The sequence below is a fragment of the Streptomyces endophyticus genome (genome assembly GCF_035798155.1).
GTDB classification, from domain to species: Bacteria; Actinomycetota; Actinomycetes; order Streptomycetales; family Streptomycetaceae; genus Streptomyces; species Streptomyces endophyticus.
The window spans coordinates 55,228-170,570 of sequence record NZ_JAOZYC010000196.1 but is presented as its reverse complement, the minus strand read 5'-3'; the positions used below and the strand labels follow the sequence as shown (position 1 = coordinate 170,570).

Genomic DNA, 115,343 nt, shown 5'->3' with positions numbered 1-115,343 from the left:
GCCGCCGCAGCGCCCAGCGCCGCATCAGCACTCCCACCGGCGTCCCCGCGCGCGCGAGCGACACGAGGACCGGGCGCGGCGACCGCTCGGCGAGCACCGTCTCGGTGACGACGCCCACCGCGTGGGCTATTCGCCCCGCCGACGCGTCGAGGGCCGCGTGGAACAACTCCTGGTACTGCGCGCTGGGTTGGTACTCCACGGGCAGCGACTCCGCGTAGTGCGCGCCACCGCCCTGAATGGCCTCCTCGCGCTCCTCCGTGGGCGCCTCAAGCCGCACGTCCGAGAGGTCCTGGAGCAGCCACCCCACCTCGTCCGGCGCGTACGAGGAGAACGCGGGGCCGCGCAGCGGCTCGGGCAACGGCATGGAGGGCCTTTCCTGAGGGACGTACGACGGCACCACGGCCACGACCACGCGCGACGCGTGCCCGGCGACCTGCTCCAACAGCCCGCCGGGTCCTTCGAGTTCAGTGGTGTCGCCCACCGAGTCGAGTACGACGACGACCGTGTCGAAGCCACCGCCCGCGACGTTGTACGCGAACCGGTCTCCCGGCCCGCCCGCCGGCGCGTCGTGCGCCGGGAAGACGAGGCGGCTGCGGATCGCGTAGCCGGGGTCGTCGACGGCGAGGACGGGCGAGCGGGTCGTGGTGGAGTACGCGACGTCGGCGCCCGTCGCCTCCAGCTCGGTGGCGAGGCGCAGCGGCGCGTACATCAACTCCTCGTTGCCGAGGACGAGTACGCGCCCGCCTCCGAGGTGTGGTGCGAGGCGCGCGGCCATGTCGGGCAGCGCCGCTTCGAGGCGCTCCCGGTGCTCCGGCGTGAATCCGTGCCGCCCGCCGTCCGGCAGGCCCCGCGGCCAGCCCAGGTCGTCGAGGCGGATGAGCTCGGCGCGCTCCCTGCGGGGCGTAGGCAGCCGCCCGCCCTCGTGCGCGGCGACGAGCGCCTGCCCCTTCTCGAGCACCCCGTCAGGCAGCCGCACCGCACCGCGCGCCGCGACCACCAGGTCGACCCGCGCCCTGATCTCGCGCGCGAACTCCTCGAGCCGCCCCTGGTCGCCCGGCGAGCGCATATCGACGAGCGCGACGATGACGTAGTGCTCGCGCGCGTGCAGTTCGTGCAGCGCCCGGATGGTGTTCAGGACCGTGTTCCCCGTGGAGAACTCGTCGTCGACGAGGACCAGCGGGCCGTCCCCCGCGAGCAGGTGCGGGTCCTCGGGCAGCAGCAGGTGCGAGGTGGCGTGCGAGTGGGACTCCTCGAAGCCGCCCGCGCGGGCCACGCCCTCGACGGGCCTGCGTGTGGAGTGCAGATAGGTCGCGAGGGCGAGACCGTCGGCGACCGAGTGGCCGAGTCCCGTCGCCGTCTCGGCGTAGCCGAGGACGACCGCGCGGCGCGCCGCTTCGTCGCCCAGCAGTTCCCGTACCCGTACGCCGAGTTCGCGTCCCGAGCCCCACACCACCGATGGGCGCTGCGGGACGTGCTTGCCCAGCACGTTCGACACCAGCAGGTGCGCGCGCTTGGGGTTGCGCCGCAGCGCGAGTCCCAGCAGCCCGGGCAGCTCCCGGTCACCTGTCAGCTCGACCCCGAGCCGCTCGGCGACCCACTCCCCGGACCACACCACGTTCCCGCTGCCTCTCGCCTCTTCACTCGTCCCGGAAGTCGGGCTCACGTCTTCACGCACCCCGAAAGCCCGGCTCTCCTCGTCACTCATCCCGGCAACCCGGCCGTCAGCAGCTCCACGAACCCCACGTCCTCCCGCGCCACCCCGAACGCCTCCGCACGCCGCAGCGTCCGCTCGGCCCACGCGCGGTGCGGCTTCACCTCGTTCATCTTGTTCGTATACGCCGACCGGAGCACACCGCCGCCGCCCCGCTCGGGCCGCAGTATGTCGCGGGCGTCGCTGTACTCCTCGTGGCTGACGACGGAGAGCGCGTGCACGGGCAGCACGTGCGTGGGGTGGATGCAGGTCTTGCCCAGCAGTCCGTTGGCCCGGTCCAGCTCGATCTCGCGCAGCAGCCCGTCCATGTCGTGCTGGATGAGCGCCTGCCGCAGGTCGTCGGCGCGGCCCTCCAGGAAGGGGCTGCGGCGCAGCTGCGGCTTGAACATGCGCTCCTGGTGGCGGAAGTACTCCCAGACGGGCCCGGTCACCGTGAACCCGGTGCCGTCCGCCCGGCCCAGCAGGTTGACCACGTCACCGATGACGGAGGCCACTATCTGGACGTCGTACGCCGTCATGTCCGCCGGCCTGCGCAGCCCGTACGCCGAGCAGAAGTCGGTGACGCCGAGGCGCAGCGCGAGGACGCGGTCGCGGTACTTGTCGACGGTGCGGGCGATGCCGGCCAGTGTCTCGCCGCGCGTCTCCAGGTACAGCAGGTCGGGGGACTCCAGGACCGGCATGGCGAAAAGCCGCCGCCCGGTGGCCGCCTCGGCGGCGGTGAGGGCCTCCAGGAACGGAACGCCCCGCTCCTCGGTGAACTTCGGCAGCACGAATCCGGACAGCATGTCCACGGAGCTGCCGAGCCGCGCCGCGAGATCGGTGATCTGCTCGGGCGCCCGTACCCGGATGAAGAGCAGGGGCAGCTCGGCCCCCTCGGCGGCCCTGCGCGCGAGCTCGGCGAACTGCCGCACCAGGTTCTCCTCGGCGCCCGGCACCTCGCCGTCGTGTATCGAGTCCTCCAGGCACAGCACCATGGAGACGACGCCGCGCCCGGCCTGCTTGAGCACGTCGTCCGCGAGCTGGGGGCGGGTCGCCGGGCTGTACAACGTCGCCCCGAGGGCCGCCGCGAGCATGCGGGGCGGGGAGTCCGCGGTGAAGTCCCGCGGCTCCTCGTGGAACAGGCGCTCCCGCACCTCAGGGGCGATGTGCCCGAAATGACGCATAAGACTCCCCCGCACTGCCGGACCACCCGAAATGATGTGGCCGGTAATAGTACGTACAAGGGTGTGTCAAAGGTTCCCGTCCGTAATGAAGTCCTGGTAACCGGCACATGTCGTGCGCTGTTTTCCGGCCTCGCGCGCGGCGGACGGATGCCTGCGCACAGAGATGTCGATCTTTGCACCCCGCGTTGTCCCGGCCAGGAGCGGGGAGGCAGGATGACCGCATGACGCACGCGATGCTCAAGGGGGCGAACGTCCCGCTCGACGCCACGGCGGTGCGCGCCGTGCTCCACTGGTCCGCGGGGCAGGGCGTGCCGGCCGTTGACGCTTCGGCGCTGCTGCTCACGCCGGAGGGCCGGGTCCGCTCCGACGAGGACTTCGTCTTCTACAACCAGCCGCGCCACCCCTCGGGGAAGGTCTGGCGGCTCGGCCAGAAGCGCGTCGCCGACGGCATGACGGACACCGTCCAGGCGGACCTCTCGGGCGTCCCCGAGGAGATCACCAGGATCCTCGTGACGGCTTCCACGGACCCGGACGCCACCCCCTTCGAGACCGTACGGTCGCTGCGCCTTTCCCTCTACGACGCCGGGGCCGAGGGCGCCGAGCCGATCGCGTACTTCGACATCAAGCCGGAGACCGGCGCGGAGACCGCGCTGATCTGCGGCGAGCTGTACCGGCGCGGTGACGGCTGGCGGCTGCGCGCGGTCGGCGAGGGCTACTCCGACGGCCTGGTGGGCCTCGCCACGGACTTCGGCATCTCGGTCGACGAATCCGCCGAGCCCGATGCCTCTCCTGCCGCGGAGCCCGCACCCGGGCCCGTCGCACCCGCACCGGCCGCCGAGCCCGCACCGTCCCTCGCGGCCCCCGGCCCGATGCCCGAGGCGGCGCCGGTCGCGGCGACGTCGTTCCCGCTGCCGCCCCAGCAGCCGCCCTCGTACGGCTATCCGCCCGCGGCCGCCACCCAGCAGCAGCCGCCCGCGTACGGGTACCCGCAGCCGGTGTCGGCGTGGCCCGACCCGGCCTTCAAACTCCCGCCGCAGGGGCCGCAGTTCATCGGCCAGTGACGGTCTTGTAGCCCCGGCCCCACTGCAGGCCCCACCCGTACAGCCGGTCGAGCTCGGCCTGGAACCCGTACACGAAGCGCACCTCGCGTCGCACGACGAAGTCGCCCTTCACGTTCTCGATGGAGACCACGGCGCACGAACGGGCCTGCGGCGCCCGCTCGTCGAGACTGATCTCGATCCGCGGACCGTTGCTCGGGTACAGCGTCACATGGGCGTGCGTACGGTCGAACGCCGGCGTCTGGTCGTAGATGTAGACGAACACCAGCAGGCGCTTGATGGAGTCACGGTGATCGAGATTGACGTAGATCGTCTCACCGGACGCCGAGCCGAACCGGTCGTCACCGCTGAGTTTCACGTACGGCGCCTCGTTGAGCGCCCCGAAGAAGCTGCCGAGCGGCTGCACGACGCCCTTCGAGCCGTCCTTCAGCTCGTACAGGCAGCCGAGGTCGAGGTCCACATTGACCATCGACTGGGTGTGTGCCTGGACCACATCGGGTTTGAACATGCTGAACGGGTGCCGCATCAGGCTGTTCCGCTTGGGACCGCCGATGTCCGAAGTGCGCATCCGCCACGACAGGTTGACCCGCAGATTGCCGGTGGCCGCGCCCTGTTTGGAGAGCGAGACGACCGGATGTCGCTTGGTGAGTTCGATGGAGTTGGTCGCCGCGCTGCCCGAATCGAACTCGAACTGCGCGGAGTTCCCGCGCCATACCCTGTCCCAGAAGGACATACCGCCCCCAAGTGCCGCCGTACATGCCGACGGGGCGGCCGCTGAGGACTTGTCCTCGTACAACCGCCCCGCTCACAGCGTTCCAGGAATGCCCCAGGGGTCAAACCCGTGAATCAGACTCCTGATGACACCTCGGTCTTGTCCGAACTCCCGGACCCGCCCTCGGCCGCCGCGATCCGCTTGTTGCGCCGCACGGAGGACAGGAACGACCAGGCGATGAGGACGACGCCGATCAGACCGGTGATGAGCTCGCTGACCTCGTACTGGATGGTGACCAGGAGGATCGCGGCGAGCGCGCCGATCGCGTAGTGCGCGCCGTGCTCCAGGTACACGTAGTCGTCCAGGGTGCCCTGGCGGACCAGGTAGACCGTGAGCGAACGGACGTACATGGCACCGATACCGAGGCCGAGCGCCATCATCACGATGTCGTTGGTGATGGCGAAGGCGCTGATCACGCCGTCGAAGGAGAAGGACGCGTCCAGGACCTCGAGGTAGAGGAACATGAAGAACGCGGCCTTGCCGGCGAGCAGCACCGCGGACTGGTTCTTGCCCTCGCGCTTGGCCCGCTCCTCCTCCTCGTGCTCGCGCTCCTCCTCTTCCTCGATGCGGTGCTCGAAGAAGCTGGAGAGGCCGTTCACGACGAGGTAGGTGATGAGGCCGGCGACGCCCGCGAGCAGGACGGTCGCCTGCTTGTCCACATGCACGCCGCCGTGCTGGTGCGCGTTGAGCGCGAAGGTCAGGGAGGTGGCGAGCAGGATGATCAGGGCGATGCAGACCGACAGCATGTCGACCTTGCCGAGCTTGGACAGCGGACGCTCCAGCCAGCCCAGCCACTTGATGTCGCGCTCCTCGAAAATGAAGTCAAGGAAGATCATCAGCAGGAACATGCCGCCGAAGGACGCGATGGACGGGTGCGCGTCCGTGACCAGCTGCTGGTAGCGGTCGGGCTGGTTGAACGCGAGGTCGACCGCCTCGACCGGCCCCAGCTTGGCGCTGATGGCGACGATCACGACGGGGAAGATGAGCCGCATACCGAAGACGGCGATGACCACGCCGATGGTGAGGAAGATCTTCTGCCAGAAGGCATTCATCTTCTTCAGGATCCCGGCGTTGACCACCGCGTTGTCGAAGGAGAGCGAGACCTCCATGATCGCGAGGATCGCGACGACCCCGAAGGCCTGCCATCCGCCGTAGAACACTGCGGCAATCAAGCCGAGCACGGTGATCGCGAACGACCAGCCGAAGGTTTTCAGAACCACTGGCTACCCCATCATGTGAACGGGTTTCCCCGTGCTGGTTGTACGGGGCTCCCCCGCTCCGCGCACGGCTTTACGAAACATTGACCCCGAAGTCTAGAGCGATGCCCCGGAGCCCGGACGCGTACCCCTGGCCGACTGCCCGGAACTTCCACTCTCCTCCGTATCGGTACACCTCGCCAAAGATCATGGCAGTTTCGGTGGATGCGTCCTCAGAGAGGTCATAACGGGCGAGCTCCTGGCCGTCGGCCTGGTTCACGACGCGGATGAACGCGTTGCTGACCTGGCCGAAGGTCTGGCTCCTGTTGTCCGCGTCATGGATGGAGACCGGAAAAATGATCTTGTCGCAGTCGGCCGGCACCTTGGAGAGGTCGATCAGGAGCGACTCGTCGTCACCCTCGCCCTCGCCGGTGAGGTTGTCCCCCGTGTGCTCGACCGAACCGTCGGGGCTCTTGAGCTGGTTGTAGAAGATGAACCACTCGTCGCCCATGACCCGGCCACCGCTGCAGAGCAGCGCGCTGGCGTCCAGGTCGAAGTCGGCTCCGGTGGTGGAGCGTGCGTCCCATCCGAGCCCGACCAGGATCTGTGTGAGGTTCGGTGCGGCCTTGGAGAGGGAGACATTGCCTCCCTTGGCGAGTGTGACGCCCATGATCGTGGTCCTCCCCGAGCTGTGGTGGTGCTGTGGTCGAGCGCGTCCGGCGCCGCACTGGGAGTGCGGCGCCGGACGGGATGAACGTGCTGTGGTGCTTCGGCTCAGACGTTGACGCCGAAGTCCTGCGCGATGCCGCGCAGACCCGACGCGTAGCCCTGACCGACGGCGCGGAACTTCCACTCCGCCCCGTTGCGGTACAGCTCGCCGAAGACCATCGCGGTCTCGGTCGAGGCGTCCTCGGAGAGGTCGTAACGGGCGATCTCGGTGCCGCCCGCCTGGTTCACCACGCGGATGAACGCGTTGCGCACCTGGCCGAAGGACTGCTGACGGCTCTCGGCGTCGTAGATCGACACCGGGAACACGATCTTGTCGACATCGGCCGGAACCGTCGCGAGGTTGACCTTGACCTGCTCGTCGTCGCCCTCGCCCTCACCAGTGGTGTTGTCACCGGTGTGCTCGACCGAGCCGTCCGCGCTCTTCAGGTTGTTGAAGAACACGAAGTCCTGGTCGTTACGGACCTTGCCCTCGGCGTTCGTCAGGATGGCGCTGGCGTCGAGGTCGAAGTCCGTACCCGTGGTGGTACGGACGTCCCACCCCAGGCCCACGACCACGGCCGTGAGGCCAGGGGCCTCCTTGCTCAGCGATACGTTGCCGCCCTTGCTGAGGCTGACTCCCACGAATCCTCCCTATGGTCTCTAGGGGCGGGGAGCCCCCGTGCTGCTCTGGTATCGGATCAACGTCTGGATCCTAGTAAGGGGTTCCCGCCCCGGCGAGGGATCCTGCAGGGTGTCGTCCGTCGGTGGCTCGCCCTACAGGGCGTCGATCGCCTTGATGTACTCGTTCAGGTCACGCGCGTCCGGCAGGCCGTTGACGACGGTCCAGCGGACCACGCCCTTCTTGTCGATGATGAACGTGCCGCGCACCGCGCAGCCCTTCTCCTCGTCGAAGACGCCGTACGCGCGCGAGGCCTCGCCGTGCGGCCAGAAGTCGCTCAGGAGCGGGTACTCCAGGCCCTCCTGCTCGGCGAAGACACGCAGCGCGAACGGCGAGTCGTTCGATACGGCGAGCAGCTGCACGTCGTCGTTGACGAACTTCGGCAACTCGTCACGCAGCGCGCACAGTTCCCCGGTGCACACACCGGTGAAGGCGAACGGGTAGAAGAGCAGCACCACATTCTTCTCGCCCCGGAAGTCCGAGAGCTTCACGGTCTCGCCGTGCTGGTTCTTGAGCTCGATCTCCGGAGCCAAGGTGTCGGCCTCGATCGCCATGGTGAAGCTTCCCTTCCGTGGGGCTGTTCGGGTGGCTTCAGCCTAGTTGGCCACGTACGGGCACCGCCGCGCAGGTGGGTGCGGGGCGTGCGGTCATGCGTGAGGGCCCCCGCGGGCGCTGTGGCGCACCTGCGGGGGCCCTCACGATGGGTTCTCGTTCCGCTGCGGCTGCTATCGCTTCTTGGCGGCCGCCTTCGGCGTGGCCAGACGGCTTGCGGTCCAGTCCTTACCCGCGCTGACGCTCTTGCTCGCAGTCAGGCCCGCCGTGGTGGCGGCCTCGCCGATCTCACTGGCCTCGACGTAACCGTCGCGGCCGGTCTTCGGCGTCAGAAGCAGGATGGAGCCGCCTTCCTCCATGTAAGCGATGCCATCTACCAGCGCATCAGTAAGGTCCCCGTCGTCATCACGGAACCAGAGCACCACGGCGTCAGCCACGTCGTCGTAGTCCTCGTCGACGAGCTCGGAGCCGATGGCCGCCTCGATGGTCTCTCGGAGCTCCTGATCGACGTCGTCGTCGTAGCCGATCTCCTGGACCACCTGGTCGGTCTGGAAACCAAGCCTTACGGCAAGGTTCGTTTCCGCGTGGTCCGCGGTCGCGCTCACGGATTGCCTCCTGATCGTGTTTACGAAGTTGTCTACAGCCTCGCGTACGCGCGAAGCGTTGGCCGTAGTCCACACGTGCGCGGCGGATCGCGCAAGTACCCGGCCGTCAAGACCGCCGAAACGGTGACTTTCCAGGCTGTGTCACCGCAACTCCTGTCAAGGATCCCCGCAGGCCAGTGATGTATGCCACAGCGATCTGTCAGCTTTGCCCGTCACTGCCCGAGCACCGAGCGCGACCGGGGCCCGCCACCCCCACGGAAGCCCTGAGCGAAATCCGCGTATCGTGACGGTTTGGGTGCGACGGCTGGTGGGATGCGGACCGGACCTCGAATTACCTCTCGGTAGAGATGACGATTCCGAATTCGAGGTACACGATGGACAACGGCGCACCCGACAGTGGAACAGTGGCATCACCGACAGTGAAGGAACAGCGTGGTTTCCGGATCCGATCGCAACCAGATCATCATTGGCGGTCTTCCCAGCCAGGTCCCGGACTTCGATCCCGAGGAGACCCAGGAGTGGCTCGACTCTCTTGACGCCGCAATCGACGAGCGCGGCCGCGAGCGGGCCCGGTACCTGATGCTCCGGCTGATCGAGCGGGCCCGCGAGAAGCGCGTGGCCGTGCCCGAGATGCGCAGCACGGACTACATCAACACCATCGCCACCAAGGACGAGCCGTTCTTCCCCGGCAACGAGGACATCGAGCGCAAGGTCCTCAACGCGACGCGGTGGAACGCGGCGGTGATGGTGTCCCGCGCGCAGCGGCCCGGCATCGGCGTCGGCGGCCACATCGCCACGTTCGCCTCCTCCGCGTCCCTGTACGACGTGGGCTTCAACCACTTCTTCCGCGGCAAGGACGAGGGCGACGGCGGCGACCAGGTCTTCTTCCAGGGCCACGCCTCTCCGGGCATCTACGCCCGCGCCTATCTGCTCGACCGGCTCAGCGAGGAGCAGCTCGACGGCTTCCGCCAGGAGAAGTCGAAGGCGCCCAACGGGCTGTCCTCGTACCCGCACCCGCGCCTCATGCCGGACTTCTGGGAGTTCCCCACCGTCTCCATGGGCCTCGGCCCGCTCGGCGCGATCTTCCAGGCCCGGATGAACCGCTACATGGAGGCGCGCGGCATCGCCGACACCTCCAAGTCGCAGGTGTGGGCCTTCCTCGGCGACGGCGAGATGGACGAGCCCGAGTCCCTCGGCCAGCTCTCCATCGCCGCCCGTGAGGGCCTCGACAACCTCACCTTCGTCGTCAACTGCAACCTGCAGCGCCTCGACGGCCCCGTGCGCGGCAACGGCAAGATCGTCCAGGAGCTCGAGTCCCAGTTCCGCGGCGCCGGCTGGAACGTCATCAAGCTGGTCTGGGACCGCAGTTGGGACCCGCTGCTCGCGCAGGACCGGGACGGCGTCCTGGTCAACAGGCTGAATACGACGCCCGACGGCCAGTTCCAGACGTACGCCACGGAGACCGGCGACTACATCCGCGAGCACTTCTTCGGCGACGACCACCGCCTGCGCACGATGGTCGAGAACATGACCGACAAGGAGATCCAGCACCTGGGTCGCGGCGGTCACGACCACAAGAAGATCTTCGCCGCGTTCACGGCCGCCAGGGAGCACAAGGGGCAGCCGACGGTCATCCTGGCGCAGACGGTCAAGGGCTGGACCCTCGGCCCGAACTTCGAGGGCCGCAACGCCACGCACCAGATGAAGAAGCTGACGGTCGACGACCTCAAGGGCTTCCGCGACCGGCTGCACATCCCGATCACCGACGCGCAGTTGGAGAGCGGCGCCCCGCCGTACTACCACCCCGGCCGGGACTCCGAGGAGATCCAGTACATGCACGACCGCCGCAAGGCGCTGGACGGGTACGTCCCGACCCGTGTCGTGCGCGCGAAGCCCCTCCAGCTCCCGGACGACAAGGCCTACGCGGGCGTCAAGAAGGGCTCCGGGCAGCAGTCGATCGCCACGACGATGGCCTTCGTCCGGCTGCTCAAGGACCTGATGCGGGACAAGGAGATCGGCAAGCGCTTCGTGCTGATCGCTCCCGACGAGTACCGCACCTTCGGCATGGACTCCTTCTTCCCGAGCGCGAAGATCTACAACCCGCTCGGCCAGCAGTACGAGTCCGTCGACCGTGACCTGCTGCTCGCCTACAAGGAGTCGCCCACCGGCCAGATGCTGCACGACGGCATCTCGGAAGCGGGCTGCACGGCGTCCCTGATCGCCGCAGGCTCCGCCTACGCCACCCATGGCGAGCCGTTGATCCCGGTCTATGTCTTCTACTCCATGTTCGGTTTCCAGCGCACCGGCGACCAGTTCTGGCAGATGGGCGATCAGCTGGCGCGCGGCTTCGTCCTCGGTGCGACCGCCGGCCGCACGACGCTGACCGGTGAGGGTCTCCAGCACGCGGACGGACACTCGCAGCTGCTCGCCTCGACCAACCCCGCTTGCGTCGCCTACGACCCGGCGTACGCCTACGAGATCGCGTACATCGTCAAGGAGGGTCTGCGCCGGATGTACGGCCCGACCGCCGACGGCAAGGCGGGCGAGGACGTCTTCTACTACCTCACCGTCTACAACGAGCCGATCCAGCACCCCGCCGAGCCGGCCGATGTCGACGTCGAGGGCATTCTCAAGGGCATCCACCGCATCAGCACCGGGACTTCGGGCTCGATCCCGGCCCAGATCATGGCGTCGGGCGTCGGCGTCCCGTGGGCGTTGGAGGCGCAGCAGATCCTCGCCCAGGACTGGAACGTGCGGGCCGACGTCTGGTCCGCGACGTCGTGGAACGAACTGCGCCGCGAGGCGGTGGAAGTGGAGCGCCACAACCTGCTGCACCCGGAAGAGGAGCAGCGCACGCCCTACGTCACGCAGAAGCTGTCCGGCGCGCAAGGGCCGTTCGTCGCGGTCTCCGACTGGATGCGCTCCGTTCCCGACCAGATCGCGCGCTGGGTGCCCGGCACGTACCAGTCGCTGGGTGCGGACGGTTTCGGTTTCGCGGACACTCGGGGCGCCGCGCGTCGCTTCTTCCACATCGATGCCCAATCGGTTGTGGTCGGGGTGCTCACGGAGCTGGCGCGGGAGGGCAAGGTCGACCGCTCGGTCCTCAAGCAGGCGATCGACCGCTACCAGCTGCTCGACGTCTCGGCCGCCGATCCCGGCGCGGCCGGGGGCGACGCCTGACCGATGCCTGACTGACCGATGCCCTGGCGGAGGGCGGCGAGAGCTTGGGCATCGCCGCCCTCCGGCATGTCCAGGGTCACGGGCATGTCCAGGGTTACGGGCATGTCCAGGCTTACGCTCAGAACGCTCCTCCCGCGAGCGGCCCGGCCGCCGAGGCCAGCCAGACCATCGCGAGGAGAGTCTCGAGCGCGCCGAGCACGACCGCGACGAGTGCCGGTACCGACTGTGTGCCGGTCCAGCGTCGGCCCATGGCCAGCCAACCGCAGACGACGGCGACCGGTCCGAGCACGATCCCCAGGGTGAAGAGTCCGGCGATCGCGCAGATGAGGCCGATGATTCCGAGCGACGCGCGGTCCGGCCCGGTCCGTGACCGTGTGCGGCCACGTGAGCGGGGGTGCTTGCGCGTGGTGTGTCCGAAGCCCGCCATCATCACTCCCTGAGTTCTTCCGGCTTTCCGGTCCTTCCGGTGTTCCGGACTCGGGCAATGCTTCGGGTACCCCCGCTTTCCGCGGTCTATCGCGCGGTACGCCCCTGTCCCCGCCGGGCCCCTATTGCTCCCAGACCTTGAACGCCCGGGCCCGGTACGGGGATTCGGGCTCCCACGTCCCGCTGCCTGGGTACGTCTGGAACTCGCCGGTCTCCGCGCACACCGCGGATTGATAGGTGGTGACGGGACGGCCGGTGCGGTTGGCGAGGGACGCCGCGCTGCTCCCCTCCGGCAGCGCGACACAGCTCTCGATGTCGATATCGGCCAGTTCATAGGCGTGCCGGGACCCCTTGAACCCGCTCTTGCCCCAGAGGCACAGCTCCCCCGCCGCGCAGTCGCTCAGAGTCGGTGGCGCCGCCGCGGTGGCGAGGCCTGGAGTGAGCGCCACCGCGGCGAGCGCGGTCGCGGCGGCAGCCGTGGTCATGAACGTACGCATGTGCATCAACCCCCGTGTCGTGTCGACCAGTTGCGTTCGCGACTGATCGCCTGCCAGACACTCTGGCCCGGAAGATCTGGTTCCGGGAAGGGCTGCCGAGGGACGTCACCCTGATAAGCGAAAGCCCCCGGAAAGTTCCCGGGGGCTTCCCTCGCACGAGCGGTTTCGCGCGACTCAAGGGCGGTTTCACGCCATCCCGGCCGGCGGTCGAGCCGTCAGATGTGCGCCGTGCCCGCACCCGCCTCCGCGTTCTCCCCGCGCTTGGTCAGCAGCGCGACGAAGATGGCGACGACGGCGACACCCGCGGCGACCAGGCAGGCCATGCTCATGCCCGAGATGAAGGTGTCCTGCGCGACGCCCGTGATCTTCTCGGCAAGCGCCGGCGGGGCACCCGGGGGCACCGGCGCGACACCGACCTGGACCGCCTCCGACGCCTGGCCCAGCTGGTCGTGCGTGAGCGGAGGGAGCCCGGCGCCCGTCCAGTTCCCGGCGAGATCGCTGTCCACCTTGGACGCCATGACGGCACCGAGCACGGCGGTGCCGAGACTGCCGCCGATCTGCATCGCGGCCTGCTGGAGTCCGCCGGCCACGCCGGAGAGCTCCAACGGGGCATTGCCCACGATGACTTCCGTGGCTCCGACCATCACGGGCGCGAGGCCGAGACCCAGCAGGGCGAACCAGAGGGACATGATCCCGCTGCCCGTTCCCGCTTCCAGCGTGGACATCCCGTACATGGCGACGGCGGTGAGCGTCATGCCGCCGGCGAGCGGGACGCGAGGCCCGAACTTCGTGATCATCGCCCCTGCCAGCGGCGAGCCGACGATCATCATGCCGGTCAGCGGCAGCAGGTGCATGCCGCTCTCGACGGGGCTCATGCCGTGCACGTTCTGGAGGTAGAACGTGACGAAGAACAGTCCGCCCATGAACGCGATGGCCATCAGCACCATCAGGACCACACCGGCCGACAGCGGCACGGAACGGAACAGGGCGAGCGGGATGAGCGGTTCGGCGACGCGGGTCTCCCAGAACGCGAACACCACGAAACACAGCACAGAAGCGGCGATGAACGTCCAGGTCATGCCGTCGCCCCAGCCCCATGTCGGCGCCTTGATGAGCGCCCAGACCAGGCAGAACATCGCGCCGGACAGCAGCAGGATGCCAGGGACGTCGAAGGACCGCGGCGCGTTCTCGACACGGTGGTCCAGGAGGATGAAAAGCCCCAGGGCAAGGGCGAGAACGCCGATGGGGACGTTGATGAAGAAGACCGACTGCCAGCTGACGTGCTCGACGAGCAGCCCGCCGACGATCGGGCCGCCGGCGGTGGAGGCGCCGATGACCATGCCCCAGATACCGATCGCCATGTTCAGCTTTTCGGCGGGGAACGTGGCGCGCAGCAGGCCGAGCGCGGCAGGCATGAGCAGCGCCCCGAACAGGCCCTGGAGCACGCGGAAGGTGATGACGAGGGCGATGCTGTCGGACAGGCCGATGGCCCCCGACGCGGCGGCGAAGCCGACGACGCCGATGAGGAAGGTCTGCCGGTGACCGAACCGGTCACCGAGCTTGCCCGCGGTGATCAGCGTGACCGCGAGGGCGAGGAAGTAGCCGTTGGTGATCCACTGAACGTCGGCGAAGGTCGCGCCGAGGTCCTTCTTAATAGTCGGGTTGGCGATGGCGACGATGGTGCCGTCGAGGGCGACCATCATGACGCCGATCGCGACGGAGAAGAGTGTCAACCAGGGGTGACCGCGCAGCCCCTTGGCCGGTGTCGGGACGTGCTCGGGCTCCGGAACCCGATCCGCCTTGTCGACAGTGGTCTGACTAGTCATGTGTTCGAGGCTAATGACAGCCACTGACAGTTGACGAACCATTTAACAAGTCAGTAACTGTCACGTCGCTCACACTAGGGTGAGCGGGTCAAACAGTAAGAAAGAGGACCATGACGGATCGAATCAACCTGCGTGAACTCAAGAAGGAGCGCACTCGAAACTCCCTACTGCGCACGGCACTTGAGCTCTTCACGACCCAGGGGTTCGACCGGACGACGGTCGACGAGATCGCCGAGGTCTGCGAGGTGTCCCAGCGCACCTTCTTCCGGTATTTCGCGAACAAGGAGGAGGTCGCGCTCGCGGTCCAGCAGACGGTGGAGTCCCGCTTCGTCGCCGCGCTGCGCGAACGCCCCCCGGAGGAGAACCCGTTCGAGGCGCTGCGGCGGACCGTGCTCGGCACCTGGGACGCGATGAGCCGCGTCGTGGAGGAGCTCGTCCCACTCGAACTCCACATGCGCACCTATCAAATGATCGAGTCCACCCCCTCCCTGCTCGCCGTTCACTTGCGCCGCTCCATCGAGCTGGAAGAGGAACTCGCGCGCGTGGTCGCCGAGCGCGAAGGACTCGACGTGGACAGCGACCCGCGCCCGCGCGTGGCCGTGGCCGCATTCGGTGGCGTCATGCGGATGACCGGCCGCCTATGGGGTGCGGGAGGGGACGCGAGCATCGACTCGATCCGCGCGCTCACGGAGTCGTATCTCGATCACCTGAGGCCTTCATTGGCCGGGCAATGGCGCCGCGACCAGGGATGACGCAGCGTGAGGCGGCAACACACCCATGTCCGCTTTTACCCAAATACACCACGGGAAACGTGATCCGCCTCACCTCATTCACGGTGCCGCGCGCGCTTCTCCTAGGGTGTCCCGCAGTGACTTCCTTCGATACCTCTCCCCAACTCAACGTCTGGCGCGCACTGCTTGCGCTGGTCGTCGTGTTCGTCATGCTGGCCACCACCGGCTGGACCGCGGTGCGTCATCAGCGAGGCGTCACATCGCCGATCCAGACCGCGCTCACCGCTTGGGAGCACGGTCGGATAAACGGACATGCCCTGCCCGCGCACGACGGCTCCCCCACCCGCCTCGCGCATTTCTTCGACTCGCTGAGCGCGCACCAGCGCGGCGAGCTCGCCGCCCGGTATCCGCTCGCGGTCGGCAACATGAACGGTGCCCCCGTAGAGCTGCGTTATCGCGCCAACCGCGTAGCTCTCGACCAGGCCCGCCAGGTCGAGCACAGACGCATGTACGACAACCGGTTGTCGTCCGTCGGTCACGCCGACGCGAAGAAGCGCATGAACAGGTTCGCGTCCCTGGCGAAGCCGGATCGCGAGATCCTCTCCTTCGACCCCCTGGGCGCCGGCCGGGTCGCCGAGGTCTTCGGTGACCTCGACAAGGCCCAGCGGGTGTCCGTCGTGGTGCCAGGTGTCGACACGAACGTGCTCACCTTCGAGCGCACGTCCCGGCAGTACTCGGCGCCCGTGGGCATGGCGCGCTCCCTGTACGGCGCCGAGCGCGGCGCCAGTCCGCACACGCGTACCGCGGTCGTCGCGTGGGCCGACTACACCGCGCCGGCCGGCCTGGGGGTGGACGCCGCCACGGCGATGCGCGCCGAGGACGGAGCGAAGCGGCTCAACGCCATGCTTCGCGGTCTGCCCGGCCGGTCCTCCGTCGCCCTGTACTGCCACAGCTACGGCTCGGTGGTGTGCGGCGTCGCGGCGCACCACATGCCGGGGCGGGTCAGCGACATCGCGGTGGCGGGCAGTCCCGGCATGCGCGCACAGAGCGCAGCGGGCCTGGACACGCACGCGCGCGTGTGGGCCACCCGCGACAGGGACGACTGGATCCAGGACATTCCCTACATGGAGGTGGGCGGTCTCGGTCACGGGGCCGACCCCGTCTCGTCCGCGTTCGGCGCGCGCGTCCTGGCGGCAGGCGACTCAAAGGGCCACACCGGCTACTTCGTGCCGGGCACCGAGAGCCTCGCCAACTTCGCCGACATCGGCACCGGCGCGTACAAGACGGTGCACTGTGCAGGCGGAGGTCAGGGCTGTCTGGACGGATTTTCCGGGAACGTCTCCGCCTGACGCGCGTAGAAAGTGCTGAAACCGCGGTCTGCCGCGATAGGCGACGGGGACGCGTGCTCCGCCTACGATGAGCCACATGGGTGACGTACTGGCCGGATTTCATGCCGCCTGGGAGTTCGAGTCCGACTCCGTGCTCATCCGCTTCGAACGGGGGATCCGCACGCCGAAGCTCCTTCAGGCGCTGGGCGAACGTCGCATCCCTCTGGAAGCGGTCGCGGCGGTGACCCTCACGCCTGGGAAACGGGGGACCGTCGTGCTGCACGCGGTGCCGCGGCCGGGCGCGGACCCTCTGATGGACGCTGCCGCGGGCCAGCTCAAGGAGGGCAGCGACCCGTACCGCCTCGTGCTGCCCGCCGAGCGGGAGACGCTCGCCGAGTACTACGCGGACGAGCTGCGGGCGAAGCTCTCCGACCACGAGGACATGCGCCCGGAGAGCTATCTGGTGGCTCCTCCCGAGGCGCCACGCCAGTTCAAGGCCTACGACGGGAAAGCCACCTTCGACGGGGACTCGGTGGCCTTCCGCTGGTTCTGGACCGGAGCGTCCTCCGCGAAGTGGAAGGCCGGGGACAAGACGTTCCCGATCTCGGACCTGAGCGGCGTCGAGTGGCGCTCCCCCGAACTCTTCGAGGGCCACCTGCGCCTGTTGCCCCGGGACGTCTCCGGGGAGCAGCCCGGTCAGGCCGACCAGGATCCGGCCGCGGTCGTCTTCGGTCTTGGCTACGGCCCGGTGCACGAGTCGCTGCCGTTCGCCGCCTCGGTGCTGGCGGCCGTGCGCGCGTCCGGCCCGGCGCCGCCGCAGGGCGGGACGTTGTGTACCGAGTCGGCGGGTCCCGGAAGACGTGATCCCGCGGACATCGCCGACCGCATCCGGCACCTGGGAGAGCTGCATCAGGCGGGTCTGGTGACCGATGCGGAGTTCACATCGAAGAAGGCCGAGCTGCTCGCCCAGCTGTGACCTCATACCCGGGTAGGGGGTGCGGTTGAGCACTCCGGTATGACGGCACGATCGGGCGCGGGTGTCTACGCTGATCTGGCCATGAGCACCGCACCGCCATCCCCCGAGAAAGCGCCCCGCCCGCCGGACGACGGTTCCGGCCGGGCGGGCCCTCGGCGTATGACCGGAGCAGTGCGTCGGATGGGCGACCGGCTGACCCGGGCCGGGGCGACGCTGACCGCGGCGGTGGGCGACGACCGGTCGGAACCCCTGCTGGCGCACGCGCCCCGCCGTTGGATGCGCCTGCTGCCCTATCTGATCGCGCTGGGCTTCACCGCGTCGCTGATTCCGGTCACGACCCAGGTCCTGTCGAACGACTACGGGGTCGGGGGCGGCCTCGCCGCCGCGATCGGTGTGGCGCAGTCCGCTCCCCTGATCCTCGCGGTGAGCCGGCCGCTGGCCGCCTGGTACATCATGATCACCGCGGCCGTGCTGGGCACGATTCCCATCTTCCAGGGGGACGCGCACCGCCCGTCGCCGTGGACGGCCATGGTGATCGTCGCGTACCTCGTGCTGTGCATCGCCCTGGCTCTGCGAGAGAGCCGTCGCACCCTCGTCAAGATCTGGCTGGTCACCGTCGCCGCCAGCATCACGGTCGGCATCTTCCGCGACAGCACCAGCCAGGACACGGGGGTGCTCCTCATCGTCCTGAGCGGCGGAGTGCTGCTCCTGGGTGCTCTGCTGCGGGAGCGCGGCGAGACCAGACGCAAGCTCGTGGCGCAGGAGACGATCAGCGAGGCCGAGCGGACCCGCAGAACACTGCTCGAGGAGCGGGCCAGGATCGCGCGCGAGCTGCACGACGTCGTCGCCCACCACATGTCGGTGATCACCGTGCAGGCGGACTCCGCTCCGTACCGGCTGCACGGCCTGCCCGGCGAGGCGCGCGAGGAGTTCGAGTCGATCGCCACGGGTGCGCGCGCGTCGCTGACCGAGATGCGCCGTCTCCTCGCGGTCCTGCGCAGCGAGGAGGCACAGGGCGACCTGGTTCCGCAGCCCGGCCTCGCGCACCTGCCCCAGCTGGTCGAGGCGACCGTGCGAGGCGGGGTGCCGGCCGACCTGTCCTATCCGGAGCTGGCTCTCGTCGGGGAACTGGCCCAGGTGCCCCCGGCGGTGGACCTCTCCGCGTACCGCATCGTGCAGGAGGCCTTGTCGAACGTGGTGCGGCACGCTCCGGGTGCACCGACTCAGGTCTCCATCGGCCTCGACGGCGACGCCCTGCTGGTGGTCGTGGTCAACGGGCCGGCCGCCGAGCCGGTCTCCCCCGTCGAATCGGCCGCCGGTACCGGACACGGGCTGATAGGGATGAACGAGCGCGTACGGTTGGTCGGCGGCACGCTGGACGTGGGCCCGCTGCCCGACGGAGGTTTCCGTGTCGCGGCCCGGCTCCCGTTGACCGTGCCCGACTCCCCGACGGCATAAAGGAATTCGGCACGCATGACCATCCGCGTGATCATCGTCGACGACCAGAGCATGGTGCGGGCGGGTTTCGCCGCGCTGCTGAACGCGCAGAGCGATATCGACGTCGTGGGCGAGGCCCCGGACGGCAGGGAGGGCGTGCAGGTGAGCCGCTCCACGCATCCCGATGTCGTCCTCATGGATGTGCGGATGCCCGAGATGGACGGGCTGGCCGCGGCTCAGGAACTGCTGGCCCCGCCGCCGGGCGTGGTGCACCGGCCGAAGGTGCTGATGCTCACCACGTTCGACGTCGACGACTATGTGTACGCCGCGCTGCGGGCGGGCGCGTCGGGGTTTCTGCTCAAGGACGCGCCGCCGGCCGATCTGATCGCCGCGGTGCGCGTGATCGCGGCCGGTGAGGCACTGCTCGCTCCGACGGTCACCAAGCGTCTCATCGAGGACTTCGCCAAGACCCGCCCCGCGCACCGCAAGAGCCACTCTCCGCTGCTGAAGAGCCTGACACCGCGTGAGGCCGAGGTCCTCGAGCTGATCGCGCGTGGGCTGTCCAACCAGGAGATCGCACAGAAGTTGGTGCTGGCCGAGCAGACGGTGAAGACCCATATCGGCCGTGTGCTGGCGAAGCTGGACCTGCGCGACCGGGCGCAGGCCGTGATCTTCGCGTATGAATCGGGTCTTGTCGCACCCGGCGGCCGGTGACCCGCCGCTCCCGAGGCGTCCGACCCCCTACTGCGGTATTAGACCGAGTACCCAGGTATCAAAGGCCAGTTGGCTCCGCAGTGTGACGTCCCGACCGCGTCCGTCCTTCTACCTTCCCCTCGTCACACCACTGGACGAAGGGGAGACGGGCAATGGGTCTGAGCTCTTGGAAACAACGCGGCCGTCGTGCCGTGGCAGCCGCCGCACTCACGGCAATCGCCGTGTCCGGCACGGCGGGTTGGGCATCGGGCCAGGAACAGCACCCGTTCACCGGCCCTCCCCCGGGCACTGCCTCATGGCGCGCGGACGATTCGCTGGGCCGCGGACTGCCTGACCCCGCGACGGCAGAGCCCTCGCGCGTCGCGTCCTTCTTCCGCGGGTTGAGCGGAGCGGAGCAGCGCGATCTGGCCGTGCGACACCCGTCGGTCGTCGGCAATCTGGACGGAGCCCCGATCGCTCTGCGATACGAGGCGAACGCGCTGTCGCTCAGGGCCGAGCAGGCCCGGGCGCGCGCCGACGCCGAGAACCCAACGCTTACCGAGCGACAGCGGACCTCGGCGCGTGCACTCACCGACCGCTGCTCCCAACTGCTCGCGCAGGACCGCCGGATACTCGCCTTCGATCCCCGTGGGCGTGGCCAAGTCGCCGAGGTCTACGGGGACCTGGAGACGGCTCGGCATGTCTCCGTGATCGTGCCGGGTTCCGACATCGACCTGGGCACGTTCGACCGGGCCACGGATGTGTACGGGACCCCGGCCGGGATGGCACGCTCGCTGCACCGGGCGACGGGCGGGCGGACGGCCGTGGTGGCGTGGGCCGGATACACCACTCCGGTGGGTCTGGGCCCGGATGCGGCCACAGGCAGACTCGCCGAGGCGGGAGCCCCCAGGCTGGCCCGCTTCGCGCAGGGCCTCACCGCGGCGGGTGCCCCGAAGCCGACCGTCTTCTGCCACAGCTACGGGTCGGTGGTGTGCGGGATCGCCGCGTCCCGGCTTCCCGCGGCGGACCTTGTGGCCCTCGGTTCGCCCGGACTGCGTGCCGACACGGTGGCCGAACTGCACACCCGCGCCAGGGTGTGGGCGGCTCGGGACGACAGCGACTGGATCGCCAAGGTGCCGAACGTCGAGCTGTTCGGTCTTGGGCACGGGACCGACCCGACCGACGCGTCCTTCGGAGCCCGGCGGGTGCCTGCCGAACGAGCACAGGGACATACGGGCTACTTCGCGCCGGGCACGGACTCGCTGCGCGCCTTCGCCGACATCGCCACCGGAGCTGCGTCATGACCGCCACTTCTCTCCGCGCTTCCATGTCCTCGGCCGTCGCCTCGATCGACGCGAAGACCCCCGCCCACCGGGATCGGGCAGTGGACGGACTGCGGGCCTTGGCCCTGCTCGCCGTGCCCACCGGTCACTGGCTGCTCGCCGGCTTCACGCTGGACCCGCAGGGCGCCCTGCACAATGCGAGCCCGCTGAGCAGCTTCGGCTTCTTCGCGCCCCTCAGCTGGGTGTTGCAGATGCTCGGGGTCTTCTTCCTCGTCGGCGGATACGCGTCGGTCCTCTCGTTCCGGCGGGCACGGGAGCGTGGCACGTCGACGGCCGGCTGGCTGCGCGGCAGGCTCGCCCGTCTGGGCCGGCCCGTGCTGGGCGTGACCGCGGTGTGGGCCGCGATGGCCCCCTTGCTGTACGCACTCGGGGTGCCGATGGCGACGTTGCGCACGGCTTCCACCCTGGTGATACAACCCCTGTGGTTCGTCGGCATCTACACCGTGATCACCGCGCTCACCCCGTGGTGCATCAAGGCGGCGCGCAGGCTCGGTGCCTGGTCCGCTGTCCCACTGATCGGATCGGTCGCCGTCGTCGACTTCCTCCGGTACGGCCCCTTCTCGTCCGCCATGCCGTCGTGGCTGAGCCTGCTCAATCTGCTTCCGGGCTGGATGTTCGCCTATCAACTCGGCGTCTGCTGGGGCGAGAAGAGGCTCGGAAAGCGGGGGGCCTGGGCACTGCTCGTCGGTGGCACGGCTCTGTTCGCGGCCTTGTTGCTGCTCTTCCACTACCCGGCGTCGATGGTCGGGGTACCGGGCGAGGCGCGGACGAACTCTCATCCGCCGTCGCTGTTGGTCCTCGCCCTTGCGGCCGCGCAGAGCGGCGCGGCGATCCTGGTGCGGGACCGGCTGGCCAAGCTGCTGCGCCGCCCGGCTCTGTGGGCGCCGGTCGTGGTCATCAACCTGTCGGCGATGACCATCCTGTGCTGGCACCAGACGGCGCTGCTCGCAGCGGCGATACCCGGCTCCTTCGCCGGCGCGATACCGGGCCTCACGACGGCACCGGACACGCTCGCCTGGATAGCGATCCGTCTCGCGTGGCTACCGCTGTTCGCGACTCTGCTCGTCCTGATAGGCCGCTACGCGCGGGGCTTCGAGTCACCGTGGAAGCGGGTGAGTCGGGGACGCCGGGCGCTGGCGGGACTGCTCGCCGCCGGGTTCGCGGTGTTCGCGCTGGGGCTGGCGTGAGAAGCACCGGCCCCTCGGGGCGAACCGCCCCGTGGCGGCCCGGCTATTCGCGGCCCGCCGATGTGGAGGTCATGTCCGCGTACCGGTCGCCCGAGACCTTGGAGGCGATCGGTTCGAGGAGCCCCAACTCCGCGTCGGTGAGCACGATGCGGGTCGCCCCGGTGTTCTCCTCGACGCGCGTGCGCTTGCGGGTGCCGGGGATCGGAACGACACCGAGCCCAAAGGCCGCCGCCTGCTGCTGCACCCAGGCCAGGGCGATCTGGCCGGGTGAGGCACTGTGGGCATCGGCGACCTGCCGGACGGGGTCCAACAGGGCCGCGTTGGCGGCGGCGTTGTCCCCGGTGAATCGGGGCTGTTGGCGGCGGAAGTCGTCGCTGGCGAGTTCCTTGTCGGCGGAGACGAAGGCGCCGGTGAGGAAGCCACGGCCGAGCGGGGAGTACGGGACGAGTGCGACGCCGAGTTCCGCGGCGGCGGGCACGACCGAGCGTTCGATGTCTCGGCTGAACAGCGACCACTCGGACTGGACGGCCGCGATCGGGTGGACGGCGTGGGCGGCGCGCAGTTCGGCGGCGGTGACCTCGCTCAGGCCGAGGTGCTTGACCTTGCCGGCGGCGACGAGTTCGGCCATCGCGCCGACCGACTCCTCGATCGGCACGTTCGGGTCGCGGCGGTGCATGTAGTACAGATCGACCGAGTCGACGCCCAGGCGTTGGAGGCTGGCGTCGATGCAGGTCCTGATGTACGCGGGGTCGTTACGGATGACGCGCTTGTACGGGGCGCTCGGATCGGACCCGATGGCGAACTTGGTCGCCAGGACGAGTTCGTCCCGATGCGCCCTGACGAAAGGAGAGAGGAACTTCTCGTTCTCACCGGCACCGTAGGCGTCGGCGGTGTCGTACAAGGTGACGCCGAGTTCAAGGGCCCGCTCCAGGGTGGCCCTGGCCTCGTCGGCGTCCGTCGGTCCATAGGCCCAGCTCATACCCATGCAGCCGAGGCCCTGAATGCCCACCACGGGCCCGTTGTTTCCCAACTCAACAGTGGAAATGCGCCGCTGCTCGCCCGCCTGCGGCGTCCGCTCCGTGCTGCTCATGCGCTTCACGCCCTCTCCGGCGTCGGTCGGGCGCCCGCGTAGAAGTCGATCTTGTAGTCCAGTACGGCCAGGGTGTCCTGAAGCTCCGCCACCCGGTTCAGGACGTCGCGGCGGGTCGCTTCGAGCAGTTCCCTGCGCTCGTCGAAGGTCTGCTCACCGCGGCGCACGAGCTCGGCGTAGCGCACCATGTCGGCCACCGGCATCCCGGTGAGCCGGAGCTTGCCGACGAGCGCCAGCCAGTCCAGATCACGGTTGCTGTAGCGGCGCTGCCCAGTGTGCGAGCGGTCGACATCGGGCATCAGGCCGATCCGCTCGTACCAGCGCAAGGTGTGGGCGGTCAGTCCGGTCAGGGCGACGACCTCGCTGATGGAGTAGTGGTCCTGGCCCTCGGGGCGGGGGTACGAGGGTGGCGCCGAGGCGCAGTTGTCGGGCTTCCGGGTCGCCGCGCGGGACCGGGGCGTGGTCTCCATCACCGTCATGGCCCCCACGCTAGAACCTTGGAGTGCACTCCAAGCAAGCACGGCACAGAAAATCGGGACGACACCTCCAAGGCGGCCCGGTTACGGTGCGGGCCATGACTGCCGTACGCCGCGCCGCACCCGCCGACGCCGAGGAACTGGTCCGCCTGCGCAAGATCATGCTGGACGCGATGAGGCCGAGCGACGACGTGGAGTGGCAGCCGTACACGGCGCGGGCCCTGCGAGCCCATCTGGCCGACGGGGACGGCCCGTTGGCGGTGTTCGTGGTCGAGGCACCGGATGTTCCAGGCACACTCGCGGCCTGTGCGACCGGCACGATCAACCTCAGCCTGGGCGGTCCCGGAAACCCCGAGGGCACGTCGGGACACGTCTTCAATGTCTGCACCGATCCCGCGTACCGACGCCGCGGCTACTCACGGGCCTGCATGGATGCGCTGCTGGCCTGGTTCAAGGAGCGGTCCGTGCGCCGCATCGACCTGCACGCCTCCTCCGAGGGTGAGCCCCTGTACTCCTCCCTCGGCTTCGCTCGCACTCCCGCACCCGCGATGAGGCTGACTCTCTGACGCCGCCGGCGAGGAATTAGGCTCGTAGGCATGCAGAGCCTCGCGTTGATCGAGAACTGGCCGGTACCGACCGCCGCAGCAGCCGTCGTCCGTGCGGACGGCACGGTGCTGGGGACCCGGGGACCCACGGCCCACCGTTTCCCGCTGGCCTCGGTCACCAAGCCGCTCGCGGCCTACGCGGGGCTGGTCGCGTACGAGGAAGGGGCGATCGAGCTCGACGAGCCGGCGGGCCCCGAGGGCGCGACGGTCCGGCATCTGCTGGCGCACACCAGCGGACTCGCCTTCGACGAGCACAGGACCACGTCGGAGCCGGGTACCCGGCGGCTGTACTCGAACGCGGGCTTCGAGGTGCTCGGGGACCACATCGCGAAGGCGACGGACATCCCGTTCGGCGAATATCTGCGCCAGGCCGTGCTCGAACCGCTGGGGATGACGGCGACGGCGCTCGACGGATCGCCCGCCAAGGACGGTGTGTCGACGGTGGACGACCTGGTGCGGTTCGCCGCCGAGGTACAGGCACCGCGACTGCTCGACCCGCGGACCGTGGCCGAGGCGATGACCGTGCAGTACCCGGGCACGAAGGGCGTGCTTCCGGGGTACGGGCACCAGAACCCGAACGACTGGGGCCTCGGCTTCGAGATCCGGGACCACAAGTCGCCGCACTGGACGGGTAGTTCGTCGTCGCCGCGGACGTTCGGGCATTTCGGGCAGTCGGGCACGTTCCTGTGGGTGGACCCGGATGCCGGGGTGGCCTGTGTGGCGCTGACGGATCGGGCGTTCGGGCCGTGGGCGGCCGAGGTGTGGCCGCCGTTCACCGACGCGGTGCTCGCGGAGGTCTGACCGGAACCCGGTGATCCACTCGGGGCGGCCACGCCCCGCGTCACCCACCCCAATTCACCCGCCCCGATTCACGCGCCCATCTCCCAGATCAGCAGCTGTGCCTCCGTCGCCGCCAGCACCTCGAGGTCGGTCTCCGCAGTGATGCGGGCGGCGTCCCCGTCGCCCAACTCCGTGTCCCCGAGCCGCACTTCGCCTCGCACCACATGGACGTAGGCATGAGGGGCGGTCGGCACCTCCCCTCGCTCACCTGCCGCCAGGCGCCGGACGTGCAGCATGGCGCCCGCAGCGGGGACGTCGTAGGGGGTGGAGTCCGCGATGCCGTGCACCACCTCGTACACGGGGTCGCCTCCCGGGTCGCGGGGCGCGAGCCACATCTGGATGAAGGTGAGGGGCTCGACGCCGTCATTGCGTTCGACGTGGCGGACGCCGCCGCCGGAGCTGAGGCGCTGAACGTCGCCGGGGCGGACCACGGACTCGTGGCCGGTGGAGTCGCGGTGGGTGAGCTCACCGGTGACGACCCAGGTGACGATCTCCGTGTGGCTGTGGGGGTGTTCGTCGAAGCCGGCGCCCGGCGCGAGGCGTTCCTCGTTGCAGGCGAGGATCGCGCCGAAGCGCAGGTTGTCCGGGTCGTAGTGCGGGCCGAAGGAGAACGCGTGGAGGGATTCGATCCCCTCCCCGGGTTCGCCGCCGGGATAACGGTCGCCGGAGCGGCGTACATCAATCACGCGGTACACGGTAGCCCTCGTTTCCGGCCTTTCGACGGGCTCACCTCGGACCCTCCACTCCGCTGAGGCGTCCCGATAAGGCAGTCTTGTCCCCGTGCCCCAATCGGAATCAGAGCAGCCCTCAGCGAACGAACCAGCGGACCGTCCAGGCGGCCCCGTGGAGCCTCACCCGCACTCGGCGACCCTGAAGCGCCTGGAGAAATCGTCCGGGGCACTCGCCGCGCAGGCGATTACGCGCATGGACGAGACCTTGCCCTGGTACCGGGCGATGCCTCCGGAGAACCGGTCGTGGATCGGTCTCGTGGCGCAGGCGGGTATCGCCGCGTTCACCGAGTGGTTCCGGCACCCGGACGCCCCGCAGGCCATCTCGACGGATGTGTTCGGCACCGCGCCCCGGGAGCTGACGCGGGCGATCACGCTGCGCCAGACCGTGGAGATGGTGCGGACGACGATCGAGGTCATGGAGTCCGCCATCGACGAGGTGGCGGCGCCCGGCGACGAGAGCATCCTGCGGGAAGCACTGCTCGTGTACGCGCGGGAGATCGCGTTCGCGACCGCCCAGGTGTACGCGCAGGCGGCGGAGGCGCGGGGCGCCTGGGACGCGCGGCTCGAGTCGCTCGTGGTGAACGCCGTCCTGTCCGGGGAGGCCGACGAGGGCGCGGTGAGCCGGGCCGCGGCGCTCGGCTGGAGCTCCCCTGAACACGTGTGCGTGGTGCTCGGCACGGCACCCGACGGTGACAGCGAGCTGACGGTGGAGGCGATCCGGCGGGCCTCGCGCCACGCCAAGCTGCAGGTCCTGACCGGGGTGCTCGGGAACCGGCTCGTCGTGATCGCGGGCGGCAGCGACAACCCGCTGGCCGTGGCGAAGTCGCTGATCGGGCCGTTCGCGGCGGGAGCCGTGGTCGCCGGGCCCGTGGTGCCGGACCTGTTGGCCGCCACGCGGTCCGCCCAGGCCGCGGCCGCCGGGCTCAAGGCGTGCAGCGCTTGGCAGGACGCTCCGCGTCCCGTTCTGGCGGACGATCTGCTTCCGGAGCGCGCGATCGCGGGAGACCCCGCCGCGCGAGAGCAGTTGGTGGAGGAGATCTACAGACCGCTCGAGGAGGCGGGCTCGGCGCTCCTCGAGACGCTCAGCGTCTACCTGGAACAGGCAAGCAGTCTGGAGGGCGCGGCGCGGATGCTCTTCGTGCATCCGAATACCGTCCGCTACCGGCTTCGACGTGTGACCGACGTCACCGGGTGGTCGCCTTCGGATGTCCGCTCGGCGTTCACCCTGCGCATCGCCCTCATCCTGGGGCGTCTGGCCGAGGCCGATCCCCAGTCGTAGGCTTTTGTCGGGGGTCTACAATTCCCCCTTCGGTTCTTCGTCCCTGTCCCCACCGGCGGCCCGACCCGTCCCCAAGAGAGAGTGTGAGAGTGCTCGTACTCGTCGCTCCCGGCCAAGGCGCCCAGACGCCCGGCTTCCTGACTCCCTGGCTCGAACTCCCCGGTGCCGCGGACCGCGTTGCCGCGTGGTCCGACGCCATCGGCCTCGACCTTGCCCACTACGGCACGCAGGCCGACGCGGACGCGATCCGTGACACGGCCGTGGCCCAGCCGCTCCTTGTCGCGGCCGGACTGCTCTCGGCCTCCGCGCTCGGCGATGTCGCGCCGGGCGCCGTGGCGGGGCACAGCGTCGGTGAGATCACCGCCGCGACGTTCGCGGGAGTGCTCGACGAGACCACCGCTCTGAAGCTCGTGCGCACGCGTGGTCTGGCCATGGCGGAGGCCGCGGCGATCACGGAGACCGGGATGTCGGCGCTGCTCGGCGGCGACCCCGAGGTCACCGTGCAGCATCTGGAGAAGCTGGGCCTGACTCCGGCGAATGTGAACGGCGCGGGCCAGATCGTCGCCGCCGGCACGCTGGAGGAGCTCGCCGCCCTTGAGGCCGACAAGCCCGAGGGCGTGCGCCGCGTGGTGCCGCTGAAGGTGGCGGGCGCGTTCCACACCCGGCACATGGCACCTGCCGTGGCGAAGCTTGAGGAGGCCGCCAAGGAGCTGGCCCCCGCCGACCCCACGGTCGCGTACGTCTCGAACAAGGACGGCAAGGCCGTCGCGTCCGGCGCCGAGGTGGTCTCCCGCCTGGTCGGCCAGGTCGCGAACCCCGTCCGCTGGGACCTGTGCATGGAGACGTTCCAGGAGCTCGGTGTGACCGCGCTCATCGAGGTGTGCCCGGGCGGCACCCTCACCGGGATCGCCAAGCGCGCGCTCCCGGGCGTCAAGACCCTCGCCCTGAAGACCCCCGACGACCTCGACGCAGCCCGCGCCCTGATCGCCGAAGTAGCCGCAGCAGCCACGGCCTGACAAGGAGATCCGAGCAGCATGTCGAAGATCAAGCCCAGCAAGGGTGCCCCGTACGCGCGCATCCTCGGCGTCGGTGGCTACCGTCCGACCCGGGTCGTGCCGAACGAGGTGATCCTCGAGACGATCGACTCGTCCGACGAGTGGATCCGCTCGCGCTCCGGCATCGCCACCCGTCACTGGGCCAGTGACGAGGAGACCGTGGCGATGATGTCGGTCGAGGCGTCCGGCAAGGCCATCGCCGACGCGGGCATCCGTCCGGAGCAGATCGGCTCCGTGGTCGTGTCGACCGTCTCGCACTTCGCGCAGACGCCGGCCATCGCGACGGAGATCGCGGACAAGCTCGGTACGGACAAGGCCGCCGCGTTCGACATCTCCGCGGGCTGTGCGGGCTTCGGCTACGGCCTCACGCTCGCCAAGGGCATGATCGTCGAGGGCAGCGCGGAGTACGTGCTGGTCATCGGCGTGGAGCGGCTGTCCGACCTGACCGACCTGGAGGACCGCGCGACGGCCTTCCTGTTCGGTGACGGTGCCGGTGCCGTGATCGTCGGCCCGTCCCAGGAGCCCGAGATCGGCCCGACCGTGTGGGGCTCCGAGGGCGACAAGGCCGGCACGATCAAGCAGACCGTGCCCTGGAACGAGTTCCACGTGGGAGATATCACGAAGCTGCCCTTGGACTCCCAGGGCAACGTCAAGTTCCCTGCGATCACGCAGGAGGGCCAGGCGGTCTTCCGCTGGGCCGTGTTCGAGATGGCGAAGGTCGCCCAGCAGGCGCTGGACGCGGCCGGGATCAGCCCGGACGACCTGGATGTCTTCATTCCCCACCAGGCCAACGAGCGGATCATCGACTCGATGGTGAAGACTCTGAAACTGCCGGAGCATGTCACGGTCGCCCGTGACATCCGCACCACCGGCAACACGTCGGCCGCCTCGATTCCGCTCGCGATGGAGCGGCTTCTGGCGACCGGCGAGGCGAAGAGCGGCGACACCGCGCTCGTCATCGGCTTCGGGGCGGGTCTCGTGTACGCCGCCACGGTCGTTACCCTCCCCTAGGCAACTCGTCCGGATCCTCGGATCCGTACAGATGCCGCCACACCCTCTGGATACACACCGAAGGAGCGCCACAATGGCCGCCACTCAGGAAGAGATCGTCGCCGGTCTCGCCGAGATCGTGAACGAGATCGCCGGGATCCCCACCGAGGACGTCCAGCTGGACAAGTCCTTCACCGATGACCTGGACGTCGACTCGCTGTCCATGGTCGAGGTCGTCGTCGCCGCCGAAGAGCGCTTCGACGTCAAGATCCCGGACGACGACGTCAAGAACCTCAAGACCGTCGGCGACGCCACGAAGTACATCCTCGACCACCAGGCCTGAGCCACAGCCTCAGCCCATGGTCAGTCGCTCCGCCACCCGGCGGTGGCGCCTCTGAATCCCTCGGATCCGTTGGAGAAAGAATTCCTGTGAGCTCGACCAATCGCACCGTGGTCGTCACCGGTATCGGCGCAACCACACCGCTGGGTGGCGACGCGACATCCACCTGGGAGGGGTTGGTCGCCGGACGTTCCGGCGTCAAGCCCCTGGACCAGGAGTGGGCCGCCGACCAGGCGGTTCGCATCGCGGCGCCGGTCGCCGTGGAGCCGGGCGAGGTCATCCCCCGCCCGCAGGCCCGCAAGCTGGACCGGTCCGCTCAGTTCGCGCTGATCGCCGCCAAGGAGGCGTGGGCCGACGCCGGTTTCACCGACAAGGCGGGCGACGACCCGAGTGTCGACCCCGACCGGCTGGGCGCCGTCATCGCGTCCGGCATCGGCGGCGTGACCACGCTTCTCGACCAGTACGACGTGCTGAAGGAGAAGGGCGTACGCCGCGTCTCCCCGCACACCGTGCCGATGCTGATGCCCAACGGCCCCTCGGCCAACGTGGGCCTGGCCGTGAACGCCCGCGCGGGTGTGCACACGCCGGTCTCCGCCTGCGCCTCTGGCGCCGAGGCCATCGGCTACGGCATCGAGATGATCCGCACCGGCCGCGCCGACGTCGTCGTCTGCGGCGGCACGGAGGCGGCCATCCACCCGCTGCCCATCGCCGCGTTCGGCAACATGATGGCGATGTCCAAGAACAACGACGACCCGCAGGGTGCGTCGCGCCCCTACGACACGGCCCGGGACGGCTTCGTCCTCGGCGAGGGCGCCGGCGTCGTCATCCTGGAGTCGGCCGAGCACGCCGCCGCGCGCGGCGCCCGCGTCTACGCGGAGGCGGTCGGCCAGGGCATCTCCGCCGACAGTCACGACATCGTGCAGCCGGAGCCGGAGGGCCGCGGCATCGCGCACGCCCTGCAGAACCTGCTGGACAACACCGACCTGGACCCGGCCGAGATCGTGCACGTCAACGCGCACGCGACGTCGACGCCCGCCGGTGACATCGCCGAACTGAAGGCGCTGCGCAAGGTGTTCGGTGACGACGCCGACCACTTCGCCGTCTCCGGCACCAAGTCGATGACCGGGCATCTGCTCGGCGGCGCCGGTGGCGTCGAGTCCGTGGCGTCGGTGCTCGCGCTGTACAACCGACTGGCCCCGCCGACCATCAACGTCGAGAACCTCGACCCGGAGGCCGAAGGCACCGCCGACGTCGTCCGCGGCGAGGCGCGCAAGCTGCCGGTCGACGGCCGGATCGCCGCGCTGAACGACTCGTTCGGCTTCGGTGGGCACAACGTGGTGTTGGCCTTCCGCACGATCTAGCGCTCCGCTGAACGTGGGAGTGGGCCCGCCCTGGGGTACTGGGCGGGCCCACTTCGTTATTCGCGTGCGTATGTGTGGGGCATGACCGGTGTTTGCGGGTGCGGATCCGCTGTGGGTTTGCGCAGTTCCCCGCGCCCCTGAAAAGCAGATCCTTGCGCCCCGGAAAAGCAAATCCCCCCCCAGGAAACCGGCCGCCTCACACCACCTGGTGCAGCCACCTCACCGGGGCGCCCTCGCCGGCGTAGCGGAAGGGCTCCAGTTCGTCGTCCCAGGGCTTGCCGAGGAGTCCTGCGAGTTCGGCCTCCAGGTCCGTCTCGCCGGCCTTGGAGCGGGTCAGTGCGGCGCGCAGGCGGTCCTCCGGGATGAGGATGTCGCCGTGGATGCCGGTGATGGCGTGGAAGATGCCGAGTTCGGGGGTGGCGCTGTAGCGCTCGCCCTCGGCGGCGGCGCAGGGCTCGGCCGTCACCTCGAAGCGCAGCAGGTGCCAGCCGCGCAGTGCGGAGGCCAGCTTCGCCGCGGTGCCCGCCTCGGCCCGCCAGGAGAACTCGGATCTCCAGGTGCCCGGCGCCGCGGGCTGCCTGATCCAGTCGAGGCTGACGCGCGCGCCGAGTACGCCCGCGACCGCCCATTCGACGTGCGGGCACAGCGCGCGCGGAGCGGAGTGCACGTACAGAACTCCACGTGTCGTCACCGGGACCTCCAGTGTGGGTCGAGGTTCGCCTTCCCCAGCGGCCTCGCGCCCGTGCCGAGCCTTCTTCCCCCGTTGTCCGGAACGAAAAGGTCCAGACAAAAAGGGACACATCTGACGTGTAGTAATTTAGCGGAACCGGTACAGCGGGCTCCCAGTGGGTCGACCGGGGATCCCGGGGCGAGGCTATCGCGCAGCAGCGCGAGGAGTGTGACGTACTGTCGGTCCCGGGGCCCACAAACACCGACCTTTCACCCGGCGGGACGCAACCGGGGCCGGTGAGGGCCAGCGAGAGGGCAGGAGGGCCGATGCGGAAGCGTAGTGACCGGCCGTTCGCCGTTCGGGCCGCTGTCGCCGCCGTGACGGCGGCCGTGTGCGGTGTCGCCTCGCTCGCCGCGTGCGACGCCACGGGCGGCAACTCCCCCGGCCCTTCCGGCTCCCCGAGCGCCGCGAAGCCCTCGCCCAAGCCCACTCCCACGTGGGACACCAAGCCTCGTTCGGTTGCCGCGGTGGGTGACTCGATCACGCGCGGCTTCGACGCCTGCTCGGTGCTCTCCGACTGCCCCAAGGTGTCGTGGGCGACGGGGACGGACAGGTCGGTCAAGAGTCTGGCCGTGCGGTTGCTCGGTGAGAGCCGCGCCAGGACGCACAGTTGGAACCATGCGCGGACCGGGGCGCGGATGGCCGATCTGCCCGAGCAGATGAACCGGGCGGCGTCCGAGAAGCCGGAGCTGGTGACGGTCATGGCCGGGTCGAACGACGCGTGCCGGCCGTCGGCCGCCGGAATGACCCCTGTCGCGGACTTCCGGGCCGACTTCCAGGAATCCCTGCGGCAGTTGCGGCGCACGGCGCCCAAGGCGCAGGTGTACGTACTGAGCGTGCCGGACCTGAAGCGGCTCTGGTCGCAGGGGCGGGCGAACCCGCTGGGCAAGCAGGTGTGGAAGCTCGGCATCTGCGCGTCGATGCTGGCCGATCCGGACGATCTGAACTCCGCGGCCACCGCGCGGCGGGACTCCGTGCAGGCGCGTGTGGTGGCGTACAACGAGGTGCTGCGCGAGGTCTGCGCGAAGGACAAGAAGTGCCGGTACGACGGCGGGGCCGTGTTCGGGTACAAGTTCGGGCAGACGCAGTTGAGCGAGTGGGACTGGTTCCACCCGAGCGTGAACGGGCAGGCCCGGCTCGCGGCACTCGCGTACCGCGGCGTGACGGCCGAGCGGCCGTCACGGCCGTAGCGGCCTCCCGGCCGGGGCCCGAGCGTGCGGGCGTAGGGTCGCGATCATGCGCAGCGAACTCTTCGGCACCCTGCCCGACACCGACCGCACACCCGTCCACCGCTGGACCCTGGAGCGGGACGATGTGCGGGTACGCATCCTGACGTACGGCGGGGTCCTGCAGTCGGTGGAGGTGCCCGACCGGGACGGCGCCGTGGCCGACGTGGTGCTCGGGTTCGCCGATCTGGACGGGTATCTGACGCACCCGGAGCCGTATCTGGGCGCGATCGTCGGGCGGTACGCGAACCGGATCGCGGGCGGCCGGTTCCCGCTGGACGGGCGGATCTACCACCTCGCGCGGAACAACGGGCCGAACGCGCTGCACGGCGGCGAGCGCGGCTTCGACAAGCGGGTGTGGGACGCGGAGGCCGTCGGGGACCACGGGGTGCGGCTGAGCCGTGTGTCGCCGCACGGCGAGGAGGGGTTCCCCGGGCGGGTCGAGGTCTCGGTGACGTACGGGCTGGAGGCGGGCGGTGTGCTGCGGGTCTCGTACGAGGCCGTCACCGACGCGGCGACGCCGGTGAACCTGACCAACCACACGTACTGGAATCTCGGCGGGGCCGCGTCCGGGAGCGCGGTGGGCGGTCATGAACTGCGGATCGATGCCGGGCGCGTGACGGCCGTCGACGAGGAGCTCATTCCGACCGGTGAGCTGATGGACGTGACCGGGACGCGGTTCGACTTCCGAGAGGGGCGGAAGGTCGAGGCCGGGTACGACCACAACTACGTGCTCGACAAGGGCGTCGGGGACGAGGCGGTGGAGGTGGCCGAGTTGCACGATCCGGCGTCGGGGCGGGTGTTGAGTGTTGCCACGACGGAGCCGGGGGTGCAGTTGTACACGTCGGACGGGTTCGACGAGGCGGTGCCGTTCGCGCCCGGTGACGGGATCGCGTTGGAGACGCAGCACTTTCCGGATTCGCCGAACCGGGTGGAGTTTCCGTCGACGGTGGTTCGGCCGGGGGATGTGTATCGGTCGGAGACGGTGTATCGGTTCGGGGTCCGGGGTTGACGTCTCGGGGCTCCGCCCCGGACCCCGCTGCTCAATCGCCGCAGGGGCTTGACATGGTGGCGCATACCCGAGCGTCCGTGAGAGAACGGCCTGCGACGACCTCGTACGAGCCCGTGGCGACGGACCATGCGCCCGCGCTCTCGTCCCAGACCTCAAAGGCGCGGCGCGGGAGGTCGATGACGGCCTCCGTGGTCTCGCCCGGGGCCGCCGTCACGTTCGCGAAGCCCGCGAGCCACCGTGTCGGCCGCTGTTCGTCGCGTTCGGCCGGTGACACGTACACCTGGACGACCTCGCGACCGGCCCGCTCCCCCGTGTTGCGGACGCGGACCGTCGCCGTGGTGCCTTGCACCTGAAGGGACTCGTACGTCCAGTCGGTGTAGCCGAGGCCGTGGCCGAAGGGGTACGTGGGGGCCGCGCCCGACTTCTCCCAGGCGCGGTAGCCGATGAAGACGTCCTCGGTGTACGGGAGTTCGCCGTCCACCGGTGTCACCTGGGTGACCGGGGCGTCGGCCAGTGGGCCCCACGTGGTGGGGAGGCGGCCGCTCGGTTCCTCGGCTCCGGTGAGGACGTCGGCGAGGGCGGCGCCGCCCTCCTGGCCGGGGAACCAGGACAGCAGTACGGCGGCGACGTCCTCGCGCCACGGCAGTTCCACCGGGGAGCCGGAGTTGACGACCACGACGGTGTTCGGGTTGGCGGCGGCCACGGCGCGCACCAATTCGTCCTGGCGGCCGGGGAGTCGCAGGTCGGTGCGGTCAAAGCCCTCGGACTCCACGCGGTCCGTGGTGGCGACCACGACGACGGCGACCTCGGCGTCGCGCGCGGCGGCGACGGCCTCGGCGAGCAGCGCGTCCTCGTCCCGGCGCGGGTCGAGGTGCACGAGGCTGAACAGCACGGCGGGCAGCGGCATGGCGAGGGACTTGTCGAGGGTGTGCAAGAGCGAGACCTCGACCGGCCGCCCCTCCGTCAGGGTCACCCTGCCGCGCTCCTCCGGGGCGCCGAAGAACGCCTCGAAGGGGTCGGACTCGGCTCCCATGGTCTGCACGCCCTCGTACAGGACGGTGCCGTCGACGGTGAGGGTGAAGGCGCCGAGGCCGCGGGTGCCGAAGGCGTGGGCGCCGCTCTCGCGCGGGGTGAAGGTGCCCTTGATCTCGATGCTGTGCAGCGCCTCGTGGGTGACACCGGCCGGCAGGTCGCTGCCGAGCCACTGGACCTGGCCGTTCGGGAGCGTGCCCGCGCCGAGGACGGTGCCTTCCGCGTCGCGGCAGACGGCGCGGAGCGTGAACCCCTTGTCGGCGACGGCGAGTTCGTCGCTCGGGTCGGCGCCGACGCTGTAGGTCAGGGATGGCAGCGCGACGCTCAGGCCGTCGAGTGGCGAGACGATCCGGGGCGGGAAGACGGTGGCGGAGCCGCCGCCGAGGACGCGGGCGTCACGCGCCGCGGCCCCGATGAGGGCGACCCGGGCGTCCGAACGCAGCGGCAGCACACCGGAGTTGCGGACGAGGACGAAGGCGCGGTGGGCGATCTCGCGGGCCAGGGACTCGCCGTCGACCTCCCCCGGCAGCTCTGAAGGAGAGACGGCGGGTTCGGCGCCTTCGAGGGCGCCGACGCGGGCGGCGAGCCGCAGCACGTTGCGTACGGCCGCGTCGACCTCGGACTCGTCGACCTCGCCGGAGCGGACGGCCGCCACCAGCGCCGGGCCGTACACCGTCAGCGGTCCTGGCATCGCGACGTCCAGGCCGCCCTTGATGTCACCGACGGTCGAGCGGGCGGCCATCCAGTCGGAGACGTTGAAGCCGTCGAAGCCCCACTCGCCGCGCAGGATGTCGTTCACGAGGTGGCTGTGCTCGGTCATGCTCGTGCCGTTGACCGCGTTGTAGGCGGTCATGACGCCCCACGGGCGGGCGTTCTTGACGATGGCCTCGAAGGGCGCCAGGTACAGCTCGCGCAGGGCCCGTTCGGAGACCAGGTTGTTCACCGTGAAGCGGTCCGTCTCGGCGTCGTTCGCCACGTAGTGCTTCATGGTCGTGCCGACGCCGCCGGACTGCACGCCCTGGACGTAGCCGCTGCCCATGAGCCCGGCGAGGTACGGGTCCTCGCTGTACGTCTCGAAGTGGCGGCCGCCGAGCGGGGAGCGGTGCAGGTTCACGGTCGGGGCGAGCAGCACGTGGACGCCCTTGCGGCGGGCCTCCTGGGCGAGCAGGACACCGGCGCGGCGGGCGAGTTCCGGGTCCCAGGTGGCGCCGAGCGCGGTCGGGGACGGCAGCGCGATCGACGGGTCGTCGGCGCTCCAGCGCACGCCGCGTACGCCGATGGGGCCGTCGGACATGACGAGGGACGTGAGGCCGATCTCGGGGACCGCGGGCAGCGACCACATGTCCTGGCCGCCGAGCAGTCGGGCCTTGGTGTCCAGATCGAGCTTGCCGAGCGCGGCCTCGACCGCCGTCTCGCGGGCCCTGTCGGCCCGCCCCCTACCGTCGTCCGCCTGCTGCGCCATGCCGGCACCTCCTCGTCGAAGTCTGGGCGCCTCCATCCTGCACCCGCCACCTGTAGAGCGGTAGGTTCCGTTATCTTGTCGTTACCTATGGCTCAAAGGGGCGCCCCGGCCGTGTCGTACGGTGACCGCATGAGCAGCACCAGGACCGCCAGGAGCCAGGAACGTCGGGCCGAGATCTTGCGGTCCGCGCTCGACGTCATCGCCGAGCGCGGCTACCGGGGCGCGAGCCTGGCGGCGGTGGCCGAGCGCGTGGGGCTGACCCAGCAGGGGCTGCTGCACCACTTCCCCACCAAGGAGGCGCTGCTCGTCGCCGTCCTTGAGGAGCGCGACCAGTGGGACTCGGTGCCCAGAAGCCAGTGGCGGCTCGATCTGCTCGGCACGCTGGTCGAGTACAACGCGATGCGGCCCGGGATCGTGCAGACCTTCTCGGCGCTGCTCGGCGAGTCGGTGACCGAGGGGCACCCCGCGCGGGAGTTCTTCACGCGGCGCTACGCCGAGGTGCGGGGGTCGATGGCCGAGGTGCTGCGCGCCGAGTACGGGGAGCGGCTGCCCGGCGGGCTCACGCCCGAGCGGGCCGCGCCGCTCCTCGTCGCGGTGCTGGACGGCCTGCAGTACCAGTGGCTGCTCGACCCGGAGGCCGTGGACATGCCCGGCGCGGTGCGCGACTTCCTGGAACTGCTCGCCGTGGAGGGCTAGTTGGACCAGCCCTGGCCATGAGGGGCCGGCCACTGCGCCTCGGGGCCCGGGGCCTGTGCGTGTGCCGGCGCCTGGGCCTCCGACTCACCCTCAAGTTCGCGGACCATCAGCGTCGCGCCGGCCACCGCCCCCGGCATCAGGAACACCGCGACGAACGGGACCAGGAAGGCGAGGGCAAGCGGCGTACCGAAGCCCCAGGCCAGGCCCCGCCGCGAGCGCAACACGGCGAGCCGCTCACGGACTTCGCGGTTCCGGCGCTGCCACGCCACCGACGTCAGCTCCTCCGTGAGGAAGTAGCCGGTGACGAAGAAGCCGATGACCGGGATGACGGTCTGGCCGACGAAGGGGATGAATCCGAGCGCGAAGAGGAGGATCCCCCACAGGACGGCGCGCACGAGCAGCCGCAGGCTGTCACGCGCGGAGATCCACAGTTCACGCATGAGCGAGAGGCCGGACTCCGGCGCGTGGCCACCGCTCTCGGCCCGGTCGACCTCCTCGGACAGCGACTCGTAGAACGGCTGGCCGATCAGCAGGGTCACCGCGGTGAAGGTGAGCACCGAGAGGAGCAGGGCGAGGGCGAACAGGACCGCCGTGAGGAAGCCGCGGAACAGGCCCTGCCACGGGGACGTCCAGCCGTCGGCGAACGGCGTGGACCACGAGACGAAGTCGCCGCCCCAGACGCCGAGGCAGACCAGCGCTGCCGCGTACAGGACAAGGGTGATCAACCCCGGCAGCAGGCCCCAGCCGTACTGCTTTCCGTGCTGGGCAACCCAACGTTGCCCCTTCATCAAATAGCCGAAGCCCGCCCCGAGATCACGCATGGCGCAACCCTACGGGACGGGCCCGACCGCACATCAAGCTCAGACGGAGAGCGTGACCGTGATGTTGCCGCGGGTCGCCTTGGAGTACGGGCAGACCTGGTGGGCCTTCTCGATCAGGGACTTGGCGGCGGCCGCGTCCACGTTCGGGATCGCGGCCGAGATCTCGACGATGATGCCGAAGCCGTCGTCGTTCTTGCCGATGCCGACGTTGGCGGTGACGGTCGAGCCGGAGACGTCGACGCCCTCCTGGCGGGCGACGACGGCGAGCGCGCCCTGGAAGCAGGCGCTGTAGCCGGCCGCGAAGAGCTGCTCGGGGTTGGTGCCCTCGCCCGAACCGCCCTGCTCCTTGGGCGGGTTGACGACGAGGTCGAGCTTGCCGTCGCTGGTGGAGACGCGGCCGTCGCGGCCGTTCTCCGCGGTGGCGGTGGCGGTGTAGACGACGTCGGACTGCGTGATGGCCATGACCGGCTCCCTCGTTCGCGCGTATGACTCTTTCGTTGTGCGGAACGAGGTTACCGAATCATGGAATCAATGGATGTGGCGGGGGTCACTCACCCCGCCGCGGAGCTCAGAGCTTGACGACCATCTTTCCGGTGTTGTCGCCGCGCAGTACCCCGAGGAACGCCTCCAGGTTGTTCTCGATGCCCTCGACGACCGTCTCGCGGTACTTGAGCTCGCCGGAGCGGACCCAGCCGCCGACCTCCTGCACGAACTGCGGCTGCAGGTCGTAGTGGTCGCCGACGAGGAAGCCCTCGATGCGGCCGCGGGTCTGGATGAGGCGGGAGAGGTTGCGCGGGCCGGGGGCCGGCTCCGTGCTGTTGTAGACGGAGATGGCGCCGCAGATGGCGATGCGGCCGTCGCGGTTCAGGCGGGCGATGGCGGCCTCCAGGTGGTCGCCGCCGACGTTGTCGAAGTAGACGTCGACACCGTCGGGAGCGGCCTCCTTCAGGAGCGTGTGGACATCGCCCGTCTTGTAGTTGAAGGCGGCGTCGAAGCCGTACTCCTCCAGGAGCACCTTGACCTTCTCGTCCGAGCCGGCCGAGCCGATGACCCGCGAGGCGCCCTTGAGCTTGGCGATCTGGCCGACCTGGCCGCCGACCGCGCCCGCGGCGCCGGAGACGAAGACGCTGTCGCCCTCCTTGAAGTCCAGCGTGCGCAGCAGGCCCGCGTAGGCGGTGAGGCCCGTCATGCCGAGGACACCGAGGTACGTGGACAGGGGCGCGGCGTCCGGGTCGACCTTCACGGCCTGCTTCGCGTCGAACGTCGCGTACTCGCGCCAGCCGAAGAAGTGCAGCACGTGGTCGCCGACGGACACGCCCTCGTCGTTCGAGGCCAGGACGACACCGACGGCACCGGCCTGCATGGGCTTGCCCAGCTCGTACGGGGCGACGTACGACTTCGCGGCGCTCATCCGGCCGCGCATGTACGGGTCCACGGAGACGTACAGGTTCTTGACCAGCACCTGGCCGGGGCCCGGCTCGGCCACCGGGGCCTCGCGCAGCTCGAAGTCCTCGGGCTTCGGCCAGCCGACGGGGCGGCTGGTCAGTACCCACTCGCGGCCGGTGGCGGGGATCTGGGGGGTGTCGGCGGTCATGCGCTGATCCTTTGTCGAGGGGGCGGAAGCACGTGGGCCGAAGCATGCAAAAAATACTTCAGTACCTGAAACAACAATGCTCCTGAATATTTCATGATGTCAAGCAACTGGGTACGCTGGAGTACATGACCGCACCGAGTTCCCCCCGCACGGACCTGCTCACCCTCGAGGTCGTCGAGCTGATCGGGGAGATCGTCGCGCGCTACCACCAGGAGTACGAGGAGGCCGCCTCGCGGCACGGGCTCACCGGGGCGCAGGCGCGGGTGCTCGGGCTGCTCTCCCTGGGGCCGCTGCCGATGCGGCAGGTGGCGCAGCGGCTGAAGTGCGAGCCGTCGAACGTGACGGGGATCGTGGACCGCCTGGAGGCCCGCGTCCTCGTGGAGCGGCAGCCCTCGCCGGGCGACCGCCGGGTGAAGGTGGCCGCCGTCACCGCGGAGGGACGGCGGACCGCGCGGGCCCTGCGCGAGTCGCTCGACTTCGCGCGGGAGCCCCTGTCCGGCCTGTCACAGGATGAGCGGGTGGCGTTCCGGGACATGTTGCGGCGGATGCTCGGCGTGGACGTCGGGACGGACTGAGCCCCGGCCCCGCACACACCACCAGGCCCTACGTGCACCACCACAGGAAGCGGTCGCAGGTGGCCGACGGGTCCGGCTCGGCCGTGGGCGTGGCGGACGGCGAGCGGGAGGCCGAGGGCGTCGGCCGGGAGCTCGCGGAGGAGCCGGGCTCGGACGTGGCAGGCGCGGACCGGGTCGCCCGGTGCGTCGCCTCGGCGTCCACCGGTCCGGAGGAGGCCCGCGTGCGCTCCGGCCGCGGCGACTTCGAGGCGGGGGCCGATGACGTACGCGAGGCGCGGGACGCGGGCGGGGTGGAGCGCTCTGCCGTGGCGGACGGGGACACGGTGTCGGCGCCCTTCGTAGGGGCGGCGGATATGTCGGGGGCCGCCTGGGTGTGGGAACCGTCGCCCAGGGACCCCTCGCCGAGCTGAGCGACGCCGAGGCCGACGCCGCCGGCGACGAGCGCGATACCCGCCGTGGCGAGGAGGGCCCGCCGCCGCCGAGGGCGAACGAAGCGGTGCGCGCGGCGCCTGCCCCGCACCCGGACAGGACCGGCCTCCTGGTCCGCCGCCTCTTCGACCTCCGCGTCCTGCGCGGCGATCCACTCCCCGTACGCACGCACGGCGTCGACCGGCGTGCCGCAACCCGGGCACATGAAGGCGCCGTTGAGATGTCGTCCACAGGGATGGCAGTAGTCCATGACCAACGGAGGCTAAGCGGCGGGCCGGTGGAGGGAAAAGCCTGTCCTGTGAAACTTCTGTACGGAAAGTGGCGCAAGCCGATCGTCCGCGGACCGGCACGGACCCATTGACACCCCGGAGGGCCCGATTTACTGTCTCGCCAGCATTTCGAACGTGTGACGAAATTTCGAACAGCACAGGGGGCAACTGCCTTGCGGATCACGGGAATCAGCACGCACGTGGTCGGGACTCCGTGGCGGAACCTGACCTACGTACAGGTGCACACCGACGAGGGACTCACCGGTGTCGGCGAGACCCGGATGCTGGGCCACACCGACGCGCTCGTCGGCTACTTGCACGAGGCCCAGGCCAACCACATTGTCGGCTCCGATCCGTTCGCCGTCGAGGACCTCGTACGGAGGATGAAGTACGGCGACTACGGTCGGGCCGGCGAGATCGTCATGTCCGGCATCGCCGTGATCGAGATGGCCTGCTGGGACATCAAGGGCAAGGCCCTCGGCGTACCGGTCTGGCAGCTGCTCGGCGGCAAGGTGACCGACAGGGTCAAGGCGTACGCGAACGGCTGGTACACCACCGAGCGCACGCCGGAGGCGTACCACAAGGCCGCGCAGACGGTGGTGGAGCGCGGGTACAAGGCGCTGAAGATCGACCCGTTCGGCACCGGGCACTTCGAGCTCGACCACGAACAGTCCCTGTACGCGGTGTCGTTGATCGAGGCCGTGCGCGACGCCATCGGGCCCGAGGCCGAGCTGATGCTGGAGATGCACGGACGGTTCTCCCCCGCCACGGCGATCCGGCTCGCCCGCGACCTGGCACCGTTCAACCCGGCGTGGCTGGAGGAGCCGGTGCCGCCGGAGAACCTCAAGGCGCTGGAGAAGGTGGCCGCGAAGGTGGAGATGCCGGTGGCGACCGGCGAGCGGATCCACGACCGGATCGAGTTCCGGGAGCTGTTCGAGAGCCAGGCCGTCGACATTCTGCAGCCGGACGTCGGCCACATCGGCGGCATCTGGGAGACCCGGAAGCTGGCCGCCACCGCGGAGACGCACTACATGCTGGTGGCTCCGCACAATGTGGGCGGGCCCGTGCTGACCGCCGCTTCGCTGCAAGTGGGGTTCTCCACCCCCAACTTCAAGATTCTCGAGCACTTCAACGACTTCGCGGACGCCGAGATCAAGAAGGTCGTGAAGGGCGCGCCGAAGGTCGTCGACGGCTACTTCGAGCTGTCCCACGAGCCGGGCCTCGGCGTCGAGCTCGACGTCGACGCCGCAGCCGAATTCCCGCAGCAGCAGGCCCGGTTCGACCTGTGGGCCGAGGGCTGGGAGAAGCGCGACCCGAAGGCGGGCTCGTGAGTTCCGCCGTAGCCGGTTCCGCCGTCGTCGTCGAGGCGCCCGGGAAGCACCGGGTCGTGCCGCACGAGCCCGCCTCTCCGGGCCCCGGCGAGGCGCGGGTGCGGGTGCACGCCGTGGGGATCTGCGGCAGCGACCGCGAGGTGTACCAGGGCAACCGGCCCGAGGGGTACGTGCGTTACCCGCTGACTCCCGGGCACGAGTGGTCCGGCGTCGTCGACGCGGTGGGCGACGGGGTGCCGGGGTCCCTGGCCGGGCGCAAGGTCGTCGGCGAGGGGTTCCGCAACTGCCAGGTGTGCGAGCGGTGCCACGCCGGTGAGACGACGCTGTGCACCGACGGGTACGAGGAGACCGGGTTCACCCAACCAGGCGCCATGGCCACGACCTTGACGCTGCCGGCGCGGCTGTTGCACACGCTGCCCGACGACGCCGACCTCACCGCCGCCGCACTGCTCGAACCCGCCGCGTGCATCGCCGCCGCCGCGCTCAAGGCGGAGGCGAGGCCCGGGCAGCGGGTGGGAGTGGTCGGGACCGGGACGCTCGGGATGTTCGCCGTGCAGTTCCTCGCGGCCGCGTCGCCGGCGGAGCTGGTCGTGGTCGGGACGCGGGGTGAACGGGAGGCCCTGTCACGGCAGTTCGGGGCCACCGGCTTCCGGCTGCGCAGCGAGGAGCTGCCGGACGACCTCGACGTCGTCGTCGAGACCGCCGGATCCGCCTCCGCGGCGCGTACGGCCGCGTCGTTGCTGCGGCGGGGCGGGCGGCTCGTGCTCACCGGGATTCCGGCGGCCGGGGCGGCGGAGGGGCTCGATCCCACGGATCTCGTGGTGCGGCAGGTGGAGGTGCGGACCGTGTTCGGGGCCGCGCCGGACGCCTGGGCGCATGCGGTCCGGATGTTCGGGGCGGGGCTGCTCGATCCGCTGCCGCTCGTGACGCATCAGGTGCCGCTGGAGCGGTTCGCCGAGGCGATCGAGTGGGTGGGGGCGGGTGACCCTGCGGTCGGCAAGGTGCTGTTGCGGCCCTAGCCACACGGGAGTCCTGCGGCACCGGGGTTTTGCAGGGCTCTGCCCCGCACCCCGCGGGCTCTCGTACAGGAGCGGGGCTTGATCGACCAGCGCCCGACGCCCCCGGCACATCCGAACCTTGCCCGAAATACCGAACAACCGAAAAGGACCACCGTGACCGACACACCCCGCCGACCCGGCGAACCCGCGCTCTCCGCTCTCGGGCTCAGCGCCCCCGAGCGCGAGCCCGCCGACACCTCGCCGCACGCCTTCCCCGACGGTGGCACCTGGCGTACCGAGATCCCTTCCGTCGAAGGGCCGGAGGCCGTCGCCGTCGTGCTCAAGGAGTCCTCGCGGCTCGACGTACCCATCCACCGGATCAGCCAGGGCAGCGGCATCTGGATGCTGCGGGACTCCGAGATCCAGGAAATGGTCGAGGCGACCGCCGAAAGGGACATCGAGCTCTGCCTGTTCACCGGCCCGCGCGGCTCCTGGGACACCGGAGCCTCCGTGCGGACCGACTCGGGCGGCGCGGGGCTGCGCGCCCGTGGGCACGACGCCGTCGCCGGGTGCGTCGAGGACGCCGTGCGGGCGACGGAGCTGGGCGTGAAGTGCCTGCTCGTCGCCGACGAAGGCGTGCTGTGGACGCTGCACCGGGCGCGCGGCCAAGGGATCATCCCGGCCGACACCACCCTCAAGGTGTCCGCGCTCGTCGGGCCCGTGAACCCCGCCTCGTACGCCGTGTACGAGCGGCTCGGGGCCGACTCGCTGAACGTGCCGAGCGACCTCACGCTCGCCCACCTCACCGAGATCCGCCGGGTCTCCGCCGCGCCCATGGACATGTACGTCGAGGCGCCCGACGACCTCGGCGGCTATGTCCGGATGTACGAGATCGCCGAACTGGTGCGCCGTGGCGCCCCGTTGTACCTGAAGTTCGGTCTCGCCAAGGCTCCCGCCATCTACCCGTACGGGGCCCAGCTGCGCGACGTCACGCTGGACACCGCCCGTGAGCGCGTGCGCCGGGGGCGGCTCGCGCTCGACCTGCTGGCGCGGCACGGGGCCGACGGCGGGATGTCGCCGCTGGGCTCGCGGCTGCCGGGAGCACTGAGCCGGTTCGACACGGGCCAATAACGTTCCGGGCACGCAACTTCCCAGAACTGGACAGGGCCGCGCAGAATCCAACGCATCTCCACTCGTTCAACCCACGCTCCACGCAAGGGACTTCGCACCGCCCGCATTTGTGCACTCACACATCAAGGATGATGACCATGCGAAACCGTCGAGCCGTTCTCACCGCGATAGCCGCGTCCGCCTCCCTCGCGCTCACCCTGTCCGCCTGCGGCCAGAGCGGCGAGGGCGGGAGCAAGGACGAGAAGAAGAGCGCGAAGGGCTCCACCGTCGGCATCGCGATGCCGACCAAGTCCTCCGAGCGGTGGATCGCCGACGGCAACAACGTTGTCAAGTCGCTGAAGGCGAAGGGGTACAAGACCAAGCTGGCGTTCGGTGAGGACGACCCCGACCAGCAGGTCTCCCAGATCGAGAACATGATCACCCAGGGCGTCTCGGCGCTGATCGTCGCCTCGATCGACAACAAGTCGCTCACCAACGTGCTCCAGGAGGCGAAGGACGCCAACATTCCGGTGATCGCGTACGACCGCCTGATCCTGGACTCGAAGAACGTCGACTACTACGCGACGTTCGACAACGAGAAGGTCGGCGAGCTGCAGGCCGGCGCGATCGTCAAGAAGCTGGGCCTCGACAGCGGCAAGAAGGGCCCCTTCAACCTGGAGCTGTTCGCCGGTTCCAACGACGACAACAACACCAAGTACTTCTTCAACGGCGCGATGTCGGTGCTCAAGCCGTACATCGACAAGAAGCAGCTGGTCGTCAAGTCGGGGCAGACCAAGCTCAACCAGGTCACGACGCTGCGCTGGGACGGCGCCACCGCCCAGAAGCGCATGGACGACATCCTGACCTCGACGTACAAGAGCACGAAGGTCGACGCGGTGCTCTCGCCGTACGACGGCATCTCCATCGGCATCCTCTCGGCGCTGAAGTCCGACGACTACGGCACGAAGGCCAAGCCGCTGCCGGTGGTCTCCGGGCAGGACGCCGAGGTCGCCTCCGTGAAGTCGATCATCGCGGGCCAGCAGTACGCGACCGTCTACAAGGACACCCGCAAGCTCGCCGAGGTCTCGGTGGACATGGTCGACGACGTGCTCAACGACAAGAAGCCCAAGGTCAACGACACCAAGACGTACGACAACGGCGCCAAGGTCGTCCCGTCGTACCTGCTGACCCCGGTCAGCGTCGACAAGACCAACTACCAGAAGACCCTGATCGACAGCGGCTACTACACCAAGTCCGACCTGGGCCTGAAGTAACCCCTGCCACGCCTCAGAGAAGGGCACGACCATGGCGGGACCCGTCCTGGAAATGCGCTCGATCGTCAAGACCTTTCCCGGCGTCAAGGCGCTGTCGGACGTCTCCCTGAGCGTCCGTCCCGGCGAGGTCCACGCCATCTGCGGGGAGAACGGCGCCGGAAAGTCCACCCTCATGAAGGTGCTCTCCGGCGTCCACCCGCACGGAAGTTACGAAGGGGACATCCTCTTCGAGGGGGAACACTGCGAGTTCAAGGACATCAACGCCAGTGAGGCGCGCGGCATCGTCATCATCCACCAGGAGCTGGCGCTCGTGCCGTTCCTGTCGATCGCCGAGAACATGTTCCTCGGCAACGAGCACGCGAGCCGCGGCTTCATCAACTGGCACGAGACCCTGGGACACGCGACGCGCCAGCTGCGCCGGGTGGGCCTGAACGAGAACCCCAACACCCGCGTCACCGACATCGGGGTGGGCAAGCAGCAGCTCGTGGAGATCGCCAAGGCGCTCGCCAAGGAGGTGAAGCTGCTCATCCTGGACGAGCCGACGGCGTCCCTGAACGACGAGGACTCCGATACCCTCCTCGATCTGATCCTGGAGCTGAAGGATCAGGGCATCACCTCGATCATCATCTCGCACAAGCTGAACGAGATCCGCAAGGTCGCCGACTCGGTGACGATCCTGCGCGACGGGCGCACCGTCGAGACCCTCGATGTGCGGGCCCCCGAGACCACCGAGGACCGGATCATCTCCGGCATGGTCGGCCGGGACCTCGACCACCGCTTCCCCGAGCGCACCCCGCACCACCCGGAGGCGGGCGCGGCGCCGGCCATGGAGATCCGCAACTGGACGGTGCGCCACCCCATCGACCGCGAGCGCAAGGTCGTCGACGACGTCTCGCTCACCGTGCGCCGCGGTGAGATCGTCGGCATCGCGGGTCTCATGGGCGCGGGCCGCACCGAGCTGGCGATGAACGTCTTCGGGCGTACGTACGGCAGGTACGCGGGCGGCGTGGTCCTGAAGGACGGCAAGGAGATCGGTACGCGGCACGTCTCCGACGCGGTCGGGCACGGGATCGCGTACGTCACCGAGGACCGCAAGCACTACGGCCTCAACCTGATCGACACCATCGGCCGCAACATCACGATGAGCGCCCTGGGCAAGGTCGCCAAGCGCGGTGTCGTCGACGAGCACGAGGAGCGGCAGGTCGCCGAGGGCTACCGCAAGTCGATGAACATCAAGGCCCCGACGGTGTTCGAGCGGGCCGGGAAGCTGTCGGGCGGCAACCAGCAGAAGGTCGTCCTCAGCAAGTGGATCTTCGCTGGGCCCGATGTCCTGATCCTCGACGAGCCGACGCGAGGCATCGACGTCGGCGCCAAGTACGAGATCTACACGGTCATCGACAAGCTCGCGGCCGAGGGCAAGGCGGTCGTCTTCATCTCCTCCGAGCTGCCCGAGCTGCTCGGCATGTGCGACCGCATCTACACGATGGCCGCGGGCCGCCTGACCGGCGAGGTGCCGCGGGCCGAGGCGACGCAGGAATCGCTGATGCGCCTGATGACGAAGGACAAAGAGGTAGCGCGATGAGCACGAACGTGACGGACAAGATCCCGGCGGCCGCGCCGCCACCGCCGCCGCGCAAGGCGGGCGAGGCGGCCGGGGGCGGCCTGCTCCAGCTGGTCGTCGCCGGCATGCGCCGCAACATGCGCCAGTACGGGATGCTGATCGCGCTCGGCCTGCTGGTCGCCGTCTTCGCCGTGTGGACCGACGGCGACCTGATCCTGCCGCGCAACGTCTCCAACCTGGTGCTGCAGAACAGCTACATCCTGATCCTCGCGATCGGCATGATGCTGGTGATCATCGCGGGCCATATCGACCTGTCCGTCGGCTCGTTGACGGCGTTCGTCGGCTCGATGGCCGCGGTCCTCACGGTCAGCCATCAGATCTCCTGGCCCGTCGCCGTGATCCTCTGCCTGGTGATGGGCGGCATCGCCGGCTCGATCCAGGGCTGGCTCATCGCGTACGGCGGCATACCGTCGTTCATCGTGACCCTGGCGGGCATGCTGGTGTGGCGCGGGCTCACCGAGATCCTGCTCAAGGGGCAGACCCTCGGCCCGTTCCCCGACGGCCTCCAGAAGATCGGCAACGGCTTCCTGCCGCAGGTCGGCCCGAACACGAACTACCACAACCTCACGCTGCTGCTCGGTGTCCTGCTCGCCGCCGCCGTGGTCTGGCAGGAGCTGCGCGACCGGCGTCGGCAGCGCGAATTCTCCCTGGACGTCGTCCCGTTCAACCTGTTCGTGCTGAAGCTGGTCGCGATCGTCGCGGCGATCGCGGTCGTGACGCTGCTGCTCGCCAGCTACAAGGGCACCCCGATCGTCCTGATCATCCTCGGCGTCCTGGTGGTCGGCTACGGCTATGTGATGCGCAACTCGATCTTCGGCCGGCACATCTACGCGATCGGCGGCAATCTGCCGGCGGCGAAGCTCTCCGGCGTGAAGGACAAGAAGGTCTCCTTCTACGTCTTCCTGAACATGGGCGTGCTCGCGGCCCTGGCGGGTCTGGTCGTCGCCGCCCGGCTGAACGCGGCCTCGCCGAAGGCGGGTCTCAACTTCGAACTCGAGGCGATCGCCGCGTCGTTCATCGGCGGCGCGTCGATGAGCGGCGGCGTCGGCACCATCCTCGGCGCGATCATCGGCGGTCTCGTCCTCGGCGTGCTGAACAACGGCATGAACCTGCTCGGCGTCGGCTCCGACTGGCAGTCGGTGATCAAGGGCCTCGCCCTGCTCGCCGCGGTCGGCTTCGACGTATGGAACAAGCGCAAGTCCGGTTCGTAAGTCCGGTTTCGTTACTCACTTTCAGGAGCCGCACAGATGGAACTGAGCAGACGTACGGTCATGGCCTCCGCCGCGGCAGCCGGTGTCGCAGCCACCGCCCTCGGCGGCACGGCACAGGCATCGGGAGCCGCCTCGGGAACCACCTCCGGAAGCAGGAAGCCCGTGAAGGAGCCCTTCGGCAAGCTCGCCGACGGCACGAAGATCTACCGCTGGTCGCTGGAGAACGGCGGCACGCGCCTGAAGGTCCTGAACTACGGCGGCATCGTCCAGTCGCTCGAACTCCCGGACCGGCACGGCAAGTACGTGAACGTCTCCCTCGGCTACGACACCATCGAGGAGTACGTGGCGGGCACCACGTTCTTCGGCGCCACCATCGGCCGCTACGGCAACCGCATCGCCAAGGGGAAGTTCACGCTGGACGGCAAGGCCTACCAGGTCTCCGTCAACGACGGCGAGAACTCGCTGCACGGCGGCGCCAAGGGCTTCAACACGCGAGTGTGGGACATCGAGCCCTTCACCTCCGGCTCCGACGTCGGCCTGCACATGCACTACACCTCCGTCGACGGCGAGATGGGCTACCCCGGCACGCTGAAGACGACGGTCACGTACACCCTGACAGCGCGCGGCGACTGGCGCATCGACTACGAGGCCACGACCGACAAGCCGACGGTCGCGAACCTCACCAACCACACGTACTACAACCTCGCGGGCGAGGGCAGCGGCACGATCTACGACCACGAGCTGACGCTGGCCGCCTCCCGCTACACGCCCACCGACGCGGGCCTCATCCCGACCGGTGAGCTGGCGAAGGTCGCGGGCACCCCGTTCGACTTCCGCAAGGCGAAGCCCATCGGCCGCGACATCCGCACGGCCCACCCGCAGCTGATCACCGCGAAGGGCTTCGACCACAACTGGGTCATGGACAAGGGCATCACCGCGAAGCCCGTCCTCGTGGCGACGCTGCGCGACCCGTCGTCCGGCCGCACCCTGAAGATCGCCACGGACCAGCCGGGCCTGCAGTTCTACTCCGGCAACTTCCTCGACGGCACGCTCGTCGGCCAGTCGGGGCGCACCTACCGGCAGGGCGACGGCCTGGCCCTGGAGACCCAGCACTTCCCGGACTCCCCGAACCAGCCGTCGTTCCCGTCGACGGTGCTGCGACCGGGCGAGACGTACCGGACGACGACGGTGCACTCGTTCGGCGTCTGACTCTCTCTGAGCACGCGAGCGGCCGGGGCCCTGCGGGGTCCCGGCCGCTCGTTGCGTTCCGGTTCAATACGCGACCGGCCAGCCACTCCCCCAGTTCAGCAGGTTGACGCCCATCTTGGGCGCCCCGCCGTCCGTCCCGTCGTAGTAGTGGTAGACGAGCAGATCGCCGTCGGAGTCCGACAGCACGGACTGGCCGCCGGGCCCGATGTACTTGCCGTGCGTGGCGAGCACCTCGGTCCCGCCGTTCTCCGTCATCCGTACGCCGTTCTTGTCGACGTAGGGACCCGTGGGCGAACTCGCCCTGCCCACCTTGATCTTGTACGTGGACGAGGTGCCGGCGCAGCAGGTGTCGTACGAGGCGAAGAGGTAGTAGTACGCGCCGTGCTTGACGACCGCGGGGCCCTCGACGGCCTTGGTGCCGGTCGGCCGCGCGGCCAGCGAGCGGACGGTCTTGTCGGCGGCGTACTGCTTGCCGGTCGACGGGTCGAGCCTGATCATCTTGATGCCTGAGGACCAACTCCCGAACGACAGCCACCACTTGCCGTCGCCATCCACGAAGAGGTTCGGGTCGATGGCGTTGTAGCCGGACGACGTGGTCGTGGCGTGCACGACGCCGTGGTCGGTCCAGGTGCCCGGCTGTCCGCTCGGCGAGGACGCGAAGCCGATCGCCGAGTGCGTCGAGCCGAAGGTCGAGACGGCGTAGTACATCAGGTACTTCCCGCCGTGGTACGAGACGTCGGGCGCCCACACGTCCTTGTCGGGGTTGTACGTCGACCACCACGACGGGAGCGACGTGAAGGCGGCGCCCGCGCGCTTGAAGGCCGTGCGGTCGGTGGAGGTGCGGGCCTCGACGCCGTTGTGCGTCGAGTAGACGACGTAGCCGCTCGACGTCTTGACCATCGACGGGTCGTGCACCGAGACGTCGCCGGTGAGCACGCCCGAGCCGGGGTAGGCGGCGTAGGCGCTGCTCGGGACGAGGGCGTAGGCGGTCGCGGCGGCCACGGCGGCGGCGAGTACCGGGAGCAGACGGCGCTTGTGCGGGGCGCGATGGCGGGGGAATGGCTTCATACCGGTGAGTCGCCGCGGGCGGGGCGCGGGTTGCCGCGTCACGCACGTCACATTCGCCCCACCCACTGAACACCACCCGCCACGCCCCCGTACTCATGCCCAACCAACACCCGTCCGATGGGAGGCAGTTGATGAGCGGAAGCGTCGTCTCGCTGTTCCAGGGCTCGACGGCCCACTCCCCGTCCTACGGCCAGCTGACGCGCGCCGGGGCTGGCGGCGGTGGCGACGGTGCGGTCATCGACTTCTGCATCCCCTGCAACCCCTACTTCCCCACCCCCACCATGCTGGAGACACTCCGCGCCCGACTGCACGAGATCCTGACGTACTACCCCAGCAGCGCCGAGCACATCACCGCCGAGCTGTGCCAGGTCCTCGGCCTCAACCCGCAGACCGTGGCGATGGGCAACGGCTCGACCGAACTCATCACCTGGATCGACCACTTGCTGGTCCGCGATTCCCTCGCCGTGCCGGTGCCGACGTTCGGCCGGTGGACGGACCAGCCCATGGAGACGGGCAAGCGGGTCGACATGTTCCCGCTGCCGGAGCGCGACGGGTTCGCGCTCGACCCGGCCGCGTACGCGGAGTTCATCCACGCGCGCGGCTCGCGGGTCGCGGTGATCTGCAACCCGAACAACCCCGACGGCGGCCTGCTCTCACGCCGCGCCCTGCTCACCCTCGTCGACGAGCTGCGCCACCTCGACCTGATCGTGATCGACGAGTCGTTCCTCGACTTCGCTGACGCCGACGGCGGCCAGGACCCCAGCCTCGTACAGGAGGCGGTCCTCCGCCCGAACGTGATCGTGCTGCGCAGCCTCGGCAAGAACTTCGGCCTGCACGGCGTGCGCTTCGGCTACCTCGTCGCGAACCCGGGCCTCGCGGGAAAACTGCGGTCCGCCCTGCCGAAGTGGAACCTCAACTCCTTCGCGGAAACGGTGGTCTTTATGCTCCGCGAGCACCGCCAGGAGTACGCCGACAGCCTCCGCCAGGTGTGCCGCGACCGCCAGGACATGCGCTGGCACCTGGCCCGGCTGCGCCCGCTCACCGTCTACCCCTCGCAGGGCAACTTCCTCTACGTGCGCCTGCCGGACGGGGTCGACGGGGTGGCGGTCCGCGACCGGCTGCTCGCCGAGCACGGCGTCCTGGTGCGCGAGTGCGGCAACAAGATCGGATCGTCCAGCAGTTTCCTGCGCCTCGTGGTGCGACCCCAACCGGACGTCCTGCGCCTGGTGGCCGGTCTGGAGTCGCTCATGGGGAGCGGGAATGGAGTCGCCGTGCCCGAGCGATACGGAGGGACCACCTACAGCTCGGGCACGGCGGCGGTGGACCGCCTCATACGGTCCACGGGGGCATGAGCCTCACGGGTTGCGCCAGGCGGCGGGGTCCTCGGCCAGTTCCTTCACCGGGTCCGGCAGCCGGTCGTGCGCGAGGTCGGCGAGCGTGACGCCCTCCAGGATCTTGCGCACGTTGGCCCGCAGCGCCACCCACAGCGGGAGCAGCGGTTCGGCGGGACCGGTGTAACTGAGCGCGTTCGGCCGCTCACCACGCACCGAGACGATGGGCCCCTCGACCGCTCGCACGACGTCGGCGACGGTGATCTCGGCGGCCGGGCGGGCGAGCAGATAGCCGCCGTTGCCGCCCCGCTTGCTCACGACGATGCAGCCGCGCCGCAGATCGCTGAGGATCCCCTCCAGGAACTTGTGCGGAATCTCCTGGGCCGCGGCGACGGCCTCGGCCTTGATCGGCACGCCGTCCCCCTCGGCATGAACGGTGATTTCCAGGCAGGCACGTACGGCGTAGTCGGCGCGGGCGGAGATCCTCATGGGCACATTGTGGTGGACGTTCGCGCCGCACGGTGCGGTGGATCACCCCTGATCACCTCGCGTCCTTCCAGCATCTGGGACACCTGGATCTTCCCTACCTTTCCCATAGGGATGGTGCGTACAGTCGCCGACATGGACTTCTCCTGGGCGATAGTCGTCGCGGGCGCCCTCGTCGGGGTGGCGGTGGGCCTCACCGGCATGGGCGGCGGCGCGCTGATGACGCCGATCATGGTGATGCTGTTCGGCGTCAATCCGACGGCCGCGATCGGCAGCGACCTGGCGACCTCTGTCTTCATGAAGCCGTTCGGAGCGGCGGTGCACCAGCGGGCGGGCACCGTGCGCTGGGACATCGTGCGCTGGCTGCTGCCGACGGCGATGCCCGCGGCGGTCCTCGGCGCACTGTGCCTGGGGTTGCTCGGTAACGGAGAGCAACTCCAGGAGCGCGTGAAGTACGTCATCGGTGGCGCGCTCGTCCTCGCGGTCGTCGGAATGCTGGCCCGGATGTGGCTGGACGCACGGCGCGGCACGGGCGCGAACGAGGCGGAGGACGCACACGTCCCGGTCCGCCCCCTGGCCACCCTCGCCATCGGCCTGATCGGCGGCTTCATCGTCGGCATGACGTCCGTCGGCTCCGGCTCGCTGATCATCGTGATGCTGATGCTGGCGCACCCGCGGCTGAAGGCGAACCACCTGGTCGGCACGGACCTCGTACAGGCCATCCCGGTGGTCGCGGCGGCGGCCCTCGGCCACGTGCTCTTCGGCGACGTCGCGTTCGGCATGGCAGGCACGCTGCTGATCGGCGCGATCCCGGGCGTGGTGGCCGGCGCCCTCCTCTCCACCCGCATCTCAGGACCGGCCCTGCGCTGGGCGCTGGTCACCCTCCTCGCGGGCTCGGGCCTGGCGATGTGGGGCGTATCGGGGACGCCGCTGCTGCTGGTCTGCGCGGCGTTCGCGGGGGCCGGGGTGACGGTCACGCTGCGGGGGCGGCGGCGCTCGCTGGTGGTGACGGGCTCACCCGCGCCCGCGCCGAAGGAGAGCTCCAGGGTGTAGCTCGCGGGGTCAGGCGGGACTGTGAACGGGGACTGTGACGCGTAACCACGGAAATGTCGCGGTTCCACGTCACAGTCCCGGTTCTTCCGGTCACGCCAACCGGATCACATTCCACGACAGCGGTTCGAGCGTCGCCTTGAGCGTGCCTGCCTCCAGTGACGTGCCCGTGCCCGCGTGCGGCACCACCCGCTCCGGCTCCGCGAGCGTGTTGCAGGCTTCCGGGTCGGTGTCCGAGAGTGTGCTGTGTTCGATCACACCGTCCAACTCCAGCCCATTCAGGGCCACTTCCAGCGGCAGCGACTCCGTCTGGCTGCGGTTCACCGCGAAGACCGTGAGCGTGCCGTCCTCGGCGCGGACCGCCGTGGCGTGGAGGAGGTCGGCCGTGCCGTGGCGCCGTGTGTCGTACGTGGGGCCCGAGACGCGGACGTCGAGGACCTCGCCGCGGCCGTACTTCGAGGCCGCCGCGAACGGGTAGAACGTCGTCTGCCGCCAGGCGGGGCCGCCCGGCTCGGTCATGATCGGGGCGATGACGTTGACCAGCTGGGCGAGGCACGCCACCGTCACGCGGTCCGCGTGGCGCAGCAGCGCGATGAGGAGCGAGCCGAAGACGACCGCGTCCGTCACCGAGTAGACGTCCTCCAGGAGGCGCGGGGTCTGCGGCCAGTCGAGGGCCGCGACCTCGGACCGGGAACGCGACTGGTACCAGACGTTCCACTCGTCGAACGAGAGGTTGATCTTCTTCGGCGACTTGAGGCGGGCGCCGACGTGGTCGCAGGTCGCGACGACGTTCTCGATGAACGACTCCATGTCCACCGCCGAGGCGAGGAAGGAGTCCCGGTCGCCGTCGTGCTCCTGGTAGTAGGCGTGGAGTGATATGTGGTCGACCAGGTCGTAGGTCTCCGCGAGGACCTTCGCCTCCCACTCCGCGAACGTCGGCATCGCCTGGTTGGAGCTGCCGCACGCGACGAGCTCCACGTCCGGGTCGATCTGGCGCATGGCGCGCGCCGTCTCCGCCGCGACCCGCCCGTACTCCTCGGCCGTCTTGTGGCCGGTCTGCCAGGGGCCGTCCATCTCGTTGCCGAGGCACCACAGGCGGATGCCGAAGGGGTCCTTGTCGCCGTGCTCGATGCGGAGGTCGGACCGGGCGGTCCCGGAGGGGTGGTTCGCGTACTCCTGGAGTTCTATCGCCTCGGCGACTCCGCGCGTGCCGAGGTTGAGCGCCATCATCGGTTCGGCCTGCGGGCCGAGCTTGCGCAGGAACGCGATGTACTCGGACAGGCCGAAGCGGTTCGGCTCCGTGGTGCGCCAGGCCAGGTCGAGGCGGGCCGGGCGGTCCTCGACGGGGCCGACCGAGTCCTCCCACTTGTAGCCGGAGACGAAGTTGCCGCCGGGGTAGCGGATGACCGTGGTCCCCAACTCCCGTACGAGTTCCAGGACATCGGTGCGCAGGCCCGCCTCGTCCGCGTGCTCGTGTCCCGGCTCGTAGATGCCGGTGTAGACGCAGCGGCCGAGGTGCTCCACGAACGAGCCGAAGAGCCGGGGGTTGACCTGGGCGACGGTGAAGGCGGGATCGAGGGTGAAGCGTGCGGTGCGCAAGGCTTTCCTTTCGAAGAACTTCGAAGAACCGAGTGGTGTGCCGGTGACCGGGGCGGAGGAGGTCACTGCCCGGCGAGGCCCGTGTGGGCCACGCCCGCCACGATCTGCCGCTGGAAGAAGACGAAGACGATGATCAGCGGCAGGCCCGCCATCAGGCCGCCGGCCATCAGCTGGGCCCACTGGATGCCGTAGGAGTTCATGACGGTCGCGATGCCGTTCGGCATGGTCATCAGGTCGGGGTTGTTGGTGACCATGTACGGCCACAGGAAGTTGTTCCACGAGCCGATGAACGTGAAGATGCCGACCGCCGCGAGCGAGGGGCGGGACAGCGGCAGCACGATCGTGAAGAAGACCCGCCAGCGGCCCGCTCCGTCGATGAACGCGGCCTCCTCCAGCTCGCGCGGGATGCCCTGGAAGAACTTGTAGAGGATGTAGACCATCGACGCGTGCGCGCACTGCGGCAGGATCATGCCCCAGTACGTGTCGACCATCCCCATCTGCTGGACCGTGGTGAACAGCGGCACGCCGAGCACGGCGGGGGACACCATCAGGCCCGCCATGACCAGGCCCATCAGGACGCCCTTGCCCCTGAACTCCGTGCGCGCGAACCCGTATCCGGCGAGCGCGCTGGTCAGCACCACGACCGCCGTGACGCACACGGACACGACCACGGAGTTGACGAACCAGTTGGTGATGTTGCCGGTCTCGAAGATGGCGGACCAGGCCTGCCCGGTCCAGTTCTCGGGCAGCCAGTGCGTCGGTGAGGCGACCGCCTCCGTCTCCGACTTCAGCGACGTGAACAGGGCCCAGACCAGCGGCGACAGGAACACGGCGGATACGGCCACCCCGAGGGCGGTGAGCACGATCTGGCTCGCGGTCCAGCCACGGCGGGGCTTGACGCGGATCTGCGGAGCGGTGGCGGTCATCGGGCGCCCTCCTCACGGTTGCGCAGCAGCCACATCCGCGCGAGCGCGACGGACGCGATGATCACGAAGAAGATGATGGAGGCGGCGGAGGCGTAGCCCACGCGGTAGGCGGTGAAGCCCTCTTCGAGGGTGAACTGCACATAGGTGCGTGTGGCGCCCTCGGGTCCGGGCTCGAAGTCGAACATCACGACGGCCTGGTCGAAGATCTGGAGCGAGGCCAGGATCTGGAGCGCGATGACGAGTCCGGTGATGTTGCGCAGCATCGGCAGCGTGATGTGGATCATCCGGTGCCAGGCGTTCGCGCCGTCCAGCTTTGCGGCCTCGAACAGGTGGGCCGGGATGCCCTGGAGGGCGGCGAGGTAGAGCAGGAAGCTGAAGCCGGCCGTCCACCACAAGGTGCAGATGACGACGGCGAGCATCGCGTACGACGCATCGGCCAGCCAGGCCGTTTCCAGGCCGAAGACGTGGTTGATCATGCCCGCGGTGGGGTTGAACAGCCACTCCCACAGATTGCCCGCGACGGTCGAGGGCAGCAGGAACGGCAGGAAGAAGCAGAGCCGCCACAGCCACTTTCCGCGCTCGATGTGGTGGGCCAGCATCGCGAGCAGGAACGCCATGACCGTGATGCAGGGCACGACCAGCAGCGTGAAGTACGCGCTGTGGCCGAGCGAGTCCCACAGCATGTCGTCCCGGAGGGCCTCGCGGTAGTTGTCGAGGCCGATGAAGCTCGCACCCTTGCCGGAGATGTTGGCGTCGGTGACCGAGAGATACAGGCCGCGCACCACCGGCCAGATCACGAAGAGGCCGAACAGCACCAGGAACGGCGCCACGAACCACCCGCCGTGCTGGAAGCCCTGCTTGCGGCGGACGGTGCCGGTCCCTGTGGCGGCCTTCGCGGTCGCCGGGGCCAGGGCGGGCTGCGCGCTGGTCGTGGTCATGAGACCGCACCTCCCTGGGCGGCGGTCATGCCGTCCATCGGGTTCTTCGAGGCGAGCAGCTGGGAGAGGGCACCCTTGAGGCGGCGGGCCACGGCATCGGGCCGCGCGGAGCCGGCCGACGCGGACATCACGATCGGCCCGGTGCGCTGTCCGAGCAGTCCGGTGGAGCCCGCGAACCACGCCTTCGGCTCGGTCGCCATGTGGTTCATCGCGGACACGTACTCGCTCTGCGGCGTCATCTTCCGGTACGCGGCCGAGGACAGGGTCGGTGTGTACGCGGGGATGTGGCCGCCGAGCGCCCACTTCTGGGCGTGCTGGACGATGTACGCGGCGAGTTGGTGGGCGGCCTCGTTCTCGGCGCCGCCGCGTTCCGCCTGGTGCGGGAGGACGAAGGCGTGGGACTCGGCGTGGGTGGCCTCCTTGCCGAAGACCGGTGGCAGTGGCGTCGCCCCGTACTGAACCTTCGCGGTGTCGAAGACGGGCACCGACCAGTTGCCCTCCCAGGTGAACGGGGCGCCGTTGACGAACTGTTCGGCCCCGATGGCGCCCTCGACGGAGTAGCCGTCGGTGACGTGCTTGCGCAGGAACTCCAGGACCTGAGTGGCCTTCTCGGTGTCGAAGGTGACCTCGGTGCGCTCGGCGTTGAACCAGGTGCCGCCGAGCTGGGTGTAGAAGGCGACGAACATCCACCACTGGATGTTCATGTCCTCGGCGTTCAGGCCGAGGGTCTGCACACCCTTCCTGGCCGCCTTCTTGGCCTCCCTCAGCACGTCGAACCACTCGTCGGTGGAGGTGACCGGGACCATCCGCCCGTCGGCGTCGAGCAGCCCCGCCTTCTTCAGCACGTCCTTGCGGTAGAAGCAGAGCTGTACGTGGATGTCGAGCGGCAGGCCGTAGAGCTTGCCGTCGACCGTCGCGCGCTTCCACAGGACCGGGTTGAAGTCCTTCTCCCGCACGCCGTACTTGGCGAGCAGTCCGACGTCCCAGGCGTCGAGGAGGGTGCCGGGCGCGAAGCCGGGGATCCTGCCGAGGTGCATCACGGCGAGGTCCGGGGCCCGGTTGCCGGACGCGGTCATCGCGAGCTTGGTGTAGTACGGGTTGCCCCACTGGAGCGTGGAGTCCTTCACGTCGACGTCCGGATGCTCCTTTCGGAAGGCGTCCAGCATCGAGATCATGTTGTACCCGTCGCCGCCGCTGAAGAGGTTCCAGTAGCGCACGCGGGTGTCCGCGCCCGAGGCGAGCGCGTCGGCGCCCGTGCCCAAGGCCGCGAATCCCAGGCTTCCCGCGACCGCCAACCCACCCGCACCGGCGAGGAGTTGTCTGCGGTTCAGGCCAGGTCCCACAACCGGCCCCTCCTAACGTCCGATATTTCGAATGCCGCCCGTAACTTCGAACGGGACCGTAAAATCGAACCACTTCCGCGTCAATGGGTCGCACGGGAATCGCGGGAAAAAGTACGGGGCGCACGACGCGAACGCCGCACGCCCCAGAGGGGATCACCGAATTCCGGACCGAACTCTCAGCCCCCGAAGGCTGCTTGGGCCAGCCCCTGACCGATCCCCGGCACCACCAGCAGCGACCCCGCGAGCGGCTCCGGCCGGTCGAGGCCGACCCGCGCCGTCGACACGTACAGGTCCCTCAGGTCCGCGCCACCGAAGGCGCAGGCCGTCGGGCGGCGCACCGGCAGCGGGAGCACCCGGTCGAGCTTTCCCTCGGGCGTGTAGCGGCGGACGGCGGCCCCGTCCCACAGGGCCACCCACACGCAGCCGTCCGCGTCGACGGTGAGGCCGTCGGGAGACCCCGCGCCACTCTCGATGGCCGCCAACTCCCGCCTGTTGCCGATCCGTTCACCGTCCACGTCGAAGACGTCGATACGTCCCGTCGGTGTGTCGACGTAGTACATGCGCGAGCCGTCGGGGCTCCAGCCGGTGCCGTTGGAGATCGTGACGTCGTCGAGGACCTCGACCGCCGTGCCGTCGGGGGCGACGCGGATCAGGTTGCCGCCGCCGGGCGTCTCGTCGTACGGCATGGAACCCGCCCACAGCGCGCCGTCGGGGGCCACCGCCGCGTCGTTGCCGCGCCGCCCGGGAACGGGCTCGCGGTGCAGCCACGCGAAGGCCCCGTCCGGACCGTAACTCCCCACGCCGTCCCGGAGGTTGACGACCAGGCCGCCTCCGACGCGCGGTTTGGCGGCGCCCACGTGCTGTTCGGTGGCGAGGACGGTGCGGTGGCCGCTGCCCGGATCGTAGGTGTGCACGCGGGAGTTCAGGATGTCCACCCAGATCACGCGACCCGTGGCCGGGTCCCAGGTCGGGCCCTCGCCCAGCTCCGCCGAGGCCCGGACGGCCTCCTCGACGCGGCCCGTCATCGGGTCGCTCCCCGGTGGCCGAGGCGCTCGGAGAGGTCGGCGGCGCCCTTCGCGGCGAGCCCCGCCAGCTCGTCCTCGCGCGCGTCGCTCCAGCGGATCATCGGTACGGAGATGGAGAGCGCGGCGACGACCCGGTTGGTGCGGTCGCGCACGGGCGCGGCGACGCACGACACGTCCGGGTTCGACTCGCGGCTCTCCACGGCGATGCCGCGCTCGCGCACCCCTTCCAGGTGCGCGCGCAGGGCCACCGGGTCCGTGATCGAGTTCTCGGTCATGGCGACGAGGTCCGCGTCGTCCGGGAGCCGCGCGGCCCGCTCGGCCTCGGGCAGTGACGCGAGCAGCATCTTGCCGACCGACGTGCAGTGCGCGGGCAGGCGGCGGCCCGCGGCGGACACCATGCGCACGGCGTGCGTGGAGTCGACCTTCGCGATGTAGATGACGTCGGTGCCCTCGAGGATCGCCACGTGGACGGTCTCGTCGCAGGTCTCCGCGACGTCGCGGGCTACGTGCTGCCCCTCGGCGGCGAGGTCGAGCTGCTCGGCGTACCGGCTGCCGAGCTGGTAGGGGCGCACGCCGAGGCGGTAGCGGCCCGGCTGTCCCGGGACCTGCACGATGTACTGGCGGGCGGCGAGCGTGGTGACCAGTTCGTGGACCGTGGTCCGCGGAAGCTGTAGCTTGCGGACGATGTCGGGGGCGGACAGCGTGCCGTCCCCGTCCAGGAACAGCTCCAGTATGTCCAGAGCGCGGGTCACGGCTGGTACGAGACGTCCCACAACCGACCCCTCCCTATGTTCGGTATTTCAACAGACGGTCGGTATCGCGAACATAGGCTAAGCACAGGGGCCTTGGCCGGGCAATGGTTGGTCCGATGCCCTGTACACGGTTTACACAGGCCCTTGTTCCCCCCGAAGGCGCCGGGCCCGCAGCACCAGTTCCAGCTCGAAGCGGCGGTCCGGGTCGTCGACCTCGTCGCCCCACAACTCGCGGATCTGGCGCAGCCGGTAGCGGACGGTCTGCGGGTGGACACCGAGCCGGGCCGCGACCTCGGGGGCGCCGCCGCGCGTCTCCAGCCAGGCGAGCAGGGTCTCGGCGAGCCGCCGCGCGTGCGTGGGTCCGCAGCGGGTGAGGGGTTCGAGGGCGCGCCGCGCGAGATCGTCGACGAGTTCCTCGGGCTGGAGCAGGACGAGGGCCTGGGTGTGCTGGGTGCACTGCACCACTTCGGCGTCCGGCAGCAGCCCGCGCTCCATGAGGCCGACCGCGGCCTCCGCCCAGCGCAGCGACTTCGCCGCGTCGGAGGGCGGCACGGGCGGCCCGATCGCCCCGGTCCAGCCGGACAGGGCGCGGCGCAGCAGGTCGGCGCGGCCCGCGGTGTCGGGTTCGGACAGGACGAGCCGGGGCCGCTCCGGCTCCATGTCGAGGAGGACGTCGGGCCCGACGGCGGGGGCGACCGCGTCGCGGGCCGGCCGGAGCAGCACGCCGACGGCGACGTGCGCGGGCACCGGCCACCCGACGCGCGCCGCTCGTTCGGTGAGTGCCTGCACGGGGTCGCGGGGCGCCGCGGTCCGCCCTTCGAGGAGCAGGTCCATCAGCTTGCGCTGCTGGCGCAGGCGCTCACCGGCCTGCCGGGCGGCGGCCTCGGCGTAGCCGCGGACCGACTGGTCGACGAGGCCGTCGAGGTACTCGTAACCGGCCTCGGCGAGTTCGTACATCGCCGGGGGCGGGATACGGAGGCGCTGCCCGATGTCGGCGAGGCGGCGCCAGGCCATCTTCACGCCGAGCCGGTACATCGCCTGGAGCGAGTCGAGGGTGCGGCCGTGCAGGGACTGGCCGCGCCCGAACTCCTGGAAGAGGACCGGGGCCTGGCTCTCCGGGATGCCGTCCGCGGCCCCGTCGGCGAAGCCGCGCACGAAGTCCTCGACGGCGCGGCGGATGCCGACGAGGGCCACGGCCTCGCCCGACTCGTCGAGCACGACGGGCAGTTGGGGGAATTCGCGGTGGATCTCGTCGAGGATGTCCCGGGCGAGCCGGGGTGCCTCTTCGAGGGCGAGCGCCACGAACTGCTTGGCCTGGAGGCGCGGCACGTCGCACCATGCGGAGCGAGCGGTGGCCGGCACGGCTCAGCCCCCTTGGCCGGGCGTCTCGTAGGTCACCAGGGGCGTATTGGGCTGGTCCGGTGTCGCGTTGATCAACGCGAGCACGCCGAAGGCGGCCGCGAGGGCGAGCGCGGCTCCCGTGGCCGCGGAGAACGCGGCGGCGAGCAGTCGGTTCATCGCAGGGTCAGCCTCTCGTCGGTGTTCCCGAGGTTGTTCCCCACCCGTGCGATTGCGACGTACGGCGGGCCGCGCGTCTCAAGTACCCAGTGTCCGCAGCACATTGACACCTCGTCAAGAGTACGTCTACGGTTCCCGGCCCAAAGGACCCTTCTGACGGATCCTGCTGGAGTCGCGAGCCCTGGCACGCACATCTGCGGCGTTGTCGTCGGTTGCCAACGCTCCGCGTTGACGCCCTCCTCCGCCTTGCAGCTGCACGCACCAGACCCCGCTCGCCTGAACCGGTCGTGACTGGCCACCCGTATCCAGCCTGATCCGTCAGAAGGGTCCTAACCGGCCGACCGTGAACCGACCGTGAACCGACCGCGGATGCCCTTCCTCCCAGGAGTGCCGGATGCGCCGTACAGCCTCACCGTTCTCGCTGGTCGCAACAGGTCTCGGCACGTTCCTGCTCGTCCTGGCGGGGCTGCTCGCCGGATACGTGGAGCCGCGCGCCGAGCGCACCAGCATCGACGTCGACGTGACGACCGTGTTCACCGGAACCGGCAGTTATTTCGACACCGCGAAGATCAGGACCGTGCGCGACCGCAAGTTGATCATTACCCGGCAGGCCCGCGGCGACGTGGCCGCGAGCGAGCGCAGCGGCCGGGCGGTGTGGGACGTGACGACGTCCGTCGACACCGCGAAGACCCTCCCGGCGGCCGATCCGCACGACGCGCTCCAGTGGACCCTGGAGCGCTGGGTCACCGACCGGAAGACGAACGCTCCCGTGCACTGCTGCGGCGAGCAGCCCGCCTTCAGCGGCGAGGCCTACCTGAAGTTCCCCTTCAATGTGGAAAAGCGCACCTACACCTGGTGGGACAACACGCTCGGCGCGACGGTCCCGCTCCGCTTCAGCGGCGTGACCAAGGTGCAGGGCTACGAGGGCTACCGGTTCACCGGCACCGTCTCCCCCGCCAGGACGGGCTCCCGGCTCGTGCCGGGCCGGATCGTGGGGCAGCCCAAGAAGAGCCAGGTGCTCGCCGAGGAATGGTACGCCAACCACGGCGTCGAGCTCGTCGCCGACCAGCGCACGGGCCGGGTCCTGTACGCGGCCATCGGCCCCCGCAAGACGCTGCGCGCGCCCGGCACGGACAAGGACGCGGCGGTGCTCCTGGACAGCCGGAAGATCGCTTTCACCCCGGCCACCCAGCGTGGCCAGGTGGCGCTCGCCCAGGACGACAACGACCGGCTCACCCTCCTCGGCGCGACGTTGCCGCTGGTGGCGGGCGGTCTGGGTGTGCTGCTGCTGGCGGCAGGTCTGGTGCTCGTCGTACGGGGCAGGGGTGGCAGGCCGGAGCCGGAAGGGGCGATGCGTCCGGATCCCGATACGTCCCCGACGACCCTGGAAACGTCCACGATGTGACGGTACGTCAGTCGAATACGGACCCAAACTTGTCACGCGGGTGAGTAGCCGCATCGAACAGCGGGGCGAAAACTGTCCCTCCCCACCCCGTGCACAGGCTCCGCACAGTCTCGGCACCGTACCTCCCAGTACACCCAAGTGCGCCCGAACACCCGCGTACGCCCGACGAGTTGGAGCAACGATGCCCCAGCACGTGCCCCTCCCGCTGCGCGCCGAGTCCCCACCCGGCGCGCAGCATCCGCAGCACGGCCCCCCACACCCGCGCCGCATCGTGTTCCTCGCCCACCGCGACCTCGGCAACCCGGCCGCCGGCGGCTCCGAGCTCCTGGTCGACCGGCTCGCCGAAGGACTGACCCGCCGGGGCCACCAGGTGACGCTGCTGTGCGGCGGCCCGGCGGCCTTCCGCGACTACCGGGTCGTCTCCGCCGGCGGGGAGCGCGCCCACTACCTGCGGGCGCGCTCGGCCTTCGCCCGCCAGGTCGGCGACTGCGACCTGCTCGTCGAGGTCTGCAACGGGATGCCGTACCTGGCCCCGCTGTGGCACAGCGGCCCCACGATCTGCCTGGTCAACCACGTCCACACGGACCTGTGGCGGATGCGCCTGCGCGGACCGCTCGCGCCCGCCGCCCACCTCGGCCGAAGACTTGAGCACTGGGCGCTCTCCGGGGCCCAGCGCCGCAATCTGCTCGTGGCCGTCTCGCCGTCGACGGCGCACGCACTGCACGCCATCGGCGTGGATCAGGACCGGATCCGCCTCGTGCCGAACGGCGTCGAGGAGCCGGGCCCGGCCGCCGACCGTTCCCCGGACCCGCTGTTCCTGGCGATGGGCCGGCTCGTCGAGTACAAGCGGATCGACCTGCTGCTGCGCCTGTGGGAACGGGTGCGTCCGGTGACGGGCGGCCGGCTCGTGATCGTCGGGGACGGCCCCGAGGCACCACGCCTGCGCCAACTGGCGGGCGAGGGCGTCGAGTTCACCGGACATGTCTCCGAGGCCGAGAAACACCGCCTGCTCTGCGAGGCCTGGCTGCTGCTGCATCCCTCGGCGGTCGAGGGCTGGGGCCTGGTCATCACCGAGGCGGCGGCGCGCGGCACACCGGCGGTCGGCTTCGACGTGCCCGGCGTGCGCGACTCCGTCGAGGACGGCGCCACCGGACTGCTCGCGCGCGGCGAGTCCGCCTTCGCGGCGGCCTGGTGCACGCTCGCCCTGTCGGGGCACCGCCGCGAGCTGATGGGCAAGGCGGCCCAGGAGCGGGCATCGAGCTACCGCTGGGCGCACACCGTGCGGCAGTTCTCCGCGGTGGCGGCGGAGGCGGTGCAGGCCCGTGTCTGAGCCCCGGCCCTCAAGGCCCTGTCTGGAGTTCCCCGTCTGCGCGGCGACACCCGGCACGCACTCCCCCACCCTCGAACCCGCTTCGCAGGCTCGGGCGGGAGGTACCCCCTTCCGCACGGCGCCCCAGGACAGGTGGCTCCGCCACATGACCTGCGACACCGCACACCGATCGCACGCACCGAATGCCGCCGCGCCCGCGCTCCGCGCGGACGACGGGGAACTCCAGACAGGACCTGGGGGCTCGACAACGTGACGGCGGCCACGGGGGTCAACGGCCGTGCCGGCTTCAGGGATCCGTCGCCGGCCCGCTCACTCGCGCTCTTCCGGGCGTTCCTGCGCGAGCAGAGCGATCCCGAGGCGTGTTACGCGCTGCTCGCCCGGGACGCCGCCGACCAGGTCGAGGCGTACGGGAAAGTGGCCGGGAAGGTCGTCGTGGACGTGGGCGGCGGCAGCGGACACTTCACGCGTGAGTTCCGGGCGCGTGGCGCGCAGGCCCTCCTCTTCGAGCCGGACACCACCGAGCTGGGCCAGGACCCGCCGGCCGGCACGGTGGTCGCGGACGGCTATCTGCTGCCGCTGCCCGACGCGTCGGCAGATGTCACGTTCTCCTCGAACGTCCTGGAGCACGTCGCCGACCGCGACACGTTCGTGAGCGAGCTGGTCCGGGTCACCCGGCCCGGCGGCCTGATCTACGTCGCGTTCACCAACTGGCTGTCCCCGTGGGGCGGTCACGAGTGGGCGCCCTGGCACTACCTGGGCGCCGACCGCGCGCAGGCCCGCTACCGGCGGCGCACCGGCAGGGCACCCAAGCACACCCTCGGCGAGAACCTCTTCGCCCATCACATCGGTGCCACCCTGCGCCATGTGCGCGCCCGCGACGACGTGTCGGTCGTCGCGGCGCGCTCCCGCTATTGGCCGTTCCTCGCGGAGGCCGTCACGCGGGTCCCCGGCGTGCGCGAGTTCGCCACCTGGAACCTCCTCCTCATCCTCAGGCGGTGTCCCCCATGACGACCATGGTCCAGGCCCCACCCGCCGCGGCGACGCACCCGGAACCCGAACCGGGTCCGCGTGCGCGCCGCTGGCTGTTCGCGTTCTGGGCCGTGTTGTTCGTCGCGTTCTGCGCGGTGCAGCCGGGGCGTGCCACGTTCGAGACGAAGCTCGGCGTCTCCCAGGACCCGTGGAAGTTCCTCGGTGACCTCGGGGAGCTGTGGCACGACAGAGCCGGCTTCGGCGGGATCGCCGACCAGTACATCGGCTACGCGTTCCCGATGCTGCCGTACTACGGCCTGACCGACCTGTTGCAGCTCCCGGTGTGGCTGGCCGAGCGGCTGTGGATGTCGATCGTCGTGACCGTCGCCTTCTGGGGCGCCGTGCGCCTCGCCGAGCGCCTCGGTGTCGGCACTCCGGGCAGCAGGCTGCTCGGCTCGGTGGCGTACGCGCTGTGGCCGACGTTCACGATCGTCATCGGCTCGACGTCGGCGGCGGCACTGCCCGGCGCGTTCCTGCCGTGGGTGCTGCTTCCACTCACCAACCCCCGTACGACTGCGCGTATTTCGGCGACACGCTCGGCGTTGCTGATCCCGTTCATGGGCGGCGTGAACGCGTCCTCGACACTGGCGTCCCTCCTCCCCGTGGGCCTGTATCTGCTCTCCCGGCCGCCGTCCGTACGCAAGCGCCGCCAGATCGCCTGGTGGCTCCCCTCGGTGGTGCTGGCGACGGCCTGGTGGACGATCCCGCTCGTCCTGCTCGGCATCCACGGCGAGAACTTCCTTCCGTTCGTGGAGAGTTCCCAGACCACGACCGAGACGATGTCGGCGACGGAGACGCTGCGCGGGTCCGGGAACTGGGTGGCGTATCTGCACCTGGGCGACGCCTGGCTGCCCGCGGGCTGGGCGGTCGCCACCTCGGTGGTCGTCATCGTCTGCTCGGCGCTGGCCGCCGCGCTCGGCCTCGCGGGCCTGGCGCGCCGCGACATCCCGGAGCGCCGCTGGCTGCTGCTTACGGTCATGGCGGCGGCCCTCATCACCCTTGCGGGGTACGGGGGTTCGCTCGGCGCGCCCTTCCACGACACGGTGCGGTCGTGGCTGGACGGAGGCCTCGCCCCGTTCCGCAACGTCTACAAGTTCCAGACGGGCCTGGCGCTGGCCCTCGCGCTCGGCATCGTGCACCTCGTGGGTGTGGCCGCCAATCCGCGCGGGGCCCGCCCTGTGCGCGGTCGCCGGTACGCCACGCTGATCGCCGCGATCCTCATCGTGCCGGGCCTCGCCTGGCCGTACCTCAACGGTTCGATCCTGCAACCGGGCGCGTTCCAGAAGCTCCCCACGTACTGGCAGACGACGGCCGACTGGCTGAAGAAGTACTCGCCGGACTCCCGCGCCCTCGTCGTGCCCGCCACCGCCCACGGCATCTACACCTGGGGCTCCCCCATCGACCAGCCGCTCGACGTGCTCGCCGACTCCCGCTGGGCGCAGCGCGACTACGTCCCGTTCGGCACCCGCGGCAACCGGCGCGCCATGGACGCCGTCGAGCAGGCCCTGATGAGCGGCACCCAAGTACCGGGCCTCCAGGACTACTTGAGCCGCTCGGGCCTGCACTACGTGGTGGTCCGCGGCGACCTCGACCCCGACCAGTTCGGCTACGTCCCCACCGCCACGGTCAAGCGCACGCTGACCGAGTCGGGCTATCAACGGGTGACCGGGTTCGGCCCGCTGGTCACGGGCGGCCGCATCGCCGAGAAGACGCCGGTCCAGATCGAGGGCCTGTACCCGCGCAGCCGCTCCGTCGAGATCTACGCCCCACGGGACGGCGCCGACCGGCCGGGCCAGGCGGGCCTGCTCCCGGTCGGGAACACGGCGGAGGTCAGCGGCGGCCCCGAGGCCCTGCTCCGGCTCTCCTCCGACCCGTCCTTCCTGAACCGCCCCGCCGTCCTGACCGGCGACAACCACCCCGGCATCGGCAACCCCGCCCTGCGGATCGCCGCCGACGGCCTGCGCCGCGCGGACACCCGATTCGGTCTGGTCAACACCAACACCTCGTACCCGTACACACCGACGGAACGCAACAGCCCGAACGCCTCGGAGAACCCGGACGAGCCTCCGAAGCAGATCCTCCCGACCGACGGCGTGGCCCATCAGACGACGGCCGACATCCAGGGAGCCCGCTCGGTCACCGCGTCCTCCAGCGGCAACTGGCTGCTGCACCTCCCCCAGTTCGACCCGGCGAACGCCTTCGACAAGGACCCCGACACGGCGTGGACGGAGGGTGCCCCCGACTCCGCCAAGGGCGAGTGGGTGCGCATCGGCTTCTCCGCGCCGACCCGGATCCCCGCCACGATCCACCTGACACCGCTGCCTCAGGACAACGTGCGGGCGGCCCCGACCCGCGTACGGATCGAGACCGACAAGGGCTCCACGACGGCCAATGTCCAGCCGACCGGCAAACGCCAGGAGGTCAAGTCCCCTGCGGGCACGGCCAATTGGCTGCGGGTGACGATCCTCGACACGCAGCGCGCCCGCCCCGGACTCACCGGCGCCGGATTCACGTCCATCGACATCCCCGGCGTCAGGGCGACCCGCGCGCTGCGCCTTCCGGCCGACTCCGAGCAGGCCGACCAGTACTCCTTCCACCGCGCCACGAGCGACGGCGGCCTCACCCTCACCGACACCGAGCGCGCCCTGAACCGCGTCTTCACGACGACGGGCGAGTCCACGTACGACTTCGAGGCGACGGCCGCCCCCACCCCGGGACCCGCGCTCGACAAGCTCCTCTACGACCTGGCCCCCGACCAGCGCCGCAAGATGACGGCGAGCGCGGACTCCACGGCCGCGCTGGGCCTGAACACGACGCCCCGCAACCTCACCGACGGCGATCTGACGACGGCGTGGATCGCGGGCGACGACCCCACGATCCATCTGCGCTGGCCGGACAAGCAGCCCGTCTCCACGCTCGTCCTCGCCGGGGCCGGCGGCCTCACCACGCGCCCCGAGAAGATCGAGATCAGCAGCCCGGACGGCGCGGCGGTGGCCGGTGTCGACGAGAACGGCGTGGCCCGCTTCGACCCCATCACCACGAACCGCCTGGACGTCACCATCACGAAGTCGGCCCCGCTCAAGGTCCACAACCCGGTCGCCGACGAGGACCTGCAACTCCCGGTGGGCCTCACCGAGGCCTACATCCCGACCCTCGACGCCTACCGCGTCCAACAGCCCACGCCCGACCGCAGGTTCAGCCTTCCCTGCGGCAAGGGCCCGACGGTCACGATCGACGGCACCCGCCACCGCACCTCGGCGAGCGGCACCCTGCGCGCCCTGACGGAACGCCGCCCGGTCACGGTGAAACCGTGCGGCGACGCCCTGGACCTCCCGGCAGGCCCGCACACCCTGAAGACCTCACCCACCGGCCCGCTCTCCCTCACGGACATCACCCTCACCAACACGACGGCCACCACGGAGGCGGCACCCACCGTCCGTGGCCTCACGGTCCGCGACTGGCTCGGCGACCGCCGCGAAGTCAAGGTCGACGCGGGCGAGGCGACGTACCTGACCATGTACGAGAACGCCAACGACGGCTGGGAGGCGACCCTCGACGGCAAGAAGCTGTCCTCGCTGCGCCTGGACGGCTGGCAGCAGGCGTGGCTGGTCCCCGGCGGGGCGAGCGGCACGGTCAAGCTCTCCTACGCCCCGGCCCGCACGTACGAGATCGGCCTGTTCGCGTCCGGCGCGGCGATCCTGGCCCTCGGCGCACTGTGCCTGTGGCGCCGCCGGGACACGGAACAGACACCTCCCGAGCCCCCGCCACCCCCCGGCTGGATCATCGGCACGGCCCTGCTCACGGCCATCGGCATCGTGATCGCGGGCCCCTGGGCGGCCCTGGTCCCGGCCCTGGCCCTCCTCGCCTGGAAACGCCACGCACTCCTGGTACCGATCGCGTTCGTGACGATGACGGCGGCGGGCGCGGTGGCGGCGACGGGAGCGGGCGAACCGGTACGGGAGGGCTCGGGCGCCTACGGCACGGCAGCCCAACTCCTGGCGCTGATCGCCCTGTTCGCAGCGCTGGTGAGCATCGGCAATCGAGCCTGCCTTTCGAACGAGAGCCCGCGGGGTCCGGGGCAGAGCCCCGCGACCTCGACCGAGTCGACCGACCCCTCACGGAAGGGCGACACCACATGACCACGCTGGACCGCCCCGCAGACGGCAAACGGACCACCCGAATCCCCTTCCCGACCGTCGACGAGGTCTCCCGCCACTGCCTCCAGGACCGCGAACCGGAAACCGTCCACATCGAGATCCACCTCACCGCCGTCCTGGACCCCACCCGCCTCACCCGCGCCTTCACCGACGCCCTGCACCACCACCCCCGCATCCTCATGCGCGAGGCCCCCCGCCCCTGGTACAGCAGGAGCTACGAGTGGGAGCTGACCCGGACCCCGGACGTGCCCCCCGTCTCCTTCCCGGCCAGTACCCCGAACGCCCTGCACGAGGCCCGCACCCGCTCCCTCGCCGACGCCCCACCCCTCACCACGTCCCCACCCATCCGCCTGGAGGCGGTGGAGGACCCGAAGACCCGCACCACCGTCCTGTTCGTCACGATCAACCACACGGCCCTCGACGGCCCCGCATGCCTGCGCGTCATCGCCACGGCGGCGGAGCTCTACTCCGGCCGCGACAACTCCCCGCCGTCCACCGCTCCCCCGCTCCTGAGCCCGCGCCCACCGCAGGACCCGCCCTCCCCCTGGTCCCGCCCGGCCCGCGTGTCCGCCGGCACCCCGGACCCCCGCCCCGGCAACGGCCTCCTGGTCACCGAACTGTCGGTGCCCCGCCGCCCGAAGGGCGCCCCGTACACGGTCAACGACCAGCTGATGGTGGCCACGGCCCGCACGATCGCCGACTGGAACGAGGAGCACGGCACCCACCACGCCCGCCGCCCGCTGTGCGTCACCATGCCGGTGGACGACCGCCCGCGCGACATGACGATGCCGATCGGCAACGGCACACGCCTGGTCGAAGTGGCCCTCACCCCGACCGAGTTGAGGTCCCCGACCCCCGCCCTCCTGCGCCTCACCGCCACCCGCACCGCGGCGCTCAAGTCCCAGTCCAGGCCCCAACTCGGCCACGGTGCCGCCCTGTTGACCAGCCCGTACGCCCCGGTCGCCTGGCGCGCCGCCGCCACCCGCGCCCTGCGGACGGCGGCGGCCCCGTGGACGTCGACCACCCTGCTCAGCAACATCGGCCGCGTCCCCTACCCGCTGGACTTCGGCGACGGCGGCCGCGCCCGCGCCGTCTGGTTCTCCGCCCCGGCCCGCATGCCGCGCGGCCTCACCTTCACGACGGCGTCCACCGCGGGCCGACTCCATCTGGCCCTGCGCTGGTCGCGCACCCTGCTCGGCCCCGGCGACGGCGCCCGCCTGCGCGACCTGTTCGAGCAGCACCTCCACGCGACGCAGGAGGAGGCACCATGACCACGCACCCCGAACTCGACGTCCCACCACGGGACTTGAGGGATTTCTACGAGAACCCAGCCGTCCCGGTGGCCTCCGGCACCCCCCGCACCCGCCGCCAGGCCCGCATCCTCGCCACCGCCCTGTCCGGCACCCGCCACGCCACCGTCCTGGACATCGGCTGCGGTGACGGCACGGCCGCGGCCACCACCGCCCGCCTCCTGCCCGGACCCGACGGCCACCGCCTGATCGGCGTCGACTGGTCGCAGGACGCGCTGCGCCGCGCGGCCCGCCGCGTCCCCCGTGTCGTACGCGGCGAACTCACCGGCCACGGGCTGCCGTTCGCCGACGCGTCCGCCGACGCGGTCCTCCTGTCCGAGGTCGTCGAGCACCTCGTCGACCCCGACGCGGCGCTCGACGAGATCCGCCGCGTCCTGCGCCCGGGCGGCCACCTGATGCTGTCCACCCCGAACCTGGCCGCCTGGTACAACCGGGCGCTGCTCCTCGCCGGCGTGCAGCCCGTCTTCTCGGAGGTGAGCCTGCGCGCGATCCACGGCAGGCCGGGCACCGAGGTCGTGGGCCATCTGCGCCTCTACACGCCGCGCGCCCTGCGGGAGTTCGTCGCCGCGTCGGGCTTCGACGTCGTACGCCTCGCGGGAGCGCCGTTCCACGGGGTGCCCCGCCCGCTGCGCCCCCTCGACCGGCTCGCCTGCGCGGCACCGTCCCTCGCCTCGATCCTTCTCCTGCACGCGCGAAGGACGTGAGAGGCGATGCCCGCCGTGGCATGGGGAGTCGGCGCGGCACTGCTCGCCAACACGCTCTACAGCGTCGGCTTCGTCCTGGAGAAGCGGGCCCTCACCCGGCTGCCCGAAGTGAGCGTGCGCCGCCCCGCCCACCTCCTGCGCCAGGTGGTGACGAGCCCGCTGTGGCTGGCCGGATCCATCGCCCTGGCCTCCGGCTTCGGCGCCCAACTGGCCGTCTACCGAACGCTTCCCATCGCCGCCGCACAAGGGATCTTCGTCTCGGGCCTGGTGCTGCTCCTGCTGCTGTCCGCCCGGCTCCTCGGCGAACGCACCTCGGGCCGCGAGCGCTACGCCATCGGCGCGATCCTGGCGGCGCTGCTCATGGTGGTGCTCTCGCTCCAGGGGAACGAGAACGCGGACGCGGTGGGGCACGGCTCTCCCGCGCCCCTCATCCTCCTGGTGTGCGTGCCCTCGCTGGCGGCGGGCCTGTCCCTGTACGCCTCCGCGGAACGCCGCGCGCGGCACCGCCACCGGCTCCCGACCACGGGTGTCGAGTACGGGGTCGCGGTGGGCCTGCTCTACGGGGTCAGCTCGCTCGCCATCAAAGGTGTGTCGGGCGTGCTCCCGGACATCCCGGCCCTGTTCGCGTCCCCGTACCCGTATCTGCTGATGTGCACGGGCGTGTTCGGGCTCGTCATGTCGCAGGCGGCCCTGCAACGCTGCCGCGCCTCGCTGATCGTCCCGGTGTGCACCACGGTGACCTGCCTGTTCACGGCGGTCCTCGGCACACTCGCGTTCGGCGAGTCGCTCCCCCACGAGCCACTGCCCCTGGCGCTGCGCGTGACGGGCACGGCTCTCGCGGTCGCCGTTCTCCTCCTGATGCCGAAACACGACGCCCCCACACAACCGGACCAAGAACCAAGGGAGTTGCTCCCGAATGAACCCTGACGACCCGCTGCTCAAGATCCTCGCCTGCCCGCTCGACAAGGGCCCCCTGCTCCTGCTGCCCGCGCCGGAAGGGGACACGGGCGGCTGCCTCTACAACCCCCGGCTGCACCGCCGCTACCCCATCGTCGACGGCATCCCGCAGCTCCTCCCGTCGTCCGGCGAACAGGTCCCGGAAGGCGAGCACGAGCAGCTGCTGCAACGGGCCGAGCAGGCGAAACGGACGCTCCCATGACGACGCTCGCCGCCCGGATCGCCCCCTGGCTGCCCGCCCGGCTGACCGCCGCGACGGCCCGCGCCCTGTACCCGCGCTTCGAGCCCGAGCTGACCCGGCTCGCCGACATGCTGCCCGCCGCGAGGGCCTGCGGCACGGCGGTGGACGTCGGCGGCTGGTACGGCCCGTGGACCCACCGCCTCGCGGGCCCGGCCCGCCGCGTGATCACCCTCGAACCGGTCCCGCACCTGGCCAGGGTGCTCGCCGCCTCCGCGCCTGCGAACGTGCGGGTCGTCCGGGCGGCCGCCAGCGACCGTGTCGGCACGGCCCCGCTGTGGCAGCCGCCGCACGACGAACGCGGCGAACGCGGGGTGTCGTCGCTCGTCCGCCGCGACGACCTGCACGCGCCGACCGGCCGCCAGGTGCCGTGCGTGACGCTCGACGAACTCGCCCTGCATGACGTGGACTTCATCAAGGTCGACGTGGACGGTGCGGAACTTCGGGTACTGCGCGGCGCCCGCGCCCTGCTCGCCCACGACCGGCCCGCCCTCTTCATCGAGCTGGAGACCCGCATCCAGCCGATCACCCCGGTCGTGCACCATCTGCGCGCCCTGGGCTACGAAGGCTGGGTCCTGCCGGACACGGACACCGACTGGCTGCCCCTGCCCTCCTACGATCTGGCGGCCCATCAGCGCGGCACCGCCCACATCGCCTCACAGGGCCTGCTGCGCCGCGCCCTCACCCCGGCCGGACGCCGGCGGCGGTACGTGAACTCGGTGCTGTTCCTGCCGGACGGGCGGGCCCCCGGCGACGTACGCCACCATGGAGCGCATGCCCGGACGCCCCACTGAGCCCTTCACCCCGCTGGACTTCCAACTGGTCCTGCTGCGCCGTATGGCGGACCACAACCCGGAGCTCGTCGAGACCGCCCGCGCCGACCTCGGCGTCTCCATCGCCGACATGCGGGAGGCGAACCGCCGCTGGCAGGCGAAGCTGCACTCCCGCCACCCGCGGGCGGCGGTCTCCCGCTACCGGTCCGTGCTCGGCGCCCCGGAGCGCACCCTGCTCCGCAAGGTCGGCGACATGGAGTGCGAGGCGCTGCTGTGGCCGGTGCCGCTCTGGCCCGACCTGCGCTTCGAGGTGCTGCTCGCGCCCACGGGCGGGATCTGGAACGAGTGGCTGATCCGCACCCCGGGCGCCCCGGTCCCGGCCCTGCGCACCCTCGCCGATCTGACGCCCTGGTCCTGCACGGTGGACGAGGCGGCCCGCGCCTTCGCCCCTGCCCGCCCCCTCGAAGGCTCGGCGCCCACCCGCTGGGGCCTGGCCTTCCGCGCCCCGGACGAGGCGGGGACGCCCCGCGAGGTGCGGGCGGAGTTCACATGGGGACTGCTTCAGCGCTGGTACGAGGCCTGAGATTCACCCGCGAGGCCCAAACGGAATACGAACACAAGAAACGAACACGGGCGCAGTTGTTCCCTTGAACAGGTGGTCGTCGCCGAAGAGTTTGCATGGGGCGTACGTGAACAACGATGCTTACGGTGCGCAAGCAACGGGCTGCAGACCGTAGCGACCGCATCGCGATGCACATCTCAAGTCCCAAGTCCCATATGCACTTTGCATCATCGGTGCACTCTGCATCATCGCTAGGAGAACGCGTCACATGAACGTCATCACCGACATCGTCGCCGGCCTCGCCCACTTCCTCGGCTGGCTGGTGTAACACCGTCGGACACCGAAGCGGCGCCGTCTCCCACGTCCCACGGGAGGCGGCGCCCCGGCGTTTGCGGACCCGCCCGGCCTACTCCAGCGAGCGCCCTCCCCCGCGCGAGCGCAGGATGCCAGAAGGGTCGCCACCCGGCGAGCCCACCACGGTCCGCGCTCTCGGGAGGATCTGCCATGACCGCCAGTCTGGAGCAGTTGCGCCGCTGCCACTTCGCCGTCGATCTGGGTGCCGCGCGCACCCGCGTGTACGTGAAGGGCGCGGGCCTCGTCGTCGATGAGCCCAGCGCGGCGGCGGTCAACACCCGCACCGGCGCGCTCATCGCGGTCGGCGAGTTCGCCGAGAAGATGACAGGCCGCACCCCGCACTACATCCGCGTCGTACGCCCCGTCTCCGGCGGCACGGTCGTCGACATCGAGATGGCCCAGCGGATGCTGCGCCACCTGCTCGGCGACAAGCTCCGCCGCACCCTTCGCCGCAAGCCCCGGCTGCGCGCCGCCGCCGCCGTGCCGCACGACGCGGACCCGCTGGCCCAGCGCGCCACCGTCGAGACGCTCGTCGGCCTCGGCGCCCGCCGCGTGGAACTGGTCGACACCCTGATCGCGGCCGCGGTCGGCTGCGGCCTCCCGGTGGAGCAGCCCGAGGCCACGATGATCATCGTCTGCGGCGCGGCCACCACGCAGATCGCGGTCCTCTCGCTCGGCTCGATCGTGACGGCGGCCCGCATCCCCGTCGGCGGCGACGCCATCGACCACGCGGTCGTCCAGCACCTGCGCCAGCACCACGCGCTGATGCTGCCGTCCCAGTCCGTACGCCCCCTGCAGCTCGCCCTGAGCGGCAACGGCCTCACCCCGCAGGGCCCCGAGCAGACCGAGATCCACGGCCGCGACGTCGCAACAGGCCTGGCCCGCTCGGTACATGTGGACACCGCCGCCGTGCGCAGCGCGATCCACACCCCGCTGACCGCCGTCCTCGACGGCATCGGCAGGGTGCTGCGGGACTGCCCGCCCGACCTGGTCGCCGACCTCACGGAACGCGGCATCATGATGGTCGGCGGCTCCGCCCTGCTGCCCGGTCTCGACCAGATGCTGCGGAACGCGATCGGCGTCCCGGTGCACATCGCCGAGCGCCCCGACGTGTGCGCGGTGCGGGGGCTCGGCGAGATGCTGGAGGGCCGGATCCAGCCGATGGCCCTGAACCCGCTGACCGACTGACCGGGCGCGGGGCAGAGCGGTGCGCGCCCCCGGACACTGAGCCCGCCCATCGGATGACAGATGGCCCGTCACGGTTTCCGTGACGGGCCATCAGGTTACGTACGAGCTGGTCGCATCGTTTCTGCGCCGCGTACATGCGGTGGGGCGGGTGGGACTCGAACCCACGGCCGACGGATTATGAGTCCGCTGCTCTAACCGGCTGAGCTACCGCCCCGTCTCGGCGTGGCGCGTACAAGTGTGCGCGCCGTCTGCCGCAGCATAGCCGCTCATACGATCTCCTGCCTCGAATGGTCCGGCTCTGCACGACCATGAGGACTCCCCCCATACCCGGACGGTTCCACCAGGCAAGAAAAAGCCCTCCGGAGCGGACTCCGGAGGGACTTGTTCACAGCTCTCCCGACTGGACTCGAACCAGTAACCTGCCGGTTAACAGCCGGCTGCTCTGCCAATTGAGCTACAGGAGATCGAGCTCCCCCGACTGGACTCGAACCAGTAACCTGCCGATTAACAGTCGGCTGCTCTGCCAATTGAGCTACAGGGGAATGACCTCGTTGCTTCGAACGAAGCCACCTGGGTACTTGCCAGGCGGCGCGCGCTCGCTGCGACACATACATTAGCGCAAGCAGGGGGGTGGTCCGCCAATCGGTACCCCCTAAGTGATCAACAAGCTCCACGACGACCGCATCGACCACGAAGCCTCGCTACGGAAAGGGTGGCCGACCATGCGCTATCGGCTCACATTCATCGCCGGTCTGGCCCTGGGATACGTACTGGGTACGAGGGCCGGCCGGGAGCGCTACGAGAAGCTGAAGAAGTCCGCCCGAGAGATCGCCCAGAACCCTGCCGTGCGCAATACGGCCGAGTCGGCGGCGCAGCAGACGCGGAACGTCGCGGGCAAGGCCTTCCACTCGGTGAGCGAGAAGGTCGAGAGCAAGGTGCCCGACTCGGTCGCCGGCCGGGTGCGCACGCTGCGCGAGCGCGGCGGCTCCACCGACGACGCGACGACCGACGACTGGGGCACCAGCAACACCTGACGGCACAGAAGCGTCCGGCGGTACGGCAGAATTTCAGTCATGGGGATAGTCGCCGGGCTGGACAGTTCGCCCGAATTTACGCGCATAGTCGTTTGTGACGCCGATACCGGGGCCGTGCTGCGGCAGGGGTACGCCCCGCACCCGTTGGAGGCACCTGAAGGCGGCGGACGGCCGTCCGACGTGGATCCCCAGGCATGGCTCCTCTCGCTCGGCGAGGCCGCCGGCGGAGGGCTGCTGGAAGGCGTGCAGGCCATCGGGGTCTCCGCGCAGCAGAACACCGTGGTGCCGCTGGACGCGCAGGGCAACACCGTGCGCCCGGCCATGGTCGGCGGGGACAAGCGGGCGCAGGTCGCGGCCGCGGACCTGGTCGACCGGCTCGGCTCGCGCGAGGCGTGGGCCGAGGCCGTGGGGAGCGTGCCGCAGGCGGCGCTGCCGGTGACCAAGCTGCGCTGGCTGGCGCGCAGCGAGCCGGAGAACGCCGAGCAGGTCGCCGCGCTGATGCAGGCGCACGACTGGCTGGTGTGGCAGCTCCTCGGCCGGCCCGCGCGCCGGACCACCGACCGCGGCGGGGCCTCCAGCACCGGGTACTGGTCGGCGGCGAGCGCCGCGTGGCGACCCGACCTGGTGGAGCTGGCGCTCGGGCACCAGGTGGCGCTGCCGGAGGTGATCGGCCCCGGTGAGGCGGCCGGGCGGACCCCGGAGGGCCTGGTCATCTCGGCCGGGACCGGGGAGACGATGGCCGCCGCGTTCGGGCTCGGCGTGCAGTCGGGGGACGCCGTGGTCTCGCTCGGGGCCTCGGGCTCCGTGATGGCCGTGCACCATGAGGCGCTCGTGGACTCCAGCGGATCCATCACCGCGCTCGCCGACGCGACCGGGATGCACCTGCCCGTGGTCCATACGTCGAACGCCGTACGGGCGCTGCGGGGCACGGTCGAGATGCTGGGGCTCGACGGAGGCCTGGAGGAACTGTCCGAGCTGGCCATGAAGTCGACGCCGGGCGCCCACGGACTCGTACTCCTGCCCTATCTGGAGGGCGAGAAGACACCGAATCTGCCGCACACCGCGGGGACGTTGAGCGGGCTGCGACGGGAGTCCATGAAGCCCGAGCATCTGGCGCGGGCCGCCTTCGAGGGCATGCTGTGCGGGCTCACCGACGCCATGGACGTGCTGCGCGGCCGTGGCGTGGAGATCCGGCGGGTGTTCCTGCTGGGCGCCGCCGCCGAGCTGCAGGCCGTGCAGAGCGCGGCGCCGGCCCTGTTCGAGGCGCAGGTCGTGGTGCCGCAGCCCGCGGACTACGCGGCGATCGGCGCGGCGCGACAGGCCGCGTGGGCGCTGAACGGGCAGCTGCCGCAGTGGCAGGGCGCGGCCGCGCAGGTCTTCGAGGCGGGCGACGAGCTGCCGGTGGGCCGGGCGGTGCGGCAGCAGTACCGGGCCGTACGGGACCAGATCCACCCCGGCGCGTTCTCCTGAGTCCCCAATCTTTGGGTGCTCTTGATTAATTCGGTTGAGGTAACGCGGGTGGAGTGTTCGACGATAGGGGTCCATGCGTCGCCGTTTCGGCGTCGGCGCGGATCGATCCCCCTCCCCGAACACCGCTCCTCCCACTACCGCCGACCACCGAGAGACCGAGCGTGCTCATAAGACTTCTGCGGACCCATCTCGGTCCGTACAAGAAACCCATCGGGCTGCTGGTGCTGCTGCAGTTCCTGCAGACCTGCGCCGCGCTGTATCTGCCCACCCTGAACGCCGACATCATTGACAACGGTGTCGTGAACGGCGACACCGGCTACATCCTGGAGTTCGGCGCCCTGATGCTGGGCGTCACCGTCGTCCAGGTCGTCTGCAACACCGGCGCCGTCTACTTCGGCGCACGGACCGCCGCGGCGGTCGGCCGGGACCTGCGAGCGGGGATCTTCGACCGCGTGCAGTCCTTCTCGGCCCGCGAGGTCGGCCAGTTCGGCGCCCCTTCGCTGATCACCCGCACCACGAACGACGTGCAGCAGGTCCAGATGCTGGCCCTGATGACGTTCACGCTGGTGGCCTCGGCGCCGATCATGTGTGTCGGCGGCGTCGTCATGGCGCTCGGCCTGGACGTGCCGCTGTCGGGCGTGCTGCTCGCCGTGCTGCCCGTGATGGCGATCGTGCTGTCGCTGATCATCCGTAAGATGCGGCCGCTGTTCCGGTCCATGCAGGTCAAGCTGGACACGGTGAACCGGGTGCTGCGCGAGCAGATCACCGGCAACCGCGTGATCCGCGCCTTCGTCCGCGACGACTTCGAGAAGGACCGGTTCGGAGCCGCGAACCGGGACCTGACCGACGTGTCGGTCGCCACCGGCCGGATCATGGCACTGATGTTCCCGTTCGTGATGACGATCGTGAACGTCGCGTCGATCGCCGTGGTCTGGTTCGGTGCGCACCGCATCGACAGCGGCGGCATGCAGATCGGTGACCTGACCGCGTTCCTCGCGTATCTGATGCAGATCGTGATGAGCGTGATGATGGCCACGTTCATGTTCATGATGATGCCGCGCGCCGAGGTGTGCGCCGAGCGCATCCAGGAAGTGCTCGGCACCGATTCGAGCGTCGTGCCGCCGCGGCCCGACGCGTCGGTGCGTGAACTGCGCCGCCACGGCCACCTGGAGCTGCGGGGCGCCGACTTCGGCTACCCGGGCGCCGAGGAGCCCATCCTGCGCGGCATCGACATCACGGCCCGCCCCGGCGAGACCACGGCGATCATCGGTTCGACCGGCAGCGGCAAGTCGACGCTGCTCGGCCTCGTACCGCGGCTGTACGACACCACGGCCGGCACGGTCTACGTGGACGGCGAGGACGTCCGCGGGATCGATCCGGCGCTGATGGCGAGGACGGTCGGGCTCGTACCGCAGAAGCCCTACCTGTTCTCCGGCACCGTCGCCACGAACCTGCGCTACGGCAAACCGGACGCCACCGACGAGGAGCTGTGGCACGCGCTGGCAGTGGCGCAGGCCAAGGGATTCGTCGGCGAATTGGAAGGCGGGCTCGACGCGCCCATCACGCAGGGCGGCACCAACGTCTCCGGCGGTCAGCGCCAGCGCCTCGCCATCGCGCGCACGCTCGTGCAGCGGCCGGAGATCTACCTCTTCGACGACTCGTTCTCCGCGCTCGACTACGCGACCGACGCGGCGCTGCGCCGGGCACTCGGCGAGGAGACGGCCGAGGCGACGGTGGTGATCGTGGCCCAGCGGGTCGCGACGATCCGCGACGCCGACACGATCATCGTGCTCGACGAGGGCCGCGTCGTCGGCACCGGACGCCATCACGAGCTGATGGCCGACAACGAGACGTACCGGGAGATCGTTCTCTCCCAGCTGACGGAAGCGGAGGCCGCCTGATGAGTGGGCCCATGGGGCGAATGGCGGCCGGTGCGCCCGGTTCGCGTTCGATGGACTTCAAGGGGTCCGGCAAGCGGCTCCTGAAGCGGCTCGCCGCGCACCGCGCGGCGGTGGTCGGGGTGCTCGTCTCCGTCGTGATCAGCGTCGGTCTCTCGGTGGTCGGGCCGAAGATCCTCGGCCACGCCACCGACCTGCTGTTCGGCGGGGTCATCGGCGGGCGGATGCCGGCCGGGCAGACCAAAGAGCAGGTCATCGAGGGCCTGCGGGCCAAGGGTGACGGCGGCATGGCCGACATGCTCGGCAGCGTCGACTTCACGCCTGGCCAGGGCGTCGACTTCGGCGCGATCGGCGAGGTGCTGCTGCTCGGTCTCGCCGTTTTCGCGGTCGCCGGGCTGGCGATGATGATCAGCACCCGGCTCGCCAACCGGACGATCAACCTCGCCGTGGGGCAGCTCCGCGCCGAGTTGCAGGACAAGCTGTCGCGGCTGCCCCTGTCGTACTACGACAAGCAGAAGCGCGGCGAGGTGCTGAGCCGGGCGACCAACGACATGGACAACCTCGGTCAGACGCTGCAGCAGACGATGGGGCAGATGCTCAACTCGCTGCTCACCGTCATCGGCGTGCTCGCGATGATGTTCTGGATCTCCTGGCTGCTCGCGCTGGTCGCGCTGGTGACGGTGCCGCTGTCGGTGTTCGTCGCGGCGAAGGTCGGCAAGCGGTCGCAGCCGCAGTTCGTACAGCAGTGGCGGGCGACCGGCGCGCTGAACGCGCACATCGAGGAGATGTACACCGGCCACAACCTGGTGAAGGTGTTCGGGCGGCAGAAGGAGTCGGCGGAGCTGTTCGCCGAGCAGAACGACGCACTGTACGACGCGTCGTTCAAGGCGCAGTTCAACAGCGGCATCATGCAGCCGCTGATGTTCTTCATCTCGAACCTGAACTATGTGCTCGTGGCCGTGGTCGGCGGTCTGCGGGTGGCCTCCGGCTCCCTGTCGATCGGCGACGTCCAGGCCTTCATCCAGTACTCGCGCCAGTTCTCGATGCCGCTGACGCAGGTCGCGTCGATGGCGAACCTGGTGCAGTCGGGTGTCGCCACGGCCGAGCGGGTCTTCGAACTGCTCGACGCCGACGAGCAGTCGGCGGAGCCGGTCCCCGGCGAGAAGCCGGACCACCTGCGCGGGCACGTCGAGTTCGAGCACGTGGCCTTCCGCTACGAGAAGGACACGCCGCTCATCGAGGACCTGTCGCTGACGGCCGACCCCGGTCACACGGTGGCGATCGTCGGTCCCACGGGCGCGGGCAAGACCACCCTCGTCAATCTGCTGCTGCGGTTCTACGAGGTCACGGGCGGGCGCATCACGCTCGACGGCGTCGACATCGCGAAGATGTCCCGCGAGGAACTGCGGGCCGGGATCGGCATGGTGCTCCAGGACACCTGGCTGTTCGGCGGGACCATCGCGGAGAACATCGCATACGGCGCCCCGAAGGACGTCACCCGCGAGGAGATCGAGGAGGCGGCGAAGGCCGCGCACGCAGACCGGTTCATCCGGACGCTGCCCGACGGCTACGACACCGTGCTCGACGACGAGGGCACCGGCGTCAGCGCCGGTGAGAAGCAGCTGATCACCATCGCGCGGGCGTTCCTGTCCGACCCGGTGATCCTCGTGCTCGACGAGGCGACCTCCTCCGTCGACACCCGGACCGAGGTGCTGATCCAGAAGGCGATGGCGCGGCTCGCCGCGGGCCGTACGTCGTTCGTCATCGCGCACCGGTTGTCGACGATTCGCGATGCGGACACGATTCTCGTGATGGAGAACGGGGCGATCGTGGAGCAGGGGGCGCACGAGGCGCTTGTCGCCTCCGGCGGGGCGTATCAGCGGTTGTACGAGGCGCAGTTCGCGCAGGCGGTCGCTGAGGTCGACTGATCGTGGAGCCCCGCCGGGGTTGGGGTCTCGGGGCTCTGCCCCGGACCCCGCGCCTCAATCGCCGGCGGGGCTTGATCAGGTTGAATTAGTCGAGGTAGCCCCTGAGTTGGTCCGCGAACGCGTGGTCGCGGAGTTTGTTGAGGGTTTTCGACTCGATCTGGCGGATGCGCTCGCGCGTGACGCCGAAGATGCGGCCGATCTCCTCCAGCGTGCGGGGACGGCCGTCGGCGAGGCCGTAGCGGAGCTGGACGACCTTGCGTTCGCGCTCGCCCAGCGTGGAGAGCACCGCCTCCAGGTGTTCGCGCAGCAGCAGGAAGGCCGCCGATTCCACGGGACTCGTGGCGTCGCCGTCCTCGATGAGGTCGCCGAGCGCCACATCGTCCTCCTCGCCGACGGGGGCGTGCAGGGAGACGGGCTCCTGGGCGAGGCGCAGCACTTCGCTGACCCGCTCATGGGTCAGGTCGAGGTGGGCGGCGACCTCCTCGGGGGTCGGCTCGTAGCCGCGCTCCTGCAGCATGCGGCGCTGCACGCGGACGACCCGGTTGATCAGCTCGACGACATGGACGGGGACCCGGATGGTGCGGGCCTGGTCGGCGAGGGCCCGGCTCATGGCCTGGCGGATCCACCAGGTCGCGTACGTCGAGAACTTGTAGCCGCGGGCGTAGTCGAACTTCTCGACCGCGCGGATCAGGCCGAGATTGCCCTCCTGGACCAGGTCGAGCATGGTCAGGCCGCGGCCCACGTACCGCTTGGCGACGGAGACGACCAGCCGCAGGTTCGCCTCGATGAGGCGGCGCTTGGCCATCCGGCCCATGACCACCAACTTGTCGAGGTCCAGAGCCAGTTGGGAGTCGAGGTCGGGGGCGTGGGCCAGTTTCTCCTCGGCGAACAGGCCCGCCTCGACGCGCCGCGCGAGCTCCACTTCCTCGGCCGCGGTGAGCAGCGGGATCCGGCCGATCTCGCGCAGATACTGGCGGAACAGGTCGGAGGACGGGCTGGCACCTTCGGAGCGGGCACTGCGTACCGGTTCGGGCGGGTCCACGGACCCCTGAGGGCCGGCCGGTTCCTCCGGCTCGGCCTCGGGATGGTGCTCGACGCGGCTCTGCGTGGGCACCGAGGCCAGCACGTCGCCCTGCGGCACGGCACCCTTGGGCGCGGCTTCGGGGTCGGCGAGGGCCTGCGCTGTGCTGTCGCTCTGGGTGAGGGTCTGGGTCTGCACGGGGGCGACCTCCAAAGTGATCGCATCTGAGGCGTGCGGCAGGGGGGCGGGAACGACGGCCTCGCCGCTGTCCGTCCCGTACGCGATGAGCGGAACCGCGGGGGTGTCGGACCCGTTGTCCGGGCTCCGGCCGCGCTCCGAGGACTCAGGCACCGCAACCCAGTGTGGAGTACGACACAGTGCCGCCACGAGGGGCGTGCGTTGACTTTTTGAGTCCGGTGCGTGACCGCGCGGTTACCGTGTTGGACGGTTACCCGGCTTTCCCCGATCCGAACGGGGGCAAACGGCGCATCAGAGTGCGGACACCTACAGAGCGTCCGCGCCGCGCTCCCTGAGGGCCTGACCGTACTGCTGAAGGACCCACAACTCGTTCTGCACCGTGATCAGTTGGTGCGGGTCGCCGCCCGCACCGAGGCGGGTGAGCGTGCCCTGGACGTCGCGGATGCGGCGGTCGACGGCGCGCTTGCGCACGGTCACCAGCTGCTCCCCCGCGTAGGCCTCGTCGACGGTCTTGCGGCGGATGGCCTCGACGGCGAGCTCGGTCACCATCGCCCGCACCGCGTTGTCGGGCGCCGCCTCGCGCACCGCGATCAGGTACTCCTGCGGGTCGTGGACGCCCTGCTCGGCGCCGCCCGCGTCCAGGACGGCCTGGCGGACGGCGGCGTACGCATCGGCCGTGAACTCGTCGACCCCGTACGCGTCGAAGGCCGGGGACACCAACTGCGGGTACTGCAGCGCGAGTTTGAGCAGTTCGCGTTCGGTCGTGAACACGGGGTTGCGCAAGGTGAGCGCCGGTCCGCCGAAGGGACGGGCCGAAGCGGCGGCGGGGTCGGCCTGCGGACCACCGCGCCCGGACGCGGGCGCGGGCCCGCGGCCACCGCGGTCGCGGGCCCAGCGGGCGAGCTGCCCCACCCGCTTGACCACGAACTGGGTGTCGAGGATGCCGAGCATCCCGGCGAGCTGGACGGCGACCTCGTGCTGCGAGGCGCTGTTCTTGATGCGGGCGACGACGGGCGCCGCCTCGTCGAGCGCGGAGGCGCGGCCCGCCGGGGTCTCCAGGTCGTAGCGGCCGACGATCTGGCGGAGCGCGAACTCGAAGAGCGGTGTGCGGGGTTCGGCGAGGTCGGCCACCGCCTCGTCGCCCTTGGCGAGGCGCAGGTCGCACGGGTCCATGTTGTCCGGCGCGATCGCGATGTACGTCTCGGCGGCGAACTTCTGGTCGTCCTCGAAGGCGCGCAGGGCGGCCTTCTGGCCCGCCGCGTCGCCGTCGAAGGTGAAGATCACGCGGGCCGAGCCGTTGTCCATGAGGAGCCGGCGCAGGATCTTGATGTGGTCGCCGCCGAACGCCGTGCCGCACGTGGCGATGGCGGTGGTGACGCCGGCGAGGTGGCAGGCCATCACGTCCGTGTACCCCTCGACGACGACCGCGCGGGAGGACTTGGCGATGTCCTTCTTCGCGAGGTCGATGCCGTACAGGACCTGGGACTTCTTGTAGATCGGCGTCTCTGGCGTGTTCAGGTACTTCGGTCCGTTGTCGTCCTCGCGCAGGCGGCGGGCGCCGAAGCCGACGACCTCGCCGCCGATGTCGCGGATCGGCCACATCAGGCGGCCGCGGAACCGGTCGATGGGGCCGCGGCGGCCTTCCTGGGAGAGGCCGGAGAGCAGGATCTCCTTGTCGCTGAAGCCCTTGCCGCGCAGGAAGCGGGTGAGGTGGTCCCAGCCCGCCGGGCTGTAGCCGACGCCGAAGTGCTGGGCCGCGGCCTGGTCGAAGCCGCGCTCGGCGAGGAAATTGCGGCCGATCTCGGCTTCCGGTGACTCCAGCTGGTCGATGTAGAACTGCGCGGCGACCTTGTGCGCCTCGACCAGGCGGATGCGCTCGCCGCGCTGGTGGGTGGGGTTGTACCCACCCTCCTCGTAGCGCAGCGTGATGCCGGCCTGACCGGCGAGGCGCTCCACCGACTCGGAGAAGGAGAGGTGGTCGACCTTCATCACGAATGTGATGGTGTCGCCGCCCTCCTGGCAGCCGAAGCAGTGGAACAGACCCTTACTGGGGCTGACCTGGAAGGACGGTGACTTCTCGTCGTGGAACGGGCAGAGGCCCTTGAGGTTTCCGCCGCCCGCGTTGCGCAGTTGCAGGTACTCGGACACCACGGCGTCGATCGGGACCGCGTCCCGAACCGCCTTCACGTCCTCGTCATTGATCCTGCCTGCCACGCGGCAATCCTACGGGTGCGGACTGACAGTTCAGTCACTGCTCCAGAAGATCACCGAGTGGAACCGACGGGTCCGACAGCCGCTCGACCCCGGGCCTGGCCCCGGACCTGATCAGCCGCTGGATCTGCTCCGTGACGTCCCACACATTCACGTTCATCCCCGCGAGGACCTGCCCGTCCTTCAGCCAGAACGCGATGAACTCGCGCTTGCCCGCGTCCCCGCGCAGCACCACCTGGTCGTACGACCCCGGGGGCGCCCAGCCCGAGTACTCCAGGCCCAGGTCGTACTGGTCGGAGAAGAAGTACGGCACGCGGTCGTAACTGACGTCCTTGCCGAGCATGGCGCGGGCCGCGGCCGGTCCGCCGTTCAGCGCGTTCGCCCAGTGCTCGACGCGCAGCCGGTCGCCGAAGAGCGGGTGCTGGACCGCCGCCACGTCGCCCGCCGCGTAGATGTCGGGGTCGGAGGTGCGCAGCGTCGCGTCCACGGCGATGCCGCCGCCGTGCGCCCGGTCGGCCAGTTCCAGGCCCGCGGCCTCGGCGAGCCCGGTGCGCGGGGCGGCGCCGATCGCGGCCAGCACGTCGTGCGCCGGGTGCTCCTCGCCGTCGTCGGTGAGGGCGGCGAGGACCATGCCGTCCTGGCCGGTGATCTCCGTGAGCGTGGCGCCGAAGTGGAAGCGGACGCCGTGGTCGCCGTGCAGCTCGGCGAAGATCTGGCCGAGCTCGGGGCCGAGCACGGAGTGCAGCGGCGTGGCCTCGGGCTCGACGACGGTGACCTCCGCGCCGTACTCACGGGCGGCCGCCGCGACCTCCAGGCCGATCCAGCCGGCGCCGGCGATCACCAGGTGCCCGTTGTCCCTGCCGAGCGAGGCCAGCACGTTCTTCAGGCGCTCGGCGTGCGCGAGGCGGCGCAGGTGGTGGACGCCCGCGAGGTGCGTGCCGGGGATGTCGAGGCGGCGCGGCTCCGCGCCGGTGGCGAGCAGCAGCTTGTCGTAGCGCAGGACGGTGCCCTCGCCGAGCCGCACCGTCTTCTCCGCGCGGTCGATCGTGGTGACCGTCTGACCGAGGTGCAGCTCGATGTCGTTGCTCGCGTACCAGGCCGGTTCGTGGACGAAGACGCTGTCGCGCTCCTCCTTGCCCTGGAGGTAGCCCTTCGACAAGGGCGGTCGTTCGTACGGGTGGTCTCGTTCGTCACCGATGAGGATCACCCGCCCGGTGAAGCCCTCCGAGCGAAGTGTCTCGGCGGTCTTGGCTCCGGCGAGCCCACCCCCGACGATGACGAACGTCTGGTCCGCGTCGACCACTTGATGCCTCCTCATTGCCATGCCGTCATATGCGAGCGTCCCGCACGCAGCGTAATGCGGGAAGGGGGCGTGGCCCGATCAGGGCATCTTTTCGTCACGCCCAGTGGTCGCGTCTCCTTCCCGATGATGCCCGCCGACGGTAAGCCGCGCGTGAAGGGAACGGGCCGAGGCGTCGGTCAGCGAGGCGATCTGGTCGACGATCACCCGCTTTTTCGCCCGGTCGTCGGGCGCGGTGTCGAACAGGGCGCGGAACTGCGGGTCGAGGCCGTCGGGCGCGCGGGAGGTCAGCGCCTGCGCCAACTCGGCGACCACGATGCGCTGGTCGGCCCTCAGACGCTCCTGCTGGGGGCGCTGCATCACGTACCGGTCGGCGACCGCCTTGAGCACCGCGCACTCGTACCGGGCGGCGCGCGGCACCACGAGCTCCGCCGCGTAGCGTGTCAAACGGCCCGAGCCGTGTCTCGCGCGTGTCGCGCCCTCCGCGGCGAGGCAGAGGTGTCCGATCAACTGGCTGGTCGCGTCCTTGAGCCGGGCCTGGGCGACCGCCGTCCCGTCGTAGCCGTGCGGCCACCACTCCTGGTCGAGGAGGCGGTCGAGGGCGGCGGAGAGCTCGGCGGGGTCCGTGTCCTCGGGAACGTAGCGCCCGATGGCGACGGCGAAGATGTCGGCGCGCTCGGGCTCGGCGTGCAGCACGTTCGGATCCAAGTGCCCCGCGTGCAGGCCGTCTTCGAGGTCGTGCACGGAGTACGCCACGTCGTCCGACCAGTCCATGACCTGTGCCTCGAAGCAGGTGCGGCGGCCGGGGGCCGTCTTCCTGATCCAGTCGAAGACCGGACGGTCGTCCTCGTAGACCCCGAATTTCAGCGAATCGGGGTCACTGGGGTGCTCGCCGCGCGGCCACGGGTACTTCGTCGCGGCGTCCAGCGCGGACCGCGTCAGGTTCAGCCCCACGCTGGTCAGCTCGCCGGAACTCGCGCTCTGCGCGAAGCGCTTGGGCTCGATGCGGGTGAGCAGGCGCAGCGACTGGGCGTTCCCCTCGAAGCCGCCGCAGTCCTGTGCCACCTCGTTGAGCGCCTGCTCGCCGTTGTGCCCGAAGGGCGGGTGGCCCAGGTCGTGCGAGAGGCAGGCCGTCTCGACGAGGTCGGGGTCGCAGCCGAGCGCGGCACCCAACTCCCGCCCCACCTGGGCGCATTCGAGGGAGTGCGTGAGGCGGGTGCGCGGGCTCGCGTCCCAGTGATGGCCGAGCGTGCCCGGCGTGACGACCTGGGTCTTGCCCGCGAGGCGACGCAGCGCCGACGAGTGCAGCACCCTGGCCCGGTCGCGCTGGAACGCCGTGCGCCCCGGGCGCTTGTCGGGCTCGGGGGCCCAGCGCTCGACCGCCGCGTCGTCGTATGTGTCGCTGCCTGCGCTGCCTTCCATGTCCTGACAGTAAGGGCACCCGCTGACAACTGGGGCCTACGGCGGCTCAGACGGACGCGGTCCGGGCCACCGTGGCGTACGCGGCCGTGGCCGGTGCCCGGTCGTAGCGGTGCAGGACGAGGCGGGCCAGGCCCGGGTGGGTGCCGAGCGGGGCGGCGGCGATGCCGGGCGCGGCCGCGGCGGCCTCCGTGGCGAAGCGGCCGGGGGCGGTGAAGTACGAGGCGACGGCGATCCGGTCGCGGCCGCGTGCGGCGAGGGAGCGGGCGGCCGTGGCGACGTCGGGGGTGGTGGCGGACGCGTATCCGGGGACGACGGGCACGCCGAGGCGGTGGGCGAGGAGCGCGGCCGTGCGGCGGACGTCGTCGGCCGCGTGCGGATCGCGGGATCCGGCGGCGGCGAGGACGACTCCGCCGCGGCGGCGGTCCCGGTCGGTGGGGCGCTCGGGCCAGCCGGCCTCGACGAGCCGGTCGTGGAGGGCCTCGACGAGCAGCTGGTGCGGGCCGAGGGGGTCCGCGACGCGGGTGCGCAGGTGGTCGGCGGCGTCGGCGGCCCGCGGCAGGTCGTGCTTGACGTGGTGGCCGCGGGAGAGGAGCAGCGGCACGAGGACGGCCCGGCCGGCGGGCAGGTCGGCGAGGGTGTCGCTCAGCAGGGGCTCGTTGAGTTCGATGTGTCCGAGGCGGACGGTGAGACCGGGTCGTCGCTCGCGTATCCGCTCGACGAGTTCGGTGACGGTGGCCAGGGCCCGTGGGTCGCGGCTGCCGTGCGCCACGAGCACCAGGGCGGGCGGCTGCCGGTGCCCGCGCAGCGGGGACACGTGGCTGAGTCTGCTGCCGAGCTGGTCGCTGATCATGCTGAGGAGTCCCGCCGTGCCGACTGTGTGATCCAGGTAGGTCGTGCCGTGGTCCATGGGGCCGTACGACTCGTCCGTCATGGACAGATCGTGCCGGTCCGGGGTTGCCGGGCTGTTGCGTGGCGGTGACGGGTGGTTGCCGGTCGTTCACGTGGCGGACCGGGTGGCGGTGAGCGCGGCACCGGGGCACCTTGCCGCACCGTGGCCGGGCCGTGCTTTCCGTTGCGCCGCACCGGGCGCCGCCTTGCCCACCCTGCCGCCCGATGGGGTCTCCCCTGCTCGGAGCTTGTCGCAGAGCTTGGGGAAGGCAGATTGCCCAAGTCGGGGAAGGTCTCCCGGATGCCCAGGCAGCGGGTGGCCCCGAGGGCGTAACGCCGGTTCGGCAGGTCCGGCCCCGGCGAGGCACACCGGCTCGACGCGGCGGCCGAGCTGTACCGCGCGGGGAAGGTCCGCGTCCTGCTCGTCACGGGTGACAACAGCCGCGAGGAGTACGACGAGCCGGACGCCATGCGCGCGTACCTGACCCGCCACGGGGTGCCGTCCCGGGCCGTCGTCGGCGACTACGCGGGCTTCGACACCTGGGACTCCTGCGTCCGCGCGAAGAAGATCTTCGGCGTCGACCGGGCCGTCCTGGTCACCCAGGGCTTCCACGCGCGGCGCGCGGTGGCGCTGTGCGAGGCCGCGGGCGTCTCCTCGTACGGGGTCGGGGTCGAGGAACCGCACGACGTGACCTGGTACGCGGGCGGGGCGCGGGAGACGCTCGCGGCGGGGAAGGCGGCGCTCGACGTGGTGGTGCGGCCTGATCCGCACTTTCTGGGGCCCGAGGAGAAGGGCGTGCGCGAGGCCCTGGACGCGACCTCACGCCGTCCGTAGGACGGCCGGGAGGTGCTCGTTCCGGCTACGTAACCTCCAGGCGCGCCGACCGGCAACACGCCCGGCGCACCCTCAGGGCATGCTCAACACCACGGCGACGCCCACCCACTGCCCGTACTGCGCCCTGCAGTGCGGCATGAACGTGCTGCCAGGCCCAGCGGTCGAGGGCCGACCGGAGTTCCCGGTCAACCAGGGCGCGCTGTGCGGCAAGGGGCAGAGCGCCGCGTCCGTGCTCTCCTCCCAGGTGCGGCTCACGGAGCCGCTGGTCCGCGACCCCGCCACCGGTCGGCTGACACCCGCCTCTTGGGAGGAGGCCCTTGACAGGGTCGCGGACGGACTTGCACGCGCGCGTGCCGGGCACGGAGCGGACGCGTGCGGCGTGTTCGGCGGTGGCGGCCTGACGAACGAGAAGGCGTACGCGCTGGGCAAGTTCGCCCGCATCGTGCTCGGCACGTCGCAGATCGACTACAACGGCCGGTTCTGCATGTCGTCGGCGGCGGCCGCCGGGCAGAAGGCCTTCGGCCTGGACCGGGGGCTGCCGTTTCCGCTGGAGGACATTCCGCACACCGGGTGCCTGATCCTGGTCGGCTCGAACCTCGCGGAGACCATGCCGCCGGCGCTGCGCTACATCTCCGAACTCAAGGCCAACGGCGGCACGTTGATCGTGATCGACCCGCGCCGCACCCGCACCGCGGAACAGGCGGACCTGCACCTGGCACCCCGCCCCGGCACGGACCTGGCGCTCGCGCTCGGGATGCTGCACCTGGTGGTGGCGGACGGCCGGGTCGACGAGGAGTACGTACAGGGCCGTACGCGGGGCTGGGAGGAGGCCCGGTCGGCGGCGATGGCGCACTGGCCGGAGCACGTGGAGCGGGTCACGGGTGTGCCGGTGCCCCAACTGCGCGAGGCGGTCGGCATGTTCACTGCGGCCGAGCGGGCCATGGTGCTCACCGCGCGCGGGCCCGAGCAGCAGTCCAAGGGCACGGACACGGTGGGCGCGTGGATCAACCTGGCGCTCGCGACGGGGCGGCCGGGCCGTCCGTTCTCCGGTTACGGGTGTCTGACCGGTCAGGGCAACGGTCAGGGCGGCCGCGAACACGGCCAGAAGGCGGACCAGTTGCCCGGCTACCGCAAGCTCACGGATCCGGCGGCACGGGCGCATGTGGCGGAGGTCTGGGGTGTGGAGCCGGATGCGCTGCCCGGCCCGGGGCGGTCGGCGTACGAGCTGCTGGACGCGCTGGGCGGAGACATCCGGGCGCTGCTCCTGATGGGTTCGAACCCGGTGGTCTCCGCTCCGCGGGCGGCGCACGTCGAGTCCCGGATCCGCTCTCTTGACTTCCTGGCCGTCGCCGATGTCGTCCTGTCCGAGACCGCCGAACTGGCCGATGTGGTCCTGCCGGTGACGCAGTGGGCCGAGGAGACCGGCACGGTGACGAACCTGGAGGGGCGGGTGCTGCTGCGGCGGCGCGCACTGACACCCCCTTCGGGGGTGCGTACGGACCTGTACGTGCTTCAGGAGCTCGCGGCTCGGCTCGCGCCCGGCCTGGAGAAGGGCTTCCCGACGGATGCGCGGGAGGTGTTCGACGAGTTGCGGCGGGCGTCCGCGGGCGGGCCCGCGGACTACTCCGGCATCAGCTACGACAGGTTGGCCGAGGGGGAGGGCGTCTTCTGGCCGTGGTCATCGGACGACGCGGCCGCCGACGCCGGTGGCTCCGCCGGCACGCCGCGGCTCTTCCTCGAACGGTTCGCCACGGAGGACGGGCGGGCGCGGTTCGTGCCGGTGACGCATCGGCCCGCGGCGGAGGAGCCGGATGCGGAGTATCCGCTGTATCTGACGACGGGGCGGGTCGTGGCCCAGTACCAGTCGGGGGCTCAGACGCGGCGCGTGCCGGAGCTCAACAAGGCGGCTCCCGAGGCGTTCGTGGAGCTGCATCCGCGGCTGGCGGGTCGGCTGGGGGTCGCGCAGGGCGACGCGGTCGCGGTGACGTCGCGCCGTGGCCGGGTCGAGGTCCCGGCCCACCTCACCGCCATGATCCGTCCGGACACGGTCTTCATGCCGTTCCACTGGCCGGGGGCGGGGCGGGCCAATACGTTGACCAATCCGGCGCTGGATCCTGCGTCGCGGATGCCGGAGTTCAAGGTGTGTGCGGTGCGGGTGGAGCGGGTGGGGTGAGCGGGTCTTTGTTGCGCGGGGCCGGGGGGCTGCCGACTGGTCCGGGGCCGGGGCCCTCGTAGCGGGCGCGCCAAGTCGGTCGGGGCCGGACCCTGACCGTCGTTGCGCCGCACCGGGGGCCGCCTTGCCCACCCTGCCGCCCAAGGCGGCAGATTGCCCAAGTCGGGTGCGGCCACACGTAGGTCCGCACGGCGTGGTGCCCCGGAGGGGCCGTGCCCGGAGGGGAGCGGGCTCCTTCACAGGTCCGACACTGCGGACCCCTGGACTCCATTTGTCATGGACCCTTAAAACTGAACCAGCGTCAGGAAGCCGCCGTTCCTCTCACCGTCCCCACGGAGCCGCCCGATGAGACATATATGGACCACATCGCGCCTCACGACCGGCATCACCACCCTGGCCACCCTCCTCGCCGCCACCCTCGCCCTCGCCCCCACGGCGACGGCGGCCCCCTCCTCCGCCGAGGCCACCTCCGTACGGGACGTGATCACCGACCCCGACGGGACCCGGCACACCCGCTACGACCGCACGTACGGACAACTCCCGGTCCTCGGCGGAGACTTCGTCGTCCACCAGGCCGCGGACGGCACGTACGAGGGCACCGACCGCGCCGTCTCCGGCGGCGTCTCCGTCCCCACCACCACTCCCCGCCTCTCCGCCCCCAAGGCCGCGAACCTCGCCACGACGCTCCTGCGCGACGCCAACCCCGGCGCGGTGCTCCACAGCCTCGTGGCCAAGCCGCAGCTCGTCGTGGACGCACTGCACGGCAGCCCCCGGCTGGCCTGGCGCACGACGGCCGCCGCGAAGGACTCGCTGGGCAACCCCATGGCCCGTACGGTCATCACCGACGCCACCACCGGCGCCGGGATCGACGCCTGGGACAGCCTCGAAAGCGCCACCACCTCCGCCGCCTCCGCCACGGCCACGGGTGACGGCCGGTCCCTCTACTCCGGCACCGTCCCCCTCACCACCAGCCGCGCCTCCTCCGGCGGCTACCAGCTCAACGACTCCACCCGCGGCAACACCTACACCGGCGACGCCGGCAACAAGACCGACACCTGTGTCCTCGGCATCTGCCTGGAGCGCGCCCCCGCCAAGGTCTACACGGACGCCGACAACCACTGGGGCACCGGAAGCGCGGCGGACCGGAGCACGGCCGCCGTGGACGCCCAGTACGGCACGGACCAGACGTGGGACTACTACAAGGACGTCCACGGCCGGACCGGCATAGCCGACGACGGCAAGGGCTCGTACAACCGCGTCCACTACGGGAAGGACTACAACAACGCCTTCTGGGACGACAACTGCTTCTGCATGACGTACGGGGACGGCGACGGCAAGACGTTCGGCCCGCTGGTCGCCCTCGACGTCACGGGCCACGAGATGTCCCACGGCGTCACCTCCTCCACCGCGGCCCTCACCTACTCCGGCGAGTCCGGCGGCCTCAACGAGGCCACCTCCGACATCTTCGGCACGCTGGTCGAGTTCCACGCGAACAACGCCTCCGACCCCGGCGACTGGCTCATCGGCGAGAAGATCGTCAAGCCCGGCGCGGGGGCGTCCGCCCTGCGCTACATGGATAAGCCGAGCCGGGACGGGAAGTCGGCGGACTGCTGGAACTCCAAGGTCGGCAGCCTCGATGTGCACTATTCCTCGGGCATCGCGAACCACTTCGCGTATCTGCTCGCGGAGGGCAGCGGCGCGAAGACCGTCGGCGGCGTCCGGAACGACAGCCCCACGTGCGACAAGTCGAAGCTCCCCGGCATCGGCAAGGAGAAGCTCGGCAAGATCTGGTACCGCGCGCTGACCGTCTACATGACGTCCTCGACGGATTACAAGGGCGCGCGCACGGCGACACTGAAGGCGGCCAAGGACCTGTACGGGTCGGACAGCAAGGAGTACGCGGCGGTGGCGGCCACCTGGTCCGCGGTGGCGGTGAACTGACCGGGCATCACTCGCACGGCCACCTCCGTCACCCGGTCGCACGCCTCCCCGCCTCCTTCGGGTACTTTCCGGCAGACACGCCGGTGACCTGCTGGAACGTACCCGTCGGACCGTCAGAAGTGCGGTCGCGACAGGTGTCCTGACGTCATATCAGGAGGCGGGGCGCCTCGACTGGCACTTACGTCGTCCTTGGCAGGGCGCGCCCGACGCCCGCGAAGGAGCTGGACGATGCGCGTGCGCAGGGGCATGGGCCGACCGCTGACCGCGGCGGCGTTCATCACCACCGCGGCCACGACGGTGCTGCTCGCCGTCGCCGCCCCCGCGACCGCCGCGCAGGGCGGCCTGGAGGTCTACCCGGCGACGGCGGCCCCTGGCGACCGGGTCACGGTGGACACCACCGCGTGCGGCGGCAGCGACACGGCGACCGGTGACGCGAGCGCGGTCGGCGCGGGCACCTTCACGCTGGCGCCGCGCACGGGCGCCCCGGCCGCGTCGAACGCCACGGGGCGCTTCCGGATCCCGGTGTCCGCGCAGCCGGGGACGTACGAGATCGTCGCGAGGTGCGCGAGCGGTCCCGAGGTGACGGGCGACCTCATCGTCTCGGTGACCGGCTCCGGCGCCTCCGTGGCCCAGCTTCCCAAGGGCCACGTGGACACGGGCGTCGGCGGCGCGCTCGGCCCCGAACCCACGCGGACCTCCGCGGGCGTGGCGGCGCTGGCGCTGGCCGCCGCGGGCGGCACCTGGCTGCTGCACCGCAGGGCGCGCGGCGACCGCATCTGAGCCCGGTCCCGCCCCTCTCCCCGCCGGCCCCGTGCAGAACTGCGAGGAACCCCAGCCCCCATGCGCAAGCCCGAGCGCACCGGCGCGCGCGCCCGCCCGCGCGCCACGAACCGTGTCAACGCCGCCACAGGAGCGGCCACCGCCCTGGCCCTCGCCGTCGGTGCCTGGCTCCTGGCCAGCGGGGCGGAGGGGCAGCCGCCGCCCCAGCCGTCCGCCGCGCAGGCGCACGTCGACCGGGACCGCGAAGCACCCGCCGCCGCTCCCCTGGCCCCGTCCCCGCCGGACCGCATCCGCATCGCGTCGATCGAGGTCGACGCCCCGCTGATGGGCCTGGAGCTGACCCCCTCCGGCAGCCTCGACGTCCCTCCGGCCGACAAGAAGAACCTCGCGGGCTGGTACGAGGCGGGCACCAAGCCCGGTGAGACGGGTACGGCGGTGGTCGCGGGCCACGTCGACAACGCGCGCGGCCCGTCCGTCTTCTACGCCCTGGGCTCGCTGAAGCGCGGCCGTACGATCGAGGTGGAGCGGCGCGACGGTTCGGCCGCGGTGTTCACGGTGGACGCGGTCGAGGTGTACGACGCGAAGCACTTCCCCGACGCGAAGGTGTACGGCGCGGCCCGCCGCCCCGAACTCCGGGTGATCACCTGCGGCGGACCGTACTCGCGCGGTACGGGCTACCAGGGGAACGTGGTCGTCTTCGCGCACCTGACCGGAAGCCGCTGAAGCCGCTAGGCCCTCAGAAGGCGGCTCAGGCCACCCACTGCTCGTAGGCCATCTTCACCACCAGCGCGCACACCACCGTCAGCAGCACCACCCGCACGAACCCGGCGCCGCGCTTCAGCGCGGTGTGCGCGCCGACCATGCCGCCCGCCAGGTTGAACACGGCCATCAGGCCCGCGAGCTGCCAGTACACCTGGCCCTTCCAGGCGAACATCGCCAACGCCCCTGCGTTGGTGCAGCAGTTGACGATCTTCGCGGTGGCGGAGGCGGTGACCAGGTCGAGGTGGAGGATCGCGGTCAGGGCCAGGACCAGGAAGGTGCCGGTGCCCGGACCGATCAGGCCGTCGTAGAAGCCGATGCCGAGGCCCGCGAAGCCGATGGCCGCGAGGATCCGGCGGGGCGAGGCCGGGACCGCCGCGGGCGCCGTGCCGAACGACGGGCGGAAGATCACGAACGCGCCCACCGCCACGAGCACCACCATCACGACCGGCTTGAGGACCTCCGTGCTCATCCCCGTCGCGAGCAGCGCCCCGCCCGTCGACCCGGCGAGTGCCGCGACGCCGATGCGCGTCGCCAGGCGTACGTCGACGGGGGCCTTACGGGCGTAGGTGACGGCGGCGCCCGTGGTGCCGACGATGGCGACGGCCTTGTTGGTGCCGAGCGCGTGGCCCGCCGCGGCGGAGTTCGGCAGACCGAGGAGAAGGGCCGGGAGCAGGAGCAGTCCGCCGCCGCCCACCACCGCGTCGACCCAGCCCGCCGCGAGCGCGGCGACGCACAGGACGACGACGGTGGTCAGGGATATGTCAGGCATGATCAGGACTCTACGGACGCGCGGCCTGCACGGCCCATGTCCCCTCGGAAGGCTGAGGTTGATCTGAGGGTTCCGTACCGGTATGTGGGACGGTCCGGTCGGGGGCCGGGGGCGCCGCAGGATCGACGGTGAGCGCGAGGCACGCCGCGACGAGGGCGCTGGCCGAGGCGAGCCCGGCGGTGAACCTGCGCCGGGCCTGGATCGTGGGGGCGTGTGCGGTGCGGGTGGGTCTGGTGTGGCGGCCCATGGTGATGTCTTCTCTTCTCCGGGAGGGGGCGGGGCGCGGTCAGTACGTGAAGGACTCCGCGTGGATGCGGCTCTCGGGGACGCCGGCCCTGGCCAGTGCCGCCGTCGCCGCCTCCGTCATTCCGGGCGGGCCGCACAAGTAGACGTCGTGGTCGGCGAGTTCGGGCACGAGGTCGCGCAGCGCCTGCGGGGCCAGGGGGTCGAAGGCCGCGCCGGAGGGGCCGAGGAGGTAGTGCAGGGACGCCTTGCGGGTGCGGGCTATGGATTCCAACTCCTCGCGCAGGACGAGCTGTTCGGCGGTGCTCGCGCGATAGAGGAGCGTGATGTCCCCGGGCTCGCCGGGGAGCGTCTCGAAGAGTGTCCGCAGCGGCGTGACGCCCACTCCTCCGGCCAGCAGCAGCACCTTGCGCCGGGTACGGCGGTGCGCCGTGAGCGCGCCGAACGGCCCGGTCGCGACCACCCGCACCCCCGGCCGCAGCCGCCGCACCCGGCGCGTGTGGTCGCCGACGGCCTTCACGGTGATCCGCACGTGGTCGCCGTCGACCGGCGCGGACAGGGAGAACGGCAGCGCCGTGTGCCACAGCCGCCGCGTCAGGAACCGCCAGCGGAAGAACTGGCCGGGCTGCGCGCACAGCCGGCCCAGGTCGGTGCCGCGCATCAGGACCGAGGCGACGCCGGGCCCCTCCTGCCGTACGTCGACGATCCGCAGCCGATGCCGCAGCGCCTGGCGCACCGGCACGACCAGCCGGTACCAGACCAGCAGCACCGCGACGGTGGCGTGCAGCAGTGACCACAGGCCGAGGCCGATCGGGCTGGACGCGATGTCGGGGCCGGAGAGCTGGTGGGCGAAGGCCAGCGCCGCGGCGACGTACGTCAGCAGGTGCAGCCCCCGCCAGGTGCCGTGCCCGACGCGGCTGCGGACGGCGCGGGCGCTGCTCACGCCGACCGCGGCGAACAGCGCGGTGCCGGCCGCCGCTGCGGCGAGCGCCGGGTAGCCGAGCAGTTCGGTGACCGTGCCGAACAGGTCGGTTCCGGTGTGCGCCGCGTAACCGCACAGGGCGAGCGCGACGTGGGCGGCGCACAGGGTGAGGACGTGCCGGCCGCCGCGCGCGTGGTGGCGGGCGAGCCGGTCGGCGCCGATGCCGTGCTCGACGGCGGGCACCCGGGCCATGAGGAAGAGCATGACCAGGATTCCGTACCCGGCGAGCAGCCCTGTCAGATGGGCACCGGTCGTGAACAGCGCGTCGATCCGAGCCGACGGGCGGACCTGCGCCAGCCACAGAGCGGTCACGAGCAGCGCGCCCGCACGGATCCCGGTCCGCAGCTGGTACGGAGTGAGGCGAGCGGGGGCGGCGGGCCGCACGCGGGGCGCCCTGCGGGGGCGCGGGGGGATCGGTGGGGCCTTGCGGCGCGGCTCGGTCTGCTTGCGGTAGGACGCCAGAGCGGGGTAGCGGGCGAGTTCGGGGTCGACGGCCTTGGTGGTCACGACCGGCACACTAGGCTCGACGGAGCCAGGATTTCGGCTGGTCAGCGCCGCACGACCGATCCTTAAGGCGCCCTTGAGGACCGACTGAACAACGGTTAAGCCGGCGGCGGCGAACCCCTCACAGCCGCGCGACGGCCCCGCTGAGCGCAGCGTTCCCCCCGGGAAACCATCGGGACGCGACCGGGTAACACCCGCCCCGCACGCTGCGATGCATGACCGCACCGTACGAGCACGACGACGCCACGACCGGCCCCGGCCGCGTCGTCGTCATCGGCACCGGCCTCGCCGGCATCCGCGTCGCCCACCGCCTGGGCGAGCGCGCCACGCTGATCGGCGAGGAGCCGCACGCCCCGTACAACCGCGTACTGCTCGCCGAGGTGCTGGCCGGGACCTACGCGCCCGAGGTCATCGAGCTGCCCCGCGCCACCGGTCCGCACCTGCGCACCCGCGCCGTCCGGATCGACCGCGAGCGGCGGCTCGTGCAGTGCGAGAACGGCGACGAGGTCGGATACGACACCCTCGTCCTCGCCACCGGGTCGAACCCGGTACTGCCCCCGCTGCGCGGCCTGTTCGCGCCCGGCGCCACCGAACTGCCCGGCGGCGTCCACGCGTTCCGCACGATGGACGACTGCCTGGCACTGACCGAAGCCGTCACCGACGGCACCCGCGCCGTCGTCATCGGCGGCGGCCTCCTCGGCGTCTCGGCGGCCCGCGCGCTCGCCCGGCGCGGCGCGCAGGTGGTCCTCACCCAGCAGTCCGAGCGGCTGATGGAGCGCCAGCTCGACCCGCGCTCCTCCGAACTCGTCCGCCGCCACCTCACCGCTCTCGGCGTGGAGATCCACACCGAGTGCCGGGTGCGGGGCGTCGGCGTCGTCGACGGACACGTACGCCGCGTCGAGCTGCACGACGGGTATGTGCTCGGCACCGACGTCACCGTCCTCGCCTGCGGCGTCCGGCCGCGCGCCGGTCTCGCGCAGGCCGCGGGGCTCGACGTCCGCAAGGGCATCGTCGTCGACGACGCGCTGCGCACCAGCGATCCCCACATCCGCGCGGTCGGCGACTGCGCCCAGCACGCCGACACCGTCTACGGCCTCGCGACCCCGGCCCTGGAACAGGCCGACGCGCTCGCCGACCTGCTGACCGGGGCCGGCGCGGCACACCCCGGGTACACCGGCACCCGCACCCTGACCCGGCTCACGCTTCCGCACAAGGCAGGGCCGCTGGACCTCGCCGCGTTCGGCGAGACCGAGGCGCTGCCCGGCGACGACGTCGTACAGCTCGCCGACGCCACCCGCGGCACGTACCGGAAGGTCGTCGTGCGCGGCGACCGTCTTGTCGGCGGGGTGCTGGTCGGGGAACTGGCCACGGTCGGCGCGCTCGCGCACGCCTGGGAATCGAACGAAGCACTGCCCGCCGACGACGCCGTCGGCGCGCCTCTGCTGCACCTGCTCACCCACGACGGAGGCCTCTGACATGCCCACCATCGTTCTCATCGGCCACGGCATGGTCGGCCAGCGCTTCCTGGAGGCCGCCGCCGAGCGCGGACTCACGGAGTCGCACCGTGTGGTCGTCCTGTGCGAGGAGCCGCGCCCCGCCTACGACCGCGTGCACCTCACCTCGTACTTCTCGGGCACCACCCCCGAGGAACTCTCCATGACGGACCCGGAGTTCATCGAGAAGCACGGCATCGAGCTGTACGTCGGTGACCCCGCCGTGGTCGTCGACCGGGAGTCCCGCGTCGTGCACGCCCGCTCCGGGCTCAAGGTTCCCTACGACACGCTCGTCCTGGCCACCGGCTCGTACCCGTTCGTCCCGCCGGTACCCGGCAAGGACGCGGCTGGCTGCTTCGTGTACCGGACGATCGACGACCTGTACGCGATCGAGGAGTACGCGAAGGCCAACGCGACGGTCGGCGCCGTGGTCGGCGGCGGCCTGCTCGGGCTCGAAGCGGCGGGCGCGCTCCAGGGGCTCGGACTGGCCACGCACATCGTCGAGTTCGCGCCGCGCCTGATGCCGGTGCAGGTCGACGAGGGCGGCGGCGCGGCCCTGCTGCGGACCATCTCGGACATGGGGCTCGACGTGCACACGGGCGTCGGCACCCAGGAGATCGTCACCGACGACGCGACCGACGCCGTACGAGGCATGAAGCTGTCGGACGGCAGCGAACTCGCCACCGACCTCGTCGTCTTCTCCGCCGGCGTCCGCCCCCGCGACCAGCTCGCCCGCGACATGGGCCTTGACGTCGGCGAGCGCGGCGGCATCAGCGTCGACGAGCGGTGCCGCACCAGCGACCCGGACGTCTTCGCGATCGGCGAGTGCGCGCTGGCCTCCGACGGGCGGGTGTACGGGCTTGTGGCCCCCGGCTACGAGATGGCGCTCACGGTCGCCGACACCGTCGCGGACCAGTCCGCCGGTACGTCCTTCACCGGCGCCGACCTCTCCACCAAGCTCAAGCTGCTCGGCGTCGACGTCGCCTCGTTCGGCGACGCGCACGGCGCCACCGAGGGCTGCCTCGACGTCGTCTACTCGGACTCGCGCTCGGGCACGTACAAGAAGCTCGTGATCGGCGGCGAGGGCGAGCTGCTCGGCGGCATCCTCGTCGGCGACGCGGAGGCGTACGGGACGCTGCGCGCGCTCACCGGTTCGGTGCCGCCGATCGCTCCCGAGCAGCTGGTCCTCCCGGCGGGTGCGGGCGCGCCCGCCCAGCTCGGCCCGGAGGCGCTGCCCGACGACGCCGTCATCTGCTCCTGCCACAACGTCACCAAGGGCGCGATCTGCGAGCACACCTCGCTGCCCGAGGTGAAGAAGTGCACCAAGGCCGGTACCGGCTGCGGGAGTTGCGTCAAGCTCATCGGCCAGCTGCTGCCGAAGAGCGGTGATGACGGGATGTGCGGCTGCTTCAAGCACACTCGCGAGCAGCTGTACGAGATCGTGCGCGTCAAGCGGATCACGACGTACGCGCAGCTCCTCGACGAGCACGGCAGGGAGGGCGCGCGCGGCGGTGAGGGCTGTGAGATCTGCAAGCCGGCCGTCGGCTCGATCATCGCCTCGCTCGCCCCGTCGATCGGCGCGGACGGCTATGTCCTGGAAGGCGAGCAGGCGGCCCTCCAGGACACCAACGACCACTTCCTCGCCAACCTCCAGAAGAACGGCTCGTACTCGGTCGTGCCCCGGATTCCCGGCGGCGAGATCACGCCCGAGAAGCTGATCGTGATCGGGGAGGTCGCGCGGGACTTCGGCCTCTACACGAAGATCACGGGCGGCCAGCGCATCGACCTGTTCGGCGCGCGGGTCGACCAACTGCCCATGATCTGGGCCCGGTTGGTGGACGCCGGCTTCGAGTCCGGGCACGCGTACGGCAAGGCGCTGCGGACCGTGAAGTCGTGCGTGGGGCAGACCTGGTGCCGTTACGGGGTGCAGGACTCGGTCCGGATGGCGATCGACCTGGAGCTGCGCTACCGGGGCCTGCGAGCGCCGCACAAGCTGAAGTCGGCGGTCTCCGGGTGCGCCCGTGAGTGCGCGGAGGCCCAGTCGAAGGACTTCGGCGTCATCGCCACGGCGAACGGCTGGAACCTGTACGTGGGAGGCAACGGCGGCATGACACCGCGCCACGCCGACCTCCTCGCCCAGGACCTGAGCGACGCCGAACTGATCCGGCTCATCGACCGGTTCCTGATGTTCTACGTCCGCACCGCCGACCGCCTGGAGCGCACGGCGACCTGGCTGGAGCGGATCGACGGCGGGCTCGACCACGTACGGGACGTCGTCGTGCACGACTCGCTCGGCATCTGCGACGAGCTCGAAGCCCTGATGCGGGCGCACGTCGCGCACTACCGCGACGAGTGGGCCGAGACCATCGACGACCCCGAGCGCCTCTCCCGCTTCGTGTCCTTCGTCAACGCCCCCGACACCCCGGACCCGACGGTCCGCTTCACGCCCGAGCGCGACCAGATCAAGCCCGAGCTGCCGCTGATCCCCCTGGAAGGACTAGCCGTCCGATGACCATTACCCCTGAACTGACGACCACCACCCTCGTACAACTCGACGTGGACGGCGAGCTGTTGGCCGTGTGCGAACCGTCCCGCCTGAGCGGGGGGCGCGGGGTCGCCGTCCTGCTGCCGGACGGCCGGCAGGCCGCGGTCTTCATGGACCGCGCGGGCCGCGTGTACGCGATCGACAACACCGACCCGTTCACCGGGGCGTCCGTGCTCTCGCGGGGGCTGCTGGGCTCGGCGGACGGGCGGCCGTTCGTGGCCTCGCCCCTGCTGAAGCAGCGGTTCGACCTGGAGACGGGGCGGTGCCTGGACGACGACGGGGTCACCATCCGTACCTACGCGGCACATTGAGAGCGGACGTGACATCAGTCACAGAGAAATCACAGAGATAGAGAGCAACTTTCACAATCTGTCCATATTTCAACTCCAGTAAGCGCAGAACACCGCTCACACCGGGACAGAAAGCCCCGCACGGACGCCCTCGAACCGCCTTAGGATCTCGGCACCTCAGCGCTTACACGCGCCTTACTCCGATCCGAACAGAGGGCGTCCCGTGCAGATCCGTCAGATTCTCGCGACAGCCGCAGTCGCCGCCGTGACCGCTCCGGTGGCGCTGCTGTCCGTCTCTCCGGCGTTCGCCGACACGAAGCCTGTGGCGCAGACCGAGCAGAAGCCCTCCATAGCCGAGCTGCGGAAAGCGGTGAAGGAGGCGCGGCAGGCGCTCAAGGAGGCCAAGGCCACCGAGCAGGCGCTGGAGGACAAGCTCGACGCCACGACGAAGCCGGAGCACCCGCTCATGGTCGCCGTCGCCGAGGCGCAGGCAGCGGCCGACAAGGCCGCGGCCACGAAGACCGCCGCCGACACGGCGGTCACCGAGGCGCAGAAGAAGCTCGACGATGCCGCCGAAGCGGACAAGGCCGCGGCCGAGGAGGAGCTGAAGAAGGCCCAGGCCGCCGCCACCGAAGCCGCCACCGCCAAGACGGACGCCGACGCCGAGCTCGCGGCCGCCGGCAAGGCCCGCGACGACGCCCGCGTCGAGCTCGCGCGGCAGATCGACAAGGCCCAGAAGGCCGTCGAGGAGGCCCGCGTCGCGAAGGAGGCCGCCGAGAAGGCGCTCGCCGACGCGCGGGACGACGAGCCCGGCGAGCCGAGCGAGCCCACCGACCCCGACTGCGCGCCCGACTCCAGCCTCAAGGTGGCCCTCTCCGGCCTGCCCTCGAAGGTCGCCGCCGGCTCCTCGGTCGACTTCAAGCTGAGCGTGACGAACACCAGCGAGCGGACCCTCGACGAGGTGCTGCCGTACGCCGAGGTGGCCGCGTTCGCGAAGGCCAACGGCAAGGACATCACCGACAAGCTGCACCTCAAGGCCAAGCAAGGCGGCGCCTGGAAGACCCTCGGCACGGGCGACATCGCGGGCGAGTTCACCAATGTGAAGTCGGGTGCGGGCGTCGAGGTGCCGCTGCGTCTGACGATCGACCGCTCGACCCCGGCCGGCGAGGGCGTCAGCGTCGCCGCGGGCATCCACTTCAACCGCGACGAGAGCTGCGGCTACACCGAGCCCGCCGAGTACTACTTCACCATCAACCCGGTCGGCGCCGGCAACTCCAACACCCCCGCCGACAAGGGCAACAAGCCGAAGCCGCAGGGCAGCGCCTCCCCCGTGGCGAACTCCGGCAACGGCTCCGCCGACACCGACGGCTCCCTCGCCCACACCGGCTCCTCCTCCGCCCTGCCGACGCTCGGCCTCGCGGGCGGCGCCGCCGTCGTGCTCGGCGCCGGTGCGGTGTACGTGGTGCGCCGCCGCAAGGCCGACGCCAACAGCTGAGGTCCGCACCGATGACCGACGTCGGACCGGCGCCCCTGCTGGAGGGGGCGCCGGTCCGGCGTCTTTACCGGCCCAGCGCCTTGAAGTCCACGCCCGTCAGCTGCTCCGACGCGGCCCACAGCCGCTCCCCCGCCGCGTCGTTGACCGTCCACGACGCCCGCCAGGACTTGACCGGGGCGCCGCGCCACATCGCCACGCGCGGGCCGTAGAAGTCGTCGGGGCGTACGTCGGGGGCCGTGGCCGCGCGCAGCGTCGGCAGTGCTCCGGACGCCGCGGGCTGCCCGAAGAACCGGTTCCCGACCTCGAAGAACCGCTCCATGCCCTTGCGGCCCTCCATCTGCGCGCTGCGCGCCTGTAGCTCCGTGGCCGCGTAGCCGGGGTGCGCGGCGGCCACCACCAGGCTCGCGTTCGCCGCCCGCGCCTGCCGTGCCAGCTCGTGCACGAACAGCAGGTTGGCCGTCTTGGACCGCCCGTAGGCGACCCAACGCCCGTACTTCTTCTCGCTGTTGAGGTCGGCGATGTCGATGTTGGCGAGGGCGTGCAGCCCGCTGGAGACGGAGACGACGCGGGGTGCGGACGCCGCGAGCAGGGCCGGCAGCAGCAGCCCGGTCAGCGCGAAGTGTCCCAGGTGGTTCACGCCGAACTGGGTCTCGAAGCCGTCGGCGGTGCGGCCGTACGGGAGGGCCATCACGCCCGCGTTGTTGACGAGGAGGTCGAGCGGGTGGTCCTGGCGGGCCTCGGCGAAGGCCCGTACGGAGGCGAGGTCGCCGAGGTCGAGCGGCGCGAACTCGGCTTCCGCGCCCGGCACTTCGGATGTGAGCCGCTCCAGGGCCGCGGTGCCCCGCAGCTCGCTGCGGCAGGCGAGGACCACGTGGGCGCCCGCGCGGGCCAGTTCGCGTGCGGTGACGTAGCCGATGCCGGTGTTGGCTCCGGTGACCACGGCCGTACGGCCATGCTGGTCGGGGATGTCGGTCGCGCTCCAGCCGCTCATGGGTCGGCTCTCCTTCGGGGGGATGTCGTCTGTGGGGGTCAGCAACAGTTGCGGTTGTGCTTAGTGAATATCTGGTCTTGTCAGTGAACATTCTGGCGGGATATCGGTCGAGGGACGGCTTGGAGCTGTGGCGCTCCGGGGGAGGAGAAGAGGTTTTCTGTCGTCGATCACGTGTCCTGGCGGCGGGTGTCTCGTTGGACGATATGACCGCGCTCGTGGGGCCGGGGCAAGCAGCAAGACGGGTCAGGGGGTACGGGATGGGGATGCGGAAGTTCACGGCGCGGCCGGGGTTCACGGTCCTGGCGCACCAGCTCGCCCTGGATCCGAACGCCACGGCCATGGGCCGGCTGCACTCGCACGCGGGCGCGGCTCGGGCCGCCTACAACTGGGCGGTCGGGTACGTCACATCCGTGTGGTGGCAGCGCAGGGCCGAGCAGACCTACGGCATCGACGAAGACCAGCTCACGCCGTGGCGGTCGTGGTCGCTTCCCGCGCTGCGCAAAGCGTTCAACGCGGCCAAGCACACCGATGCGCGGTTCGCCGGCTGGTGGCAGGAGAACTCCAAGGAGGCCTACAACACCGGCCTGGCCAACGCCTCCGCCGCGTTCGACAACTACGCGAAATCCAAGAGCGGCAGACGCAAGGGGCCCAGGATGGGAGTCCCCCGCTTCAAGGTGAAGCGGAAGGCGCGCCTGTCCTGCCGCTTCACCACCGGCACGATCCGCATAGAGGCGGACGGCCGCCATGTGACACTGCCGAGGATCGGCACCGTCCGCCTCCACGAGGACGTCTCCCGCCTGCGCGCGCTTGTTGATGCCGGGCAGCTGCGGATCCTGTCCGCGACCGTCCGCCTGGAACGGGGGCGCTGGTTCGTGGCCCTCCAGGTCGAACAGCGCCACGAGCTGCTCAAGGTCGCCCGTCCGGACGCGGCGGTCGGCATCGACCTCGGGATCAAAACGCTCGCCGTCCTCGCGGACAGCGACGGGAACCGCGGACAGGAACCCAACCCCCGCCACCTCGACCGTGCTCAGAAACAGCTGCGCCGCGCCAACCGGGTCGCCTCGCGCCGCCAGGGGCCCGACCGGCGCACCGGGCAGCAGCCCTCCAAGCGTTGGGAGAAGGCCAACCGGGCACGCAACACGATCCATCACCGGGTGGCGAACCTGCGCGAGGACACCCTGCACCAGCTCACCACCCGCCTGTCGGACCAGTACGGCACGATCGTCGTCGAGGACCTGAACGTGGCCGGGATGGGCCGCAACCGGCGCCTGTCGCGCCGGATCGCCGACGCCGCCTTCGGTGAGATCCGCCGCCAGCTCACCTACAAGACCCGTCGGCGCGGCACGCGTCTGGTCGTCGCCGACCGGTGGTATCCCTCCTCGAAGACCTGCTCCCGCTGCGGTGTGGTGAAAGCCAAACTGCCCCTCAGCGTGCGGGTCTTCGCGTGCGATGCCTGCGGTCTCGTCCTGGACCGGGACGAGAATGCCGCACGCAACCTGGTCGCCCTCGCGGCCCGCACCACCAGCAGGTCAGGTACCGGAGTGGCCGGAGACCTGGATCCCACCGTGGTGGGATCGAAACCCCGTGGAGCCGACCACAAGACCCGCACCACCCGCCCGCGCCGTCAGGCCGGGACGGGGCGGGCAGGCGGCGCGATCCCCGGCCCCCGGGCGGGAAGGAAACGGGAGACCGTCAACAGGACACCGGAGCGCACACCGCACCCCGGCGAGACCGTTACGGACCATCCCGGCAGAAACACCGGGATTGCTGAGACATCCTGATGGTCAAAGCATCGGTACGTACGAACGGAAAAGAGCGGCACCCCCCGCACAGAGGTGCCGCCCTTCGTGGATACCGGGGCCGCCGCGAATCGGTGAGGGTCGGGGACTCGCGGCGGCCCCGGAGATCGGATCCCGGTCAGCGGTGGTCGCTGCCCTGCGAGGTGCTGGCCGCGCGGCCCGCCTCCAGGCGGGCGACCGGGATGCGGAACGGGGAGCAGGAGACGTAGTCGAGCCCGACCTCGTGGAAGAAGTGGACCGACTCCGGGTCGCCGCCGTGCTCGCCGCAGACGCCGAGCTTGAGGTCGGGCCGCGTGGCACGGCCGGCCTCGACGGCGGACTTCACCAGCGAGCCGACGCCGTCCCGGTCGATCGTCTCGAACGGGCTGACGCCGAAGATGCCCTTCTCCAGGTACGCGGTGAAGAAGCTGGCCTCCACGTCGTCCCGGGAGAAGCCCCAGACCGTCTGCGTGAGGTCGTTGGTGCCGAAGGAGAAGAACTGCGCCGCCTCGGCGATCTGCCCGGCCGTGAGGGCGGCGCGGGGCAGCTCGATCATGGTGCCGATGGCGAGCTTCAGCTTGATGCCGGTCTGCTCCTCGACCTCCGCGATGACCTGGTCGGCCTCCTCGCGGACGATCTCCAACTCCTGGACGGTGCCGACGAGCGGGATCATGATCTCGGCGCGCGGGTCGCCCTTGGCGTTCTTGCGCTCGGCGGCGGCCTCGGCGATGGCGCGGACCTGCATGGTGAACAGGCCGGGGATGACGAGGCCGAGGCGGACGCCGCGCAGGCCCAGCATCGGGTTCTGCTCGTGCAGCCGGTGCACGGCCTGGAGCAGGCGCAGGTCGTTCTCGTTGTTGTCCTTGCGGGACTCGGCGAGCGCGACGCGGACCGACAGCTCGGTGATGTCGGGGAGGAACTCGTGCAGCGGCGGGTCGAGCAGGCGGACGGTGACCGGGAGGCCGTCCATCGCCTCGAACAGCTCGACGAAGTCCTGCTTCTGGAGCGGCAGGAGCAGCTTCAGGGACTCCTCGCGCTCGCCGTCCGTGTCGGCGAGGATCAGCTTCTCGACGAGCTCGCGCCGGTCGCCGAGGAACATGTGCTCGGTGCGGCACAGGCCGATGCCCTGGGCGCCGAAGCGGCGGGCGCGCAGGGCGTCCTCGGCGTTGTCGGCGTTGGCGCGTACGCGCAGGCGGCGTACTCGGTCCGCGTAGGCCATGATCCGGTGCACGGCGCCCACGAGTTCGTCGGCGTCGTCGGCGCCGGCGTGCATCCGGCCCTCGAAGTACTCGACGACCGGGGAGGGGACCACCGGCACCTCGCCGAGGTAGACCTTGCCGGTGGAGCCGTCGATGGAGACGACGTCGCCCTCTTCGACGATCGTCTCGCCGATGGTCATCCGGCGGCGCTTGGTGTCGACCTCCAGGTCCTCGGCGCCGCAGACACAGGTCTTGCCCATGCCGCGGGCGACGACGGCCGCGTGCGAGGTCTTGCCGCCGCGGGAGGTGAGGATGCCCTCGCAGGCGATCATGCCGTCGAGGTCGTCGGGGTTGGTCTCGCGGCGGATCAGGATGACCTTCTCGCCGGAGCGCGACCACTTGATGGCGGTGTACGAGTCGAAGACCGCCTTGCCGACCGCCGCGCCCGGAGAGGCGGCGATGCCGCGGCCGAGCAGGTCGACCTTCGCCTCGTCGTCGAAGCGCGGGAACATCAGCTGCGCGAGCTGCGCGCCGCTGACCCGCTGCAGGGCCTCGGCCTCGTCGATCAGGCCCTGGTCGACGAGCTGCGTCGCGATGCGGAAGGCGGCACCGGCGGTGCGCTTGCCGACGCGGGTCTGGAGCATCCACAACTGGCCGCGCTCGATGGTGAACTCGATGTCGCAGAGATCCTTGTAGTGGTTCTCAAGGGTCTCCATGATCTGCATGAGCTGGTCGTACGACTTCTTGTCGATCTGCTCGAGCTCGGCGAGCGGCACGGTGTTGCGGATGCCCGCGACGACGTCCTCGCCCTGGGCGTTCTGCAGGTAGTCGCCGTAGACGCCCTGGTGGCCGCTGGCCGGGTCGCGGGTGAAGGCGACGCCCGTGCCGGAGTCCGGGCCGAGGTTGCCGAAGACCATGGAACAGACGTTGACCGCCGTGCCGAGGTCGCCGGGGATGCGCTCCTGGCGGCGGTACAGCTTGGCGCGGTCGGTGTTCCACGACTCGAAGACCGCGTTTATGGCGAGGTCCATCTGCTCGCGCGGGTCCTGCGGGAAGTCGCGCCCGGCCTCGGTCTTGACGATCTTCTTGAAGCGCGTGACGAGCTTCTTGAGGTCGGCGGCGTCCAGGTCGGTGTCGACCGTGACCTTCTTCGCCTCCTTGGCCTTCTCCAGCGCGTCCTCGAAGAGCTCGCCGTCGACGTCCAGGACGGTCTTGCCGAACATCTGGATGAGGCGGCGGTACGAGTCCCACGCGAAGCGGTCGTCGCCGGCCTGCTTGGCGAGGCCCTGCACCGACTTGTCGGAGAGACCGATGTTGAGGACGGTGTCCATCATGCCGGGCATGGAGAACTTCGCGCCCGAACGGACCGACACCAGAAGGGGGTTGTCGGCCTGGCCGAGCTTCTTCCCCATCTTCTTCTCGAGCGCGTCGAGGTGCGAACTGACCTCGTCACGGAGTGCCACCGGCTCCTCGCCGCTGTCGAGGTAGACCTTGCAGGCCTCGGTGGTGATCGTGAAGCCCGGAGGAACGGGAAGGCCCAGGTTGGTCATCTCGGCGAGGTTCGCACCCTTGCCGCCGAGGAGGTCCTTGAGGTTCTTGTTCCCCTCGGTGAAGTCGTAAACGAACTTCACTACCTGAGAATCTTTGTTTTCCGACACGGGTCTCGACTCCTCGAGGCTCGGGTGGCTGCCCTGACGGCGAGGAACATACCCAGATCCAAGGCCTGTGGGTACGTCCACTCAGCCGTCATACGGGCGTAACCACCCGTCCGCCAGGAGATCGAAAGCACTGGACGGTAGGTGGCCCCATTACCCATGCGTTCAAGACTTGAAGAGACTACCCCCGTAGACCCCTCCCATTGCTCACATGAGCGCACTCTGCTCGTTTGTGCGTTCAGGTCATAAATGATCGAGCGGTGGCACTGAGTGCCAGGGCTTGGAGAAGTGCAGACGGGTTTTAATCGCTCATCTGAGCGCAACCCCGATCAGAGGTGGCGAGAATCACGCCGTTTGAAACGGCTCCCGGACGGTCCCGTTCCAGCATGCGGACGCCCCTCGGGGGACGAAACGGGCGCGTCACAGGCCCAGCGCCGCCAGCCGCCGCTCGGCCCGCGCGGGGGCGTACAGCTCCTCCACCACCAGCGCTCCCGCTCCGATGAGCGCCGAGCGCTCGCCGAGCCGGGACGTGACCACGTCCAGGTGCGCGGTCGAGCGGGGCAGGGCCCGTTGATACAGGAGTTCACGTACGCCCGCGAGGAAGGCAGTTCCGGCCAGATCTCCGGCGATCATGAGAACGCCGGGGTTGAGGAGCGTCACGACGGTCGCGAGGACCTCGCCGACACCGCGCCCCGCCTCCCGCGCGAGCCGCAGCGCCTCGGGGTGCCCTGCGGCGAGCAGCTCGCGCACATCGGAGCCCGACGCCGCGGGGACACCCACCCCGCTGAGCCGGCGCGCCACCGCCCGGCCGCTGGCGACGGCGGCCAGGCAGCCGTACGAGCCGCACTTGCACAGCGCGTCCGCGCCGTCCGGCACGCGGATGTGCCCGATGTCGCCCGCGCCGCCGTCGATGCCCCGGTAGATCGCGCCGTCCACGACGACGCCCGCGCCGATCCCGGTGGAGACCTTGACGAGGGCGAAGGCGCGGCAGTCGGGGTGGCCGGTGCGCTGTTCCCCGTATGCCATGAGGTTGGCGTCGTTGTCGACGAGGACCGGGACGTCCGCCGGGGTGCCCGCGCCCTCGGCGGCCGCGCGGGCGAGCCGGCCCGCGATGTCGTAGCCGTCCCAGCCGGGCATGATCGGCGGCTGGACGACCCGGCCGGAGTCGAAGTCGACGGGGCCCGGGACCGCGAGGCCGATCCCGCACACCAGGCCGGGCGAGCGGTCCGCCTTCCGCAGCAGGTCGCCGAACCAGCCGCCCAGTTGGGACAGCACCCGCTCGGGCCCGTCGTCGACCGTGAGGGTGTCCATGTGCTCCGCGAGCACCTCGCCGGTCAGGGACAGGACGGCGGCGCGGGCGTGCCGGGTGTCGAGGTCGGCGGCGAGCACCACGGCGTGGGCGTCGTCGAACTCCAGGCGGATCGAAGGGCGGCCGCCCAGCCGGGAGTTGACCGGCCCCGCGGCGCCCTCGCGCAGCCAGCCCGCGCGGAAGAGCCGGTCGAGGCGCTGGCCGACCGTGGCCCTGGACAGGCCCGTGACCTCCTGGAGTGCGCCTCGCGTGGTCGCTCTGCCGCTGCGTACCAGGTGCAGCAGCTCTCCGGCGCTCGCCTGATTCCCCGCCATGCCGTTCCGGCCCCCTTGCTTTCATCAACTGTGCGTTACATTCTGGGTTTTGCGTGTTAAATAGACGTAACCCTATGCGGTGAACCGCGTAACCGACACCCGTTGGAAGAGGTGTGGGAGAGCCCGTGAAGCACACGACCGAGCGGCGCGGAGGAGCGCTGCGGCCCGCGCGGCCCCGCTCCTCCTTACGGGACCGCGCCGCGCGCGTGCTCGACGCGAACTGGACGGGGACCTCGACCGTCCCCTCGCGCACGCTCTACCCCCACCAGTGGTCGTGGGACTCGGCGTTCATCGCGATCGGCCTGCGCCATGTCTCTCCGTTGCGCGCCCAGGGCGAGTTGGAGACGCTCCTCGCCGCGCAGTGGGGCGACGGCCGGATCCCGCACATCGTCTTCAACCCCGCCGTCGCGCCCGACGCCTACTTCCCCAGCCCCGACTTCTGGCGCTCCTCCACCGCGGGCCGCGCCGCGGGCGCCCCGGCCTCCGTGCAGACCTCCGGCATCGTGCAGCCGCCCGTGCACGCGCTGGCCGCCTGGCTGGTGCACCGCGCGGACCCCGGCCTCTCCCGCTCCCGCGACTTCCTGGCGCGCGTGTACCCGGCCCTCGCCGCCTGGCACCGCTACCTCCTGCACCGCCGCGACCACGGCGGCGCGGGCCTCGTCAGCGTGATCCACCCCTGGGAGCAGGGCATGGACAACAGCCCGTGCTGGGACGCCCCGCTCCGCCGGGTCTCCCCCGCCCGGGCGTTCCGCCGCGCGGACCTGGAGCACGGCGCGGCGCAGGACCGGCCGACGGACCTCGACTACGGACGGTACGTACGGCTGGCGAGCGACTACCGGGACGCCGAATACGCCGACGGGAGCGGCGAGTTGGCCGCTTTCGCGGTCGAGGACCCGGCCTTCAACGCGCTCCTCGCCGCCTCCGAGCACGCACTCGCCCGTATCGCCTGCGAGTTGGGGGCGGCGGGGACGGCGCGGCACGCGCGCGCGGAGCGGCTGACGGCGGCGCTCGTGCGGCGCCTGTGGGATCCGGAGGCCGGAATGTTCTTCTGCCGGGATCTACGAGGCGGGGTCGAGGGCGAGGCCGGGGGCGGGCTCGTCCGTGAGTACGGCATCTCCGGGCTGCTGCCGCTGATCCTGCCGACGCTGCCGCGCGAGGTGGGCCGGGCGCTCGTGGACACGGCGTGCGGACCGCACTTCGGCGTCGGGGACCTGGTGCGGATGGCGCCCAGCTACGACCTGCTCGGGCCGGCCTTCGACCCGCACCGCTACTGGCGCGGCCCCGCCTGGTTCAACACCAACTGGCTTCTGGAGCACGGCCTTCGCCTGCACGGCGAGCACGCGCGGGCCGGGCGCCTTCGCGCCGCCATGCTCGACGTCGCGGGGGCCTCGGACTTCGCCGAGTACGTGGATCCCCGTACGGGGGCGGGCCGCGGCGCCCGTGGCTTCGGCTGGACGGCCGCGCTGACGCTGGATCTACTGGCCGAGAGGACGTCACGATGACGGATGGGCACGGACACGGGCAGGGACGGCAACTCCTGGTGCACGGAGGGACGTTCGCGGCGACCGACCCGTCCGGCGCACTGACCGCGGTGCGCGACGGCTCCTCGCCGGACGGCCTGTTCGTCCGGGACGCGCGCCACCTGTGCCGCTGGCAGCTCACGGTCGACGGGGCGGCGCCCGAGGTCCTGACCCCGATGTCGTACGAGGAGGAGGGCATCGGCCGCTGTGTGCTCGTGCCGCGCGGCGGGCGCCAGGAGCCGTCGGCGTACACGCTGTTCCGCGAACAGGCGGTGGCGGAGGGCTCGTTCGTGGAGCTCCTGAAGGTCGTCTCGAACCGTCCGGTGCCGACGACAGTACGGATCGCGCTCACGGTGGACGCCGACTTCACCGACCAGTTCGAGCTGCGCTCCGACCACCGCACGTATGCGAAGACCGGGGCGGTGCGCACGCGCGAAGTCCTCGACAACGGCGTGGAGTTCACGTACACGCGCGGTGACTGGCGCTCGTCGACGACGGTGACGAGCGAGCCCGCGCCGGACGGGGTGGAGGAGACGGGGACCGGGGCGCGCCGCCTCGTGTGGACGCTGGACCTCGCGGGGCAGGGCGGCGCGGAACTGACGCTGCGCGTGGTGGCGCGTCCCTCGGGTGCGGAGCCGGTGCGGGCGGCGGCGAGTCCCGCGGCGGTGGCGTCCGAACTGGCCGACACGGTGCGGGAGTTCACGGAGGGCGTCGAGCTGCCGGCCGCGTGGCCCGAGCTCGCGGACGCCTGTACGCGGGGTCTGGCCGATCTGGCGGTGCTGCGGGTGCCGGCGGCCGGGCCCGACGGGGAGCGGCATCTGGTGCCGGCGGCCGGGGTGCCGTGGTTCCTGACACTGCTCGGCCGGGACGCGGTGCTGACCTCGCTCTTCGCGCTGCCGTACCGGCCGGAACTGGCCGCGGCGACGCTCCCCGTCCTGGCCGCGACGCAGGCCACCGAGCCCGTGGAGGGGGCGGTGGCGCAGCCCGGGAAGATCGTGCACGAGGTGCGGCACGGGGAGCTGGCGCACTTCGGGCAGGTGCCGTTCGGGCGCTACTACGGCTCTGTGGACGCGACGCCGCTGTTCCTGGTGCTGCTCGGGGCCTACGTGGAACAGACCGCGGACGTGGCGCTCGCCCGGCGGTTGGAGCCGCAGGCGCGGGCGGCGGTGGGCTGGATGCTCGACCACGGTGGGCTCACGTCGCGCGGCTACCTCGTCTACCGCGCCGACCGGGGCGGCCTCGCCAACCAGAACTGGAAGGACTCCCCCGGCGCGATCTGCTCGGCCGACGGCGGCCGGGCGACGGGCCCCGTGATGGCGGCCGGGGCACAGGGCTACGCGTACGACGCACTTCGGCGCACGGCGACGCTCGCGCGGACCGTGTGGGACGACGCGGTGTACGCGGATCTGCTGGAGCAGGCGGCGTCGGACCTGCGGGACCGATTCGTACGGGACTTCTGGATGGCGGAGGAGGGGTTTCCCGCGCTGGCGCTGGACGGGGAGGGACGCCAGCTGGACGCACTCGCCTCCGACGCGGGGCACCTGTTGTGGTCGGGCCTGCTGGACAAGGAGTACGGGGACGCGGTCGGGCGCCGCTTGCTGGAGCCGGACTTCTTCTCCGGCTGGGGCGTCCGCACGGTGGCCTCCGGGCAGGCGGCGTACCACCCGCTCTCCTACCACCGCGGTTCGGTCTGGCCGCACGACAACGCCCTGATCGCCCTCGGCCTCGCCCGCTACGGGCTGCACGACGAGGCGCGGGTGGTGGCGGCGGGCCTGATCTCCGCGGCGAGCGCCTGCGGCGGGCGTCTGCCGGAGGTGGTGGCGGGCTACGCACGCACGTCGTACCCGGCACCGGTGCCCTACCCGCACGCGTGCGCCCGTGAGTCCCGCTCAGCGGCGACGCCCTTGGCCCTACTCACCGCGGTGGGCGCCTGACGCACAGCTTGCGCGGCACCGTGGGCCGCCTTGCCCACCCTGCCGCCCAAGGCGGCAGATTGCCCAAGTCGGCGACGGCCACCGACCGGTGCCGGTAAATCAAGCCCCTGCGGCGATTGAGCAGCGGGGTCCGGGGCGGAGCCCCGTGGCCGTGACCACTGCTCCGCGCAACGGAAGACCCGTCACCCCCCAGACGTGTCGAGTTCCGCGTCCTCCGAGATCCCCGCACAGTCATACGGATCCTTCAGCCACCCGTCCGGGAGGACCACTCGGCCGTTCCCCGACGTACGGCCGCGAGGCCCATCGGCCCCCGCAGGCCACCCCTGGTCAAGGTCCAACTCGTCGAGACCGGACCGGAGTTCCTCCAGGGACGAGGTGGTCGCGAGCCGCTTGCGCAGCTCGCCGCCGACCGCGAACCCCTTGAGGTACCAGGCCACGTGCTTGCGGAAGTCGATGACGCCACGCGACTCGTCACCGATCCACTCCCCGAGCAGCCCCGCATGCCGCACCATCGCGTCGGCCACCACCCGCAGCGTCGGCCGGACCCGCTCCTCGCGCCCCTCGAACGCCGCCACCAGATCCGCGAACAGCCACGGCCGCCCCAGGCAGCCGCGCCCGACCACGACCCCGTCGACCCCGGTCTCACGGACCATCCGCAGCGCGTCGTCCGCCGACCAGATGTCGCCGTTGCCGAGCACCGGGATCTCCGGGACGTGTTCCTTCAGGCGCGCGATCGCGTCCCAGTCCGCCGTGCCGCCGTAGTGCTCGGCCGCCGTACGACCGTGCAGCGCGATCGCCGTGACGCCCTCCTCGACCGCGATCCGGCCCGCGTCGAGGAACGTGATGTGGTCGTCGTCGATGCCCTTGCGCATCTTCATCGTGACCGGGAGGTCGCCCGCCCCGGACACGGCTTCCTTCAGGATCGCGCGCAGCAGGTTCCGCTTGTACGGAAGCGCCGAGCCGCCGCCCTTGCGCGTCACCTT

At 70.7% G+C, this 115,343-nt stretch carries 95 protein-coding genes, 3 tRNA genes and 2 pseudogenes (2 of these 100 only partly in view); 56 read left to right on the top strand and 44 right to left on the bottom strand.

The window, feature by feature from the left end:
• A protein-coding gene (locus tag OKJ99_RS39950; protein WP_407700862.1) for a phosphoribosyltransferase crosses the window boundary here: on the bottom strand, positions 1-1,615 show its 5' portion. The gene continues 782 nt to the left of window position 1, outside the view; 1,615 of the gene's 2,397 nt are visible here — the first part of the coding sequence; the start codon lies at positions 1,613-1,615; the stop codon falls past the left edge of the window.
• Positions 1,616-1,701: 86 nt separating this feature from the next.
• Complete coding sequence (locus tag OKJ99_RS39945) at positions 1,702-2,874, bottom strand: HpcH/HpaI aldolase/citrate lyase family protein (RefSeq protein WP_326023374.1); 1,173 nt, start codon at positions 2,872-2,874, stop codon at positions 1,702-1,704.
• 221 nt (positions 2,875-3,095) lie between these two features.
• Here OKJ99_RS39945 and OKJ99_RS39940 point away from each other — a divergent pair, with 221 nt between their 5' ends.
• The gene (locus tag OKJ99_RS39940; RefSeq protein ID WP_326023373.1) at positions 3,096-3,935 is read left to right on the top strand and encodes a TerD family protein; all 840 of its coding nucleotides are present in this window, start codon (positions 3,096-3,098) and stop codon (positions 3,933-3,935) included.
• Here OKJ99_RS39940 and OKJ99_RS39935 read toward each other — a convergent pair.
• The 6 genes from OKJ99_RS39935 to OKJ99_RS39910 form a co-directional block, all read right to left on the bottom strand.
• The gene (locus OKJ99_RS39935; RefSeq protein WP_326023372.1) at positions 3,922-4,665 is read right to left on the bottom strand and encodes a TerD family protein; all 744 of its coding nucleotides are present in this window, start codon (positions 4,663-4,665) and stop codon (positions 3,922-3,924) included. The two genes, OKJ99_RS39940 and OKJ99_RS39935, sit on opposite strands and share 14 nt — an antisense overlap.
• 113 nt (positions 4,666-4,778) lie before the next feature.
• Positions 4,779-5,924 (bottom strand): DUF475 domain-containing protein, encoded by a 1,146-nt coding sequence (locus OKJ99_RS39930; protein ID WP_326023371.1) that lies wholly within the window; start codon positions 5,922-5,924, stop codon positions 4,779-4,781.
• A 70-nt stretch (positions 5,925-5,994) separates the two neighbouring features.
• Positions 5,995-6,570, bottom strand: a complete 576-nt coding sequence (locus tag OKJ99_RS39925) for a TerD family protein (protein WP_326023370.1) — start codon at positions 6,568-6,570, stop codon at positions 5,995-5,997.
• Between the two features lie 104 nt (positions 6,571-6,674).
• Positions 6,675-7,250, bottom strand: a complete 576-nt coding sequence (locus OKJ99_RS39920) for a TerD family protein (protein WP_326023369.1) — start codon at positions 7,248-7,250, stop codon at positions 6,675-6,677.
• 132 nt (positions 7,251-7,382) lie between these two features.
• Positions 7,383-7,841 (bottom strand): peroxiredoxin, encoded by a 459-nt coding sequence (locus tag OKJ99_RS39915; RefSeq protein ID WP_326023368.1) that lies wholly within the window; start codon positions 7,839-7,841, stop codon positions 7,383-7,385.
• Between the two features lie 171 nt (positions 7,842-8,012).
• A complete protein-coding gene (locus OKJ99_RS39910; protein WP_326023366.1) occupies positions 8,013-8,444 on the bottom strand; it encodes a DUF3052 domain-containing protein in 432 nt (143 codons plus the stop codon).
• Positions 8,445-8,876: 432 nt separating this feature from the next.
• On the opposite strand from OKJ99_RS39910, the gene aceE reads away from it, so the two are divergent.
• Positions 8,877-11,624, top strand: coding sequence for a pyruvate dehydrogenase (acetyl-transferring), homodimeric type (gene aceE, locus OKJ99_RS39905; RefSeq protein ID WP_326023364.1), 2,748 nt, complete (start codon positions 8,877-8,879; stop codon positions 11,622-11,624).
• 118 nt (positions 11,625-11,742) lie between these two features.
• Here aceE and OKJ99_RS39900 read toward each other — a convergent pair whose 3' ends face one another.
• From OKJ99_RS39900 to OKJ99_RS39890, 3 genes are all read right to left on the bottom strand, one after another.
• A complete protein-coding gene (locus tag OKJ99_RS39900; RefSeq protein WP_407700857.1) occupies positions 11,743-12,051 on the bottom strand; it encodes a small hydrophobic protein in 309 nt (102 codons plus the stop codon).
• A gap of 121 nt (positions 12,052-12,172) precedes the next feature.
• Positions 12,173-12,547 carry a peptidase inhibitor family I36 protein gene (locus tag OKJ99_RS39895; protein ID WP_407700856.1) on the bottom strand — a complete coding sequence of 125 codons (375 nt, stop codon included), beginning with the start codon at positions 12,545-12,547 and terminating at the stop codon, positions 12,173-12,175.
• Between the two features lie 215 nt (positions 12,548-12,762).
• On the bottom strand, positions 12,763-14,373 hold the full coding sequence (locus OKJ99_RS39890) for an MFS transporter (RefSeq protein ID WP_326023361.1): 1,611 nt from the start codon (positions 14,371-14,373) through the stop codon (positions 12,763-12,765).
• A 110-nt stretch (positions 14,374-14,483) separates the two neighbouring features.
• Here OKJ99_RS39890 and OKJ99_RS39885 point away from each other — a divergent pair, with 110 nt between their 5' ends.
• From OKJ99_RS39885 to OKJ99_RS39855, 7 genes are all read left to right on the top strand, one after another.
• Complete coding sequence (locus tag OKJ99_RS39885; protein ID WP_326023360.1) at positions 14,484-15,125, top strand: TetR/AcrR family transcriptional regulator; 642 nt, start codon at positions 14,484-14,486, stop codon at positions 15,123-15,125.
• A gap of 116 nt (positions 15,126-15,241) precedes the next feature.
• Positions 15,242-16,453: an alpha/beta hydrolase gene (locus OKJ99_RS39880; RefSeq protein ID WP_326023359.1), complete on the top strand. Its 1,212-nt coding sequence runs from the start codon at positions 15,242-15,244 to the stop codon at positions 16,451-16,453.
• Between the two features lie 76 nt (positions 16,454-16,529).
• Positions 16,530-17,408 (top strand): DUF4429 domain-containing protein, encoded by an 879-nt coding sequence (locus OKJ99_RS39875; protein ID WP_326023357.1) that lies wholly within the window; start codon positions 16,530-16,532, stop codon positions 17,406-17,408.
• An 81-nt stretch (positions 17,409-17,489) separates the two neighbouring features.
• Positions 17,490-18,866: a sensor histidine kinase gene (locus OKJ99_RS39870; protein WP_407700855.1), complete on the top strand. Its 1,377-nt coding sequence runs from the start codon at positions 17,490-17,492 to the stop codon at positions 18,864-18,866.
• A gap of 15 nt (positions 18,867-18,881) precedes the next feature.
• The gene (locus OKJ99_RS39865) at positions 18,882-19,559 is read left to right on the top strand and encodes a response regulator transcription factor (protein ID WP_326023356.1); all 678 of its coding nucleotides are present in this window, start codon (positions 18,882-18,884) and stop codon (positions 19,557-19,559) included.
• Between the two features lie 152 nt (positions 19,560-19,711).
• Positions 19,712-20,842, top strand: coding sequence for an alpha/beta hydrolase (locus OKJ99_RS39860; RefSeq protein WP_326023355.1), 1,131 nt, complete (start codon positions 19,712-19,714; stop codon positions 20,840-20,842).
• Positions 20,839-22,068 (top strand): acyltransferase family protein, encoded by a 1,230-nt coding sequence (locus OKJ99_RS39855; RefSeq protein ID WP_326023354.1) that lies wholly within the window; start codon positions 20,839-20,841, stop codon positions 22,066-22,068. The genes OKJ99_RS39860 and OKJ99_RS39855 overlap by 4 nt, the downstream gene beginning before the upstream one ends.
• Before the next feature lie 43 nt (positions 22,069-22,111).
• Here the strand turns inward: OKJ99_RS39855 and OKJ99_RS39850 are convergent, their stop codons facing one another.
• Both OKJ99_RS39850 and OKJ99_RS39845 read right to left on the bottom strand, forming a co-directional pair.
• On the bottom strand, positions 22,112-23,158 hold the full coding sequence (locus OKJ99_RS39850; RefSeq protein WP_326023353.1) for an aldo/keto reductase: 1,047 nt from the start codon (positions 23,156-23,158) through the stop codon (positions 22,112-22,114).
• A 5-nt stretch (positions 23,159-23,163) separates the two neighbouring features.
• On the bottom strand, positions 23,164-23,637 hold the full coding sequence (locus OKJ99_RS39845; RefSeq protein WP_326023352.1) for a MerR family transcriptional regulator: 474 nt from the start codon (positions 23,635-23,637) through the stop codon (positions 23,164-23,166).
• Between the two features lie 95 nt (positions 23,638-23,732).
• Between OKJ99_RS39845 and OKJ99_RS39840 the strand changes: the two genes are divergently transcribed.
• Together OKJ99_RS39840 and OKJ99_RS39835 are read left to right on the top strand one after the other, a co-directional pair.
• Positions 23,733-24,200 carry a GNAT family N-acetyltransferase gene (locus tag OKJ99_RS39840; protein ID WP_326023351.1) on the top strand — a complete coding sequence of 156 codons (468 nt, stop codon included), beginning with the start codon at positions 23,733-23,735 and terminating at the stop codon, positions 24,198-24,200.
• Positions 24,201-24,230: 30 nt separating this feature from the next.
• On the top strand, positions 24,231-25,040 hold the full coding sequence (locus tag OKJ99_RS39835) for a serine hydrolase domain-containing protein (RefSeq protein ID WP_326023350.1): 810 nt from the start codon (positions 24,231-24,233) through the stop codon (positions 25,038-25,040).
• 68 nt (positions 25,041-25,108) lie between these two features.
• On the opposite strand, the gene OKJ99_RS39830 is transcribed toward OKJ99_RS39835, so the two are convergent.
• A complete protein-coding gene (locus OKJ99_RS39830) occupies positions 25,109-25,765 on the bottom strand; it encodes a pirin family protein (protein ID WP_326023348.1) in 657 nt (218 codons plus the stop codon).
• Positions 25,766-25,922: 157 nt separating this feature from the next.
• On the opposite strand from OKJ99_RS39830, the gene fasR reads away from it, so the two are divergent.
• The 5 genes from fasR (at position 25,923) to OKJ99_RS39805 (ending at position 30,835) form a co-directional block, all read left to right on the top strand.
• On the top strand, positions 25,923-27,089 hold the full coding sequence (fasR, locus tag OKJ99_RS39825) for a fatty acid biosynthesis transcriptional regulator FasR (protein ID WP_326023347.1): 1,167 nt from the start codon (positions 25,923-25,925) through the stop codon (positions 27,087-27,089).
• Positions 27,090-27,178: 89 nt separating this feature from the next.
• A complete protein-coding gene (locus OKJ99_RS39820; RefSeq protein ID WP_326023345.1) occupies positions 27,179-28,105 on the top strand; it encodes an ACP S-malonyltransferase in 927 nt (308 codons plus the stop codon).
• An 18-nt stretch (positions 28,106-28,123) separates the two neighbouring features.
• A complete protein-coding gene (locus tag OKJ99_RS39815) occupies positions 28,124-29,155 on the top strand; it encodes a ketoacyl-ACP synthase III (RefSeq protein ID WP_326023344.1) in 1,032 nt (343 codons plus the stop codon).
• Positions 29,156-29,228: 73 nt separating this feature from the next.
• On the top strand, positions 29,229-29,477 hold the full coding sequence (locus OKJ99_RS39810; protein ID WP_018530896.1) for an acyl carrier protein: 249 nt from the start codon (positions 29,229-29,231) through the stop codon (positions 29,475-29,477).
• A gap of 86 nt (positions 29,478-29,563) precedes the next feature.
• Positions 29,564-30,835 (top strand): beta-ketoacyl-[acyl-carrier-protein] synthase family protein, encoded by a 1,272-nt coding sequence (locus tag OKJ99_RS39805; RefSeq protein WP_326023343.1) that lies wholly within the window; start codon positions 29,564-29,566, stop codon positions 30,833-30,835.
• 196 nt (positions 30,836-31,031) lie between these two features.
• On the opposite strand, the gene OKJ99_RS39800 is transcribed toward OKJ99_RS39805, so the two are convergent.
• Positions 31,032-31,526: a DUF3145 domain-containing protein gene (locus tag OKJ99_RS39800; protein WP_326023342.1), complete on the bottom strand. Its 495-nt coding sequence runs from the start codon at positions 31,524-31,526 to the stop codon at positions 31,032-31,034.
• A gap of 305 nt (positions 31,527-31,831) precedes the next feature.
• Between OKJ99_RS39800 and OKJ99_RS39795 the strand changes: the two genes are divergently transcribed.
• Positions 31,832-32,755 (top strand): SGNH/GDSL hydrolase family protein, encoded by a 924-nt coding sequence (locus tag OKJ99_RS39795; protein WP_326023341.1) that lies wholly within the window; start codon positions 31,832-31,834, stop codon positions 32,753-32,755.
• 46 nt (positions 32,756-32,801) lie between these two features.
• Positions 32,802-33,803, top strand: coding sequence for an aldose epimerase family protein (locus tag OKJ99_RS39790; RefSeq protein WP_326023340.1), 1,002 nt, complete (start codon positions 32,802-32,804; stop codon positions 33,801-33,803).
• Between the two features lie 31 nt (positions 33,804-33,834).
• On the opposite strand, the gene OKJ99_RS39785 is transcribed toward OKJ99_RS39790, so the two are convergent.
• Positions 33,835-36,297 (bottom strand): beta-glucosidase family protein, encoded by a 2,463-nt coding sequence (locus OKJ99_RS39785; protein WP_326023338.1) that lies wholly within the window; start codon positions 36,295-36,297, stop codon positions 33,835-33,837.
• A 111-nt stretch (positions 36,298-36,408) separates the two neighbouring features.
• Here OKJ99_RS39785 and OKJ99_RS39780 point away from each other — a divergent pair, with 111 nt between their 5' ends.
• Positions 36,409-36,993: a TetR/AcrR family transcriptional regulator gene (locus OKJ99_RS39780; RefSeq protein ID WP_326023337.1), complete on the top strand. Its 585-nt coding sequence runs from the start codon at positions 36,409-36,411 to the stop codon at positions 36,991-36,993.
• Here the strand turns inward: OKJ99_RS39780 and OKJ99_RS39775 are convergent.
• From OKJ99_RS39775 to OKJ99_RS39765, 3 genes are all read right to left on the bottom strand, one after another.
• A complete protein-coding gene (locus OKJ99_RS39775; protein ID WP_326023336.1) occupies positions 36,990-37,814 on the bottom strand; it encodes an EI24 domain-containing protein in 825 nt (274 codons plus the stop codon). The two genes, OKJ99_RS39780 and OKJ99_RS39775, sit on opposite strands and share 4 nt — an antisense overlap.
• A 39-nt stretch (positions 37,815-37,853) precedes the next feature.
• Entirely contained in the window at positions 37,854-38,276 is a 423-nt protein-coding gene (locus tag OKJ99_RS39770) for an organic hydroperoxide resistance protein (protein WP_326023335.1), read from the bottom strand.
• 106 nt (positions 38,277-38,382) lie between these two features.
• Positions 38,383-39,408 (bottom strand): NADP-dependent oxidoreductase, encoded by a 1,026-nt coding sequence (locus OKJ99_RS39765; protein WP_326023334.1) that lies wholly within the window; start codon positions 39,406-39,408, stop codon positions 38,383-38,385.
• 125 nt (positions 39,409-39,533) lie between these two features.
• Between OKJ99_RS39765 and OKJ99_RS39760 the strand changes: the two genes are divergently transcribed.
• Positions 39,534-39,983, top strand: a complete 450-nt coding sequence (locus tag OKJ99_RS39760; protein ID WP_326023333.1) for a MarR family winged helix-turn-helix transcriptional regulator — start codon at positions 39,534-39,536, stop codon at positions 39,981-39,983.
• 28 nt (positions 39,984-40,011) lie between these two features.
• On the opposite strand, the gene OKJ99_RS39755 is transcribed toward OKJ99_RS39760, so the two are convergent.
• On the bottom strand, positions 40,012-40,662 hold the full coding sequence (locus OKJ99_RS39755) for an SCO2400 family protein (protein ID WP_456115207.1): 651 nt from the start codon (positions 40,660-40,662) through the stop codon (positions 40,012-40,014).
• 192 nt (positions 40,663-40,854) lie between these two features.
• On the opposite strand from OKJ99_RS39755, the gene OKJ99_RS39750 reads away from it, so the two are divergent.
• The 7 genes from OKJ99_RS39750 (at position 40,855) to OKJ99_RS39720 (ending at position 49,435) form a co-directional block, all read left to right on the top strand.
• Positions 40,855-42,012 carry a mandelate racemase/muconate lactonizing enzyme family protein gene (locus tag OKJ99_RS39750; protein ID WP_326023331.1) on the top strand — a complete coding sequence of 386 codons (1,158 nt, stop codon included), beginning with the start codon at positions 40,855-40,857 and terminating at the stop codon, positions 42,010-42,012.
• On the top strand, positions 42,009-43,031 hold the full coding sequence (locus OKJ99_RS39745; RefSeq protein WP_326023330.1) for a zinc-dependent alcohol dehydrogenase: 1,023 nt from the start codon (positions 42,009-42,011) through the stop codon (positions 43,029-43,031). The genes OKJ99_RS39750 and OKJ99_RS39745 overlap by 4 nt, the downstream gene beginning before the upstream one ends.
• 153 nt (positions 43,032-43,184) lie before the next feature.
• Complete coding sequence (locus OKJ99_RS39740) at positions 43,185-44,141, top strand: hypothetical protein (protein WP_326023329.1); 957 nt, start codon at positions 43,185-43,187, stop codon at positions 44,139-44,141.
• Between the two features lie 137 nt (positions 44,142-44,278).
• Complete coding sequence (gene chvE / locus OKJ99_RS39735) at positions 44,279-45,394, top strand: multiple monosaccharide ABC transporter substrate-binding protein (protein ID WP_407700854.1); 1,116 nt, start codon at positions 44,279-44,281, stop codon at positions 45,392-45,394.
• 31 nt (positions 45,395-45,425) lie between these two features.
• Positions 45,426-46,976 (top strand): multiple monosaccharide ABC transporter ATP-binding protein, encoded by a 1,551-nt coding sequence (gene mmsA / locus OKJ99_RS39730; protein WP_326023328.1) that lies wholly within the window; start codon positions 45,426-45,428, stop codon positions 46,974-46,976.
• Positions 46,973-48,226, top strand: a complete 1,254-nt coding sequence (gene mmsB / locus OKJ99_RS39725; protein WP_326023327.1) for a multiple monosaccharide ABC transporter permease — start codon at positions 46,973-46,975, stop codon at positions 48,224-48,226. The genes mmsA and mmsB overlap by 4 nt, the downstream gene beginning before the upstream one ends.
• A gap of 36 nt (positions 48,227-48,262) precedes the next feature.
• Complete coding sequence (locus OKJ99_RS39720) at positions 48,263-49,435, top strand: aldose epimerase family protein (RefSeq protein WP_326023326.1); 1,173 nt, start codon at positions 48,263-48,265, stop codon at positions 49,433-49,435.
• A 63-nt stretch (positions 49,436-49,498) separates the two neighbouring features.
• Here the strand turns inward: OKJ99_RS39720 and OKJ99_RS39715 are convergent, their stop codons facing one another.
• Positions 49,499-50,503 carry an arabinan endo-1,5-alpha-L-arabinosidase gene (locus tag OKJ99_RS39715; protein WP_326023325.1) on the bottom strand — a complete coding sequence of 335 codons (1,005 nt, stop codon included), beginning with the start codon at positions 50,501-50,503 and terminating at the stop codon, positions 49,499-49,501.
• Between the two features lie 131 nt (positions 50,504-50,634).
• Between OKJ99_RS39715 and OKJ99_RS39710 the strand changes: the two are divergent.
• A pseudogene (locus tag OKJ99_RS39710) lies at positions 50,635-51,846 on the top strand (pyridoxal phosphate-dependent aminotransferase); the annotation flags it as partial.
• A 12-nt stretch (positions 51,847-51,858) separates the two neighbouring features.
• Here the strand turns inward: OKJ99_RS39710 and OKJ99_RS39705 are convergent.
• The gene (locus OKJ99_RS39705; RefSeq protein WP_326023324.1) at positions 51,859-52,323 is read right to left on the bottom strand and encodes an RrF2 family transcriptional regulator; all 465 of its coding nucleotides are present in this window, start codon (positions 52,321-52,323) and stop codon (positions 51,859-51,861) included.
• Between the two features lie 132 nt (positions 52,324-52,455).
• Between OKJ99_RS39705 and OKJ99_RS39700 the strand changes: the two genes are divergently transcribed.
• Positions 52,456-53,373: a sulfite exporter TauE/SafE family protein gene (locus OKJ99_RS39700; RefSeq protein ID WP_326023323.1), complete on the top strand. Its 918-nt coding sequence runs from the start codon at positions 52,456-52,458 to the stop codon at positions 53,371-53,373.
• A 90-nt stretch (positions 53,374-53,463) separates the two neighbouring features.
• Here the strand turns inward: OKJ99_RS39700 and arfA are convergent, their stop codons facing one another.
• From arfA to OKJ99_RS39660, 8 genes are all read right to left on the bottom strand, one after another.
• Positions 53,464-54,969: an arabinosylfuranosidase ArfA gene (arfA, locus tag OKJ99_RS39695; protein WP_326023322.1), complete on the bottom strand. Its 1,506-nt coding sequence runs from the start codon at positions 54,967-54,969 to the stop codon at positions 53,464-53,466.
• Positions 54,970-55,031: 62 nt separating this feature from the next.
• A complete protein-coding gene (locus OKJ99_RS39690) occupies positions 55,032-55,895 on the bottom strand; it encodes a carbohydrate ABC transporter permease (protein ID WP_326023321.1) in 864 nt (287 codons plus the stop codon).
• On the bottom strand, positions 55,892-56,833 hold the full coding sequence (locus OKJ99_RS39685; protein ID WP_326023320.1) for a carbohydrate ABC transporter permease: 942 nt from the start codon (positions 56,831-56,833) through the stop codon (positions 55,892-55,894). Before OKJ99_RS39685 ends, OKJ99_RS39690 begins: the two co-directional genes overlap by 4 nt.
• Positions 56,830-58,176: an extracellular solute-binding protein gene (locus OKJ99_RS39680; RefSeq protein ID WP_326023318.1), complete on the bottom strand. Its 1,347-nt coding sequence runs from the start codon at positions 58,174-58,176 to the stop codon at positions 56,830-56,832. The genes OKJ99_RS39685 and OKJ99_RS39680 overlap by 4 nt, the downstream gene beginning before the upstream one ends.
• 176 nt (positions 58,177-58,352) lie before the next feature.
• Entirely contained in the window at positions 58,353-59,201 is an 849-nt protein-coding gene (locus OKJ99_RS39675) for an SMP-30/gluconolactonase/LRE family protein (protein ID WP_326023317.1), read from the bottom strand.
• Positions 59,198-59,974: an IclR family transcriptional regulator gene (locus tag OKJ99_RS39670; protein ID WP_326023316.1), complete on the bottom strand. Its 777-nt coding sequence runs from the start codon at positions 59,972-59,974 to the stop codon at positions 59,198-59,200. The genes OKJ99_RS39675 and OKJ99_RS39670 overlap by 4 nt, the downstream gene beginning before the upstream one ends.
• A gap of 111 nt (positions 59,975-60,085) precedes the next feature.
• Positions 60,086-61,315 (bottom strand): helix-turn-helix domain-containing protein, encoded by a 1,230-nt coding sequence (locus OKJ99_RS39665; RefSeq protein WP_326023314.1) that lies wholly within the window; start codon positions 61,313-61,315, stop codon positions 60,086-60,088.
• Positions 61,316-61,318: 3 nt separating this feature from the next.
• Positions 61,319-61,471, bottom strand: a complete 153-nt coding sequence (locus OKJ99_RS39660; RefSeq protein WP_326023312.1) for a hypothetical protein — start codon at positions 61,469-61,471, stop codon at positions 61,319-61,321.
• 394 nt (positions 61,472-61,865) lie between these two features.
• On the opposite strand from OKJ99_RS39660, the gene OKJ99_RS39655 reads away from it, so the two are divergent.
• The 11 genes from OKJ99_RS39655 (at position 61,866) to OKJ99_RS39605 (ending at position 75,478) form a co-directional block, all read left to right on the top strand.
• Positions 61,866-62,876 (top strand): DUF3068 domain-containing protein, encoded by a 1,011-nt coding sequence (locus tag OKJ99_RS39655; protein WP_326023311.1) that lies wholly within the window; start codon positions 61,866-61,868, stop codon positions 62,874-62,876.
• A gap of 181 nt (positions 62,877-63,057) precedes the next feature.
• A complete protein-coding gene (locus tag OKJ99_RS39650) occupies positions 63,058-64,206 on the top strand; it encodes a glycosyltransferase family 4 protein (RefSeq protein WP_326023310.1) in 1,149 nt (382 codons plus the stop codon).
• A gap of 249 nt (positions 64,207-64,455) precedes the next feature.
• Positions 64,456-65,214, top strand: coding sequence for a class I SAM-dependent methyltransferase (locus OKJ99_RS39645; protein WP_326023308.1), 759 nt, complete (start codon positions 64,456-64,458; stop codon positions 65,212-65,214).
• Positions 65,211-69,374 carry an alpha-(1->3)-arabinofuranosyltransferase gene (locus OKJ99_RS39640; protein ID WP_326023306.1) on the top strand — a complete coding sequence of 1,388 codons (4,164 nt, stop codon included), beginning with the start codon at positions 65,211-65,213 and terminating at the stop codon, positions 69,372-69,374. The genes OKJ99_RS39645 and OKJ99_RS39640 overlap by 4 nt, the downstream gene beginning before the upstream one ends.
• Positions 69,371-70,663, top strand: a complete 1,293-nt coding sequence (locus OKJ99_RS39635; RefSeq protein WP_326023305.1) for a condensation protein — start codon at positions 69,371-69,373, stop codon at positions 70,661-70,663. The genes OKJ99_RS39640 and OKJ99_RS39635 overlap by 4 nt, the downstream gene beginning before the upstream one ends.
• Entirely contained in the window at positions 70,660-71,406 is a 747-nt protein-coding gene (locus tag OKJ99_RS39630) for a class I SAM-dependent methyltransferase (protein ID WP_326023304.1), read from the top strand. Before OKJ99_RS39635 ends, OKJ99_RS39630 begins: the two co-directional genes overlap by 4 nt.
• A 6-nt stretch (positions 71,407-71,412) precedes the next feature.
• A complete protein-coding gene (locus OKJ99_RS39625; protein WP_326023302.1) occupies positions 71,413-72,333 on the top strand; it encodes a DMT family transporter in 921 nt (306 codons plus the stop codon).
• On the top strand, positions 72,323-72,565 hold the full coding sequence (locus OKJ99_RS39620) for a Trm112 family protein (RefSeq protein WP_326023300.1): 243 nt from the start codon (positions 72,323-72,325) through the stop codon (positions 72,563-72,565). Before OKJ99_RS39625 ends, OKJ99_RS39620 begins: the two co-directional genes overlap by 11 nt.
• Complete coding sequence (locus tag OKJ99_RS39615) at positions 72,562-73,395, top strand: FkbM family methyltransferase (protein WP_326023299.1); 834 nt, start codon at positions 72,562-72,564, stop codon at positions 73,393-73,395. Before OKJ99_RS39620 ends, OKJ99_RS39615 begins: the two co-directional genes overlap by 4 nt.
• A complete protein-coding gene (locus tag OKJ99_RS39610) occupies positions 73,376-73,957 on the top strand; it encodes a hypothetical protein (protein ID WP_326023297.1) in 582 nt (193 codons plus the stop codon). Before OKJ99_RS39615 ends, OKJ99_RS39610 begins: the two co-directional genes overlap by 20 nt.
• A gap of 483 nt (positions 73,958-74,440) precedes the next feature.
• Positions 74,441-75,478 carry a rod shape-determining protein gene (locus tag OKJ99_RS39605; protein ID WP_326023296.1) on the top strand — a complete coding sequence of 346 codons (1,038 nt, stop codon included), beginning with the start codon at positions 74,441-74,443 and terminating at the stop codon, positions 75,476-75,478.
• Between the two features lie 140 nt (positions 75,479-75,618).
• Here OKJ99_RS39605 and OKJ99_RS39600 read toward each other — a convergent pair.
• The 3 genes from OKJ99_RS39600 to OKJ99_RS39590 all read right to left on the bottom strand — a co-directional run bounded on the left by OKJ99_RS39600 (position 75,619) and on the right by OKJ99_RS39590 (position 76,020).
• Positions 75,619-75,692: transfer RNA gene (locus tag OKJ99_RS39600), tRNA-Ile, on the bottom strand.
• A 177-nt stretch (positions 75,693-75,869) separates the two neighbouring features.
• Positions 75,870-75,942: transfer RNA gene (locus tag OKJ99_RS39595), tRNA-Asn, on the bottom strand.
• A gap of 5 nt (positions 75,943-75,947) precedes the next feature.
• Positions 75,948-76,020, bottom strand: a tRNA-Asn gene (locus OKJ99_RS39590).
• Between the two features lie 180 nt (positions 76,021-76,200).
• Here OKJ99_RS39590 and OKJ99_RS39585 point away from each other — a divergent pair.
• The 4 genes from OKJ99_RS39585 (at position 76,201) to OKJ99_RS39570 (ending at position 81,808) form a co-directional block, all read left to right on the top strand.
• Positions 76,201-76,512: a YtxH domain-containing protein gene (locus tag OKJ99_RS39585; RefSeq protein ID WP_326023295.1), complete on the top strand. Its 312-nt coding sequence runs from the start codon at positions 76,201-76,203 to the stop codon at positions 76,510-76,512.
• A 39-nt stretch (positions 76,513-76,551) separates the two neighbouring features.
• Positions 76,552-77,982, top strand: a complete 1,431-nt coding sequence (locus OKJ99_RS39580; RefSeq protein WP_326023294.1) for a xylulokinase — start codon at positions 76,552-76,554, stop codon at positions 77,980-77,982.
• 161 nt (positions 77,983-78,143) lie between these two features.
• Entirely contained in the window at positions 78,144-79,883 is a 1,740-nt protein-coding gene (locus OKJ99_RS39575) for an ABC transporter ATP-binding protein (RefSeq protein ID WP_326023293.1), read from the top strand.
• Positions 79,884-79,903: 20 nt separating this feature from the next.
• Positions 79,904-81,808, top strand: coding sequence for an ABC transporter ATP-binding protein (locus OKJ99_RS39570; protein ID WP_407700861.1), 1,905 nt, complete (start codon positions 79,904-79,906; stop codon positions 81,806-81,808).
• An 85-nt stretch (positions 81,809-81,893) separates the two neighbouring features.
• On the opposite strand, the gene OKJ99_RS39565 is transcribed toward OKJ99_RS39570, so the two are convergent.
• The 5 genes from OKJ99_RS39565 to OKJ99_RS39545 form a co-directional block, all read right to left on the bottom strand.
• The gene (locus OKJ99_RS39565; protein ID WP_326023291.1) at positions 81,894-83,180 is read right to left on the bottom strand and encodes an RNA polymerase sigma factor; all 1,287 of its coding nucleotides are present in this window, start codon (positions 83,178-83,180) and stop codon (positions 81,894-81,896) included.
• A gap of 153 nt (positions 83,181-83,333) precedes the next feature.
• On the bottom strand, positions 83,334-85,241 hold the full coding sequence (dnaG, locus tag OKJ99_RS39560) for a DNA primase (protein ID WP_326023290.1): 1,908 nt from the start codon (positions 85,239-85,241) through the stop codon (positions 83,334-83,336).
• Between the two features lie 34 nt (positions 85,242-85,275).
• Complete coding sequence (locus OKJ99_RS39555; protein ID WP_326023289.1) at positions 85,276-86,541, bottom strand: NAD(P)/FAD-dependent oxidoreductase; 1,266 nt, start codon at positions 86,539-86,541, stop codon at positions 85,276-85,278.
• A 78-nt stretch (positions 86,542-86,619) separates the two neighbouring features.
• On the bottom strand, positions 86,620-87,960 hold the full coding sequence (locus tag OKJ99_RS39550; RefSeq protein ID WP_326023288.1) for a deoxyguanosinetriphosphate triphosphohydrolase: 1,341 nt from the start codon (positions 87,958-87,960) through the stop codon (positions 86,620-86,622).
• 46 nt (positions 87,961-88,006) lie between these two features.
• Positions 88,007-88,867 (bottom strand): sirohydrochlorin chelatase, encoded by an 861-nt coding sequence (locus tag OKJ99_RS39545; RefSeq protein WP_326023423.1) that lies wholly within the window; start codon positions 88,865-88,867, stop codon positions 88,007-88,009.
• 336 nt (positions 88,868-89,203) lie between these two features.
• On the opposite strand from OKJ99_RS39545, the pseudogene OKJ99_RS39540 reads away from it, so the two are divergent.
• From OKJ99_RS39540 to OKJ99_RS39520, 5 genes and pseudogenes are all read left to right on the top strand, one after another.
• A pseudogene (locus tag OKJ99_RS39540) lies at positions 89,204-89,683 on the top strand (SanA/YdcF family protein); the annotation flags it as partial.
• Positions 89,684-89,762: 79 nt separating this feature from the next.
• A complete protein-coding gene (locus OKJ99_RS39535; protein ID WP_326023287.1) occupies positions 89,763-91,856 on the top strand; it encodes a molybdopterin oxidoreductase family protein in 2,094 nt (697 codons plus the stop codon).
• 345 nt (positions 91,857-92,201) lie between these two features.
• Complete coding sequence (locus OKJ99_RS39530; protein ID WP_326023286.1) at positions 92,202-93,797, top strand: M4 family metallopeptidase; 1,596 nt, start codon at positions 92,202-92,204, stop codon at positions 93,795-93,797.
• A gap of 228 nt (positions 93,798-94,025) precedes the next feature.
• Complete coding sequence (locus tag OKJ99_RS39525; RefSeq protein WP_326023285.1) at positions 94,026-94,577, top strand: hypothetical protein; 552 nt, start codon at positions 94,026-94,028, stop codon at positions 94,575-94,577.
• A gap of 60 nt (positions 94,578-94,637) precedes the next feature.
• The gene (locus tag OKJ99_RS39520; protein WP_326023283.1) at positions 94,638-95,300 is read left to right on the top strand and encodes a class F sortase; all 663 of its coding nucleotides are present in this window, start codon (positions 94,638-94,640) and stop codon (positions 95,298-95,300) included.
• A 25-nt stretch (positions 95,301-95,325) separates the two neighbouring features.
• On the opposite strand, the gene OKJ99_RS39515 is transcribed toward OKJ99_RS39520, so the two are convergent.
• Positions 95,326-96,108, bottom strand: a complete 783-nt coding sequence (locus OKJ99_RS39515; protein WP_326023281.1) for a sulfite exporter TauE/SafE family protein — start codon at positions 96,106-96,108, stop codon at positions 95,326-95,328.
• Positions 96,109-96,394: 286 nt separating this feature from the next.
• Positions 96,395-97,849, bottom strand: coding sequence for a ferredoxin reductase family protein (locus tag OKJ99_RS39510; RefSeq protein WP_407700853.1), 1,455 nt, complete (start codon positions 97,847-97,849; stop codon positions 96,395-96,397).
• Positions 97,850-98,052: 203 nt separating this feature from the next.
• Between OKJ99_RS39510 and OKJ99_RS39505 the strand changes: the two genes are divergently transcribed.
• The 4 genes from OKJ99_RS39505 to OKJ99_RS39490 all read left to right on the top strand — a co-directional run bounded on the left by OKJ99_RS39505 (position 98,053) and on the right by OKJ99_RS39490 (position 103,660).
• A complete protein-coding gene (locus OKJ99_RS39505) occupies positions 98,053-99,312 on the top strand; it encodes an NAD(P)/FAD-dependent oxidoreductase (protein ID WP_326023278.1) in 1,260 nt (419 codons plus the stop codon).
• A gap of 1 nt (position 99,313) precedes the next feature.
• Positions 99,314-101,842, top strand: coding sequence for a nitrite reductase large subunit NirB (nirB, locus tag OKJ99_RS39500; RefSeq protein ID WP_326023277.1), 2,529 nt, complete (start codon positions 99,314-99,316; stop codon positions 101,840-101,842).
• Positions 101,839-102,186 carry a nitrite reductase small subunit NirD gene (gene nirD, locus OKJ99_RS39495; RefSeq protein WP_326023275.1) on the top strand — a complete coding sequence of 116 codons (348 nt, stop codon included), beginning with the start codon at positions 101,839-101,841 and terminating at the stop codon, positions 102,184-102,186. The genes nirB and nirD overlap by 4 nt, the downstream gene beginning before the upstream one ends.
• A gap of 202 nt (positions 102,187-102,388) precedes the next feature.
• Entirely contained in the window at positions 102,389-103,660 is a 1,272-nt protein-coding gene (locus OKJ99_RS39490; RefSeq protein WP_326023274.1) for an LPXTG cell wall anchor domain-containing protein, read from the top strand.
• 64 nt (positions 103,661-103,724) lie between these two features.
• On the opposite strand, the gene OKJ99_RS39485 is transcribed toward OKJ99_RS39490, so the two are convergent.
• On the bottom strand, positions 103,725-104,651 hold the full coding sequence (locus OKJ99_RS39485) for an oxidoreductase (RefSeq protein WP_326023273.1): 927 nt from the start codon (positions 104,649-104,651) through the stop codon (positions 103,725-103,727).
• A gap of 263 nt (positions 104,652-104,914) precedes the next feature.
• On the opposite strand from OKJ99_RS39485, the gene tnpB reads away from it, so the two are divergent.
• Entirely contained in the window at positions 104,915-106,432 is a 1,518-nt protein-coding gene (tnpB, locus tag OKJ99_RS39480; protein ID WP_326023271.1) for an IS607 family element RNA-guided endonuclease TnpB, read from the top strand.
• A gap of 136 nt (positions 106,433-106,568) precedes the next feature.
• On the opposite strand, the gene ppdK is transcribed toward tnpB, so the two are convergent.
• Together ppdK and OKJ99_RS39470 are read right to left on the bottom strand one after the other, a co-directional pair.
• A complete protein-coding gene (ppdK, locus tag OKJ99_RS39475) occupies positions 106,569-109,286 on the bottom strand; it encodes a pyruvate, phosphate dikinase (protein ID WP_326023269.1) in 2,718 nt (905 codons plus the stop codon).
• Positions 109,287-109,703: 417 nt separating this feature from the next.
• Positions 109,704-110,906 (bottom strand): ROK family protein, encoded by a 1,203-nt coding sequence (locus tag OKJ99_RS39470; protein ID WP_326023268.1) that lies wholly within the window; start codon positions 110,904-110,906, stop codon positions 109,704-109,706.
• A gap of 125 nt (positions 110,907-111,031) precedes the next feature.
• On the opposite strand from OKJ99_RS39470, the gene OKJ99_RS39465 reads away from it, so the two are divergent.
• Together OKJ99_RS39465 and OKJ99_RS39460 are read left to right on the top strand one after the other, a co-directional pair.
• Positions 111,032-112,408, top strand: coding sequence for an MGH1-like glycoside hydrolase domain-containing protein (locus OKJ99_RS39465; RefSeq protein WP_407700852.1), 1,377 nt, complete (start codon positions 111,032-111,034; stop codon positions 112,406-112,408).
• The gene (locus OKJ99_RS39460) at positions 112,405-114,360 is read left to right on the top strand and encodes an amylo-alpha-1,6-glucosidase (protein WP_326023266.1); all 1,956 of its coding nucleotides are present in this window, start codon (positions 112,405-112,407) and stop codon (positions 114,358-114,360) included. Before OKJ99_RS39465 ends, OKJ99_RS39460 begins: the two co-directional genes overlap by 4 nt.
• Positions 114,361-114,542: 182 nt before the next feature.
• Here the strand turns inward: OKJ99_RS39460 and dusB are convergent, their stop codons facing one another.
• On the bottom strand, positions 114,543-115,343 hold the 3' portion of the coding sequence (dusB, locus tag OKJ99_RS39455; protein WP_326023264.1) for a tRNA dihydrouridine synthase DusB. The gene runs 327 nt beyond the window's last position; only the last 801 of its 1,128 coding nucleotides appear in the window; its start codon lies beyond the right edge, outside the window; its stop codon occupies positions 114,543-114,545.

Coding starts and splice junctions, on each gene's coding strand:
- OKJ99_RS39945 (WP_326023374.1), bottom strand. CDS start 2,874: ATGCGTCATTTCGGGCACATCGCCCCTGAGGTGCGGGAGCGCCTGTTC.
- OKJ99_RS39940 (WP_326023373.1), top strand. CDS start 3,096: ATGACGCACGCGATGCTCAAGGGGGCGAACGTCCCGCTCGACGCCACG.
- OKJ99_RS39935 (WP_326023372.1), bottom strand. CDS start 4,665: ATGTCCTTCTGGGACAGGGTATGGCGCGGGAACTCCGCGCAGTTCGAG.
- OKJ99_RS39925 (WP_326023370.1), bottom strand. CDS start 6,570: ATGGGCGTCACACTCGCCAAGGGAGGCAATGTCTCCCTCTCCAAGGCC.
- OKJ99_RS39915 (WP_326023368.1), bottom strand. CDS start 7,841: ATGGCGATCGAGGCCGACACCTTGGCTCCGGAGATCGAGCTCAAGAAC.
- OKJ99_RS39900 (WP_407700857.1), bottom strand. CDS start 12,051: ATGGCGGGCTTCGGACACACCACGCGCAAGCACCCCCGCTCACGTGGC.
- OKJ99_RS39895 (WP_407700856.1), bottom strand. CDS start 12,547: ATGCGTACGTTCATGACCACGGCTGCCGCCGCGACCGCGCTCGCCGCG.
- OKJ99_RS39890 (WP_326023361.1), bottom strand. CDS start 14,373: ATGACTAGTCAGACCACTGTCGACAAGGCGGATCGGGTTCCGGAGCCC.
- OKJ99_RS39885 (WP_326023360.1), top strand. CDS start 14,484: ATGACGGATCGAATCAACCTGCGTGAACTCAAGAAGGAGCGCACTCGA.
- OKJ99_RS39875 (WP_326023357.1), top strand. CDS start 16,530: ATGGGTGACGTACTGGCCGGATTTCATGCCGCCTGGGAGTTCGAGTCC.
- OKJ99_RS39870 (WP_407700855.1), top strand. CDS start 17,490: ATGAGCACCGCACCGCCATCCCCCGAGAAAGCGCCCCGCCCGCCGGAC.
- OKJ99_RS39865 (WP_326023356.1), top strand. CDS start 18,882: ATGACCATCCGCGTGATCATCGTCGACGACCAGAGCATGGTGCGGGCG.
- OKJ99_RS39860 (WP_326023355.1), top strand. CDS start 19,712: ATGGGTCTGAGCTCTTGGAAACAACGCGGCCGTCGTGCCGTGGCAGCC.
- OKJ99_RS39855 (WP_326023354.1), top strand. CDS start 20,839: ATGACCGCCACTTCTCTCCGCGCTTCCATGTCCTCGGCCGTCGCCTCG.
- OKJ99_RS39850 (WP_326023353.1), bottom strand. CDS start 23,158: ATGAGCAGCACGGAGCGGACGCCGCAGGCGGGCGAGCAGCGGCGCATT.
- OKJ99_RS39845 (WP_326023352.1), bottom strand. CDS start 23,637: ATGACGGTGATGGAGACCACGCCCCGGTCCCGCGCGGCGACCCGGAAG.
- OKJ99_RS39840 (WP_326023351.1), top strand. CDS start 23,733: ATGACTGCCGTACGCCGCGCCGCACCCGCCGACGCCGAGGAACTGGTC.
- OKJ99_RS39835 (WP_326023350.1), top strand. CDS start 24,231: ATGCAGAGCCTCGCGTTGATCGAGAACTGGCCGGTACCGACCGCCGCA.
- OKJ99_RS39815 (WP_326023344.1), top strand. CDS start 28,124: ATGTCGAAGATCAAGCCCAGCAAGGGTGCCCCGTACGCGCGCATCCTC.
- OKJ99_RS39810 (WP_018530896.1), top strand. CDS start 29,229: ATGGCCGCCACTCAGGAAGAGATCGTCGCCGGTCTCGCCGAGATCGTG.
- OKJ99_RS39795 (WP_326023341.1), top strand. CDS start 31,832: ATGCGGAAGCGTAGTGACCGGCCGTTCGCCGTTCGGGCCGCTGTCGCC.
- OKJ99_RS39790 (WP_326023340.1), top strand. CDS start 32,802: ATGCGCAGCGAACTCTTCGGCACCCTGCCCGACACCGACCGCACACCC.
- OKJ99_RS39785 (WP_326023338.1), bottom strand. CDS start 36,297: ATGGCGCAGCAGGCGGACGACGGTAGGGGGCGGGCCGACAGGGCCCGC.
- OKJ99_RS39775 (WP_326023336.1), bottom strand. CDS start 37,814: ATGCGTGATCTCGGGGCGGGCTTCGGCTATTTGATGAAGGGGCAACGT.
- OKJ99_RS39770 (WP_326023335.1), bottom strand. CDS start 38,276: ATGGCCATCACGCAGTCCGACGTCGTCTACACCGCCACCGCCACCGCG.
- OKJ99_RS39765 (WP_326023334.1), bottom strand. CDS start 39,408: ATGACCGCCGACACCCCCCAGATCCCCGCCACCGGCCGCGAGTGGGTA.
- OKJ99_RS39760 (WP_326023333.1), top strand. CDS start 39,534: ATGACCGCACCGAGTTCCCCCCGCACGGACCTGCTCACCCTCGAGGTC.
- OKJ99_RS39755 (WP_456115207.1), bottom strand. CDS start 40,662: ATGGACTACTGCCATCCCTGTGGACGACATCTCAACGGCGCCTTCATG.
- chvE (WP_407700854.1), top strand. CDS start 44,279: ATGCGAAACCGTCGAGCCGTTCTCACCGCGATAGCCGCGTCCGCCTCC.
- mmsA (WP_326023328.1), top strand. CDS start 45,426: ATGGCGGGACCCGTCCTGGAAATGCGCTCGATCGTCAAGACCTTTCCC.
- mmsB (WP_326023327.1), top strand. CDS start 46,973: ATGAGCACGAACGTGACGGACAAGATCCCGGCGGCCGCGCCGCCACCG.
- OKJ99_RS39720 (WP_326023326.1), top strand. CDS start 48,263: ATGGAACTGAGCAGACGTACGGTCATGGCCTCCGCCGCGGCAGCCGGT.
- OKJ99_RS39715 (WP_326023325.1), bottom strand. CDS start 50,503: ATGAAGCCATTCCCCCGCCATCGCGCCCCGCACAAGCGCCGTCTGCTC.
- OKJ99_RS39705 (WP_326023324.1), bottom strand. CDS start 52,323: ATGAGGATCTCCGCCCGCGCCGACTACGCCGTACGTGCCTGCCTGGAA.
- OKJ99_RS39700 (WP_326023323.1), top strand. CDS start 52,456: ATGGACTTCTCCTGGGCGATAGTCGTCGCGGGCGCCCTCGTCGGGGTG.
- OKJ99_RS39690 (WP_326023321.1), bottom strand. CDS start 55,895: ATGACCGCCACCGCTCCGCAGATCCGCGTCAAGCCCCGCCGTGGCTGG.
- OKJ99_RS39685 (WP_326023320.1), bottom strand. CDS start 56,833: ATGACCACGACCAGCGCGCAGCCCGCCCTGGCCCCGGCGACCGCGAAG.
- OKJ99_RS39675 (WP_326023317.1), bottom strand. CDS start 59,201: ATGACGGGCCGCGTCGAGGAGGCCGTCCGGGCCTCGGCGGAGCTGGGC.
- OKJ99_RS39660 (WP_326023312.1), bottom strand. CDS start 61,471: ATGAACCGACTGCTCGCCGCCGCGTTCTCCGCGGCCACGGGAGCCGCG.
- OKJ99_RS39655 (WP_326023311.1), top strand. CDS start 61,866: ATGCGCCGTACAGCCTCACCGTTCTCGCTGGTCGCAACAGGTCTCGGC.
- OKJ99_RS39650 (WP_326023310.1), top strand. CDS start 63,058: ATGCCCCAGCACGTGCCCCTCCCGCTGCGCGCCGAGTCCCCACCCGGC.
- OKJ99_RS39640 (WP_326023306.1), top strand. CDS start 65,211: ATGACGACCATGGTCCAGGCCCCACCCGCCGCGGCGACGCACCCGGAA.
- OKJ99_RS39635 (WP_326023305.1), top strand. CDS start 69,371: ATGACCACGCTGGACCGCCCCGCAGACGGCAAACGGACCACCCGAATC.
- OKJ99_RS39630 (WP_326023304.1), top strand. CDS start 70,660: ATGACCACGCACCCCGAACTCGACGTCCCACCACGGGACTTGAGGGAT.
- OKJ99_RS39625 (WP_326023302.1), top strand. CDS start 71,413: ATGCCCGCCGTGGCATGGGGAGTCGGCGCGGCACTGCTCGCCAACACG.
- OKJ99_RS39620 (WP_326023300.1), top strand. CDS start 72,323: ATGAACCCTGACGACCCGCTGCTCAAGATCCTCGCCTGCCCGCTCGAC.
- OKJ99_RS39615 (WP_326023299.1), top strand. CDS start 72,562: ATGACGACGCTCGCCGCCCGGATCGCCCCCTGGCTGCCCGCCCGGCTG.
- OKJ99_RS39610 (WP_326023297.1), top strand. CDS start 73,376: ATGCCCGGACGCCCCACTGAGCCCTTCACCCCGCTGGACTTCCAACTG.
- OKJ99_RS39605 (WP_326023296.1), top strand. CDS start 74,441: ATGACCGCCAGTCTGGAGCAGTTGCGCCGCTGCCACTTCGCCGTCGAT.
- OKJ99_RS39585 (WP_326023295.1), top strand. CDS start 76,201: ATGCGCTATCGGCTCACATTCATCGCCGGTCTGGCCCTGGGATACGTA.
- OKJ99_RS39580 (WP_326023294.1), top strand. CDS start 76,552: ATGGGGATAGTCGCCGGGCTGGACAGTTCGCCCGAATTTACGCGCATA.
- OKJ99_RS39570 (WP_407700861.1), top strand. CDS start 79,904: ATGGCGGCCGGTGCGCCCGGTTCGCGTTCGATGGACTTCAAGGGGTCC.
- OKJ99_RS39550 (WP_326023288.1), bottom strand. CDS start 87,960: ATGGAAGGCAGCGCAGGCAGCGACACATACGACGACGCGGCGGTCGAG.
- OKJ99_RS39545 (WP_326023423.1), bottom strand. CDS start 88,867: ATGGACCACGGCACGACCTACCTGGATCACACAGTCGGCACGGCGGGA.
- OKJ99_RS39535 (WP_326023287.1), top strand. CDS start 89,763: ATGCTCAACACCACGGCGACGCCCACCCACTGCCCGTACTGCGCCCTG.
- OKJ99_RS39530 (WP_326023286.1), top strand. CDS start 92,202: ATGAGACATATATGGACCACATCGCGCCTCACGACCGGCATCACCACC.
- OKJ99_RS39525 (WP_326023285.1), top strand. CDS start 94,026: ATGCGCGTGCGCAGGGGCATGGGCCGACCGCTGACCGCGGCGGCGTTC.
- OKJ99_RS39520 (WP_326023283.1), top strand. CDS start 94,638: ATGCGCAAGCCCGAGCGCACCGGCGCGCGCGCCCGCCCGCGCGCCACG.
- OKJ99_RS39515 (WP_326023281.1), bottom strand. CDS start 96,108: ATGCCTGACATATCCCTGACCACCGTCGTCGTCCTGTGCGTCGCCGCG.
- OKJ99_RS39505 (WP_326023278.1), top strand. CDS start 98,053: ATGACCGCACCGTACGAGCACGACGACGCCACGACCGGCCCCGGCCGC.
- nirB (WP_326023277.1), top strand. CDS start 99,314: ATGCCCACCATCGTTCTCATCGGCCACGGCATGGTCGGCCAGCGCTTC.
- nirD (WP_326023275.1), top strand. CDS start 101,839: ATGACCATTACCCCTGAACTGACGACCACCACCCTCGTACAACTCGAC.
- OKJ99_RS39485 (WP_326023273.1), bottom strand. CDS start 104,651: ATGAGCGGCTGGAGCGCGACCGACATCCCCGACCAGCATGGCCGTACG.
- tnpB (WP_326023271.1), top strand. CDS start 104,915: ATGCGGAAGTTCACGGCGCGGCCGGGGTTCACGGTCCTGGCGCACCAG.
- OKJ99_RS39470 (WP_326023268.1), bottom strand. CDS start 110,906: ATGGCGGGGAATCAGGCGAGCGCCGGAGAGCTGCTGCACCTGGTACGC.
- OKJ99_RS39460 (WP_326023266.1), top strand. CDS start 112,405: ATGACGGATGGGCACGGACACGGGCAGGGACGGCAACTCCTGGTGCAC.